103 protein-coding genes and 2 pseudogenes are annotated in these 101,558 nt (G+C 63.5%); 62 read left to right on the top strand and 43 right to left on the bottom strand.

Annotation, left to right across the window (positions count from 1 at the left end; genetic code table 11):
* Together ACK6AU_RS04420 and ACK6AU_RS04415 are read left to right on the top strand one after the other, a co-directional pair.
* Positions 1 to 115, top strand: a pseudogene (locus tag ACK6AU_RS04420) (heme utilization protein); the annotation flags it as partial.
* A gap of 142 nt (positions 116 to 257) precedes the next feature.
* Positions 258 to 887: a flavin reductase family protein gene (locus ACK6AU_RS04415; RefSeq protein WP_185698445.1), complete on the top strand. Its 630-nt coding sequence runs from the start codon at positions 258 to 260 to the stop codon at positions 885 to 887.
* On the opposite strand, the gene ACK6AU_RS04410 is transcribed toward ACK6AU_RS04415, so the two are convergent.
* Both ACK6AU_RS04410 and ACK6AU_RS04405 read right to left on the bottom strand, forming a co-directional pair.
* Positions 880 to 1,152 (bottom strand): hypothetical protein, encoded by a 273-nt coding sequence (locus tag ACK6AU_RS04410; RefSeq protein ID WP_022640558.1) that lies wholly within the window; start codon positions 1,150 to 1,152, stop codon positions 880 to 882. The genes ACK6AU_RS04415 and ACK6AU_RS04410 overlap by 8 nt on opposite strands.
* Before the next feature lie 9 nt (positions 1,153 to 1,161).
* Positions 1,162 to 1,527: a putative quinol monooxygenase gene (locus ACK6AU_RS04405; RefSeq protein ID WP_409297930.1), complete on the bottom strand. Its 366-nt coding sequence runs from the start codon at positions 1,525 to 1,527 to the stop codon at positions 1,162 to 1,164.
* 331 nt (positions 1,528 to 1,858) lie between these two features.
* Between ACK6AU_RS04405 and ACK6AU_RS04400 the strand changes: the two genes are divergently transcribed.
* Positions 1,859 to 2,800 (top strand): AraC family transcriptional regulator, encoded by a 942-nt coding sequence (locus ACK6AU_RS04400; protein ID WP_185698447.1) that lies wholly within the window; start codon positions 1,859 to 1,861, stop codon positions 2,798 to 2,800.
* Here ACK6AU_RS04400 and ACK6AU_RS04395 read toward each other — a convergent pair.
* Together ACK6AU_RS04395 and ACK6AU_RS04390 are read right to left on the bottom strand one after the other, a co-directional pair.
* Complete coding sequence (locus tag ACK6AU_RS04395; protein WP_185698448.1) at positions 2,797 to 4,245, bottom strand: aldehyde dehydrogenase family protein; 1,449 nt, start codon at positions 4,243 to 4,245, stop codon at positions 2,797 to 2,799. The genes ACK6AU_RS04400 and ACK6AU_RS04395 overlap by 4 nt on opposite strands.
* Positions 4,242 to 5,879 (bottom strand): 5-guanidino-2-oxopentanoate decarboxylase, encoded by a 1,638-nt coding sequence (locus ACK6AU_RS04390; protein WP_409297928.1) that lies wholly within the window; start codon positions 5,877 to 5,879, stop codon positions 4,242 to 4,244. Before ACK6AU_RS04390 ends, ACK6AU_RS04395 begins: the two co-directional genes overlap by 4 nt.
* 147 nt (positions 5,880 to 6,026) lie before the next feature.
* Between ACK6AU_RS04390 and ACK6AU_RS04385 the strand changes: the two genes are divergently transcribed.
* Complete coding sequence (locus tag ACK6AU_RS04385; protein ID WP_409297926.1) at positions 6,027 to 6,908, top strand: LysR substrate-binding domain-containing protein; 882 nt, start codon at positions 6,027 to 6,029, stop codon at positions 6,906 to 6,908.
* Between the two features lie 211 nt (positions 6,909 to 7,119).
* Here ACK6AU_RS04385 and ACK6AU_RS04380 read toward each other — a convergent pair whose 3' ends face one another.
* A complete protein-coding gene (locus tag ACK6AU_RS04380; protein ID WP_185698451.1) occupies positions 7,120 to 7,734 on the bottom strand; it encodes an NAD(P)-dependent oxidoreductase in 615 nt (204 codons plus the stop codon).
* A 71-nt stretch (positions 7,735 to 7,805) separates the two neighbouring features.
* On the bottom strand, positions 7,806 to 8,690 hold the full coding sequence (locus tag ACK6AU_RS04375) for an MBL fold metallo-hydrolase (protein ID WP_409297924.1): 885 nt from the start codon (positions 8,688 to 8,690) through the stop codon (positions 7,806 to 7,808).
* Positions 8,691 to 8,804: 114 nt separating this feature from the next.
* Here ACK6AU_RS04375 and ACK6AU_RS04370 point away from each other — a divergent pair, with 114 nt between their 5' ends.
* Both ACK6AU_RS04370 and ACK6AU_RS04365 read left to right on the top strand, forming a co-directional pair.
* A complete protein-coding gene (locus tag ACK6AU_RS04370) occupies positions 8,805 to 9,710 on the top strand; it encodes a LysR family transcriptional regulator (RefSeq protein WP_185698453.1) in 906 nt (301 codons plus the stop codon).
* A 145-nt stretch (positions 9,711 to 9,855) separates the two neighbouring features.
* Entirely contained in the window at positions 9,856 to 10,032 is a 177-nt protein-coding gene (locus ACK6AU_RS04365; RefSeq protein WP_164485040.1) for a hypothetical protein, read from the top strand.
* On the opposite strand, the gene ACK6AU_RS04360 is transcribed toward ACK6AU_RS04365, so the two are convergent.
* Positions 10,025 to 10,939, bottom strand: coding sequence for a helix-turn-helix domain-containing protein (locus ACK6AU_RS04360; protein ID WP_185698454.1), 915 nt, complete (start codon positions 10,937 to 10,939; stop codon positions 10,025 to 10,027). The genes ACK6AU_RS04365 and ACK6AU_RS04360 overlap by 8 nt on opposite strands.
* 344 nt (positions 10,940 to 11,283) lie before the next feature.
* Here ACK6AU_RS04360 and ACK6AU_RS04355 point away from each other — a divergent pair, with 344 nt between their 5' ends.
* Positions 11,284 to 12,798 carry an MDR family MFS transporter gene (locus tag ACK6AU_RS04355; protein ID WP_409297920.1) on the top strand — a complete coding sequence of 505 codons (1,515 nt, stop codon included), beginning with the start codon at positions 11,284 to 11,286 and terminating at the stop codon, positions 12,796 to 12,798.
* Between the two features lie 21 nt (positions 12,799 to 12,819).
* Here ACK6AU_RS04355 and ACK6AU_RS04350 read toward each other — a convergent pair whose 3' ends face one another.
* The 4 genes from ACK6AU_RS04350 to ACK6AU_RS04335 all read right to left on the bottom strand — a co-directional run bounded on the left by ACK6AU_RS04350 (position 12,820) and on the right by ACK6AU_RS04335 (position 16,709).
* Entirely contained in the window at positions 12,820 to 13,662 is an 843-nt protein-coding gene (locus ACK6AU_RS04350) for a cache domain-containing protein (protein ID WP_409297918.1), read from the bottom strand.
* Positions 13,663 to 13,779: 117 nt separating this feature from the next.
* On the bottom strand, positions 13,780 to 14,619 hold the full coding sequence (locus ACK6AU_RS04345) for an ATPase (protein WP_409297916.1): 840 nt from the start codon (positions 14,617 to 14,619) through the stop codon (positions 13,780 to 13,782).
* Positions 14,620 to 14,725: 106 nt separating this feature from the next.
* Complete coding sequence (locus ACK6AU_RS04340) at positions 14,726 to 15,718, bottom strand: NAD-dependent epimerase/dehydratase family protein (RefSeq protein WP_409297914.1); 993 nt, start codon at positions 15,716 to 15,718, stop codon at positions 14,726 to 14,728.
* Positions 15,719 to 15,809: 91 nt separating this feature from the next.
* Positions 15,810 to 16,709 carry a LysR family transcriptional regulator ArgP gene (locus tag ACK6AU_RS04335; RefSeq protein WP_409297912.1) on the bottom strand — a complete coding sequence of 300 codons (900 nt, stop codon included), beginning with the start codon at positions 16,707 to 16,709 and terminating at the stop codon, positions 15,810 to 15,812.
* Positions 16,710 to 16,819: 110 nt separating this feature from the next.
* Here ACK6AU_RS04335 and ACK6AU_RS04330 point away from each other — a divergent pair, with 110 nt between their 5' ends.
* The 8 genes from ACK6AU_RS04330 (at position 16,820) to ACK6AU_RS04295 (ending at position 26,273) form a co-directional block, all read left to right on the top strand.
* Positions 16,820 to 17,224 (top strand): ACT domain-containing protein, encoded by a 405-nt coding sequence (locus tag ACK6AU_RS04330; RefSeq protein WP_185698460.1) that lies wholly within the window; start codon positions 16,820 to 16,822, stop codon positions 17,222 to 17,224.
* A gap of 2 nt (positions 17,225 to 17,226) precedes the next feature.
* Complete coding sequence (locus tag ACK6AU_RS04325) at positions 17,227 to 17,829, top strand: LysE/ArgO family amino acid transporter (protein ID WP_185698461.1); 603 nt, start codon at positions 17,227 to 17,229, stop codon at positions 17,827 to 17,829.
* 176 nt (positions 17,830 to 18,005) lie between these two features.
* A complete protein-coding gene (locus tag ACK6AU_RS04320) occupies positions 18,006 to 18,602 on the top strand; it encodes a superoxide dismutase (protein ID WP_016966196.1) in 597 nt (198 codons plus the stop codon).
* A 304-nt stretch (positions 18,603 to 18,906) separates the two neighbouring features.
* Positions 18,907 to 20,958: a bifunctional diguanylate cyclase/phosphodiesterase gene (locus ACK6AU_RS04315; RefSeq protein ID WP_185698462.1), complete on the top strand. Its 2,052-nt coding sequence runs from the start codon at positions 18,907 to 18,909 to the stop codon at positions 20,956 to 20,958.
* A 160-nt stretch (positions 20,959 to 21,118) separates the two neighbouring features.
* The gene (locus ACK6AU_RS04310; protein ID WP_409297909.1) at positions 21,119 to 22,456 is read left to right on the top strand and encodes an imelysin family protein; all 1,338 of its coding nucleotides are present in this window, start codon (positions 21,119 to 21,121) and stop codon (positions 22,454 to 22,456) included.
* Positions 22,457 to 22,643: 187 nt separating this feature from the next.
* Positions 22,644 to 24,065, top strand: coding sequence for a di-heme oxidoredictase family protein (locus ACK6AU_RS04305; RefSeq protein ID WP_409297907.1), 1,422 nt, complete (start codon positions 22,644 to 22,646; stop codon positions 24,063 to 24,065).
* Between the two features lie 43 nt (positions 24,066 to 24,108).
* Positions 24,109 to 25,173: an imelysin family protein gene (locus ACK6AU_RS04300; protein ID WP_185698465.1), complete on the top strand. Its 1,065-nt coding sequence runs from the start codon at positions 24,109 to 24,111 to the stop codon at positions 25,171 to 25,173.
* A gap of 2 nt (positions 25,174 to 25,175) precedes the next feature.
* Positions 25,176 to 26,273, top strand: coding sequence for a DUF1513 domain-containing protein (locus ACK6AU_RS04295; protein ID WP_409297934.1), 1,098 nt, complete (start codon positions 25,176 to 25,178; stop codon positions 26,271 to 26,273).
* A 65-nt stretch (positions 26,274 to 26,338) separates the two neighbouring features.
* Here ACK6AU_RS04295 and ACK6AU_RS04290 read toward each other — a convergent pair whose 3' ends face one another.
* From ACK6AU_RS04290 to ACK6AU_RS04250, 9 genes are all read right to left on the bottom strand, one after another.
* Positions 26,339 to 26,566, bottom strand: coding sequence for a hypothetical protein (locus ACK6AU_RS04290; protein ID WP_185698466.1), 228 nt, complete (start codon positions 26,564 to 26,566; stop codon positions 26,339 to 26,341).
* Between the two features lie 2 nt (positions 26,567 to 26,568).
* Entirely contained in the window at positions 26,569 to 27,282 is a 714-nt protein-coding gene (locus tag ACK6AU_RS04285; RefSeq protein WP_185698467.1) for a lipopolysaccharide kinase InaA family protein, read from the bottom strand.
* A 3-nt stretch (positions 27,283 to 27,285) separates the two neighbouring features.
* Positions 27,286 to 27,966 carry a class I SAM-dependent methyltransferase gene (locus ACK6AU_RS04280; protein ID WP_185698468.1) on the bottom strand — a complete coding sequence of 227 codons (681 nt, stop codon included), beginning with the start codon at positions 27,964 to 27,966 and terminating at the stop codon, positions 27,286 to 27,288.
* Between the two features lie 197 nt (positions 27,967 to 28,163).
* The gene (locus ACK6AU_RS04275) at positions 28,164 to 29,444 is read right to left on the bottom strand and encodes a HAMP domain-containing sensor histidine kinase (RefSeq protein ID WP_185698469.1); all 1,281 of its coding nucleotides are present in this window, start codon (positions 29,442 to 29,444) and stop codon (positions 28,164 to 28,166) included.
* Positions 29,434 to 30,117, bottom strand: a complete 684-nt coding sequence (gene colR / locus ACK6AU_RS04270; protein WP_053131653.1) for a two-component system response regulator ColR — start codon at positions 30,115 to 30,117, stop codon at positions 29,434 to 29,436. The genes ACK6AU_RS04275 and colR overlap by 11 nt, the downstream gene beginning before the upstream one ends.
* Before the next feature lie 271 nt (positions 30,118 to 30,388).
* Entirely contained in the window at positions 30,389 to 32,035 is a 1,647-nt protein-coding gene (gene groL / locus ACK6AU_RS04265) for a chaperonin GroEL (protein ID WP_185698470.1), read from the bottom strand.
* A 49-nt stretch (positions 32,036 to 32,084) separates the two neighbouring features.
* Positions 32,085 to 32,378, bottom strand: a complete 294-nt coding sequence (locus ACK6AU_RS04260; RefSeq protein WP_011063093.1) for a co-chaperone GroES — start codon at positions 32,376 to 32,378, stop codon at positions 32,085 to 32,087.
* 255 nt (positions 32,379 to 32,633) lie between these two features.
* Positions 32,634 to 33,107 (bottom strand): FxsA family protein, encoded by a 474-nt coding sequence (locus tag ACK6AU_RS04255; protein ID WP_022640597.1) that lies wholly within the window; start codon positions 33,105 to 33,107, stop codon positions 32,634 to 32,636.
* Between the two features lie 66 nt (positions 33,108 to 33,173).
* Complete coding sequence (locus ACK6AU_RS04250; RefSeq protein WP_185698471.1) at positions 33,174 to 33,905, bottom strand: HugZ family protein; 732 nt, start codon at positions 33,903 to 33,905, stop codon at positions 33,174 to 33,176.
* 163 nt (positions 33,906 to 34,068) lie between these two features.
* Between ACK6AU_RS04250 and ACK6AU_RS04245 the strand changes: the two genes are divergently transcribed.
* Positions 34,069 to 34,827: an SDR family oxidoreductase gene (locus ACK6AU_RS04245; RefSeq protein WP_185698472.1), complete on the top strand. Its 759-nt coding sequence runs from the start codon at positions 34,069 to 34,071 to the stop codon at positions 34,825 to 34,827.
* 89 nt (positions 34,828 to 34,916) lie between these two features.
* On the opposite strand, the gene apbC is transcribed toward ACK6AU_RS04245, so the two are convergent.
* On the bottom strand, positions 34,917 to 36,011 hold the full coding sequence (gene apbC, locus ACK6AU_RS04240) for an iron-sulfur cluster carrier protein ApbC (RefSeq protein WP_409297901.1): 1,095 nt from the start codon (positions 36,009 to 36,011) through the stop codon (positions 34,917 to 34,919).
* Between the two features lie 184 nt (positions 36,012 to 36,195).
* On the opposite strand from apbC, the gene metG reads away from it, so the two are divergent.
* From metG to ACK6AU_RS04200, 8 genes are all read left to right on the top strand, one after another.
* Positions 36,196 to 38,241: a methionine--tRNA ligase gene (gene metG, locus ACK6AU_RS04235; protein ID WP_409297899.1), complete on the top strand. Its 2,046-nt coding sequence runs from the start codon at positions 36,196 to 36,198 to the stop codon at positions 38,239 to 38,241.
* Positions 38,242 to 38,369: 128 nt separating this feature from the next.
* The gene (locus ACK6AU_RS04230) at positions 38,370 to 38,948 is read left to right on the top strand and encodes an Rnf-Nqr domain containing protein (RefSeq protein ID WP_409297897.1); all 579 of its coding nucleotides are present in this window, start codon (positions 38,370 to 38,372) and stop codon (positions 38,946 to 38,948) included.
* On the top strand, positions 38,945 to 40,153 hold the full coding sequence (gene rsxB / locus ACK6AU_RS04225) for an electron transport complex subunit RsxB (RefSeq protein ID WP_409297895.1): 1,209 nt from the start codon (positions 38,945 to 38,947) through the stop codon (positions 40,151 to 40,153). The genes ACK6AU_RS04230 and rsxB overlap by 4 nt, the downstream gene beginning before the upstream one ends.
* Entirely contained in the window at positions 40,140 to 41,129 is a 990-nt protein-coding gene (locus ACK6AU_RS04220) for an RnfABCDGE type electron transport complex subunit D (RefSeq protein WP_409297893.1), read from the top strand. Before rsxB ends, ACK6AU_RS04220 begins: the two co-directional genes overlap by 14 nt.
* The gene (locus ACK6AU_RS04215; RefSeq protein WP_185698478.1) at positions 41,126 to 41,737 is read left to right on the top strand and encodes an RnfABCDGE type electron transport complex subunit G; all 612 of its coding nucleotides are present in this window, start codon (positions 41,126 to 41,128) and stop codon (positions 41,735 to 41,737) included. The genes ACK6AU_RS04220 and ACK6AU_RS04215 overlap by 4 nt, the downstream gene beginning before the upstream one ends.
* Positions 41,730 to 42,314 carry an Rnf-Nqr domain containing protein gene (locus tag ACK6AU_RS04210; protein ID WP_409297890.1) on the top strand — a complete coding sequence of 195 codons (585 nt, stop codon included), beginning with the start codon at positions 41,730 to 41,732 and terminating at the stop codon, positions 42,312 to 42,314. Before ACK6AU_RS04215 ends, ACK6AU_RS04210 begins: the two co-directional genes overlap by 8 nt.
* A 7-nt stretch (positions 42,315 to 42,321) precedes the next feature.
* Complete coding sequence (gene nth, locus ACK6AU_RS04205) at positions 42,322 to 42,960, top strand: endonuclease III (RefSeq protein ID WP_185698480.1); 639 nt, start codon at positions 42,322 to 42,324, stop codon at positions 42,958 to 42,960.
* Positions 42,961 to 43,067: 107 nt separating this feature from the next.
* Positions 43,068 to 43,247, top strand: coding sequence for a PA3496 family putative envelope integrity protein (locus ACK6AU_RS04200; protein ID WP_022640608.1), 180 nt, complete (start codon positions 43,068 to 43,070; stop codon positions 43,245 to 43,247).
* 139 nt (positions 43,248 to 43,386) lie between these two features.
* Here the strand turns inward: ACK6AU_RS04200 and ACK6AU_RS04195 are convergent, their stop codons facing one another.
* The 5 genes from ACK6AU_RS04195 to ACK6AU_RS04175 all read right to left on the bottom strand — a co-directional run bounded on the left by ACK6AU_RS04195 (position 43,387) and on the right by ACK6AU_RS04175 (position 47,702).
* Complete coding sequence (locus ACK6AU_RS04195) at positions 43,387 to 44,013, bottom strand: response regulator transcription factor (protein WP_053131674.1); 627 nt, start codon at positions 44,011 to 44,013, stop codon at positions 43,387 to 43,389.
* Between the two features lie 314 nt (positions 44,014 to 44,327).
* Entirely contained in the window at positions 44,328 to 44,567 is a 240-nt protein-coding gene (locus tag ACK6AU_RS04190) for a hypothetical protein (RefSeq protein ID WP_185698481.1), read from the bottom strand.
* A gap of 178 nt (positions 44,568 to 44,745) precedes the next feature.
* Positions 44,746 to 45,165 (bottom strand): hypothetical protein, encoded by a 420-nt coding sequence (locus ACK6AU_RS04185; protein ID WP_409297887.1) that lies wholly within the window; start codon positions 45,163 to 45,165, stop codon positions 44,746 to 44,748.
* Positions 45,166 to 45,440: 275 nt separating this feature from the next.
* On the bottom strand, positions 45,441 to 46,658 hold the full coding sequence (locus tag ACK6AU_RS04180) for an argininosuccinate synthase (RefSeq protein WP_022640612.1): 1,218 nt from the start codon (positions 46,656 to 46,658) through the stop codon (positions 45,441 to 45,443).
* Between the two features lie 129 nt (positions 46,659 to 46,787).
* The gene (locus ACK6AU_RS04175) at positions 46,788 to 47,702 is read right to left on the bottom strand and encodes an OmpA family protein (protein WP_185698484.1); all 915 of its coding nucleotides are present in this window, start codon (positions 47,700 to 47,702) and stop codon (positions 46,788 to 46,790) included.
* Positions 47,703 to 47,859: 157 nt separating this feature from the next.
* Between ACK6AU_RS04175 and pyrC the strand changes: the two genes are divergently transcribed.
* Positions 47,860 to 48,906, top strand: a complete 1,047-nt coding sequence (pyrC, locus tag ACK6AU_RS04170; RefSeq protein WP_185698485.1) for a dihydroorotase — start codon at positions 47,860 to 47,862, stop codon at positions 48,904 to 48,906.
* Positions 48,903 to 49,571 carry a ribonuclease T gene (rnt, locus tag ACK6AU_RS04165; RefSeq protein WP_022640615.1) on the top strand — a complete coding sequence of 223 codons (669 nt, stop codon included), beginning with the start codon at positions 48,903 to 48,905 and terminating at the stop codon, positions 49,569 to 49,571. Before pyrC ends, rnt begins: the two co-directional genes overlap by 4 nt.
* 61 nt (positions 49,572 to 49,632) lie before the next feature.
* On the opposite strand, the gene ACK6AU_RS04160 is transcribed toward rnt, so the two are convergent.
* Positions 49,633 to 50,235 (bottom strand): peroxiredoxin, encoded by a 603-nt coding sequence (locus tag ACK6AU_RS04160; RefSeq protein ID WP_022640616.1) that lies wholly within the window; start codon positions 50,233 to 50,235, stop codon positions 49,633 to 49,635.
* A gap of 324 nt (positions 50,236 to 50,559) precedes the next feature.
* Between ACK6AU_RS04160 and ACK6AU_RS04155 the strand changes: the two genes are divergently transcribed.
* The gene (locus ACK6AU_RS04155) at positions 50,560 to 50,778 is read left to right on the top strand and encodes a bacterioferritin-associated ferredoxin (RefSeq protein WP_185698486.1); all 219 of its coding nucleotides are present in this window, start codon (positions 50,560 to 50,562) and stop codon (positions 50,776 to 50,778) included.
* A 203-nt stretch (positions 50,779 to 50,981) separates the two neighbouring features.
* Positions 50,982 to 51,455, top strand: a complete 474-nt coding sequence (bfr, locus tag ACK6AU_RS04150) for a bacterioferritin (RefSeq protein WP_022640618.1) — start codon at positions 50,982 to 50,984, stop codon at positions 51,453 to 51,455.
* Between the two features lie 128 nt (positions 51,456 to 51,583).
* Here the strand turns inward: bfr and grxD are convergent, their stop codons facing one another.
* The 3 genes from grxD to ACK6AU_RS04135 all read right to left on the bottom strand — a co-directional run bounded on the left by grxD (position 51,584) and on the right by ACK6AU_RS04135 (position 54,555).
* Positions 51,584 to 51,925, bottom strand: a complete 342-nt coding sequence (gene grxD, locus ACK6AU_RS04145; RefSeq protein ID WP_022640619.1) for a Grx4 family monothiol glutaredoxin — start codon at positions 51,923 to 51,925, stop codon at positions 51,584 to 51,586.
* Between the two features lie 96 nt (positions 51,926 to 52,021).
* Positions 52,022 to 54,130 carry a molybdopterin oxidoreductase family protein gene (locus tag ACK6AU_RS04140; protein ID WP_409297882.1) on the bottom strand — a complete coding sequence of 703 codons (2,109 nt, stop codon included), beginning with the start codon at positions 54,128 to 54,130 and terminating at the stop codon, positions 52,022 to 52,024.
* 134 nt (positions 54,131 to 54,264) lie between these two features.
* Positions 54,265 to 54,555, bottom strand: a complete 291-nt coding sequence (locus ACK6AU_RS04135) for a hypothetical protein (protein WP_409297880.1) — start codon at positions 54,553 to 54,555, stop codon at positions 54,265 to 54,267.
* Between the two features lie 414 nt (positions 54,556 to 54,969).
* Between ACK6AU_RS04135 and argF the strand changes: the two genes are divergently transcribed.
* Both argF and ACK6AU_RS04125 read left to right on the top strand, forming a co-directional pair.
* Positions 54,970 to 55,890 carry an ornithine carbamoyltransferase gene (gene argF, locus ACK6AU_RS04130; RefSeq protein WP_185698488.1) on the top strand — a complete coding sequence of 307 codons (921 nt, stop codon included), beginning with the start codon at positions 54,970 to 54,972 and terminating at the stop codon, positions 55,888 to 55,890.
* Positions 55,887 to 56,996 carry an ABC transporter ATP-binding protein gene (locus ACK6AU_RS04125; RefSeq protein WP_409297878.1) on the top strand — a complete coding sequence of 370 codons (1,110 nt, stop codon included), beginning with the start codon at positions 55,887 to 55,889 and terminating at the stop codon, positions 56,994 to 56,996. The genes argF and ACK6AU_RS04125 overlap by 4 nt, the downstream gene beginning before the upstream one ends.
* Before the next feature lie 60 nt (positions 56,997 to 57,056).
* Here ACK6AU_RS04125 and ybaK read toward each other — a convergent pair whose 3' ends face one another.
* The gene (gene ybaK, locus ACK6AU_RS04120) at positions 57,057 to 57,527 is read right to left on the bottom strand and encodes a Cys-tRNA(Pro) deacylase (protein ID WP_022640623.1); all 471 of its coding nucleotides are present in this window, start codon (positions 57,525 to 57,527) and stop codon (positions 57,057 to 57,059) included.
* A gap of 370 nt (positions 57,528 to 57,897) precedes the next feature.
* On the opposite strand from ybaK, the gene ACK6AU_RS04115 reads away from it, so the two are divergent.
* The 14 genes from ACK6AU_RS04115 to ACK6AU_RS04050 all read left to right on the top strand — a co-directional run bounded on the left by ACK6AU_RS04115 (position 57,898) and on the right by ACK6AU_RS04050 (position 72,334).
* Positions 57,898 to 58,746, top strand: coding sequence for an MIP/aquaporin family protein (locus tag ACK6AU_RS04115; protein WP_185698490.1), 849 nt, complete (start codon positions 57,898 to 57,900; stop codon positions 58,744 to 58,746).
* 76 nt (positions 58,747 to 58,822) lie between these two features.
* A complete protein-coding gene (gene glpK / locus ACK6AU_RS04110; protein WP_185698491.1) occupies positions 58,823 to 60,328 on the top strand; it encodes a glycerol kinase GlpK in 1,506 nt (501 codons plus the stop codon).
* Between the two features lie 222 nt (positions 60,329 to 60,550).
* Positions 60,551 to 61,306, top strand: a complete 756-nt coding sequence (locus ACK6AU_RS04105; protein ID WP_011063123.1) for a DeoR/GlpR family transcriptional regulator — start codon at positions 60,551 to 60,553, stop codon at positions 61,304 to 61,306.
* Positions 61,307 to 61,566: 260 nt separating this feature from the next.
* Positions 61,567 to 63,105 (top strand): glycerol-3-phosphate dehydrogenase, encoded by a 1,539-nt coding sequence (gene glpD / locus ACK6AU_RS04100; RefSeq protein ID WP_185698492.1) that lies wholly within the window; start codon positions 61,567 to 61,569, stop codon positions 63,103 to 63,105.
* A 360-nt stretch (positions 63,106 to 63,465) separates the two neighbouring features.
* Positions 63,466 to 64,380 carry a glutamate/aspartate ABC transporter substrate-binding protein gene (locus ACK6AU_RS04095; protein WP_185698493.1) on the top strand — a complete coding sequence of 305 codons (915 nt, stop codon included), beginning with the start codon at positions 63,466 to 63,468 and terminating at the stop codon, positions 64,378 to 64,380.
* Between the two features lie 194 nt (positions 64,381 to 64,574).
* Positions 64,575 to 65,321, top strand: coding sequence for an amino acid ABC transporter permease (locus ACK6AU_RS04090; RefSeq protein ID WP_185698494.1), 747 nt, complete (start codon positions 64,575 to 64,577; stop codon positions 65,319 to 65,321).
* Complete coding sequence (locus ACK6AU_RS04085) at positions 65,321 to 65,992, top strand: amino acid ABC transporter permease (protein WP_185698495.1); 672 nt, start codon at positions 65,321 to 65,323, stop codon at positions 65,990 to 65,992. Before ACK6AU_RS04090 ends, ACK6AU_RS04085 begins: the two co-directional genes overlap by 1 nt.
* Entirely contained in the window at positions 65,989 to 66,723 is a 735-nt protein-coding gene (locus tag ACK6AU_RS04080) for an amino acid ABC transporter ATP-binding protein (protein WP_185698496.1), read from the top strand. Before ACK6AU_RS04085 ends, ACK6AU_RS04080 begins: the two co-directional genes overlap by 4 nt.
* Positions 66,724 to 66,899: 176 nt before the next feature.
* A complete protein-coding gene (locus ACK6AU_RS04075) occupies positions 66,900 to 68,801 on the top strand; it encodes a sensor histidine kinase (protein ID WP_185698497.1) in 1,902 nt (633 codons plus the stop codon).
* A complete protein-coding gene (locus ACK6AU_RS04070; RefSeq protein ID WP_185698498.1) occupies positions 68,798 to 70,123 on the top strand; it encodes a sigma-54 dependent transcriptional regulator in 1,326 nt (441 codons plus the stop codon). The genes ACK6AU_RS04075 and ACK6AU_RS04070 overlap by 4 nt, the downstream gene beginning before the upstream one ends.
* Before the next feature lie 27 nt (positions 70,124 to 70,150).
* Entirely contained in the window at positions 70,151 to 70,480 is a 330-nt protein-coding gene (locus ACK6AU_RS04065) for a GlpM family protein (RefSeq protein ID WP_185698635.1), read from the top strand.
* Between the two features lie 129 nt (positions 70,481 to 70,609).
* Positions 70,610 to 71,530, top strand: coding sequence for an arginase (locus tag ACK6AU_RS04060; RefSeq protein WP_185698499.1), 921 nt, complete (start codon positions 70,610 to 70,612; stop codon positions 71,528 to 71,530).
* Positions 71,527 to 71,901 carry a transporter gene (locus ACK6AU_RS04055; RefSeq protein WP_185698500.1) on the top strand — a complete coding sequence of 125 codons (375 nt, stop codon included), beginning with the start codon at positions 71,527 to 71,529 and terminating at the stop codon, positions 71,899 to 71,901. The genes ACK6AU_RS04060 and ACK6AU_RS04055 overlap by 4 nt, the downstream gene beginning before the upstream one ends.
* 31 nt (positions 71,902 to 71,932) lie before the next feature.
* Positions 71,933 to 72,334 (top strand): EamA family transporter, encoded by a 402-nt coding sequence (locus ACK6AU_RS04050; protein ID WP_185698501.1) that lies wholly within the window; start codon positions 71,933 to 71,935, stop codon positions 72,332 to 72,334.
* A 170-nt stretch (positions 72,335 to 72,504) separates the two neighbouring features.
* Here ACK6AU_RS04050 and ACK6AU_RS04045 read toward each other — a convergent pair whose 3' ends face one another.
* A complete protein-coding gene (locus tag ACK6AU_RS04045; RefSeq protein WP_409297872.1) occupies positions 72,505 to 73,368 on the bottom strand; it encodes a fatty acid desaturase family protein in 864 nt (287 codons plus the stop codon).
* Positions 73,369 to 73,480: 112 nt separating this feature from the next.
* The gene (locus ACK6AU_RS04040; protein WP_185698503.1) at positions 73,481 to 74,251 is read right to left on the bottom strand and encodes a MipA/OmpV family protein; all 771 of its coding nucleotides are present in this window, start codon (positions 74,249 to 74,251) and stop codon (positions 73,481 to 73,483) included.
* Positions 74,252 to 74,480: 229 nt separating this feature from the next.
* Between ACK6AU_RS04040 and ACK6AU_RS04035 the strand changes: the two genes are divergently transcribed.
* Genes ACK6AU_RS04035 through ACK6AU_RS04010 form a run of 6 tightly spaced genes read left to right on the top strand, consistent with a single transcriptional unit; the run spans position 74,481 to position 81,730 of the window.
* On the top strand, positions 74,481 to 75,176 hold the full coding sequence (locus tag ACK6AU_RS04035; protein ID WP_185698504.1) for an HAD-IB family phosphatase: 696 nt from the start codon (positions 74,481 to 74,483) through the stop codon (positions 75,174 to 75,176).
* Positions 75,169 to 76,563 (top strand): aspartate aminotransferase family protein, encoded by a 1,395-nt coding sequence (locus tag ACK6AU_RS04030; RefSeq protein WP_185698505.1) that lies wholly within the window; start codon positions 75,169 to 75,171, stop codon positions 76,561 to 76,563. The genes ACK6AU_RS04035 and ACK6AU_RS04030 overlap by 8 nt, the downstream gene beginning before the upstream one ends.
* On the top strand, positions 76,560 to 77,426 hold the full coding sequence (locus tag ACK6AU_RS04025; protein ID WP_185698506.1) for a carboxylesterase: 867 nt from the start codon (positions 76,560 to 76,562) through the stop codon (positions 77,424 to 77,426). Before ACK6AU_RS04030 ends, ACK6AU_RS04025 begins: the two co-directional genes overlap by 4 nt.
* Before the next feature lie 14 nt (positions 77,427 to 77,440).
* A complete protein-coding gene (locus ACK6AU_RS04020; RefSeq protein ID WP_185698507.1) occupies positions 77,441 to 78,568 on the top strand; it encodes a GNAT family N-acetyltransferase in 1,128 nt (375 codons plus the stop codon).
* A complete protein-coding gene (locus ACK6AU_RS04015; protein WP_185698508.1) occupies positions 78,565 to 80,343 on the top strand; it encodes an ATP-binding protein in 1,779 nt (592 codons plus the stop codon). The genes ACK6AU_RS04020 and ACK6AU_RS04015 overlap by 4 nt, the downstream gene beginning before the upstream one ends.
* Positions 80,333 to 81,730, top strand: a complete 1,398-nt coding sequence (locus ACK6AU_RS04010; protein ID WP_185698509.1) for a sigma-54 dependent transcriptional regulator — start codon at positions 80,333 to 80,335, stop codon at positions 81,728 to 81,730. Before ACK6AU_RS04015 ends, ACK6AU_RS04010 begins: the two co-directional genes overlap by 11 nt.
* 50 nt (positions 81,731 to 81,780) lie before the next feature.
* On the opposite strand, the gene ACK6AU_RS04005 is transcribed toward ACK6AU_RS04010, so the two are convergent.
* Complete coding sequence (locus ACK6AU_RS04005) at positions 81,781 to 82,815, bottom strand: alpha/beta fold hydrolase (RefSeq protein ID WP_260497945.1); 1,035 nt, start codon at positions 82,813 to 82,815, stop codon at positions 81,781 to 81,783.
* 234 nt (positions 82,816 to 83,049) lie between these two features.
* Between ACK6AU_RS04005 and metR the strand changes: the two genes are divergently transcribed.
* Complete coding sequence (metR, locus tag ACK6AU_RS04000) at positions 83,050 to 83,967, top strand: transcriptional regulator MetR (protein ID WP_185698510.1); 918 nt, start codon at positions 83,050 to 83,052, stop codon at positions 83,965 to 83,967.
* 24 nt (positions 83,968 to 83,991) lie between these two features.
* On the opposite strand, the gene ACK6AU_RS03995 is transcribed toward metR, so the two are convergent.
* The 6 genes from ACK6AU_RS03995 to ACK6AU_RS03970 form a co-directional block, all read right to left on the bottom strand.
* Positions 83,992 to 84,501 carry a GNAT family N-acetyltransferase gene (locus ACK6AU_RS03995; RefSeq protein ID WP_185698637.1) on the bottom strand — a complete coding sequence of 170 codons (510 nt, stop codon included), beginning with the start codon at positions 84,499 to 84,501 and terminating at the stop codon, positions 83,992 to 83,994.
* Positions 84,502 to 84,503: 2 nt separating this feature from the next.
* Positions 84,504 to 84,869 (bottom strand): nuclear transport factor 2 family protein, encoded by a 366-nt coding sequence (locus ACK6AU_RS03990; protein WP_185698511.1) that lies wholly within the window; start codon positions 84,867 to 84,869, stop codon positions 84,504 to 84,506.
* Between the two features lie 16 nt (positions 84,870 to 84,885).
* On the bottom strand, positions 84,886 to 85,524 hold the full coding sequence (locus tag ACK6AU_RS03985) for a LysE family translocator (protein ID WP_185698512.1): 639 nt from the start codon (positions 85,522 to 85,524) through the stop codon (positions 84,886 to 84,888).
* A gap of 23 nt (positions 85,525 to 85,547) precedes the next feature.
* Positions 85,548 to 85,979: an NUDIX hydrolase gene (locus ACK6AU_RS03980; RefSeq protein ID WP_409297866.1), complete on the bottom strand. Its 432-nt coding sequence runs from the start codon at positions 85,977 to 85,979 to the stop codon at positions 85,548 to 85,550.
* Positions 85,980 to 86,066: 87 nt separating this feature from the next.
* Positions 86,067 to 87,413: an HD domain-containing phosphohydrolase gene (locus ACK6AU_RS03975; RefSeq protein WP_185698514.1), complete on the bottom strand. Its 1,347-nt coding sequence runs from the start codon at positions 87,411 to 87,413 to the stop codon at positions 86,067 to 86,069.
* A 196-nt stretch (positions 87,414 to 87,609) separates the two neighbouring features.
* Positions 87,610 to 87,879: a type B 50S ribosomal protein L31 gene (locus ACK6AU_RS03970; RefSeq protein WP_185698515.1), complete on the bottom strand. Its 270-nt coding sequence runs from the start codon at positions 87,877 to 87,879 to the stop codon at positions 87,610 to 87,612.
* A gap of 119 nt (positions 87,880 to 87,998) precedes the next feature.
* Here ACK6AU_RS03970 and ACK6AU_RS03965 point away from each other — a divergent pair.
* The 7 genes and pseudogenes from ACK6AU_RS03965 to ACK6AU_RS03935 all read left to right on the top strand — a co-directional run.
* Positions 87,999 to 88,073: pseudogene (locus ACK6AU_RS03965) on the top strand (LuxR C-terminal-related transcriptional regulator); the annotation flags it as partial.
* A gap of 187 nt (positions 88,074 to 88,260) precedes the next feature.
* Positions 88,261 to 89,880 carry an FMN-binding glutamate synthase family protein gene (locus ACK6AU_RS03960; RefSeq protein WP_409297863.1) on the top strand — a complete coding sequence of 540 codons (1,620 nt, stop codon included), beginning with the start codon at positions 88,261 to 88,263 and terminating at the stop codon, positions 89,878 to 89,880.
* 62 nt (positions 89,881 to 89,942) lie between these two features.
* Positions 89,943 to 90,227: a putative quinol monooxygenase gene (locus ACK6AU_RS03955; protein WP_185698517.1), complete on the top strand. Its 285-nt coding sequence runs from the start codon at positions 89,943 to 89,945 to the stop codon at positions 90,225 to 90,227.
* Positions 90,228 to 90,300: 73 nt separating this feature from the next.
* On the top strand, positions 90,301 to 90,597 hold the full coding sequence (locus ACK6AU_RS03950; RefSeq protein ID WP_409297861.1) for a cupin domain-containing protein: 297 nt from the start codon (positions 90,301 to 90,303) through the stop codon (positions 90,595 to 90,597).
* A 77-nt stretch (positions 90,598 to 90,674) separates the two neighbouring features.
* Positions 90,675 to 91,517: an alpha/beta fold hydrolase gene (locus ACK6AU_RS03945; RefSeq protein WP_409297859.1), complete on the top strand. Its 843-nt coding sequence runs from the start codon at positions 90,675 to 90,677 to the stop codon at positions 91,515 to 91,517.
* Positions 91,518 to 91,744: 227 nt separating this feature from the next.
* Positions 91,745 to 92,338: a papain-like cysteine protease family protein gene (locus ACK6AU_RS03940; protein WP_022643466.1), complete on the top strand. Its 594-nt coding sequence runs from the start codon at positions 91,745 to 91,747 to the stop codon at positions 92,336 to 92,338.
* A gap of 9 nt (positions 92,339 to 92,347) precedes the next feature.
* Positions 92,348 to 92,947 carry a hypothetical protein gene (locus ACK6AU_RS03935; protein ID WP_185698520.1) on the top strand — a complete coding sequence of 200 codons (600 nt, stop codon included), beginning with the start codon at positions 92,348 to 92,350 and terminating at the stop codon, positions 92,945 to 92,947.
* A 103-nt stretch (positions 92,948 to 93,050) separates the two neighbouring features.
* Here the strand turns inward: ACK6AU_RS03935 and ACK6AU_RS03930 are convergent, their stop codons facing one another.
* On the bottom strand, positions 93,051 to 94,466 hold the full coding sequence (locus ACK6AU_RS03930; RefSeq protein ID WP_185698521.1) for an amino acid permease: 1,416 nt from the start codon (positions 94,464 to 94,466) through the stop codon (positions 93,051 to 93,053).
* A 475-nt stretch (positions 94,467 to 94,941) separates the two neighbouring features.
* Between ACK6AU_RS03930 and ACK6AU_RS03925 the strand changes: the two genes are divergently transcribed.
* The 3 genes from ACK6AU_RS03925 (at position 94,942) to ACK6AU_RS03915 (ending at position 99,576) form a co-directional block, all read left to right on the top strand.
* Positions 94,942 to 98,049, top strand: coding sequence for a transglycosylase domain-containing protein (locus ACK6AU_RS03925; protein ID WP_185698522.1), 3,108 nt, complete (start codon positions 94,942 to 94,944; stop codon positions 98,047 to 98,049).
* Between the two features lie 163 nt (positions 98,050 to 98,212).
* The gene (locus ACK6AU_RS03920) at positions 98,213 to 98,794 is read left to right on the top strand and encodes a PadR family transcriptional regulator (RefSeq protein WP_185698523.1); all 582 of its coding nucleotides are present in this window, start codon (positions 98,213 to 98,215) and stop codon (positions 98,792 to 98,794) included.
* Positions 98,791 to 99,576 carry a siderophore-interacting protein gene (locus ACK6AU_RS03915; RefSeq protein ID WP_185698524.1) on the top strand — a complete coding sequence of 262 codons (786 nt, stop codon included), beginning with the start codon at positions 98,791 to 98,793 and terminating at the stop codon, positions 99,574 to 99,576. The genes ACK6AU_RS03920 and ACK6AU_RS03915 overlap by 4 nt, the downstream gene beginning before the upstream one ends.
* A 54-nt stretch (positions 99,577 to 99,630) precedes the next feature.
* Here ACK6AU_RS03915 and ACK6AU_RS03910 read toward each other — a convergent pair whose 3' ends face one another.
* Positions 99,631 to 100,302: a Pr6Pr family membrane protein gene (locus ACK6AU_RS03910; RefSeq protein WP_185698525.1), complete on the bottom strand. Its 672-nt coding sequence runs from the start codon at positions 100,300 to 100,302 to the stop codon at positions 99,631 to 99,633.
* 8 nt (positions 100,303 to 100,310) lie between these two features.
* Positions 100,311 to 100,541: a VF530 family DNA-binding protein gene (locus ACK6AU_RS03905; RefSeq protein ID WP_185698526.1), complete on the bottom strand. Its 231-nt coding sequence runs from the start codon at positions 100,539 to 100,541 to the stop codon at positions 100,311 to 100,313.
* 374 nt (positions 100,542 to 100,915) lie between these two features.
* Here ACK6AU_RS03905 and ACK6AU_RS03900 point away from each other — a divergent pair.
* Positions 100,916 to 101,558 (top strand): TonB-dependent receptor plug domain-containing protein (locus ACK6AU_RS03900; protein WP_409297852.1); only part of this gene is annotated, 643 nt, incomplete at its 3' end.

The following is a 101,558-nucleotide window of genomic DNA, read 5'->3' as shown; positions in this document are numbered from 1 at the left end:
TGGCTACGACCGCACCGGTTCCGCCACCTTCGCCGCCGACGGCTACGACCGCACCGGTTCCGCCACCTTCGCCGCCGATGGCTATGACCGCACCGGTTCCGCCAACATCGGCTGATCGTTCTTCTGGACAGTACAGCCCGGCACTTGCGCCGGGCTCGATCTTTTCAGGGCGCGAATCCTGCACGGCGAAGCTGGAATTCGCCGGATGCGCACTGCACTATGGCGCCCCCTAAAGCTCCCAGCAGGAACCGCGAGCCATGCCCGACGATATCCATTACTACGAACCCGCCCAGGGCCACGGCCTGCCCCACGACCCGTTCAACGCCATCGTCGGCCCGCGCCCCATTGGCTGGATTTCCTCCCAGGACGAGCAGGGTCGCCTGAATCTTGCGCCCTACAGCTTCTTCAATGCCTTCAACTACATTCCGCCGATCATCGGGTTCTCCAGCGTCGGGCGCAAAGACAGCCTGAACAACATCGAGAAGACCGGCGAGTTCGCCTGGAACCTGGCCACCCGGCCATTGGCCGAGCAGATGAACCAGAGCTGCGCCGCCGTGGCCCCCGAGGTCGACGAATTCACCCTGTCGGGCCTGACGCCGGTGGCTTCGAAAGTCATCGCCGTGCCACGGGTAGCCGAAAGCCCGGTGTCCTTCGAGTGCAAGGTCACGCAGATCATCCAGTTGCAGCGGGCGGACAAGGAGCTGGTGCCGAGCTGGCTGATCCTCGGCGAAGTGGTCGCCGTGCATATCGCCAAGTGGCTGCTCAAGGACGGCATCTATGACACCGCCGCGGCAGAACCCATTCTGCGCGGCGGCGGTCCGGCGGATTACTTCCAGCTGGGCCCCGAGGCCCTGTTCAAGATGTACCGCCCGGGAGCGGTCAAATAGTCTTCCAGCACAATTGACCGTCGGCGTCGACGTCGATCAGCTGTTCGAGTTGTTGCGCGGCAGCCTGGTCGGCGTCATGGGCGGTCTTGAACTTCTGCTCGTCCAGGACTTTATGAAAGCGCGGGGCTCCTGAAACATCCAGGGCCTTGATGGCGATGGCGGCGCTGTATCCCCCCTCCCCTGGAACCACAGCGGAAACTGCTTCGTAATGTGCGAACTCTTTGCGTGCCATGTTGCGGGTCCTGGCCAATGGAAAGTCGGCCATTCTAAACCTTCAACTGGCCAGCTTGTGCACCGGCACGCCGTGCAACTGGGGGTACTCGCCCGGCAGTTCCTGTGCCGAAACGGTATCGAAGGTGTGCAAGTCCAGGCTGTCGACCACCAGGTCCTGGACCAGCTCGCTGAAGACCTCCATGGCCGGCGAGCTGAAATAAGTGGTCATCGCCTGCTGGCTGCTCCAGAACCCGGACACCAGCCACAACTGGGCATCGCACTGCGAGCGTTGCAAGGCGAATTGCAGGCAGCCGGGCGCCTGGCGGGACGGTTCGATCAGGCTGCTCAGGCGAGCGCCCAGCTCTGTGGAGCGCCCCGCACGGGCGCGGACCAAAGCCATATGGCTGACGGGAATATGCGTGGACATGTGCGACCCTCCCAGGTGTCGTCGAGGCAGCCGGGGGACAGGCTGCGACAGGATCCAACGATACGGGCCGCGGGTGAACCCGGGTTAGTCGATTCCTGCCGCTGATTTGCCCAATCCTGCGATATCGCCCACCACCAGCTTGCTCGTCCCGCGCCATGGGACAAAATGACTACAGCGGTGTTTCAAGCAAGTGAAACTCCAGTCGATGGGACAACCTCGTACATCGCGCGCGCAAGTAGCAGGATCAGGCAAGTTTTACGCAGGATCGGCCTAGCCTCCCCGCTTGCACAAACTTAAGCTGTGCCGATCGCAAAACCCCGGAGGCCGCCCCATGTCATCCCTGGAAAACCTGCCGGCTCCCCTCGCCCCGGAAATGGAACGCCAGCGTGCGGAGCTGGCGGCGATCATCGATCGCCATACCGTCGTCGACGGCAGCCACGCCACGGCCATCGATTCGCTGTTCGTCTCGCGCCACAGCCATACCCACCAGTTCGCACCGGTGCTGGCGCAGCCGGCCCTGTGCATCATGGCCCAGGGCCGCAAGGAGGTGCAGCTGGCCGACGAGACCTACAACTACGACCCGCTGAACTACCTGGTGGTCTCGGTTGCCGTGCCTTTGAGCGGCAAGGTGGCGCTGGTTTCCCCCGAGCAGCCGATCCTGGCCCTGCGCCTGGACATCGACCCCGGCGAGATCAACGCTCTGATCGCCGACGCCGGTCCCCTGGGCGTGCCCGCCCGGCCCACCGGACGCGGCCTGTACGTGGAGCGCCTGGATTCGCCGATGCTCGATGCGGTGTTGCGCCTGACCCGCCTGCTGGACACGCCCAAGGACATCGCCATGCTGGCGCCCCTGGTTCGCCGGGAAATCCTCTACCGCCTGTTGCGCAGCCCCCAGGGCCATCGCCTGTACGAGATCGCCACCGCTAACAGCCAGAGCCACCGGGTCAACCAGGCGATCGAATGGCTCAACGGTCATTTCGAACAGTCGCTGCGTATCGACGAGCTGGCGCGGGAAGTCAACCTGAGCGTGTCGACCCTGCATCATCGCTTCAAGGCGATGACCGCCATGAGCCCGCTGCAATACCAGAAGCAACTGCGCCTGCAGGAAGCCCGCCGGCTGATGCTGGCCGAAGGCCTGGAAGCCTCGGTGGCGGGTTATCGGGTGGGGTATGAAAGCCCTTCGCAGTTCAGCCGCGAGTACAGTCGCCTGTTCGGCGCGCCCCCCTTGCGGGACATGGCGCGCCTGCGGGCAGGCGGCTTGGGGCCGGGTTAGTGGGCCCGCACCACGTGCTTGATCTCCTGGAACGCCTGTAGCCCCCAGGGCCCCAGCTCGCGGCCGATGCTGCTCTGCTTGTAGCCGCCCCAGGCCGTCTGGGGAAAGATCACCTGCGGTGCGTTGATCCACACCAGTCCGGCCTGCAGGGCATTGGCCACCGCCTCGGCATTGGCGGTATCGCCACCCACTACACTGGCGACCAGGCCGAACTCGCTGTCGTTGGCCAGCTCGATGGCTTCTTGCTGGCTGTCGAAGCTGCGCACGCACAGCACCGGACCGAAGATCTCCTCCCGCCACAACCCGCTGTCAAGCGGCACCTCGGTGAACACCGTGGGCTGGATGAAGTAGCCCTGTGCCAGGTGCGCCGGGCGACTACCGCCACACACCAGCCTGGCCCCGGACTGCAAGCCACGGTCGATATGCCCCAGCACCCGCTGGTATTGCGCCTGGTTGACCAGCGCGCCCATCTGCGCCCCGGACTCGAACGGCTCGGCCACCCGGATGCCTTCGGCCCGGGCCTTGAGCCGGTAGAGGAATTCATCGGCCAGTTCAGCCGCCACCAGCACCCGGCTGGTGGCCGAGCACATTTGCCCGGCGTTGAAGAAACCACCGCCGCAGGCCAGCTCCACCGCCAGGTCCAGGTCGGCATCGGCCAGGACCAGCAACGATGACTTGCCGCCCAGTTCCAGGCTCACGCCCTTGACGGTTTCCGCCGCCCGCTGCATGACCTGGACACCCACCGCATTGCTGCCGGTGAAGGAGATCTTCGCCACTCGCGGGTCCGCCGCCAAAGGCGCCCCCACTGCCAGGCCGGTGCCGCAGACCAGGTTGAATACCCCCTGGGGCAAGCCGCTCTGGGCGACGATCGCCGCCAGCTCCAGCTCCGGCAACGGCGTGACCTCCGAGGGCTTGAGCACCACGCTGCAACCTGCCGCCAGGGCCGGCGCAAGCTTCCAGGCGGTGGTGACCATGGGGAAGTTCCACGGCACGATGAGCCCGACGATGCCGCATGGCTCGCGGCGCAGGCGGGCGCTGAAATCCGCGCTGGGCAGCGCCACCTCGGCATCCTGGCGAGCGTCCAGGCCCTCGGCCAGTTCGGCGTAGTAGTCGAACGTGGCGATCACGTCGTCGACGTCCATGGCCGCCTCGGCCTGTGGCTTGCCGTTGTTGCTCGATTGCAGTTGCACCAGGCGCTCGCGACGCGCAGCCACGCCAGTGGCGATCCTGCGCAGCACCACCGCCCGCTCGGCACCAGTGCTTCGGGCCCAGCGAGCCAGCCCGCCAGTGGCAGCACGCAGCGCGCGGTCCACGGCCTCTGGCCCACCGCCGGCCACCCGGGCCAGGGGGGCCTCGGTGGCTGGGTTGATCACTTGCAGCGGCTCATTGCCAGCCGACCATTGGCCGTCGATATACAGGCCGTCCAGCATGGGTTGCGCAGTCATGCCTGTACTCCCTGGGTCCAGCGATTCTGGTCGATTTCAATCAGGCTCGGGCCCTGGCGATCGACCGCCAGGCGCAAGGCCGCCCGCAGTTGCGCAACACTGTCGACGCGCTCGGCAGCGCAGCCCAGGCCCTTGGCCACGGTGATGAAGTCCGGGGTGTAGATGTCGACGCCCACCGGTTCGATGGCGCGATTGACCATGTACTTCTTGATCTCTTCGTACCCCTGGTTATTCCACAACACGACGATGACCGGGGTTTGTGCCTCCACGGCGCAGGCCAGTTCCGCCAGGGTGAACTGCAAGCCGCCGTCACCGATCAGACAGGCCACCGGCCGCCGCTGGGCCGGGCTCGAGCCACCGCCAAGCCAGGCGCCGATGGCCGCCGGCAAGGCATAACCCAGGGTGCCGTAGCCGGTGGAAGCATTGAACCAGCGTCGTGGCTGGTCAGGATTGAAGGTCAGGTTGCCGCTGTATACCGGCTGGGTGGAGTCGCCGACCAGGACGATCTCCGGCAACACCTCGACCAGGGTTTGCAAAAGCCGGGTCTGGGCCCGGGTCGGGGCATCCCAGATGAGCTCCAGCTCCTGGCGCAAGGCATCGACACGCACAGCCCCCCAGTCACGGCTGCGCTCGGCCAGGGTTTGCCGCGACAGCTCCGCCAGCAAGGCCTGGGCGGCGATATCGGCATCGGCTACCAGCGCCACTTTCGGCGGGTAGTTGCGCACGGTCTGGTCGGCATCGATATCGATCCGCAACAGCGTGCCGGGAATCTCGAAGCCGCCGGCGAAAGTCACGTCGTAATCGGTTTCCGCCAGTTCGGTGCCGATGGCCAGCACCACATCGGCCTGGGCCACCAGGGCCCGGGTGGCCACCAGCGACTGGGTCGAACCGATCAGCAGCGGGTGCGCCGCAGGCAGCATGCCCTTGGCGTTGATGGTCAAGGCCACCGGGGCCTGCAGCAACTCCGCGAGCTGGGTCAGGGGCGCGGCGGCATCGATGGCGCCGCCGCCAGCCAGGATCAGCGGACGCTTGGCCGTCGCCAGCAACTGGCCCATCTGCGCCACGGCCGCCGGGGCGGCGCCGGCCCGGGCGATCTGTACCGGCTCGCTGGCCAGCAGGTGGTCGGCATCCTGGACCAGTACATCCAGGGGAATCTCGATATGCACCGGGCGCGGACGACCGGCCTGGAACAGGGCGAAGGCCCGGGCCAGTACCACCGGCAACTCATCAGCACACATCAGCGTATGGGAGAACGCTGCCACGCCACCGACCAGGGCGCTCTGGTTCGGCAACTCGTGGAGCTTGCCGCGTCCGCCGCCCAGCTGGCTGCGGGTCTGCACGCTGGAGATCACCAGCATCGGGATCGAATCGGCATAGGCCTGGCCCATGGCGGTGGTGATGTTGGTCATGCCAGGGCCGGTGATGATGAAGCACACCCCGGGCTTGCCGCTGGTGCGGGCGTAGCCGTCGGCCATGAAGCCGGCACCTTGCTCATGGCGCGGGGTGACGTGGCGGATGGAGGAACGGGCCAGGCCCCGATACAACTCGACGGTATGCACTCCAGGGATGCCGAACACCTGCTCGACCCCATACCCCTCGAGTAACTTGACCAGTACTTCGCCACATGTCGCCATCTCATCGCCCTTTCTTGTTGGTTGATACCGAGCGGTCGGGAAACACCCGTGGACGCCGGCAGGGGGCTATTGGAACGGCGCAGCGGTAGCCGGAACAATGGATAAAAAGTCATACTAGCCATGTCCTCACGTCATGCCTGGCCCTCCATGAAACGCCTGCCTCCCCTGCCCGCGCTGCACACCTTCCTGGTCACCGCCCAGTGCTGCAACTTCACCCGCGCCGCCGAGCAACTGCATATCACCCAGGGCGCGGTGAGCCGGCAGATCGCCGGACTGGAAAGCCACCTGGGCTATCCATTGTTCCAGCGCCAGGCCCGTGGCTTGAGCCTGACGGCCGAAGGCCTGGAGTGGCTGCCACGGGTGCAGCAGGTATTCGAGTTGATCAATGGCGCGGTGGACGAGATCGGCAGCCGCAGCCGCAACCTGCGCCTCAAGGCCCCGACCTGCGCCATGCGCTGGCTGCTGCCACGGCTGTTGCAATGGCAGAAGGAACGGCCGGAAGTGCCGGTGCAACTGACCACCACCATCCAGCACGGCGTGGACTTCACCCGTGAGCCGTTCGATGCCGCGGTGATGTATGGCGCCCCGCCCTCCCCGAACCTCGGTTCGCGGCACTTGTTCAATGAACAACTGACCCCGGTGTGCTCGCGACCGCTGATGGAAGGCCCGACGCCACTCAGGACCCCGGCGGACCTGCAGCACCACCTGTTGCTGCATCCGTCCCATGACCAACGGGATTGGCAACGCTGGCTGAAGGCGGCGGGCACACCGTTCAACACCCTGGGCAAGGGCCAGCATTTCGAGACCCTGGACCTGGCGATGTCGGTGGCGTCCCAGGGGACCGGAGTGGCGATGGGCGATTGGGCGTTGATTGGCGATGACCTGAGCGCCGGGCGGCTGGTCATGCCGTTCGAATTGAAGATACCGACGGGCCAGGCCTATTACCTGGTCTACCCGGAACGTCCGGGGCCTTCGGCGCAATTGCTGGAGTTGCTGGACTGGCTGGTGGAACAGGCGCACCGGCGCTAGGGCGCTGCGCCTGGACTGGGGCCCTGCGGGCCCGTCGCAGCCTCGCAGGCTCGACAGCGACTACAGCCACGGTACGAACCGCCTCGTGTAGCCACTGCCGCAGGCTGCGTAAGGGTGCGCAGCAGCTGCAAGTTCCTGATTAGGGCCCTGCAGCCTCGCAAGCTCTGGCGGCTACACCGGCAGGTGCAGCCGCCATAACCCGTTAGCCGGATCAGTAACCGACGGTGAAGCGCTGGCGCACATGGGCCGGTTTTTCCACTTCGTCGAGCATGGCGATGGCGTAGTCGGCGAAGCTGATCCAGCTACGCCCTTCGGCGCTGACCAGCAGGTCGTCCTGGCCCAGGCGGAACTTCCCGGTGCGTTCGCCTTCGACGAACTCCGCCGACGGCGAGAGGAAGCTCCAGTCCAGGTCCTGCTCCTTGCGCAGGGTTTCCAGGTACACCCCACCGGCACTGGCTTCGGCCTTGTATTCCTCGGGGAAACCGGGGCTGTCGATGACCTTGCCGCCCCCCGGCAGCAACAGCGAACCGGCACCGCCCACCACCAGCAGGCGCTTGACCCCGGCCTTCTTCACCGGATCGATGATGGCGCTGGCGGCGATGGGGGCGAAATGCGCGGCGCTGAGCACCACGTCATGGCCCGCCACGGCCGCTTGCAGCGCGGCGCTGTCGGCCACGTCCACGGCACGGCTGACGATCCCGGCCCGCTGGCCGATCTTCGTGGTGTCGCGGGCGATGGCGGTGACGCTGTGGCCACGACGCAGGGCTTCTTCCAGGAGTTGGCTACCGGCCCGGCCGGTGGCACCGATGATTGCGATCTTGCTCATGACGATTCTCCAGTTGGCAAAGAGAGTACAGCGCCCCCGCTCCCGGTCCGGGAGCGGGGGTCAGGAAGGTTTCACCACTTCATTTCGCCCTTGGCGACCTTGGCGCTCAGCTCCAGCGAGCTGTCCTCGCCCAGGTCCGGGTAACGCTTCTTCATGGCCGCGATCAGCGCCGCGGAGTCCTTGGCCTTGGCGGTTTCCTCATCGAAGGCCTTGATGTAGTCCGCCGTGAAATGCACCGGCTTCAGGGAGCGCGCGCTGTCGCCCAGGTAGTGACCGGGGATCACGGTCTTGGGCTTGAGGCCTTCGATGGTCTTGAGGGTCTTCAACCACTGCTGGTGGGACTCGGCAGTCTGGGTATCGGCCATCCACACATGGATGTTCTCCGAGACCACCACGCCGCCGACCACCGCCTTGATCGAGGGAATCCAGACAAAGCTGCGATCCGGTTGCTTGCCATCCAGGCCGATGACGTCGAGCTTCTGCCCTTCCAAAGTCAGGCTGTGGCCCTCGAGCACGCTCGGCACGATGGTCCTGGCCGGAACGTCAGCGCCCATTTGCGGGCCCCAGAAGGCCAGCTTGCCTTCGACGGTGGCCTTGATGTGTTCGACCGTCGGCTGCGAGGCCACGACCTTGGCGTCCGGGAAAGCGCTGGTCAGGGTGTCGAGGCCGAAGTAGTAATCCGGATCGCCATGGCTGATGTAGATCGTGGTCAGGTGCTTGCCGCTGGCGCGGATCTTGTCCACCAGTTGCCGGGCCTGGGACTTGCCGAACTGGGCGTCCACCAGGATCGCGTCCTTCTTGCCGCTGACCAGCACCGAGCTGACCGGGAAGATGGCGTTGCTGCCGGGGTTATAGACGTCCAGTTGCAGGGTGGGCTCGGCAGCTGCGGCATGGGCGGCGAAACCGAGGACGGCGGTGGCCAGCAGCAAGCGTTTGAGTGAAGGGAATCCGATCATGGGGGGCAGCTCCAGCAGCGGTTGGCGTATTGGGAATGGAGCAAGCTTAGTTGCCAGAGTCGTTACAAAAAATGCGATGCTTGGACATAGTTTGTTTCTGAAAGCGGGCAAATCATGGATCGTCTCCAAGCAATGCGAGTCTTCGTCACCGTGGTCGATCTGGGCAGCCAATCGGCGGCGGCCGATCACCTGGACCTGTCGCGACCGGTGGTCTCGCGCTACCTGGCGGAGCTGGAAGACTGGGTCGGCGCGCGGCTGATGCACCGCACCACGCGCAAGCTCAGCCTGACTGCCGCCGGCAGCGAGATCCTGCCCCGTTGCCGGCAGATGCTGGAGCTGTCCAGCGACATGCAGGCAGTGGTGAGCGAGCCCGACGATGTCCCGCGCGGGCTGTTGCGCATCAGCGTCAGCACCTCGTTCGGCCAGTCGCAACTGGCCGCGGCCATGGCCGACTACGTCAAGCGCCACCCCGGGGTGAGCATCGACCTGCAGATGCTCGATCGCACGGTGAACCTGGTAGACGAACGCATCGACCTGGCGATACGCACCAGCAACGACCTGGACCCGAACCTGATCGCCCGGCACCTGACGGTCTGCCGCTCGGTGATCTGCGCGGCCCCGGCCTACCTGCGCGAACACCCGGCGCCCCAGCGGGTGGAAGAACTGAGCCAGCACAACTGCCTGACCCACTCCTATTTCGGCAAGAGCCTGTGGCACTTCGAACAAGATGGCGAACCGGTGTCGGTGCCGGTCCAGGGCAATATCAGCGCCAACGAGGCCAGCACCCTGCTGCGCACCACGGTGGCCGGTGCCGGCATCGCCATGCTGCCCAGCTACCAGGCCGGGGAATACATCAAGCGCGGGGAACTGGTGCGCCTGCTGGCCCATGCCGAACCTCGCCGGATGAACATCTACGCGGTCTACGCCTCACGCAAGCACATGCCGGCGACCTTGCGCAGCATGCTGGATTTCCTGGTGCTGAGATTTCCCCAGAAGCCCGCCTGGGACCAGGGGCTCTAACGGCGGGATGAGGCGCTGGGGCGATCCATTTGCTGAATACCCTGTCAAACAGCCGAGGTGGGGTTCCTGGCAAGTCCGGACAGCTGGCCTATTCTGATAACAGTGCTTTGGAAAATACCGAGGCACCGGTTCAGAGGTCATCGCCATGAACGTCAAGACAAGAAGATACCTGGCCATTTTCATGACCTGCACCGTGACCCTGGCGCTGTACGGCACCGCTGCCTATCGCGTCGAACAGGCCCGCATGCAGACTCGCGCCTATGCCAGTTGCAACCTGGAACGCTGCATCCCCCACAACGCCACCCTGAACGCTCTCAGGTAAGCGACAGGGATCCGCGGTCGCCGGCCTGCTCGGCCTTGAGCTGATCGCGGAAGACCTTGGGCGAGATGCCTACCCGGCGCCGGAACAGCCGGGTGAAGTTGGTCGGGTCGGAAAACCCCAGCTCGGCGGAAATCTCGTAGATGGTCATCCCGGTGTAGGTCAAGAGGCGCTTGGCCTCCAGCAACTGGCGCTCGTGCATGATCTGCAATGCCGGCTGCCCGGCCAGTTCGCGGCAGGTGCCGTTGAGGTGCGACACCGAGATCCCCAGCTTGTGGGCCAGGTCCTCGACCTTCACATGCTCGCGATAATGTGCCTCCACCAGTTGCATGAAACCGTTGAAATAGTCCCGGGCCCGCTGTGGACGCTGGCTGGCCTTGCTGCGTCGCAACGCCTGGCGCCCGACCCAGACCACGATCATGCCCACCAGGGAATGCATGAGCATTTCCCGCGCTGGCTGCTGGCCCTGGTACTCGTCCTGCAATGCGCTGAACAGCCCGTCCAGGTACTGCGCATCGTCTCCCGCCGGATAGCCGGCGCAAGTACCGAGGATGTCCCCTGCCTGCCCCAACTGGGCTTGCAGGTGCCCTACCAGCGGCGCCGCCAGGGTCACCACATGACCTTCGATGTCCTCGGAGAAGTGGAAGCCATGGACCGACAGCGCCGGCACGACCTGGATCGCCGCCTCATCCAGCAAGGTTCGCTGGCCCTCGACCTGCAACTGGACCTGTCCGCGCCGCACGAACAGCAACTGGCACAGGTCGGCATGCCGATGGGGCTTTATTTCCCAATGCAATTCGCGACTGCGCTGGCTGATGGGCTCGCAGTGCAACAGGTCGGGGGTGGGCCACTCCAGGCTCTCGCCATAGAGCTTGAATACGGGAATGGATGCAAGGGCTGGCTTGTTCATCACTGCGATCCGGGCCTCGGAGGAACGGGCAGGCATGGTGCCCAGGGGATGGGTACATGCGGATTCCGTTGGGTTGTCTTGCTCAATTGACGGATTCGCCCAATCAAAATGCAAGCATAGGCAACATTCATAAACACTCATTCTGTGGCCTGCCAGGCAGGACGCGCAGAGGTGCCACTATACAGAATGCTTCCCATTTCGCCGCAAGCAGCTCCGGGCACGTTTGATGAAATTACTGTCAGGAACATGCTTGCAGAGCTATCCGGTAGGTAGCTATCAAGTACACTGGCGCACACATCATTTGCCGGCGTCGCCCGCCAAGCCCATTGCCCACAGGTTTTTTCGTGTCTCACCTCCACCAACCTGGCCCCTCCCCGGTGGCCATCCGCAGTGTGCTGGTCGCCCTGATGCTGGCGATCTTCCTCGGCGCGCTGGACCAGACCATCGTCGCCGTCTCGATGCCGGCCATCTCCGCCCAGTTCAAGGATGTCGGCCTCCTGGCCTGGGTGATTTCCGGCTACATGGTGGCCATGACCGTGGCCGTGCCGATCTACGGCAAGCTCGGCGACCTCTACGGTCGGCGCCGGCTGATGCTGTTCGGCATGGGCTTGTTCACCCTGGCCTCGCTATTCTGCGGCCTGGCCCAGAACATGGAGCAACTGGTGCTGGCGCGGATCTTCCAGGGCATTGGCGCCGGCGGCATGATCTCGGTGAGCCAGGCCATCATCGGCGACATAGTCCCGCCCCGGGAACGCGGCCGCTACCAGGGTTACTTCAGCAGCATGTACGCGGTGGCCAGCGTCGCCGGCCCCGTGCTGGGCGGCTACATGACCGAGTTCTTGTCCTGGCGCTGGGTGTTCCTGATCAACCTGCCCCTGGGCCTGGGCGCCTGGTGGGTGGCCTATCGCACCCTGGTGGGGCTACCAGTGCCCCAGCGCAAGCCGATCATCGACTACCTCGGCACCCTGCTCCTGATCATCGGCCTCAGCGCCCTGCTGCTGGGCATCACCCAGATCGGCCAGGGGCACTCCTGGCGCAGTGCCGAAGTGCTCGACCTGCTGGCCATCGCCATCATCGTCCTGGCGCTGTTCGCCTGGCATGAACGACGGGCCCGCGAGCCGCTGTTGCCCATGCACTTGTTCGCCAACCGCAGCGCCCTGTTGTGCTGGTGCGCGATCTTCTTCACCAGCTTCCAGGCCATCTCGCTGATCGTGTTGATGCCCCTGCGTTTCCAGAGCATCACCGGGGCCGGGGCCGATAGCGCCGCGCTGCACCTGTTGCCCCTGGCCATGGGCTTGCCCATGGGCGCCTACTGCGCCGGACGGCTGACCTCGGTGACCGGTCGCTACAAGCCGATGATCCTCACCGGGGCATCGTTGATGCCGGTCGCGATCCTCGGCATGGCCCTGGTCCCGCCCCAGGCGGAACTGGGCAGCGGCCTGTTCATGTTGCTGTGCGGGGTAGCCAGCGGCATGCAGTTCCCCACTTCGCTGGTGGGCACCCAGAACGCGGTGGAACAGCGTGATATCGGGGTCGCCACCAGCACCACCAACCTGTTCCGCTCCTTGGGCGGAGCGGTCGGGGTGGCGTTGATGTCGGCATTGCTACTGGCCTTGCTGCAAGACTCTGGCCTGGCGCACCTGGGCGGCGGGCTGCTGAACGAAGGCCACACCGGCAATGCCCTGCTCGAAGGCTTGAATGCCGCGCCCGGCCCGGATCGGGACGCCCTGCGCAGCGAGTTGCTGTTGACCTTCCGCCACCTGCTGCTGGTTAGCGCCGGGGTCTCGCTGCTGGGCCTGGCGGCGGCGATCGCCATGCCCAACCGCCTGTTGCGCGGACGCGAGGACAAGGCCCGCTAAGCGGGCCGGGACGCACTGGCCTCACGGACTGTAGTAGCCCACCGCAACCAGCAGCCGGCCCACCTTGCGCAGGTAGGCGTGCTTGTCTTCGACCCGGCCGGTCACCGGGTTCTTCCAGCGGTACTGGTACTCGCCCTGGTCCTGGCGGGCCATGAGCGCCAGCATCGGCTCGCCCACCGGCTTGCCCTCGGGGTCCTTGACCTTGGCGAAGTCCGTGCCGAGCAACCGCAGGTTGGTGCCATGGGCCAGGTAGCGCCGGGTATCCAGATCGACCACGAACACATACAGGTCATCCTCGATGAACCCGCCCTGCAGGTCGTTGATGGCCGCAAGCGTCGCCGCCCGGTCGCGGGCCAGGGCCTCGGCGCTGCGCTCCAGCAACGCCCGGGCCTGGTCGGCCGACGCCCTGGGCAGGTAGTAGCCCACCGCCAGGATCCGCTCGCCGACGCGCTGGAAGTACACATGCTTGCGTTCGATCTTGCCGTCGGCCCAGTTTTGCCAGCGGTACTCGGCCTGCTGGATGCCGCTGCCCTGGGGAGTGTGCAAGGCATCCTGGAACGCCTTGCGCAAATCCGCTCCCAGCACCGGTGAGACATCGCGGCCGATCAGCGCCGACGACGGACCACCGCTGGCCAGCATCACACCCTGGGTATCCACCACGAACACATAGCGATCCTGGTCGACGAATTCACCCTGGCGGCTGAAGGCGGCGAACGCCTTGTCACCCTGCTCCTGGTAATAGGCCAGGGCCTTTTCCAGCAGCGCCCGCGCGGGGGCGCCATCATCGGCGGGAGCCGCGTGCAGCGCAGCGACACATAGCAACCACCACCAGCCCAGCCAAGCATGCTTGCGCAACAGCTTCATCGCCCACTCCTCGTTCACATCGACGTTCGAAGAGCGTAGCCGGCGGCGGCAGATGGGTAGACATTCAGCGAACGAGGGGCGGGCCCGGCCGCACGAAGCGCGACGGGGCCCTATCGGTCAGGGACGGGTGTTGAGCTGCTGCTGCAGGTTCTGGATCTGGCTTTGCAGGGTGTTGATGTTGCGGGTGACCTGGCCCCGGAAAGAGTCGAACTCGGCGGTGCTGGCACCGTTTTGCGCAGTGGCGGGACGATTGTCCTGCTGGCTCTTGAGCACGATCAGGTCCTGCTCCAGGCGCTCGATGGCGGCGCTCGGATTGCCCTGTTTCTTCAACGCGGCCAACTCGGCGGCCAGGCTCTTGAGCTGGGCATCGACCTTGCCGCCATCGACCTGGGCCCCCTTGAGGCTCGCCAGGTCGCCGCCCAGGGCCTTGAGCTGGGCCTGCAACTGGGTATTGGCCGCCTGCAACTCGGCGCTCCGGGCGCCCATCTGCTCCAGGCGCTTGTCCAGGTCGGTAGCCTGGCCGACCACGCCCTGTTGCTGCCGGCCCTGGTCCTGCAAGCGGCTTTCCAATTGCTTGATCTGCAGCTTCAGGGCTTCGCTGTCGGTGGTGACGCTGGTCTGGCTGGCCACCACCTTGCCGGAGATGTCCTGTAGCCGGCCAGCGGCCTCCTCGCTGATCCTGGCGAAGCTTTCCTGGGTGGCCACCAGTTGCTGCTCCATCAGCGAGATCTGCTGGAAGCTCCACCAGGCAAGACCGGCGAAGGCAAAGAACAACGCCCCCACCAGCGCCCACAGTGGGCCGGTGCCGGCTCCCTTGGCCTTGACCACCGGCGCGCTGCGCGAGTGGACCGCTGTGCGCTCGCGGGCACCGCTGGTGGCCGGGAAGACCTCGTCGTCGAGAGGATCGGCGCGCAGGCTTGGAACGTCGTCGAAGTCATCGTGTGCATCGTTACGCATTGGGCAACCTTTCTGAACCGCGGAGGGGGCTGGATGCGGCGAGTATAAACCGCCGATGGGCCAGGCCAATGGACAGGAGCGGACGCAGCCGGTTCAGTCGCCGGTTTCAGCCCATGTCCTGGGCCTGCCACCAAGTGCAGAACTCGTCCAGGGCGGCCCACAGGCTGACCTTGGGCTCGTAGCCCAGGTAATGCCGGGCGCGGCTGATGTCCAGGGTGAAATCCTTGTTCATGACTTGCATGCCCAGGCGCGACAGGGTCGGTTCCGGACGCCCCGGCCAGATCCGGCAGAAGCCCTCATTGAGGGCCGCCACGCTGTAGGCCAGGCCATAGGAACGGTAGCGGGTCACCTGCGGCACCTGCATCTGGCGCATCACGTAGTTGACCACGTCCCACAGCGGTACCGGGGCACCGTTGCTGATGTTGTAGGCCTTGCCCAGGGCCGAACCACTGGCGTGCAAGCAACTGAACAGGGCTTCGTTGAGGTTGTGCACGCTGGTGAAGTCGACCTTGTTCAGGCCATTGCCGACGATGGCCAGGCGCCCCTTGCGCTGCATCCTCAGCAGCCGCGGGAAGATGCTCATGTCGCCGGCACCGGTGACGAAACGCGGGCGCAGGGCCAGCACTTCGAGGCCGAACTCCTGGGCGCCGAAGACCTTCTGCTCGGCCAGGTACTTGGTGGCCGCATAGGGATGCTTGAAGCGCCTGGGCACCTGTTCTTCGGTCAACCCCAGGTGGTCGCGGCCATCGAAGTAGATCGACGGCGAGGACAGGTGCACCAGGCGCCGGACCCGCTGCTTGAGGCAGGCTTCCACCACGTTCTCGGTGACCTGCACGTTGCCCTGGTGGAAATCCTGGTAGCGCCCCCACAGGCCCACGGCGCCGGCGCAGTGCACCACGGTGTCGACGTCGCGGCACAGCTCGCGCACCAGGTCGGCGTCCCCCAGGTCGCCCGGGATGAATTCGGCGCCACGGCGCACCAGGTGCTCCGCGGCTTCGGCGCGGCGCCCGTTGACGCGCACCTGCAGGCCCTGCTCAAGGGCGAAACGGGCGAAGCGCCCGCCGATGAAGCCGCTTGCGCCGGTGACCAGAATCTTCATGAAATATTCCTAAGAAAGCAGTGACGAACGACGAGCTGCCAGTTGAAAAATCAGTGCACAAGCTGCCTGCTTGCAACTTGTCGCTTGACGCTTATGGCTGCTCCCAGGGCACCAGCCACTGTGCGGATGAGCGAGCCAGGTGCTCGGTGAGCAAGCCCAGCCGTTGCCCACCATTGCGCCAATGATGCCAGTACAGCGGCACATCGATGGGTTTATCCGGCAGCAGCTCCAGCAGCACCCCACGTTGCAACTGCTCGCGGACCTGCAACTCAGGCACCAGCCCCCAGCCCAGCCCGGCTTCAGCCAGGCGGATGAAGCCTTCGGAAGACGGGCATAGATGATGCTCGAAGCCGCCGTCCACGCCCAGGGACGCCAGGTAGCGATGCTGCAGGAAATCATCGGGCCCGAACACCAGCGCCGGAGTCCGGGCCAGTTGTCCGGCGCACACCCCCTGGGGAAAGTGCCGGGCGATGAAGGCCGGGCTGGCCAGGGCCCGGTAGCGCATGGCCCCCAGCAACAGGCTGCGGGCGCCGGCCACCGGTCGCTCGCTGGCGCAGACGCACGCGGCCACCTCGCCGGCGCGCATGCGCTTGAGGCCCACGGTCTGGTCTTCCACCACCAGGTCCAGGAGCAAGTGGTGCTCGGCGCAGAAATCCCCCACGGCTTCGGCCCACCAGGTCGCCAGGCTATCGGCATTGAGGGCGATGCGCAGGCGCTCCGGCCCCCCCTCCTCGTCCAGGGCCGGCACCAGGCTCTGCAGGTCGCGCTCCAGCAACCGCACCTGCTGCACATGGTTGAGCAGGCGCCGGCCGATATCGGTGGGGGCCGGCGGCGTGACCCGGACCAGCACCGGCTGGCCGACCCGCGCCTCCAGCAGCTTGATCCGCTGGGAAATGGCCGACTGCGACAACCCCAGCACCTGGGCCGCACGTTCGAAGCCGGCCTGTTCGACCACTGCGGCGAGGGCCGAAAGCAATTTGTAGTCGAACATCAGTTTTCCTAATGAGAGATCAGCACTATTGGTTTTTCTTATACAGCCTGGAACTGGAAAATAGCCAGCACAAAGCCTCTGTATCGCCTCTTAGTCCAAGGATCTTCTTCATGGCCGGTGAAACCTCCCTCGCGACCCTGCTGCGCAGCATGAGCCCACGGCTCAACGACGGCGAGTATGTGTTCTGCTCCATCACGGACCCCGGCCTGCTGCGGGACTGCGAAGTGCTGGGCAGCTTTCGCGAACAGGAAGGCCTGACGGTGATCCTGCGCCGCGACCAGGCCGAGCGCCTCGGCCTGGGGTTCGACTACGTCGCCGCCTGGATCACCCTCCAGGTGCATTCGGCGCTCCAGGCCGTGGGCCTGACGGCCGCCTTCGCCGGCGCCCTGGGCCGCGCCGGGATCAGCTGCAACGTGATCGCCGGTTACTACCACGACCACCTGTTCGTCGGCCTGGCCGATGCCGAAAAAGCCGTCCAGGTGCTGCAACGCCTGGCCGCCGGCGAGGAGCTGTAATCATGTGGCAAAGCTACGTAAACGGCCTGCTGGTGGCCGCCGGACTGATCATGGCGATCGGCACCCAGAATGCTTTCGTCCTGGCCCAGAGCCTGCGCCGCGAACACCATTTGCCGGTGGCCGCGCTGTGCGTGACCTGCGATGCCTTGCTGGTGGCCGCAGGCGTGTTCGGCCTGGCCACCGTGCTCGCCCAGAACCCGACACTGCTGGCGGTGGCACGCTGGGGCGGCGCGGCCTTCCTGATCTGGTACGGCGCCCAGGCCCTGCGCCGGGCGTGTTCGAAGCAGAGCCTGGAGCAAGGCGATGGCCAGACCGTGCGCTCGCTGCGGGCGGTGATGCTCAGCGCACTGGCGGTGACCCTGCTCAACCCCCACGTTTACCTGGACACGGTGCTGCTGATCGGCTCGCTGGGCGCCCAGCAGACCGAGCCCGGCGCGTACGTGGTGGGCGCGGCCAGCGCCTCGCTGTTGTGGTTCTTCACCCTGGCCCTGGGGGCGGCGTGGCTCGCGCCCTGGCTGGCCCGGCCGGGTACCTGGAGGATCCTCGACCTGCTGGTGGCGGCGATGATGTTCAGTGTCGCGTTCCAGTTGATCAGCGCCGCCTGACTTATTCCAAAAGGCTCTGGAACCTCTATCCCACACAGTTGTTGCGTGGTTAAGCCTCCCCCCCGATGCTATGATCCGAACCTTGCGCCGCAAAGAGTACAAACTCCCCGGCGCTTGTCCGGCCGCCCGTGATCGGCCTTGCGCTCACCGCAACTGACCTGATTAGGAGAATCACCATGGCTTTCGAATTGCCGCCGCTGCCCTACGCACACGACGCCCTGCAGCCGCACATTTCCAAGGAAACCCTCGAGTACCACCACGACAAGCACCACAACACCTATGTCGTGAACCTGAACAACCTGGTGCCAGGCACCGAGTTCGAAGGCAAGACCCTGGAAGAGATCGTCAAGACCTCCTCGGGCGGTATCTTCAACAACGCAGCCCAGGTCTGGAACCACACTTTCTACTGGAACTGCCTGGCGCCAAACGCCGGCGGCCAGCCAACCGGCGCCCTGGCTGATGCCATCAACGCAGCGTTCGGTTCGTTCGACAAGTTCAAAGAAGAATTCACCAAGACTTCGGTTGGCACCTTCGGTTCCGGCTGGGGCTGGCTGGTGAAGAAGGCCGACGGTTCCCTGGCCCTGGCCAGCACCATCGGCGCCGGCAACCCGCTGACCAGCGGCGACACCCCGCTGCTGACTTGCGACGTCTGGGAACACGCCTACTACATCGATTACCGCAACGTGCGTCCGAAGTATGTCGAGGCGTTCTGGAACCTGGTGAACTGGAAGTTCGTGGCCGAGCAGTTCGAAGGCAAGAACTTCGTAGCCTGAACCTGCCCGCAGTGAAAAAACCCGGCCTGGCCGGGTTTTTTTTGCCCATTGCAAAAGCGGGATCTTGTCCCGCCAGTTCCAGGCGCTAAGATTCCATGCAGGTAAAAAACAACGCTTTCCCCTCAAGTTGCATGACGTCGCTACCGACACACTGTCCACAGCTAGAGCAATCCTGATTCTGATCACCCGGGCCTCGCCCGCAGACGTCCTGTCCTCGGCCTTGATGTCACTTTGACGGCCATCATGGGATTGCCAATACTCATGGCAACTTGACGCTACGCGCACGGAACAAGGAATAGCCCCTTTGAAGCTGGAACTCAAAAACAGCTTGTCGGTGAAATTGCTCCGGGTTGTGCTGCTGTCGGCACTCATAGTGGGTGTGGTGCTGAGCTGCGCCCAGATCGTCTTCGATGCCTACAAGACTCGGCAGGCGGTGGCCAATGACGCCCAGCGCATCCTCGACATGTTTCGCGACCCATCGACCCAGGCGGTCTACAGCCTGGACCGGGAGATGGGCATGCAAGTCATCGAGGGCCTGTTCCAGGACGATGCGGTGCGCATGGCCTCCATCGGCCATCCCAACGAAACCATGCTCGCGGAAAAATCCCGCGACCTGCAGAAATCCTCCAGCCGTTGGCTGACCGACCTGATCCTCGGCCAGGAACGCACCTTCACCACCCAATTGGTGGGCCGAGGCCCCTACAGCGAGTATTACGGCGACCTGAGCATCACCCTGGACACCGCCACCTACGGCCAGGGTTTCATCGTCAGCTCGGTGATCATCTTCATCTCCGGAGTGCTGCGCGCCCTGGCCATGGGCCTGGTGCTGTACCTGGTCTACCACTGCCTGCTGACCAAGCCGCTGTCACGGATCATCGAGCACCTGACCAATATCAATCCCGACCGTCCCAGCGAACACCAACTGCCCCTGCTCAAGGGCCACGAACGCAACGAGCTGGGGATCTGGATCAACACCGCCAACCAACTGCTGGCGTCCATCGAGCGCAATACCCACCTGCGCCATGAAGCGGAGAACAGCCTCCTGCGCATGGCCCAGTACGACTTCCTCACCGGCCTGCCCAACCGCCAGCAACTGCAACAGCAACTGGACAAGATCCTGGTGGACGCCGGGCGCCTGCAACGCCGGGTCGCCGTGCTGTGCGTGGGCCTGGACGACTTCAAGGGGGTCAACGAGCAGTTCAGCTACCAGACCGGCGACCAACTGCTGCTGGCCCTGGCCGATCGCCTGCGCGGCCACAGCGGCCGCCTGGGTGCCCTGGCGCGCCTGGGTGGCGACCAGTTCGCCCTGGTCCAGGCCGATATCGAACAACCCTACGAAGCCGCGGAACTGGCCCAGAGCATCCTCGATGACCTGGAAGCCACCTTCGCCCTCGACCAGCAGGAAATCCGCCTGCGCGCCACCATCGGCATCACCCTGTTCCCGGAAGATGGCGACAGCACCGAGAAGCTCCTGCAAAAAGCCGAGCAGACCATGACCCTGGCCAAGAGCCGCTCGCGCAACCGTTACCAGTTCTACATCGCCAGCGTCGACAGCGAGATGCGGCGTCGTCGGGAACTGGAAAAGGACCTGCGCGAGGCCCTGGCCCGCGAGCAGTTCTTCCTGGTCTACCAGCCCCAGATCAGCTACCGCGACCACCGGGTGGTGGGCGTCGAGGCGTTGTTGCGCTGGCAGCACCCGGACCACGGCCTGGTGCCGCCGGACCTGTTCATCCCGCTCGCGGAGCAGAACGGCACCATCATCGCCATTGGCGAGTGGGTGCTGGACCAGGCCTGCCGCCAGTTGCGGGAATGGCATGACATGGGCTTCAGCGAGTTGCGCATGGCGGTCAACCTGTCCACCGTGCAACTGCACCACGCCGAACTGCCACGGGTGGTCAACAACCTGCTGCAGATCTATCGCCTGCCACCGCGCAGCCTGGAGCTGGAAGTCACCGAGACCGGCCTGATGGAAGACATCAGCACCGCCGCCCAGCACCTGTTGAGCCTGCGGCGCTCCGGGGCCTTGATCGCCATCGATGACTTCGGCACCGGCTACTCGTCACTCAGCTATCTCAAGAGCCTGCCCCTGGACAAGATCAAGATCGACAAGAGCTTCGTCCAGGACCTGCTCGAAGACGATGACGACGCCACCATCGTGCGCGCCATCATCCAGCTGGGTAAGAGCCTGGGCATGCAGGTGATCGCCGAAGGCGTGGAAACCGCCGAGCAAGAGGCCTACATCATTGCCGAGGGCTGTCACGAAGGTCAGGGCTACCACTACAGCAAGCCGCTGTCCGCGCGGGAACTTGGCGCCTACCTGAAACAGGCCCAGCGCAGTAACGCTGCGATCTTCTGAAGCCGGCGCGGCGCGGGGCTTTGCGCCCTGCGCGAAGGCTCTTCGGGGAAGAAATAATTACAGCGGCAACCCTTTACACATAATGCAAATCTTTCGCATTATGTCGCAGTTTTCGCGCGCCCCGCGCCGTCCACTCTCCTCTCGAAGCAGGATGTTCGCCATGATTCGTATGCCTCTGGCTACCGCCAGTCTGTTGGCCATCGCTATTTCCCTCGCCGGCTGCGGCGAAGGCAAAGACGACAAGGCTGCCGCTCAAGCACCGACCCCGGCTACCAGCACCGCTACTGCGGCCGGCGACGCCGCCAAGATCGACGAAGTCGCCGCCAAGGCCGTCGTCGCGCACTACGCCGACATGGTCTTCGCCGTCTACAGCGACTCCGAATCCACTGCGAAAACCCTGCAGAGCGCTATCGATGCTTTCCTCGCCAAGCCTGACGACCAGACCCTGGCCGCCGCCAAGGCCGCCTGGGTGGCCGCGCGCGTCCCGTACCTGCAAAGCGAAGTGTTCCGCTTCGGCAATACCATCATCGACGACTGGGAAGGCCAGGTTAACGCCTGGCCACTGGACGAGGGCCTGATCGACTACGTCGACAAGAGCTACGAGCACGCACTGGGTAACCCCGGGGCCAACGCCAACATCATCGCCAACACCGAGATCCGCATCGGCGAAGACAAGATCGACGTGAAGGACATCACTCCGGAAAAACTCGCCAGCCTCAATGAGCTGGGGGGTGCCGAGGCCAACGTCGCCACCGGCTACCACGCCATCGAATTCCTGCTCTGGGGCCAGGACCTCAACGGTACCGGGCCTGGCGCCGGCACTCGCCCGGCCTCGGACTACTTCGAAGGTGCCGGCGCCACCGGCGGCCACAACGATCGCCGCCGCGCCTACCTCAAGGCCGTGACCCAACTACTGGTCAACGATCTGGAGGAAATGGTCGGCAACTGGAAACCCGACGTGGCCGATAACTACCGCGCCACCCTGGAAGCGGAACCTGCCGAAACCGGCCTGCGCAAGATACTCTTCGGCATGGGCAGCCTGTCCCTGGGCGAACTGGCGGGCGAGCGGATGAAAGTCTCCCTGGAGGCCAACTCCCCCGAGGACGAACAGGACTGCTTCAGCGACAACACCCACAACTCGCACTTCTACGACGCCAAGGGCATCCGTAACGTCTACCTGGGCGAGTACACCCGTGTCGATGGCACCAAGATGACCGGCGCCAGCCTGTCGTCCCTGGTGGCCAAGGCCGACCCGGCCGCCGACGCTGCGCTCAAGGCCGACCTGGCGGCCACCGAAGCCAAGATCCAGGTCATGGTGGACCACGCCAGCAAGGGCGAGCACTATGACCAGCTGATCGCCGCCGGCAACGAGTCGGGTAACCAGATCGTGCGCGACGCCATCGCCGCGCTGGTCAAGCAGACCGGTTCGATCGAGCAGGCCGCCGGCAAGCTGGGCATCAAGGACCTGAACCCGGACAACGCCGATCACGAATTCTGATCTGCACAGCGTCCAGAAGGCGGCCCCCGGGCCGCCTTTTTCATGCCTGCGAACAGGCCCGGCGTCTGGCGCGAATCCGTTCCGGCGCCCTTGTCCTGGATCAAACCAAACGATAATTCCTCTTATTCAAACCTGGCTGCCCTGTTAGACTTTGCGCCCTTGTTTTGCTCGTTCTGCAGGATATCCGATGCCTTCGTCGCTGCTTCGCTGGTCCGCGCTGCTCATGGCCTTGAGCCTGGGCGCCTGCGATGATGCCCCGCGCTTCACCCAGGCCGAGCCCGGCGAAGCCGGTGCCGGGGGAGCGGCGACAGTCAACAAGAGCGATCGCAATGCCTTTTCCCTGCCGTCGGCCAATCTGCCGCCTACCCGCCGCCTGGATTTCAGCGTCGGCAACAGTTTCTTCCGCAGCCCCTGGGTCATAGCGCCCTCCACCACCACCGCCCGCGACGGCCTGGGCCCATTGTTCAACACCAACGCGTGCCAGAACTGCCACATCAAGGATGGCCGCGGACATCCACCGGCCCCGGGCGCACTGAACGCGGTATCCATGCTGGTGCGCCTGTCGATCCCCGATGATCCGACCCTGGCCGGGCTCATCGAGCGCACGGGCGTGGTACCGGAGCCGGTCTATGGCAGCCAGTTGCAGGACATGGCGATCCCCGGCGTGGCCCCAGAGGGCCGGGTGCGGGTGGACTACGAACCACTCCAGGTGCACTTCAAGGACGGCACCCAGGTGGAGCTGCGCAAGCCCAGGCTGCGGGTGACCGACCTGGGCTACGGCCCGATGCACCCGGACACCCGTTTCTCGGCCCGCGTGGCGCCACCGATGATCGGCCTGGGGCTGCTCGAAGCCATTCCCGAGGAAGCCATCCTGGCCAATGCCCTGCCAAGCAGAGAGAACCCCATCGCCGGTCGGCCCAATTGGGTCTGGGACGATGCCCGGCAAAAGACCGTACTGGGGCGTTTCGGCTGGAAAGCCGGGCAACCGAGCCTCAATCAACAAAACGTTCACGCGTTCTCTGGTGATATGGGCCTGACCACCAGCCTGAGACCCTTCGATGACTGCACCGACGCGCAAACCGCCTGCAAGCGAGCCCCCAACGGCAACGGCCCGGACGGCGAACCGGAGGTCAGCGACAACATCCTGCGCCTGGTGCTGTTCTACACCCGCAACCTGGCGGTGCCCGCCCGCCGCGATGTGGACTCGCCCCAGGTCCTGGCCGGCAAGAACCTGTTCTTCCAGGCCGGCTGCCAGTCTTGCCATACCCCAAGCTTCACGACGGCAGCCAATGCCGCGGAACCCGAATTGGCCAACCAGTTGATCCGCCCCTACAGCGACCTGCTGCTGCACGACATGGGCGAGGGCCTGGCCGACCAGCGCAGCGAGTTCAAGGCCAGCGGGCGCGACTGGCGAACCGCTCCGCTCTGGGGCATCGGCCTGACCGAAACCGTCAGCGGCCATACCCAGTTCCTGCACGACGGCCGTGCCCGCAACCTGATGGAAGCGGTGCTATGGCACGGTGGCGAAGCCGAAGGTGCGAAACAGCAAGTCCTCGCTTTCAATGCCCAGCAGCGCGCGGCGTTGCTGGCATTCCTGAATTCCTTGTAACGCTCGACTCATATGCTTTCTCCACAATAAAGGGAGCCCGAACATGTTCCGCCCCAAATTGCTCTTCACCAGCCTTGCCGCGCTCGCCCTGGGCGCCTGCTCGCCCCAGGACCCACAAGCCGTGACGTCCGCGGCCATCGCCAAGCAGGTGATCCTGCCGACCTACAGCCGTTGGGTCGACGCCGACCGCCAACTGGCCATCAGCGCCCTGGCCTTCTGCGAAGGCAAGGAAAGCCTGGAAACCGCCCGCGCCGACTTCCTCCATGCCCAGAAAGCCTGGGCCGAACTGCAACCGCTGCTGATCGGCCCGCTGGCCGAGGGCAACCGCTCCTGGCAGGTCCAGTTCTGGCCGGACAAGAAGAACCTGGTGGGTCGCCAGGTCGAGCAACTGGTCAACGCCAACCCGCAGATCGATGCCGCCGCCCTGAGCAAGTCCAGCGTCGTGGTGCAAGGCCTGTCGGCCTATGAGTACATCCTCTTCGACAGCAAGATCGACATGGCCGATAGCACCCAGAAAGCCCGCTATTGCCCGCTGCTGACCGCCATCGGCGAACGCCAGAAGCAACTGGCCGAGGAGATCCTGTCGAGCTGGAACAACAACGACGGCATGCTGGCGCAGATGAGCAAGTTCCCCAACCAGCGCTATGCCGATTCCCACGAAGCCATTGCCGACCTGCTGCGTGTGCAAGTCACGGCCCTGGACACCCTGAAGAAGAAGCTCGGCACCCCGATGGGCCGCCAGACCAAGGGCATCCCACAGCCGTTCCAGGCCGATGCCTGGCGCAGCCAGTCGTCGCTGCAAGGCCTGGAGGCCAGCCTCAGCGCGGCCCAGACCGTCTGGGCCGGGGTCGACAACAAAGGCCTGCGCGGCCTGCTGCCGGCCGAGCAGAAACCACTGGCCGACAAGATCGACGCAGCCTATGCCGCGTCCTTGAAACTCTTCGCCAGCACCCAGCGCTCGCTGACCGAAATGCTCGGCGACGACGCCGGGCGCCAGCAGCTCAACGACCTGTATGACAGCCTCAACGTGGTCCATCGCCTGCACGAAGGCGAACTGGCCAAGGCGCTGGGCATCCAACTGGGCTTCAACGCCAACGACGGTGACTGATGATGCTGCGACGTCAGGCTTTGGCACTGGGCAGCTTGCTGCTCAGTGCGGTGACCTTGGGCGGCTGGACGCTGTTCAAGCAAAAGGGCAAGCAGCCCTTGCTGCTTTCGGCCAGGGATGACGGCGACGGCAAGCATTACGCCGTCGGTTATCAACTGGACGGTAAACAGGTGTTTGCCACCCAGGTCGGCCAGCGTTGCCACGACATCATCAACCACCCGCGCTTGCCCATCGCCCTGTTCGTGGCCCGGCGCCCAGGCACCGAGAGCTACCTGGTCGACCTGCGCGACGGCAAGCTGCTGCAGACCCTGACCTCGCAACCCGACCGGCATTTCTATGGGCACGCGGTGATCCACAAGGATGGCGAGTGGCTGTACGCCACCGAGAACGATACCCGGGACCCTGGGCGCGGCCTGTTGGGGGTCTACCGCTTCGAGGGCGAACGCCTGGTGCACAGCGGCGAACTGTCGACCCACGGCATCGGCCCGCACCAGGTGTCATGGATGCCCGATGGGGAAACCCTGGTGGTGGCCAACGGCGGCATTCGCACCGAAGCCGAAAGCCGGGTGGAAATGAACCTCGATGCCATGGAACCAAGCCTGGTGCTGATGCAGCGCGACGGCACCCTGCTGAGCAAGGAAACCCTGGCCCAGCAGATGAACAGCGTGCGCCACATGGGCATCGCCAGCGACGGCACCATCGTCACCGGCCAGCAATTCATGGGCGCCGCTCATGAATCGTCCGAACTGCTGGCGATCAAGCGGCCCGGCCAACCCTTCAGTGCATTCCCGGTGGCCGAACAGCAATTGCAAGCCATGGGGCACTACACCGCCAGCGTCGCCGTGCACAGCGAGCTGCGACTGGTCGCCCTGACCGCTCCCCGGGGCAACCGTTTCTTCATCTGGGACCTGGACAGCGCTGCGCTACGAGTGGATGCCCCGCTGCCGGACTGCGCGGGGGTCGGCGCCGTGGCCGATGGCTTCGTGGTGACCTCGGGACAAGGCCGTTGCCGCTTCTACGATTGCCGTCAGGCGCAGATCGTGGCCAAGCCCCTGGAACTGCCTGCCGGGCTGTGGGACAACCACCTGCACCTGGCGTGAATACGGGGGTCGGGAAAATCAAAAGGCCTCGCATCGCGAGGCCTTTTGATTGGCAGGAAAACCCTTCAACTCTGGGGCTTGAGGCCCTGGCTCATGCCGAACATGAACAGCAACAGGTCATGGTCGGGCTTGGCCGCCGTGGACACCTTCGCCACCCGCGGCAACGGACAATGGGCGCTGCCCTTGGCCGAACTCAGCACCTGGGTTCGCGGCTGCTCCCAGGCAACCACCGCCAGGGAAGCAACTGCCAAGGCTCCTGCCAAGAATACACCTCGTGCAATTTCTAGCTTCATAGCTATAAACCTTTGATAGAACTGCCAAACGCCGTTCTGTAAAAATAGTAGAGCTTTTCCCAGTCGGTATCGCTCCACGACGAATGGCGGCGCAATTGCTTGAGATCGTGGGCCGCAGCCCGCTTGCTGCTCAGGCGCTGGCGGCATTTCTCGAAATCCAGCAAGGCGATCCTCGGTCGGGCCTGATCACCGTCACCGTCCACCCGCACGAACACATGCTTGGAATACAGGCAGCCATGCTGCCAGCGCCCCTTGTGCATCCGCGCCAGCGTCGTCGCCAGGGATTGCAGCACCTGGTCGTGGAAAGCCTCGCCGTGGCGCTCACGCTCGCCGGCGGCGTACCAGTTGTCGATCTCGACGAAACCATCGAGCGCCGCGGTCACCAGCAATGCCTGCCATTGCTGCTCCGGGCCGCGTCGAGCTCCGCAATAAACCAGTTCCGGGACTGTCACTTCCAGCAAGCGCAGGCCCCGTAACGCATCGTGCTCACGCAACACCGTGGGTCGACCGAAAGGGTGCAGCCAACTGCGGTAGATGTGTCCCACTTGGCGCTTGGCATAAAGCTGGCGTCCATTGCCACTCATCAGCCGTTGCACGCCACTCTCGCCACCTCGACGTCGATTGGGCTCCTCGACCCATTCGCCTTGTTCGTTCCAGAAGTATTCAAAACGATCTGTAGGCGCGGCATCCATTCCCGAAGCACATTCAACAGCCATCCTTTACCTCTTGCGTAGTACGTAAACTCGCCACATGGCGTAGAGCGGAAGGAAGTCCAGGTGTCGCTGGACGCTAAAGCCGGCTTGCCGGAATTCTTCTTCGACCGTGGCCGCCGGTAACACGAAACGATTCTGGTAACCCTGTTGTTCGGCGCCGAAAGAGCGCTTGCGCTCCATCCTTTTGCGTTTCCAAGCCTTGAAGTTGCCGTCGACCCACAACGAGACGATCACACTATCGCGGGTCACCCGCTGGAACTCGCGCAACAGCGCCATCCGATGTTGCGCCTCGCCGATATGGTGCAACAAGCGCATGGAGAAAATGCAGTCCACGGCGTTGTCCGGCAGGTCGATGGCAAACGCCGATGTCTGCAAGGGCCGTACCCGTTTTACCACTTCGGCAGGTTGCGCCACCGTGGCGGTGTTGAGCATAGCCGCTGAACAATCGGCGCCAATGATGATTCGATTGCTCTTTTCGGCCAGTAACGGCCAGAAACGCCCAGCGCCACACGGCAGGTCCAGTACCAATCCCGGATCGCCCGCCAGGGACAGGGCGGTACGCGCCAAGCGCTCATCACGTTTGTGGGACAGCTGGCGCGCCAGTCCATCCTGATGCTTGAGCAGGTACTCCAGGGCATGCTGGGTATCGTACTTCTCGGAAAACTTCAGCTTGATCGGTGCAACCATCGTCAGGACCTCCTGCAACTGATGGCGCTACCTTAAGCAGCACCATGTCAGCGACAGGTTGTTCCTGAGTGAAAACTTCGTATCGTCCAGCCAAGAAATATTGCAGGGTTTTACAGTGTACGAACAGTGGCCTGGGGCCATATCAAAGGGGAAATCGACAAGTGACAGGCCCTGCAAAACAGGGCCAAGCAGAACAATCAGGCCTTGGCCGATTGCAATTGAACGTGAAAACGACAGCCATTGGGGGTCATGGTGCTAAGGCTGACGCTCCAGCCCTGATTCTCACAGATGCGCTGGACCAGGGACAAACCAAGGCCCAAGCCCTCGCCACGTTTCTCATCGCCACGCACGAAAGGCTCGAACATCGCCTCGCGCTTCTCCTCTGGAATGCCCACGCCGCTGTCCTCCACCGTGAAGCCGCCGGGCGCCAGGCTCAGGCGAATGAACCCGTGCTCGGTATAGTGCAGGGCGTTGCGCAAGAGATTGCCCATCACCGCATGGAGGAAGGTGGCGTGGTAGCGGGTATCGTCGGGCTGGCCAGGATCGAAGATCAGCTCGATCCCCTTGGCCTCGATGGACTCGCTCCACAACCCGATCAGGTCGTTGGCGGCCTGGCCCAGGGTCAACTGCGGCGACATGCTGGCATCCTCGCGCTGGGCTCGCGCCAGCATCAGAAAGGTCTGCACCAGTTCGCGCATTTCCGAGCAGGCCCGGGTGATTCGCTCCACCTGGGCCCGTCCGCGATGATCCAGGGCCGGGTTTTCCAACAACAACTCGCAAGAGGTGGCCAGGACCATCAACGGCGTACGCAATTCATGGCTGACATCGCTGGTGAACAGCCGCTCGCGATTGAGCGCCTGGCGCAGGCGGCCCAGGGTCGCATCGAAGGCGATGGCCAATTCCCCCACCTCGTCCGCCGCGTAGTCCGGCGCCAAGGGCGGCGCCAAGCCCAGCAACTGGTCGCGATGCCGCACCTGGCGTGCCAGGCGCACCACCGGCGCCATCACGCGCCGCGCCAGCACCCAACCGAGGAAGACCGCCAACGCCAGGCTGAGCACGAAGCCCACCAGCACCACCGCGAACAGCACTCGCTCGCGCTCTTCGAAATCGCTCTGGTCTTGCAGCAGCACATAGCGCCGGCCATCCACCACTTCGACCATGGCGTGGTAGGACAACTGTTCGCGAAACACCTCATGGAACCCGGGGTCCAGGTGACGCAGGTCCTTGGGCAACTCGAAATCGCCACGCCCGCCGCTGTAGTAGAAGAGTTGGTCGGGCTCGGGACGATGGCTCCAGTCGGCGACGTTGTCCATCAACAGCAGGCGTTGCAAGTCGCCGCCGAGACCTGCAGAGATGAGTTTCTCCTCCACCAGGTGCACGGTGGCCACGATGCCCATGGCAAAGGCCCCGGCCACCAGGGCGCTCATCAGCGCAAAGGCGATGATGATCCGCTGGGCAAGGCTCTGCTTAAACTCCATCGCGGCCCTCGGCCAGGCGGTAGCCGACACCGTGTACGGTGTGCAGCAGCGGCTTGGCGAACGGTTTGTCGATCACCTGGCGCAACTGGTGGACGTGGCTGCGTAGGCTGTCGCTGTCCGGACAGTCATCGCCCCACAGGGCCTCTTCGAGAATCTCCCGACGCAAGACATGGGGGCTCTTCTGCATCAGTACCGCCAGCAGCTTCAGGCCGACCGGATTGAGCTTGAGCAGGCGTCCTTCACGGGTGACTTCCAGGGTATCGAGGTCGTAGCTCAGGTCGCCTACCTGCAATGCCCGCCTGCCGCCACCCTGGCTGCGGCGCATCACTGCCTCGATCCGGGCGGAAAGCTCCGAAAGGGCAAAGGGCTTGACCAAGTAGTCGTCGGCTCCGGACTTGAAGCCCTGGAGGCGGTCGTCGAGCTGGTCGCGGGCGGTGAGCATGATCACCGGGGTGTCTCGCCGCGCGTCTTCGCGCAGGCGCTTGCACAGGGTGTAGCCATCGATCCCCGGCAGCATGATGTCGAGCACGATCAGGTCGTAGTGCTCGGTGGCGGCCAGGTGCAAGCCCGACAGGCCATCCTGGGCGCAGTCCACGGTATAGCCCTTGAGCCCCAGGTAGTCGGCCAGGTTGGCGAGAATATCGCGGTTGTCTTCAACCAGTAGGATTCGCATCGGCACTCTCTCCGTATACAGTTACGGCCGTCTTGGCTCGCGCAGCTTAAGGCCAAGTCCGGTTCACCGCCACCCTTGTCGAAAGGCTCGGGTGGCTGTTTGCAGTGTCACCGTGGCTCGACGTTTTTTTCACCCGGGGCTCACGCCCCGACCACGCCCATGGCGACACAATGGCAGTCATTTGTCCTGGATTCGCCGCAGGACAACGGAAACGAAAAAGCCCCGCCGGCTTGCGCCGGCGGGGCTTTTAAGTGCAAGGGGTAAGGCTGGCTTACATCATGCCGCCCATGCCACCCATGCCGCCCATGTCTGGCATGCCGCCGCCAGCTGGAGCGTCTTTCTTCGGTGCGTCGGCAACGGCGGCCTCGGTGGTCAGGATCAGACCGCCGATGGAAGCTGCAGCTTGCAGAGCCGAACGGGTCACCTTGGTTGGGTCCAGGATGCCCATTTCGATCATGTCGCCGTATTCGCCGGAAGCGGCGTTGTAACCGAAGTTACCTTTGCCGTTCTTCACTTCGTTGACTACAACGCTTGGCTCGTCGCCGCTGTTAGCGGAGATCTGGCGCAGCGGAGCTTCAACGGCGCGACGCAGAACCGCGATACCTACGTCCTGGTCGGCGTTGTCGCCCTTGAGGTCGACGATCGCTTGCAGGGCACGGATCAGGGCTACGCCACCGCCAGGCACCACGCCTTCTTCAACGGCTGCACGGGTAGCGTGCAGGGCGTCTTCAACGCGGGCTTTCTTCTCTTTCATTTCAACTTCGGAGCCAGCGCCAACCTTGATCACTGCAACGCCGCCGGACAGCTTGGCCAGGCGCTCTTGCAGTTTTTCACGGTCGTAGTCCGAGGAAGTCTCGGCCACTTGGGCACGGATCTGGGCGATACGGGCCTCGATGTCGGACTGGTTGCCAGCACCGTCGACCACGGTGGTGTTTTCCTTGGACAGGGTCACGCGCTTGGCGCTACCCAGGTGCTCCAGGGTGGTGCTTTCCAGGTTCAGACCGATTTCTTCGGAGATCACGGTACCGCCGGTTAGGACGGCGATGTCCTGCAGCATGGCCTTGCGACGATCGCCGAAGCCTGGAGCCTTGACGGCCGCGACTTTGACGATACCGCGCATGTTGTTCACAACCAGGGTCGCCAGGGCTTCGCCTTCGACGTCCTCGGCCACGATCAGCAGTGGGCGGCCGGCTTTGGCAACGGCTTCCAGCACTGGCAGCATTTCGCGGATGTTGGAGATCTTCTTGTCCACCAGCAGGATCAGCGGGCTGTCCAGCTCGGCAACCATGGTGTCTGGCTTGTTGACGAAGTATGGGGACAAGTAGCCACGGTCGAACTGCATGCCTTCAACGACCGACAGTTCGTTTTCCAGGCCGGTGCCTTCTTCGACGGTGATCACACCTTCTTTACCGACTTTTTCCATGGCTTCGGCAATGATGTCGCCGATGGAGTTGTCGGAGTTGGCGGAGATGGTGCCTACCTGGGCGATGGCCTTGGTGTCGGCGCATGGCTTGGACAGGGCCTTGAGTTCCTTGACGATGGCGATGGTCGCCTTGTCGATGCCGCGCTTGAGGTCCATCGGGTTCATGCCGGCAGCAACGGCCTTCAGGCCTTCGTTGACGATCGACTGAGCCAGAACGGTGGCGGTGGTGGTGCCGTCGCCAGCGTCATCGTTGGCACGGGAGGCAACGTCTTTGACCAGCTGCGCGCCCATGTTCTCGAAACGGTCTTCCAGTTCGATTTCCTTGGCTACGGAAACGCCATCCTTGGTGATGGTCGGAGCGCCGAAGCTCTTTTCCAGGATCACGTTACGGCCTTTCGGGCCCAGGGTAGCCTTTACCGCGTCAGCCAGGACGTTGACGCCAGTGAGCATTTTCTTGCGGGCGGAGTCGCCGAATTTAACTTCTTTAGCAGCCATGATCGATATTCCTTAAATACTGTGTAGTAGCGGGAAAATACGCGGGTAATCAGCCTTCGATAACAGCGAGAATCTCGTTCTCGGCCATTACCAGCAGATCTTCGCCATCGACTTTCACGGTGTTGCTGCCGGAGTACGGGCCAAACACCACTTTGTCACCCACTTTCACGGCCAGCGCACGTACTTCACCGTTGTCCAGCACGCGGCCGGTACCTACGGCGACGATTTCGCCACGGTTAGGTTTTTCAGCGGCCGAACCAGGCAGAACGATACCGCCGGCAGTTTTCGATTCTTCTTCGCTGCGACGGATGACGACGCGGTCATGCAGAGGACGAAGCTTCATTGTCGATCTCTCCTAATTGTGGTTTTCAGTGGCCGGTGTCGATACCGGCGGGTTAACAAATCCGGCGTGGCCGGTTGCGGCTCGACGAGCGAGACGCGGAAGTCTGTCTGGTATCAGCACCAGAAACCTTGCGGTGACCGTTACATAGGGGCGCACAAGGCTATTACAAGAGCTGGCCGATGAATTTTTTTAAAATCGCTTGCGCAATAACCAACACGGCACCCGAAGGTGCCGTGTTTGCAAGGCTGGAAGGGATCAGTCGCGGTGTTCGAACTCACCCTCGATGACATTCGGCTCGCGTCCCAATGGCTGCTGCGGCGCAGGACCACCACGGGCCGAACGCATGTCGTCGGCGAAGGCACGTTGGCGCATGGCCTGTTCCTCGGCACGCTCGCGCATCTTGTTGGCCAGCAGGCGACGGGTGAACGGCAGCAGCATCAGCAAGCCGAACACATCGCTGATGAAGCCCGGCAGGATCAACAAGCCACCACCCAGGGCCAGCATCAGGCCTTCGAGCATTTGCTGGGCCGGCAACTCGCCGCGATTGAGACTTTCACGGGCGCGCAGGGCCGTGGCCAGCCCGGCCACACGCAACACCATCACGCCAAGCAGCGAACCAAGAATGACCAGCAGCAGGGCCGGGAAGAACCCGATCGCCGCGCTGACCTTGACGAAGACGAACAGCTCCAACACTGGGAACAGCAGAAAGAGCAATAGAAAAGGGCGCATCAAATGGTTTCCTCTGCGGAAGAATGCCTTCCAGTAGACCGTAGATGACGTCGCCAATTCGTGAATTCAAGCATCCACGGCCTGATTTTTCGGCCATTGATCGGCGCGCGCCAGGAAAACCAGGGCTTCGCGCACTTGTGTCGGCGTGTTGCAAGGGGCTTGGAATGGCAGCCAGTACAGCGCCTGGCCGATCCGCAGGTGCATGCCCTCGGTATCGATCCCGGCCATCTGCGCCGGCACGTTGTCGGGCAGCCCGGTCAACTCCACGTAATGGGCGATGGCCTGGGCATGATCGCTGTTCATGTGCTCGAGCATGCTCAACTCGGCCTTGCCGGCGAACGGATTGGCCAGGGTCAGTTGGTCGACCCAGTGGATGGCGCCGAAGCCGCCGATGTAGCGATGGCGTACCGGCTTGAGCACCCAGAAATCGAAGTCGTGGGCCTGGTGATAGTTCTGCGATTCGGGAAAGTAGCGGTAGTAGCGCTCGGCGGCCGCCTCGATCGCCGCCTCGTCGGCCAGCTTCTCGGCTTCGGCCAGGTAGGTCAGGCGCCCCACCGCCTGCACGTCGTCGGCATCGCGTTCGCCAACCAGCAGCGAACACTTGGGATCTTTCTGCAGGTTGTGAGTGTGCTGGGCGATGCGGCTGATAAGGATCAGCGGACGGCCTTCGGCATCGAGGCAATAAGGCACTACGGAACCGAAGGGAAAACCCGGCATGGACTTGGAATGCGTGGATAGCACGCCGCGGTATTCCTTGAGCAGCAGTTCTCGTGCATTCTTGGCAGCTTCAACGCTCATTTTATGACTCCTTCAATAGAATCCGTCGAAAACGGACGGGCGACCGGACCATGGTCCAACTACGCCTACGGGGCAATACTCGTCTGCAGCCAGGCTGGGTCCGGCTGTCACGCAGCGCCCTGGAACAAGGACAATCCCTCACGACAGCTGGCAGGACATGCGAATGCAACTCACTGACAAAGTAATCATTATCACCGGCGGTTGCCAAGGCCTGGGCCGCTCCATGGCCGAGTATTTCGCCAGCCGTGGGGCCAGGCTGGCCCTGGTGGACCTGAACCAGGAAAAACTCGACCAGGCCGTCGCGGCCTGCAAAGCCCATGGCGTCGAGGCTCGCTCCTACCTGTGCAATGTGGCCAACGAAGAACAGGTCGAGCATATGGTGGCCCGGGTCGCCGAGGACTTCGGTGCCATCCATGGCCTGATCAATAACGCCGGGATCCTGCGCGATGGCCTGCTGCTCAAGGTCAAGGACGGTGAAATGAGCAAGATGAGCCTGGCCCAGTGGCAGTCGGTGATCGACGTCAACCTGACCGGCGTGTTCCTGTGCACCCGGGAAGTGGCAGCGAAGATGGTGCAACTCAAGACCAGCGGCACGATCATCAACATCTCGTCGATTTCCCGCGCCGGCAACATCGGCCAGACCAACTACTCCGCGGCCAAGGCCGGGGTTGCCGCAGCGACTGTGACCTGGGCCAAGGAACTGGCGCGCTACGGCATCCGCGTGGCCGGTATCGCCCCGGGCTTCATCGAGACCGAGATGACCCTGGGCATGAAGCCCGAGGCCCTGGAGAAAATGACCGCCGGCATTCCACTCAAGCGCATGGGCAAGCCGGAAGAAATCGCCCATTCGGCGGCCTATATCTTCGAGAACGACTACTACACCGGACGCATCCTGGAAATGGACGGCGGCTTGCGCCTCTGATCCGAAGAGGCTGCTCCCGGCCGTTGCGGCGCGGGAACCAATAAGAACGCTGGCCGCAACCCAGGTCGCGGCCAGCGCCTGCCTTGGGCTCAATCGTCGCTGACGGTGATGTTGGGCATGGCCGGGGTGGCCGCTTCCTGCAACACGATGCGTGCCCCCACGTGCCGCGCCAGTTCCTGGTAGACCATGGCGATCTGGCTGTCCGGCTCGGCGATCACCGTCGGCTTGCCACCATCGGCCTGCTCGCGGATCAGCATCGACAGCGGCAGCGAAGCCAGCAGTTCGACGCCGTACTGGCCGGCCAGTTTCTCGCCGCCGCCCTCGCCGAACAGGTGTTCGGCATGACCGCAGTTGGAACAAATGTGCACTGCCATGTTTTCCACCACGCCCAGTACCGGGATGTTCACCTTGTGGAACATCTCGATGCCCTTGCGCGCATCCAGCAAGGCCAGGTCCTGGGGCGTGGTGACGATCACCGCACCCGCCACCGGGACCTTCTGCGCCAGGGTCAGCTGGATGTCACCGGTGCCCGGCGGCATGTCGATCACCAGGTAGTCGAGATTGCCCCAGTCGGTCTGGGTCACCAGTTGCTGCAAGGCTCCGGAGGCCATCGGGCCACGCCAGACCATGGGCGTGTTGTCGTCGGTGAGGAAGGCCATGGACATGACTTCGACACCGTGGGCCTGGATCGGCACGAACCACTTCTGGTCCTTGATCTTCGGCCGGGTGCCTTCGGCGATGCCGAACATGATGCCCTGGCTCGGGCCATAGATATCGGCGTCGAGGATGCCCACCCGGGCGCCTTCCCGGGCCAGGGCCAGGGCCAGGTTGGCGGCGGTGGTGGACTTGCCCACGCCGCCCTTGCCCGATGCCACCGCCACCACGTTCTTGACGTTGGCCAGGCCCGGTACCTGGGCCTGGGCCTTGTGCGCGACGATCACGCTGCTGGCCTCGACCTTGGCCGAGCCCACGCCTTCCAGGCCCTCGATGGCCAGTTGCAGCATCTGCGCCCAGCCATTGCGGAACAGGCCGGCGGCATAGCCCAGCTCCAGGCGGACCGTGACCCGGTCGCCCTGGATGTCGATGTCCCGCACACAGCCGGCGCTCACCGGGTCCTGGTTCAAGTAGGGGTCGGTGTACTGGCGAAGCACGGCTTCCACCGCTGCGCGATTGAGGGCGCTCATGGGCAACTCCGATAACAAGACAGGAAAATCAGCCGGCTATCCTACGCCGCCTCTCCCTTCGTGGCGAGGGAACGGCTCCGGCCCTGGAGCTTGCCTGCGCCGCACAAGGGCGCCTGGAAGGATGAAAATTCCGTCCCGGCGTTTTATAGTGGCCGACCTTCGTTTCATCAAGTAGCCGAGCCCCATGTCCGAGCCACGCAAGATCCTCGTCACCAGCGCCCTGCCCTATGCCAATGGTTCCATCCACCTTGGCCACATGCTCGAGTACATCCAGACCGACATGTGGGTGCGCTTCCAGAAGCACCGCGGCAACCAATGCGTCTATGTCTGCGCCGACGACGCCCACGGCTCGGCCATCATGTTGCGCGCGGAAAAAGAAGGCATCACCCCGGAACAACTGATCGCCAACGTCCAGGCCGAACACAGCGCCGACTTTGCCGACTTCCTGGTGGACTTCGACAATTTCCACTCGACCCACGCCGAAGAGAACCGCGAGCTGTCGAGCCAGATCTACCTCAAGCTGCGGGACGCCGGGCACATTGCCACGCGTGCCATCACCCAGTACTTCGACCCGGACAAGAAAATGTTCCTGGCCGACCGCTTCATCAAGGGCACCTGCCCGAAATGCGGCACCGAGGACCAGTACGGCGATAACTGCGAAAAATGCGGCGCCACCTACGCGCCCACCGACCTGAAGGATCCGAAGTCGGCGATCTCCGGCGCCACTCCGGTGCTCAAGGAGTCCCAGCACTTCTTCTTCAAGCTGCCGGACTTCCAGCAGATGCTGCAAACCTGGACCCGTAGCGGCACCCTGCAGGACGCCGTGGCCAACAAGATCGCCGAGTGGCTGGACGCCGGCCTGCAGCAGTGGGATATCTCCCGCGATGCGCCGTACTTCGGCTTCGAGATTCCCGATGAACCGGGCAAGTACTTCTATGTCTGGCTGGACGCACCGATCGGCTACATGGCCAGCTTCAAGAACCTCTGCGCCCGTCGCCCGGAACTGGATTTCGATGCGTTCTGGGCCAAGGACTCCAGCGCCGAGCTGTACCACTTCATCGGCAAGGACATCGTCAACTTCCACGCCCTGTTCTGGCCTGCCATGCTCGAGGGCGCGGGCTTTCGCAAGCCCACGGCGATCAACGTCCATGGCTACCTGACCGTCAACGGTCAGAAGATGTCCAAGTCCCGTGGCACCTTCATCAAGGCACGTACCTACCTGGATCATCTGTCGCCCGAGTATCTGCGCTACTACTACGCCTCCAAGCTGGGCCGTGGCGTCGACGACCTGGACCTGAACCTCGAGGACTTCGTGCAGAAGGTCAACTCCGACCTGGTGGGCAAGGTGGTGAACATCGCCAGCCGTTGCGCCGGCTTCATCCACAAGGGCAATGCCGGGGTGATGGTCGACACCAACGCCGCCCCCGAGCTGACCGAGGCCTTCCTCGCCGCCGCACCGAGCATCGCCGAGGCCTATGAGGCCCGCGACTTCGCCCGCGCCATGCGCGAGATCATGGCCCTGGCCGACCGTGCCAACGCCTGGATCGCCGACAAGGCGCCCTGGTCGCTGAACAAGCAGGAAGGCAAGCAGGATGAAGTCCAGGCCATCTGCGCCACCGGCATCAACCTGTTCCGCCAGTTGGTGATCTTCCTCAAGCCGGTGCTGCCAGGCCTGGCCGCCGACGCCGAGGCTTTCCTCAACGTCCCGGCGCTGACCTGGAACGACCACCAGCAACTGCTGGCCAACCATCAGCTCAACGAATTCAAGCCGCTGATGACGCGGATCGATCCAGTGAAAGTACAAGCCATGACCGACGCCTCGAAGGAAGACCTCGTCGCCAGCCAGACCGACACCGGCGCGCCCAAGGGCAATGGCGAACTGGCCAAGGACCCGCTGTCGCCGGAAGTCGACTTCGACACCTTCGCCGCCATCGATTTGCGCGTGGCGTTGATCGTCAAGGCCGAAGCCGTCGAGGGCGCCGACAAACTGCTGCGCCTGACCCTGGATATCGGCGATGAACAGCGCAATGTCTTCTCCGGGATCAAGAGCGCCTACCCGGACCCGTCCAAGCTCGACGGTCGCCTGACCATGATGATCGCCAACCTCAAGCCGCGGAAAATGAAGTTCGGCATCTCCGAGGGCATGGTGATGGCGGCCGGCCCAGGCGGTGAAGAAATCTACCTGCTGAGCCCCGACAGCGGCGCCAAGCCCGGCCAGCGGATCAAGTAAGGCCGTCGGCTGGACCCCATCCCCCCGTTGCGCTCTTGCGCAACGGGGGGATTTGCCTATCTGGGCGGCCCCGCGCGCGTGGAGTTTGCCTACTCTTGAGGGACAGCCTGCTTGTACCGGCATCGACCATGACCCACCTCCTGCTCGCTCTCATCAGCACCGCCCTGGTCAGCAACTTCGTGTTGCAATGGCCGCTGGGCGTCGACCCGCTGCTGCAGTCCCGGGCTGGCGACAGGCGGCAGGCCCACGCCCTGGGCCTGGCCACCACGGTCTTGATGCTGGTCAGCAGCGTGCTGGGCCTGCTCCTTTATCGTGGCCTGCTCGAGCCCTGGGGGCTGGCATCGCTGCAACTGTTCTCCTGGCTGTCCCTGAACGTGCTGCTGATCCAACCGCTGCTGGGCCTGCTGGCGCGGGTCCTGCCCGGTTGGCCGTTCGACGGTCTCTGGCCATTGCTCCTGGGCAATGCCGGCGTGCTGGGCCTGTTGCTGGCGGGCAGCAGCGATGATCTCGGGCTGGCGACCCTCGGCGCCATGGCCCTGGGGGCCGGCCTGGGTTTCTGGCTGGTGCTTGGCTGGTTCAGCGACCTGCGCCAGCGCGTCTGCAACAACGATATTCCCCTGCCCTGGCAGGGCCTGCCCCTCGACTTGATCAGCGCCGGCCTGCTGGCCGTGGCGTTCCTGGGCTTCAACGGAATGGTCAAACCATGAGTCTGATTCAACGCATCGATGCCCTCTTGCCGCAGACCCAATGTGGCAAGTGCGGCCATGGCGGATGCAAACCCTACGCCGAAGGCATCGCCAACGGCGAGGCCATCAACAAGTGCCCACCCGGCGGCGAGGAAACCATCGCCGGCCTGGCCCGGCTACTGCAATTGCCGGTCATCGAACTGGATCGCAGCCGCGGCGAAGCCCCGGCCCAGGTGGCCTACATCCGCGAAGCCGAGTGCATCGGCTGCACCAAGTGCATCCAGGCCTGCCCGGTGGACGCCATCGTCGGCGCGGCCAAGCTGATGCACACCGTACTGGTCGATGAATGCACCGGCTGCGATCTGTGCGTGGCCCCCTGCCCAGTGGACTGCATCGACATGCTGCCCCTGCCCCAGGGCCAGGTGGTACCGATTGTCGGCGGCCTGGCCAGCAGCCCCGAGCAACTGCAGGCCCGCAGCAGCAAGCGTGAGCACGCCAGGCGCCGCTTCGAACAACGCAACCAACGCCTGCAACGTGAAGAAGCACGACGCCTGGCCGAACGCCAGGCCCGGGCGCAAAAGGCCGCCCAACCAGCCGAGAGCGGCGACGACCCGGTCCAGGCGGCGATCGAGCGAGTTCGGGCGCAGAAGGCCGCGGCTGCCGATGCCGCCTTGAAAAAAGCCAAGATCGAATTGGCCATGAGCCGGGCCCAGTTGAACAAGTCCCTCAAGGCCTTCGGTCATCCGCCCACCTTCGAGCAACAGTCGCAACTGATCGTACTGCAGCGTCAGTTCGAAGCCGCCGAACAACTCCTGGCTCGCCTGGAAGCCCAAACCCCAGCCACGCCACCCGTGGCGACGCCCAAGGATGCCAATCTCAATCGCGCCAAGATCCAGCTGGCCACCCGCCGCGCCGACCTGAAAAAAGCCCAGGTCGCTGGCGCTCCACAGGCGGAACTGGAGGCGCTGGGCGCAGCCCTGGCAGCTGCCGAACAGGATCTGCATGCCGCCGAGGATGCCAGCGCCAAGCCAGCACCGGTGCTCACCCGTACCGAGAAGCGGCCGATCGACCCGCAACTGCGCCGCCTGAAGACCGAGCTGGCCTATGCCCGGGCCGAGCTGCACAAGTTGCAACGCCAGGCAGGCAGCAGTGCCGAGCAATTGGCCCAGGCCCAGGCGCGCCTGTGTGAAGTCGAACGCCAGGTGGATGCCCATGCCGCTGGCTGAGGGCGCCGACCCACGCCTGCGCCAGGCCATGCAGAGAGTGCTGCTGGCCACTCTGCCAGGGCTGCTGGCACTGCTGTGGCTGTACGGCTGGGGAGTGCTGTTGAATCTGCTGTTGGCCGCAGCTGGTGCACTGGCCATGGAGGCCCTGGTGCTGCGCCTGCGCCAGCGCCCGCTGCTGCCGACGCTCAGCGATGGTAGTGCCCTGGTCAGCGCCACCCTGCTGGCCCTGGCCCTGCCGGCCTACTGCCCCTGGTGGCTGGCCCCAAGCGCCGCTGCCAGCGCCATGCTCCTGGGCAAGCACCTGTATGGTGGCGTCGGGCAGAACCCCTTCAACCCGGCGATGCTCGGCTATGCCCTGGCCCTGCTGTGCTTCCCGCAGTCGATGAGCCATTGGCCTGCCCCCCAGGCCATGGGCTTGCTGGACGGCCTGCAACGGGTCTTCGGCCTGGACGGCTCACGTCCCGATGCCTGGGCCCAGGCCACCGCGCTGGACAGCCTGCGCATCAACAAGAGTCTGACCATCGACGAGCTGTTCGCGGCCAGCCCGGCCTTCGGCTATCTCGGTGGTCGTGGCGTCGAATGGGTCAACCTGGGTTTCCTGGCCGGCGGGTTGTGGCTGCTGCAACAGCGGGTCATCAGCTGGCATGCTCCGGTAGGCATGCTCGGCAGCCTGCTGCTCGCCAGCCTGCTGTGCTGGAACGGTACAGGCTCCGACTCACACGGCTCGCCGCTGTTCCACCTACTCACCGGGGCCAGCATGCTCGGCGCCTTCTTCATCGTCACCGAACCGGTATCAGGCCCCAAAGCAGCCAGGGCACGCTTGCTGTTCGGGGTCGGGGTCGGCCTGCTGACCTACCTGATCCGTACCTGGGGCAGCTACCCCGACGGCCTGGCCTTCGCCGTGCTGCTGATGAACCTGGCGGTGCCTGCCCTGGAACGCCACTGCGCCCGCGAACCAGCCGGGAGCCGACCATGAAGAACCCACGCAGCCTGTTGGTGCTGGCGACCCTCGGTATCCTGGGCATCGGCGCTACGCTGTGGTTGCAACATGCCAGCGCCCCCCGGATCGAGGCCGAGCAAAGAGCCCTGCAAGCGCGCAAGCTGCTGGATCTGCTGCCAATGGACAGCTATGACAACCAGCCCCTGGATCGGCCAGTGCCACTGGCCGCCACGCAGCTGGCCAACAGCCGCCTGCTCGAGGGCTACCTGGCCATCCGCAATGGCCAGCCCAGCGCCCTGCTGCTGCGCAGCCAGGTTACAGGGTATGCCGGCCCCATCGAGCTGCTGATCGCCATCGACAGCCAGGGCCGCCTGCTGGGCAGCAAGGCCCTCAGACAGGAGGAGACACCGGGCCTGGGCTCCCACATCGGCGATCAACCCAACCCTTGGCTGGCCGGGTTTTCCGGCAAGTCCCGCAACGATCCGGGTGACGCGGGCTGGGCACTGAAGAAGGACCAGGGCCAGTTCGACCAGATCGCCGGCGCCACCATCACCTCCCGTGCAGTGATCAGCGCCCTGCACGATGCCCTGCGTTACGTTGACGAACACCGCGCCACCCTGCTCGACGGAGCCGCCCATGAATAAGCCGCTGGCGCTGCCCGGCCTGTTGATGCTGCCGGCACTGATCGGGGCGACGGATTCCTGGGTCAAGGCCCTGGGCATGACCCTGGGCTTCGGATTGCTGGCGACGGCTTTCGGCCTCGGCATGCACTCGCTACGCCCGCATCTGCAGGCCGGTGGCCCGCGCCTGCTGGCCAGCTTGTTGCTGGCCGCTGGCCTCGGCAGTTGCCTGTGGCTGGCCGCGCAGGCCTGGTGCCTGGAACTGCATCAGCAACTGGGCCTGTACCTGGCACTGCTGCCCTTGCAATGCATCGCACTGGAGCAGGTAGGGTTTTTCCAGCATGCCGACCGGCTACGCCTGGCCCTGGCTTTTTGTGCCGCCCTGAGCCTGCTGGGTGCCTTGCGTGAACTGCTGGGCACCGGAGTCCTGGGTAGCCACCTGGGCTGGCTCATCGGCTTGGTCGATACAGGGAGCGGTTGGGTAGTAGCCGATGGCGGCTTGCACCTGCTGACTCTCGCCCCAGGCGGTTTTATCCTGCTGGGCTTGTTGCTGGCCGCCACTCGGGCCTGGCCCCTATACCGATCGCCTTCGAGGAAATGAATCACCCATGAACGCTGCCAAACGCCTGGAAATATTTCGCCGGCTCCATGAGGACAACCCCGAACCGAAGACCGAACTGGCCTACTCCTCGGCATTCGAACTGCTGATCGCCGTGATCCTTTCGGCGCAATCGACCGACGTCGGGGTCAACAAGGCGACTGCCAAGCTGTTTCCCGTGGCCAACACCCCCGCAGCCATCCATGCCCTGGGGGTCGATGGGCTGTCGGAATACATCAAGACGATCGGCCTGTACAACAGTAAGGCCAAGAACGTCATCGAAACCTGCCGCCTGCTGGTGGAGCGCCATGGTGGCGAGGTGCCGCAGACCCGCGAAGAACTCGAAGCCCTGCCCGGCGTCGGTCGCAAGACCGCCAACGTGGTCCTCAACACCGCTTTCCGCCAATTGACCATGGCCGTGGACACCCACATCTTCCGGGTCAGCAACCGCACCGGGCTGGCGCCAGGCAAGAACGTGGTGGAAGTGGAAAAGAAGTTGATGAAGTTCGTGCCCAAGGAGTACCTGCTGGACTCCCATCACTGGCTGATCCTGCACGGTCGATATGTCTGTCTGGCCCGGAAGCCACGTTGCGGAAGTTGTCGGATCGAGGATCTGTGCGAATACAAGCAAAAGACTTCCGATGATTGATCGAGCATTGAATTTCTTCATGACTCGATTGAAAAAATCTTTTTTACCCGTCAGGAGAATATCGATATAAGGAGCGCCAATGGCAGTCCTAGCCTGGAGTCGACCTTATGAGCACTGGCAAAGAACAACTGGACGTAGAAGACGATTTCACCGCGGCTGAAACAGACGATGCCGAACCTGTGGTGGAGGTGGCGAAGACCAACCTGAGCAAGCGCCGCACCATCGACAATCTCCTGGAAGAACGGCGTCTGCAAAAGCAACTGGCCGATTACGATTTCGATCTTTAGTAACAAGAGGACCTCCGACTGGAGGTCTTCTTGTGTATTGGTTTGTGCAGCCCCCCGCGGTCGGCCTTAGAGGCCGACCAAGCATTGGCAGTACTCAAGGATCATCCAGTCCGCTACAGCCGTTGCAATCCGCAAAACTTCATATCAACCGGTGCCGCTGGGCAAACTCGATCAGGTCGACCAATGACCGGGCATTGAGCTTGGTGAGCAATCTCCGCTTATAGGTACTGATGGTCTTGTTGCTCAGGCACAGCCCTTCGGCGATCTCCTTGTTACTCATTCCACTGGTAAGTTGTTTCAATACCACCAGTTCGCGCCCTGACAGCAGTTCGATCATTTCTTCCTCGCTGCTGACTCCCTGGCTGGAACGGAAAGTGTGCAACGCTTCGTTGGGGAAGTAGCTATAGCCAGCCAACACCGCCCGCACTGCGCTGATCAACTCGGTGATGTCCTGCTGCTTGCATACATAACCTGCCGCCCCGGCCTGCATGCAACGCATGGAAAAAGGCCCGGGAGTCTGCAAGGTCAGCACCAGTATCTTGATCGGCATGGCCCGTGACATCAGTCGCGTTATAACTTCAAGTCCATCAAGTTGTGGAAGTCCAATATCCAGGATCAAGATGTCCGGCACATACTCCACGGCCAACTTCAATGCATCCGCGCCATTGTCCGTTTCCGCTATAACTTCAAAGCCATGCCGCTCCATCAACATACGTACAGCCAGACGAGTTACCGGATGATCATCCACGATCAAGACTCTTTTCATAGGTCCATCCACGTCCTGAGATTTTTAGAGCCAGCACCATACCCGAGAGAATTGACGCTGGCACTGCGTATCAGGCGGCTACGACTGTAGGAGGACGTTCCTTACAAGCAATACCGAATTGCCTTACAAAATAACTTTCACACTGATCGATCAACTTGAAACGAACATAAGACCAATCAACTATCAAGCTACTTTATGTACTAACAAAAATTTAATAAACACATGACAAGTATTGTTTCAAAACATTTAACCTACTCAAATCTCAAAATAAAAAACCACCAACCTCCATGCTTTATTTTTATCTTAAAACTCATCTATTGAACTTTTCGTCGACTGATCAAATGAGCCTTTACTTCATCCGCATATGCGGCCAGCCGCTCCTCGTCGTCTTGAAATAACTGGCACATCCTCAACAGCGCATCGGCATCCGCGCCATTGCCCGCCTGGCGCAGCAATTCAGCGATACGCCTGAGTTCCACCGCCGACCAACGCAAGTCGGAAGCCGTGCCTTGCAGGTCACGCCGAAGACTCTGTTCCACATCATTGAGCCGCATGCTGATCTCCCTGGTTTTCGTCGATTCCCCCAACCCTGAATATCATAGGCCCTGCCCCGCAGGCTGCCAGATTGCTCGCCAACCGACACCTGCAAAACCCCGGGCAAAAAAAACCGGAGCCCCGAGGAAACTCCGGATCGTCCGCTCCTGCCAGGCAAGGATCAACGACACTTCGCCCTCATTTGCCGCAAGTGGCGTGGTAGCGTCCCTTGGGGTTCTTGAATGAGAACGCGTGGCAGGTCTTGAGTCGGGTATCGGGGTCGGTGGATTTATAGACATAGGCAGTTACATGCTGCTTGCCCTTGAACGGCTCAATGCCACCTATGTGCCAAAGACTTTTCTTCAGATAGAGGTCAGTGTTGGCGATGCTGTTGTAGCCATTGATGATGGATTCACTCGCCGAAAGGCTGAGGGTCTGACGGATGGTCGTATTTTCTCCATCGGTGGACTTGGTCTCGAGCTGCACTTCGGTAATGGCATTCCAGGTGCTGCATTCCTCATTGCCACAGACATAAACCGCCGCCAGCGCGTGGCTGGAAAGTGCAGCCAGGCCCAACGCCGAGGCCAGGGGAAACAGGCAGGATCTGAGCGTTTTCATTGGAGTCCCTCCCAATCGGAACTTGATAGGCGCAACGGTGAGTTAGGGTCCTTACCCTGTACCGGCGACCTCTTGGCAGCCAGGGGGCAGGAGCCGCTATCGACCTTATTCCCGCCGGCATGGCGTTACCACGCGGAACCGCTTCCCCGACAAGCGGCTTGGCGACTCCGATCATTTGCCGGCCCCATGAAAAACGCCGCTGGTCTCGCAATGAGCCAGCGGCGTTTTGGGTACGGCGATGTGCCTGTAGCGACCTGCCACGGCCGCTCAGGGGCTCAGAGCATGCTCCGGCCCTTGTTGGCGGCGATGCGCATGCGCAGCGCGTTGAGCTTGATGAAGCCTGCCGCATCCGCCTGGTTGTAGGCGCCGCCGTCTTCTTCGAAGGTAGCGATGTTGGCATCGAACAACGAATCGTCGGACTTGCGGCCAGTGACGATGACGTTGCCCTTGTACAGCTTCAGGCGTACCACACCGTTCACGCTGGCCTGGGAAGCATCGATCATCTGTTGCAGCATCAGGCGCTCCGGGCTCCACCAGTAACCGGTGTAGATCAGGCTCGCGTACTTGGGCATCAGCTCGTCTTTGAGGTGCGCCACCTCACGGTCCAGGGTGATGGACTCGATGGCACGGTGGGCCTTGAGCATGATGGTGCCGCCAGGAGTCTCGTAGCAGCCGCGGGACTTCATGCCTACGTAGCGGTTCTCGACGATGTCCAGGCGACCGATGCCGTTCTCGCCGCCGATGCGGTTCAGGGTCGCCAATACGGTGGCCGGGCTCATCTCGACGCCATCGATGGCGACGATATCGCCGTTGCGGTAGGTCAGCTCGATGTAGGTCGGGGTATTGGGGGCCTTCTCCGGGGAGACGGTCCAGCGCCACATGTCTTCTTCGTGCTCGGTCCAGGTGTCTTCCAGCACGCCGCCTTCATAAGAGATGTGCAGCAGGTTGGCGTCCATGGAATACGGGGACTTCTTCTTGCCATGACGCTCGATCGGGATGGCGTGCTTCTCGGCGTAGTCCATCAGTTTCTCGCGGGACAGCAAGTCCCATTCGCGCCAAGGAGCGATCACTTTCACGCCGGGTTTCAAGGCATAGGCGCCGAGTTCGAAACGCACCTGGTCGTTACCCTTGCCGGTGGCGCCGTGGGAGATGGCGTCGGCGCCGGTCTCGTTGGCGATCTCGATCAGGCGCTTGGCGATCAGCGGACGGGCGATGGAAGTACCCAGCAGGTACTCGCCCTCATAGACAGTATTGGCGCGGAACATCGGGAAGACGAAGTCACGCACGAACTCTTCGCGCAGATCGTCGATATAGATCTCTTTGACACCCATGGCTTGTGCCTTGGCGCGGGCCGGTTCGACCTCTTCGCCCTGGCCCAGGTCAGCAGTGAAAGTCACTACTTCACAGTTGTAGGTATCCTGCAGCCACTTGAGGATCACCGAAGTGTCCAGGCCGCCCGAATACGCGAGAACGACCTTGTTAACGTCCGCCATGCCATCACTCCACGGGGTTGTACGGAAAGCCGTCGAGTCTACCGATCAATGCAGATAATTTACAGAGGGGCGACAGCTTATGACGCCCAGGCGACAAAATATGTCAGGCGGGCGACGATGAAAACCGGGTCAGGAGGTGGCCGCGGCCCCCGTTCCGGAAGCCGCCTGGGGTGCCGGCGCAGGCTTCTCGGTGGGGGCGGCCCGCTCCAGGTGCACGTTGACCCGGCGATTCTTGGCCCGGTTGGCGGCATTGGTATTGGGGGCCAAGGGATAGCGTTCGCCATGGAAGCGCACGACGATCTGGTTCTCGGCCAGGCCATTGGCCTTGAAGAACTCCATCACCGCCAAGGCCCGGCGCCGCGACAGGTCACGGTTGGTCAGGCGATTGCCGCTGTTGTCCGAGTGGCCATCGAGCTCGACATGGTTGACCGTCGGGTCGGCCTTGATGAAGTCGACCATGACCTGCAGCTTGGCCTTGGCCCGGGCATCGAGCTCGATACCGCCTCCGGGGAAACCGATCTCGGCCTGCTTGATCTGGTCGTAGTTCATCGGCAGCAATTGGGTCATGCAGGTCTGGTAGTCGCCATAGGCCTTGCTGAACTTCACCGGTAGCAGGCGAACCTCGGACACACCGCCCTCACGGGAGTAGTGACGGACCACCGGGCTGCGCCCTTCCAGCAAGCCGATGATCAGGCGGCCAGCCTGCATCTGGTTGCTGTTGAACAACACGCCATCGGTGCCGGCCTTGACGGCCCCGAGGTTGATGTCGCCACGGCCGGGCTGCCAAGGCGCGGCAGCCGCGAGCAGGGTCGCCGAGCCACCCGCCTGCATCGGGTTGAAACTCTTGAGGCGGAAGATCGCTTGTTCGCCAGCCCGGCGCACGAATTCACCAGAACCGAAGTCGGTCACCGGCTGGATCAAGCGGCATTCGAACTTGTCGCCTTCGACCGTCCACTCAATGCTCTCCAGGCGCGTCTGGAAAGTGAGAGCCATCGCGGGCAGGCTGGCAAACACACTGAGCAAGGCTAGATAACGCTGGCGCACGGGAGGCTCCACTGACGTGTACAACAGAAAAATCGACAGGCGTGAATACGCCATACCTTCGGGCTATCGGTCGCTCTGAGCAAAACTTGATAGCGAGTGCCTGCAAGAGTCTTTTCCGGTAGCATTCCCCCCTAGTTTTACCCGCCTGGAACCTCCCATGTCCGACCGCCTGACCCTGTTGCGTCCCGACGACTGGCATATCCATCTTCGCGATGGTGCCGTGTTGCCCAATACAGTCGCAGATGTCGCGCGCACCTTTGGCCGCGCGATCATCATGCCCAACCTGGTGCCTCCAGTGCGCAATGCCGCACAAGCCGACGCCTATCGCCAGCGCATCCTCGCCGCGCGCCCGGCCGGCAGCCGCTTCGAGCCGCTGATGGTGCTCTACCTCACCGACCGTACCCAGCCGGACGAGATCCGCGAAGCCAAGGCCAGCGGCTTCGTGCAGGCTGCCAAGCTGTATCCGGCCGGCGCGACCACCAACTCGGACTCGGGCGTGACCAGCATCGACAAGATCTTCCCGGTACTCGAAGCCATGGCCGAAGTCGGCCTGCCGCTGCTGGTCCACGGTGAAGTGACCCACGGCGACATCGATGTCTTCGACCGCGAGAAGCTCTTCATCGACGAACACATGCGGCGGGTGGTGGAGCGCTTCCCGACGCTGAAGGTGGTGTTCGAACACATCACCACCGCTGATGCGGTGCAGTTCGTCAAGGAAGCCCCGGCCAACGTCGGCGCCACCATCACCGCGCATCACCTGCTCTATAACCGCAACCACATGCTGGTAGGCGGGATTCGCCCGCACTTCTATTGCCTGCCGATCCTCAAGCGCAACGTCCACCAGCACGCCCTGCTGGATGCTGCTACCAGCGGCAGCGAGAAGTTCTTCCTCGGCACCGACTCCGCGCCTCACGCCCAGCATGCCAAGGAAGCCGCCTGCGGTTGTGCCGGCTGCTATACCGCGTTTGCCGCCATCGAGTTGTATGCCGAGGCCTTCGAGCAACGCAATGCGCTGGACAAGCTGGAAGCCTTCGCCAGTCTCAATGGCCCACGCTTCTATGGCCTGCCGGCCAACACCGACCGTATCACCCTGGTTCGTGAAGAATGGACCGCCCCCGCCAGCCTGCCGTTCGGCGAGCTGACTGTCATTCCGCTGCGCGCCGGGGAAAAACTGCGCTGGCGCCTGCTGGAGGATCACTCGTGAGTGACGAACATTTCGACGATGAACAAGAAGGCAGCGGTGGCCCTCGCCACCCCATGGCCGCACGCTTTCGCGGCTACCTGCCAGTTGTCGTCGACGTAGAGACCGGCGGCTTCAATTGCGCCACCGATGCCCTGCTGGAAATCGCCGCCACCACCATCGGCATGGACGAGAAAGGCTTCGTGTTCCCCGAGCACACCTACTTCTTCCGGGTCGAGCCTTTCGAAGGAGCGAACATCGAACCGGCGGCCCTGGAGTTCACCGGGATCAAGCTCGATCACCCCCTGCGCATGGCCGTCAGCGAAGAGACCGCCCTCACGGATATCTTCCGCGGGGTGCGCAAGGCCTTGAAGGCCAACGGTTGCAAGCGCGCGATCCTGGTCGGCCATAACAGCAGCTTCGACCTGGGCTTCCTCAACGCCGCCGTGGCGCGCCTGGACATGAAGCGCAATCCGTTCCATCCATTCTCCAGCTTCGACACCGCCACCCTGGCGGGCCTGGCGTACGGTCAGACGGTACTGGCCAAGGCCTGCCAGAGCGCAGACATCGATTTCGACGGTCGCGAGGCACACTCGGCGCGCTACGACACCGAGAAGACCGCCGAGCTGTTCTGCGGCATCGTCAACCGCTGGAAGGAAATGGGCGGCTGGCAGGACTTCGACGACTGAAGATCCGCTGCATAAAAAAACCGGCCGTGAGGCCGGTTTTTTTTATGCGAGATGCCAAGCCTTACAGCTTGCCGGCGTTCTCGGTCAGGTAGGCAGCAACGCCTTCTGGCGAAGCGGTCATGCCTTTGTCGCCTTTTTTCCAGTTGGCAGGGCAGACTTCGCCGTGCTCTTCGTGGAATTGCAGGGCGTCGACCAGACGGATCAGCTCTTCCATGTTACGGCCCAGTGGCAGGTCGTTGACGATCTGCGAGCGAACCACGCCCTTGTCGTCGATCAGGAAGGCGCCACGGAAAGCCACGCCGCCTTCGGACTCTACGTCATAGGCCTTGGCGATTTCGTGCTTCATGTCGGCAGCCATGATGTATTGAACCTGACCGATGCCGCCGGCATTGATCGGGGTGTTACGCCAGGCGTTGTGGGTGAAGTGCGAGTCGATCGACACGGCGATCACTTCCACGTTGCGTGCCTTGAAGTCAGCCATGCGGTGGTCCAGGGCGATCAGCTCGGACGGGCAGACGAAGGTGAAGTCCAGCGGGTAGAAGAACACCAGGCCGTATTTGCCTTTGATGGCCGAGGACAGGGTGAAGCTGTCGACGATTTCGCCATTGCCGAGAACGGCCGGGACGGTGAAGTCAGGGGCTTGCTTGCCTACGAGAACGCTCATTGGATATCTCCTGGTGTGGACGTACTGATGGAAGAAGGGGACCGGCCTCGAGTCTGTCATTTTGATACGACAGCTGCGTGACCTGACCCCGCTTCGCATGAACCGAACATCATACACGGCGTTTTTATGCTGTCCTTAGTGGTTTTTCTTCGGGCCGGCCCAGAAGGCGAAAAATGCCGTCTATCTGTCATTAACGGGAGCAAAGGCCATTCGTCATCCCGACGAAAAACAGCAGGAGATGGTGCTGAAACCACTTTGACAATCATTCTCGTTAACATTAAGATCCATCGCAATTGAGCCCTAACCAGCGACGGTTCTCATCTTATGTATGTCTGCCTCTGCACCGGTGTCACCGACGGCCAAATCCGCGAAGCGATCTACGAGGGTTGCTGCAGCTACCGTGAAGTGCGCCAGGCAACCGGCGTTGCCAGCCAGTGTGGCAAATGTGCCTGCCTGGCCAAGCAGGTAGTCCGCGAGACACTGACCGAATTGCAGACTGCCCAAGCGGCGATTCCCTATCCTGTGGAGTTCAACGTCGCTTGATTTAAACACCCAGATTCAAGAACCGGACCTAGTGTCCGGTTTTTTTATGCCTGCAATTCAATTGCTTAGGTGCAAAACGCGGAACACAAACATTCTTATTCCGATTAATTTTTATATATTATTCAATAACTTAGGTTTGACAGTACTCTATATGCGGCTCAGACTCTGCCCATATTCAACTAATTAAAGGGCAGGACCCCATCATGAAAGGCGACATTACAGTCATCCAGCATCTCAATAAAATCCTTGCCAATGAACTGGTCGCGATCAATCAGTACTTCCTGCATGCCCGCATGTACGAAGATTGGGGCCTGAACAAGCTGGGCAAGCACGAGTATCACGAGTCCATCGACGAGATGAAGCATGCGGACAAGCTGATCAAGCGCATCCTCTTCCTCGAAGGCCTGCCCAACGTCCAGGACCTAGGCAAGCTGCACATCGGCGAACACACCAAGGAAATGCTCGAGTGCGACCTGCGCATCGAGCGTACCGGCCATGCCGACCTCAAGGCAGCGATCGCCCACTGTGAATCGGCCGGCGACTTCGGCAGCCGTGAACTGCTGGAAGATATTCTCGAATCCGAAGAAGAACATATCGACTGGCTGGAAACTCAACTAGGCCTGATCGACAAAGTTGGTATCGAGAACTACCTGCAATCGCAAATGGGTGACGAGTAACTTAACTCGTAATACTCCCGACAATAAAAAGCCCCGCTTCTTTCCAGAAGCGGGGCTTTTTGCATTACGTGGATATATTCACGCAATGCACAGGAGCGAGTGCTCTCGCTCCTGCAAGACAACCTGGATCAGGCTTCGGTCTTGGCTGCGGCTGCTTTCTCGGCAGCGGCCTTGATCAGGGTCTGCAGCTCACCGTTGGCGAACATCTCCGCCATGATGTCGCTACCACCGACCAGCTCACCATCGACCCACAGTTGCGGGAAGGTTGGCCAGTTGGCGTACTTGGGCAGGTTGGCGCGAATTTCCGGGTTCTGCAGGATGTCCACGTAAGCGAACTTCTCGCCACACCCCATCACGGCCTGCGCGGCTTTCGCGGAGAAGCCACACTGCGGGGCATTCGGCGAGCCTTTCATGTAAAGCAGAATGGTGTTGTTGGCAATCTGCTCTTTAATAGTTTCGATGATATCCATGGAACACCTCGGCTGAACTTTCCGACTCTGTTGTCGGCACGGTGGCGCATTGTAACGGAATCCTGAGCGCGCTGCTTGGCCTCTCCGACAGACATCTCAGGCCGCCACCACCTTGACTGGCACGCCATTGAGCGCCGAATTCCCCGACAACGCATCCAGATGGCGCTCATCGGTCAGGTCGTTGGCGCTACAGCCGGGTTGTCCGCTGGCGATCTTCATCTGCACACCCGGGCGGGCGTGCCCCCAGCCGTGGGGCAGGCTCACGACTCCCGGCATCATGTCGGCGCTGGCCAGCACCTCGACCTCCACCGTGCCGACCCGGGAACTGATACGTACCCGTTGGCCGTCGCTCAAGCCACGCTGGGCCAAGTCTTGCGGATGCATCAGCAATTGATGGCGCGGCTTGCCTTTGACCAGGCGATGATAATTGTGCATCCAGGAATTATTGCTGCGCACATGCCGCCGTCCGATCAGCAGCAGTTCATCCGCCTGCGGCATAGGCTGTGCGGCAAAACGTTGCAGGTCCGCCATGATCGCCGCTGGGGCCGCCTGGATCCGCCGGTTCTCGGTCTTCAGGCGTTGCGCCAGGTTTGGCTGCAACGGCCCCAGGTCGATGCCGTGGGGATGCAGCTTCAAGGTGGCCAGGGATAACTTGAGCGGCGCCCCGTCGCCATGACGCCCGGCGCGCAATCCCAGGTCGATCATTTGCGCCGGAGCCATGGTCGGCTTGAGGCTGTTGCCGGTTCTCGCCGCAAACGCCTTGGCCAGGCCGACGAAGATTTCCCAATCGTGCAAAGCCCCCTCGGGTTTGGGCAAGATCGCCCGGTTGAAGCGACTGACATTACGCACGGCGAACATGTTGAACGTGGTGTCGTAGTGGTCATTCTCCAGCGCCGAAGTGGACGGCAGGATCAGGTCCGCATAACGGGTGGTTTCGTTGATGTACAGGTCGATGCTGACCATGAACTCCAGGCCGTCCAAGGCCTGTTCCAGGCGTCGACCATTGGGCGTGGACAGCACCGGGTTGCCTGCCACCGTGACCAGGGCCCGGACCTGCCCCTCACCTTCGGTGAGCATCTCTTCGGCCAAGGCGGATACCGGTAGCTCACCGCCGTATTCGGGAAGTCCGGATACCCGGCTCTGCCAGGCATTGAAGTGACCGCCCGAGGTCGCCGCCACCAGGTCCAGCGCTGGCTCGGTACACAGCGCGCCGCCCACCCGGTCGAGATTGCCGGTAACCAGGTTGAGCAGTTGCAGCAACCAATGGCACAGCGTGCCGAAGGCCTGGGCCGAGACGCCCATGCGTCCATAGCAGACCGCCCTGTCGGCACTGGCGAACTCCCTGGCCAGTTGGCGGATCTGCGGCGCCGAGATCGCGCACAACGGGCTCATGGCTTCCGGGGTGAAGCTGGAAATCGCCTGCCGCACCTGCGCCAGCCCATCCACCTGCAGATGACTGTCGCGCATCGGCCCGTCCAGGAAAATGCTGTTCAACAGGCCGAACAGCAAGGCCACGTCGCCCCCTGGCCGAATGAACAGATGCTGGTCGGCCATTGCCGCCGTCTCGCTGCGCCGGGGGTCGATCACCACCACCTTGCCACCACGGGCCTGGATCGCCTTCAGGCGCTTCTCCACATCGGGTACGGTCATGATGCTGCCATTGGAAGCCAGGGGGTTGCCGCCGAGAATCAGCATGAAATCGGTATGGTCGATATCGGGAATCGGCAACAGCAGGCCGTGGCCATACATCAAGTAGCTGGCCAGGTGCTGGGGCAATTGGTCAACGGAAGTGGCGGAGAAACGGTTGCGGCTCTTGAGCTGGCCGAGGAAGTAGTTGCTATGGGTCATCAACCCGTAGTTATGCACGCTGGGATTGCCTTGGTAGGTGGCCACCGCATCCTGGCCATGGCGCTGCTGGATATCCGCCAGGCGCTCGGCCACCAGGGCGAAGGCCTCATCCCATTCGATCGGCAGCCATTCGTTGCCGACCCGCCGCACCGGATGGCGCAGGCGATCCGGATCATCCTGTATGTCTTGCAGGGCTACGGCCTTGGGACAAATATGGCCGCGGCTGAAACTGTCCTGGGGGTCGCCCTTGATCGAAGTGATCCGCGGGCCGCTTCCCGGCTCCTCGGTGACTTCCAGGGTCAGTCCGCAGATGGCTTCGCACAGGTGGCATGCACGGTGATGGAGAGTCTTGGTCATGGCCAGTCTCTATTGTTCGACGACACCTGCGATCAGGCATCGGAAGCCAGGACTATGGCGTCAGTCCACCGGGCACGCCAGGGATGTTCGTCCCATGAATCCACGACCATCAACCCGGGACATGCTCGCCACCTTCAGTTGGGCGGCAGCCTGGGCAGGCTGTCCATGGACACCGGCACTCTCGATTCCGCTGGTCCTTGTCCGGGATAAGTGCCCGACAACTGGGCAAGCAGGCGCCAATGCTCATCGAGGCCGGCACTGAGGGTCATCATCCGATCGATCATCTTGCGCGCCGCGTCCCGGGTCACCTGGTCATCGCTGCGCAGCAGTTCGCAGGAAAACGTGGTCACCGAGGCCGTCATGTCGGTAAGGGCCCGGGCCGTGAGCCCCAGCAGCGTCATAAGTTGTTGCTCCTTGGACTCCATCGCACACGCTTCCCGGCTGCTGATCCGCCTTTATAACCCCCAGCACTTTGCATTAGGAAATGTTTCAGGTTGGCGACCGAGGCTCACCTGGCCGGCAGCTCCCCGGCCCATGGGTCAGAAAGCGACCACGGCCCCGCGGGCAGCGCCCCTTCGATTGCCAAGCCGTATCGGGGCAGTGTACAAATGCCCGGCTGCTACCTGGAAACTGATCTTGAAAATGCCGTCGCGTTCGCGTCCCGGCCCCTGTGAATACCCTTGATCGCCGTAGCACTATTGGTAATACGCGACATTTAATTATAAGATCGCGCCTTCCCCATTTCGTCGCCCCGTGCGGCTTCCGCCGCAGGTCCAGCCTATTGTTCGATAAAACAAGGCCTTGAGAATCTGCGGTCCGTGGCAAAAAGGTAGTTAATGATGAGCGCAAGGCACTTTCTCTCCCTGATGGATTGCACGCCCGATGAGCTGGTCAGTGTGATCCGTCGAGGCGTCGAGCTGAAGGACCTGCGTAACCGCGGCGTACTCTTCGAGCCCTTGAAGAATCGTGTGCTGGGCATGATCTTCGAAAAGTCCTCGACCCGTACCCGCCTGTCCTTCGAAGCCGGCATGATCCAACTGGGCGGCCAGGCGATCTTCCTGTCGCCACGCGATACCCAACTGGGGCGCGGCGAACCCATTGGCGATTGCGCCATCGTCATGTCGCGCATGCTCGACGCCGTGATGATCCGCACCTTCGCCCACAGCACCCTGACCGAGTTCGCAGGCAACTCCCGCGTCCCGGTGATCAACGGCCTGTCCGATGACCTGCACCCCTGCCAACTGCTGGCCGACATGCAGACCTTCCTCGAGCATCGCGGCTCGATCCAGGGCAAGACCGTGGCCTGGATCGGCGACGGCAACAATATGTGCAACAGCTATATAGAAGCGGCCATCCAGTTCGACTTCCAGCTGCGCATCGCCTGCCCGGAAGGTTATGAACCCAACCCAAGGTTCGTCGCCCAGGCCGGCGAGCGCGTGACGATCGTCCGCGATCCCCGGGAAGCGGTACAGGGCGCCCATCTCGTCAGCACCGACGTCTGGACCTCCATGGGCCAGGAAGAGGAAACCGCCAAGCGCCTGGAGCTGTTCGCTCCGTTCCAGGTCAACCGGGCCCTGCTCGATCTGGCAGCACCGGATGTAGTGTTCATGCACTGCCTGCCCGCCCACCGCGGCGAAGAAATCAGCCTCGACCTGCTGGACGATCCGCGTTCGGTGGCTTGGGACCAGGCGGAAAACCGCCTCCACGCACAGAAGGCCCTGCTCGAGTTCCTCGTCGAGCCGGCGTATCACCACGCATGAGCCGACCATTGCTACTGAACCTGCGCAATCTCGCCTGCGGCTACCAGGATCAGCGCGTGGTGCAGAACCTCAACCTGCACCTCAACGCCGGTGACATCGGCTGCCTGCTGGGCTCCTCCGGTTGCGGCAAGACCACCACGCTGCGGGCCATCGCCGGTTTCGAACCGGTGCACGAAGGGGAAATCCAGCTGGCCGGCGAAACCATTTCCAGCGCCGGCTTTACCCTGGCCCCGGAAAAACGCCGGATCGGCATGGTGTTCCAGGACTACGCGCTGTTCCCGCACCTGTCGGTGGCGGACAACATCGCCTTCGGCATCCGCAAGCATCCGCAGAAGGACCGGGTAGTCGCCGAACTGTTGGAACTGGTCAACCTCAAGCAACTGGGCCAGCGCTTCCCCCATGAGCTGTCCGGCGGCCAGCAACAGCGCGTGGCCCTGGCCCGGGCCCTGGCTCCAGAACCGCAGTTGCTGTTGCTCGACGAGCCCTTTTCCAACCTCGATGGCGAACTGCGTCGCAAGCTCAGCCATGAGGTGCGCGATATCCTCAAGACCCGCGGCACCAGCGCCATCCTGGTTACCCACGACCAGGAAGAAGCCTTCGCCGTAAGCGACCAGGTAGGGGTATTCAAGCAAGGACGGCTGGAACAGTGGGACACACCCTACAACCTCTACCACGAGCCACAGACTCCTTACGTCGCCAGCTTCATCGGCCAGGGCTATTTCATTCGAGGCCAGCTGAGCAGCCCGGAGTCGGTGCAGACCGAACTGGGAACGCTGCAGGGCAACCGCGCCTACACCTGGCCGACCGGGGGCGCGGTAGACGTGCTGCTGCGCCCGGACGACATCGTCCACGCACCGGACAGCGCCCTCAAGGCCCGGGTGGTGGGCAAGACCTTCCTCGGCGCCTCGACCCTCTACCGCCTGCAACTGCCCACCGGCAGCCAGCTGGAATCGATCTTCCCGAGCCACGCCGACCACCAGGTCGGAGCCGATGTCGGCATCCGCGTGGCAGCCGAACACCTGGTGCTGTTCCAAGCCTCGGGCAGCACCGCCGCACAGATTGCCGCAAACGATTCAGGCGTGCGCCGCTACAGCAACGCCCACTGACGCAAAAGGCCGGCTGCCGCATGAAACACGGCAGCCGGCCTTGCATTCACGCCTCCCGGTTCAGTCTCGCCCGATATCGGCGAACTTGGCCTGGGTGTGCTCGGCCAGCACCGCTGCCGACAGCTCCACTTCCAGACCACGGCGACCGGCACTGACGAAGATGCTGGCAAAGGGTTGTGCGCTGTTGTCGATGAAGGTGCGCAAGCGCTTCTTCTGCCCCAGCGGGCTGATCCCCCCCAGCAAATAACCGGTGGCACGCTGGGCAGCGGCCGGATCGGCCATCTCGGCTTTCTTCACCCCCGCCGCATGGGCCAGGGCCTTCAGGTCGAGGCTGCCCACGACCGGTACCACCGCCACCAGCAACTCGCCCTTTTCGCTACTGGCCAGCAAGGTCTTGAATACCTGTGCCGGGTCCAGGCTGAGTTTCTCCGCCGCCTCCAGACCGTAGGAGGCCGCCTTGGGATCGTGTTCATAACTGTGGATGCGATGTTCGGCGCGAACTTTTTTCAGCAGGTCCAGTGCAGGGGTCATGGCAGCTCCAGGGCAATGATGAAAGGCAAAACAAAGCCCCCGGATTTTAGGTTATTCGTCGGTAAAAGGCTCTATTCCGAGCCTTGAAAACCAACGCCCGACCACGACCGCGCGAGCATCACTGTCAGTCTTGGCACAACCCCCGCAAAGCATTCGTTTGATTGATATCTATAAAATGACCAATCGTTCACTTTCGACCTTTGACAGCGGTGTTTCTTGTCTATATTTTTTCGTTTCTGAATATCATGCGGTAGATCCAAGTGGGTACCCAGTAGCAAGACGAGGCCGGAATGGGGATTCCGTCGTCGTTGGAAGTCGCGCTCCATACCTTTGCGGCAGCGCCAGACAACAACAAAAACCGAGGTTCACAATGACAACTGCTCTGCAACAACCATCGCTATCGGGCCAGTGCCTGGCCGAGTTCCTGGGTACCGCGCTATTGATCTTCTTCGGCACCGGTTGCGTCGCCGCGCTCAAGGTCGCGGGCGCCAGCTTCGGCCTGTGGGAAATCAGCATCATCTGGGGGATCGGCGTGAGCATGGCGATCTACCTGACCGCCGGCGTTTCCGGCGCACACCTGAACCCCGCCGTGAGTATCGCTTTGTGCCTGTTCGCCGACTTTGAAAAGCGCAAACTGCCGTTCTATATCCTGGCCCAGGTCGCTGGCGCCTTCTGCGCCGCCCTGTTGGTTTACACGCTGTACAGCAACCTGTTCTTCGATTTCGAACAAACCCACCAGATGGTCCGTGGTTCCCAGGCAAGCCTGGAACTGGCCTCGGTGTTCTCCACCTTCCCCAACCCGGCCCTGAGCACCGCCCAGGCCTTCCTGGTGGAAGTGGTGATTACCGCGATCCTGATGGGCGTGATCATGTCTCTGACCGACGACAACAACGGCCTGCCGCGCGGCCCCATGGCACCACTGCTGATCGGCCTGTTGATCGCCGTGATCGGCAGCGCCATGGGCCCGCTGACCGGCTTTGCGATGAACCCGGCGCGGGACTTTGGTCCTAAACTGATGACGTTCTTCACCGGCTGGGGTGAAATCTCCTTCACCGGTGGCCGTGATATCCCGTATTTCCTGGTGCCAATCTTCGCCCCGATCCTGGGTGCCTGCCTCGGTGCAGTTGCCTATCGCGGCCTGATTGCCCGTCACCTGCCCGATGCCGCGCCGGCTGCGCAAGCCGAACCAGCCGCTGACAGCAAGGTCAAGGCTTCCTGAACCCGCTGGCGCTGGGTCCTGCCCGGATTGACCCCGCGCCTGCTTCCACTCCCTTATTTCGTCCAAGGCAATCGACATGACCGACATTCAGAATAAGAACTACATCATTGCCCTCGATCAGGGTACGACCAGCTCCCGAGCCATCATTTTCGACCGCGACGCCAACGTGGTCTGCATCGCCCAGCGCGAGTTCGCCCAGCACTACCCGCAAGCCGGCTGGGTGGAGCACGATCCCATGGAAATCTTCGCCACCCAGAGCGCGGTAATGGTCGAGGCCCTGGCACAAGCCGGCCTGCACCACGACCAGGTGGCCGCCATCGGCATCACCAACCAGCGTGAAACCACCGTGGTCTGGGACAAGAACACCGGCCGCCCGATCTACAACGCCATCGTCTGGCAATGCCGGCGCAGCACCGAGATCTGCCAGCAACTCAAGCGTGACGGCCTGGAAGACTACATCCGTGAGACCACCGGCCTGGTCACCGACCCCTACTTCTCCGGCACCAAGCTCAAGTGGATCCTCGACAACGTCGAAGGCAGCCGCGAGCGCGCGCGCAACGGCGAACTGCTGTTCGGCACCATCGATAGCTGGCTGATCTGGAAATTCACCGGCGGCAAGACCCACGTCACCGACTACACCAACGCCTCGCGCACCATGCTCTTCAACATCCATACCCTGGAGTGGGACGCGAAGATGCTGGAGGTGCTGGACATCCCGCGCGAGATGCTGCCGGAAGTGAAGTCCTCCTCGGAAATCTACGGTCGCACCAAGAGCGGCATCGCCATCGGCGGTATCGCCGGCGACCAGCAGGCGGCGCTGTTCGGCCAGATGTGCGTCGAGCCAGGCCAGGCCAAGAACACCTACGGCACCGGCTGCTTCCTGCTGATGAACACCGGCGACAAGGCAGTGAAATCCCAGCACGGCATGCTCACCACCATCGCCTGCGGCCCACGCGGCGAAGTGGCCTACGCCCTGGAAGGCGCGGTGTTCAACGGCGGCTCCACCGTGCAATGGCTGCGTGACGAGTTGAAGATCATCAACGATGCCCACGACACCGAATACTTCGCCGGCAAGGTCAAGGACAGCAACGGCGTGTACCTGGTGCCGGCCTTCACTGGCCTGGGCGCGCCCTACTGGGACCCCTACGCCCGTGGCGCGCTGTTCGGCCTGACCCGTGGCGTGCGCGTGGACCACATCATCCGCGCCGCCCTGGAATCCATCGCCTACCAGACTCGCGATGTGCTCGACGCCATGCAGCAGGACTCCGGCGAACGCCTCAAGGCCCTGCGCGTGGACGGCGGCGCCGTGGCCAACAACTTCCTCATGCAGTTCCAGGCCGACATTCTCGGCACCCAGGTGGAACGTCCGCAAATGCGTGAAACCACCGCCCTGGGCGCCGCCTACCTGGCAGGCCTGGCCTGCGGCTTCTGGGGCAGCCTGGAAGAACTGCGCGGCAAGGCGGTGATCGAGCGCGAGTTCGAACCACAGCTGGCCGAAGCGGAAAAAGAAGAGCTGTATGCGGGCTGGAAGAAAGCCGTCAGCCGCACCCGCGACTGGGAACCCCACGACGAGGCCAAATAAGCCAGATCCTGGATTCCCTCTCCAGGCAACCTGGGCAGCCCCGCATAACCTGCGGGGCTGCGCAACGAACCGGCATAGCCGCATCCGCCACCTGCCGCCGGTGAGGTGTGCGGGCCGGTTATCGAAGCACGGCACTCGCCGTCACCCAGCCTGGCAACTGGCAGGGAGCGGATTCCTGCGGCATCATGGGCAAATTTTGCACGGCAGCCCAAAGGAAGCCCCATGAATCTGCCTCCTCGTCAGCAACAAATCCTCGACCTGGTCCGCGAGCGCGGCTACGTCAGCATCGAGGAATTGGCCCAGCTGTTCGTCGTTACCCCACAGACCATCCGCCGCGATATCAACCAGTTGGCCGAAGCCAACCTGTTGCGTCGCTACCACGGCGGCGCAGCCTACGACTCCAGTGTCGAAAACACCGCCTACGCCATGCGCGCCGACCAGATGCGCGATGAGAAACAACGCATCGGCGAAGCCGTTGCCGCCCAGATCCCCGACCATGCCTCGCTGTTCATCAACATCGGCACCACCACCGAATCCATCGCCCGCGCCCTGCTCAACCACAGCCACCTGAAGATCATCACCAACAACCTGCACGTGGCCTCGATGCTCAGTGCCAAGGATGATTTCGACGTGCTGCTGACCGGCGGCAATGTCCGGCGCGACGGCGGCGTGGTGGGCCAGGCCAGCGTCGACTTCATCAACCAGTTCAAGGTGGATTTCGCCCTGGTGGGCATCAGCGGCATCGACGAAGACGGCAGCCTGCTGGACTTCGACTACCAGGAAGTACGAGTCTCCCAGGCGATCATCGCCAACGCCCGGCAAGTGATCCTGGCCGCCGATTCCAGCAAGTTCGGCCGCAACGCGATGATCCGCCTGGGCCCGATCAGCCTGATCGATTGCCTGGTGACCGACCAGCAACCGGTGCCGGCCCTGACCCAACTGCTCAACCAGCACAAGATCCGCCTCGAAGTGGTCTGAGACCGCCTCCCCCCTACCTGCACCGCTCGCGCATTCGAACGATATCCCGCCACCTGGCATGGGTATCGTCGCGCCTGCGCGCCCGCCGGCACAGCAGCTACAGTTACCCCTCGGTAATGTTCGAAAACTTTCCTTTAGTGGTTTTCCGATCAGTTTTTTCAATCGAGACACGCTGGATGTGCGGTTCCTTATCCGCTAGTATTTTCGGAAATGAACATTAATGTTCGAATTCAAATACCAAAGCAACACGAGGCTTGCCGATGCCCACTTCTACCTTGCCCGCGCGCCCTCTTTCCGAGGTTTACGATATCGCCGTCATTGGCGGTGGGATCAATGGTGTTGGAATTGCCGCGGATGCGGCGGGTCGCGGCCTGTCCGTGTTCCTTTGTGAAAAGGACGACCTGGCCAGCCACACCTCCTCCGCCAGCAGCAAGCTGATCCATGGCGGCCTGCGCTACCTGGAGCACTACGAATTCCGCCTGGTGCGCGAGGCCCTGGCCGAACGCGAGGTGTTGCTGGCCAAGGCCCCGCACATCGTCAAGCCGATGCGTTTCGTCCTGCCGCACCGCCCTCACCTGCGCCCGGCCTGGATGATCCGCGCCGGCCTGTTCCTCTACGATCACCTGGGCAAGCGCGAGAAGCTCGCCGGCTCGCGCGGCCTGAAGTTCGGTGCCGACAGCGCACTGCAAGCGCAGATCACCCGGGGCTTCGAGTATTCCGACTGCTGGGTCGACGACGCCCGCCTGGTGGTGCTCAACGCCATGTCCGCCCGCGAACATGGCGCCCACGTGCATACCCAGACCCGCTGTGTCAGCGCCCGCCGTAGCCAGGGCTTGTGGCAGCTGGACCTGGAACGTGCCGACGGCAGCCTGTTCTCCATCACCGCCAAGGCCCTGGTGAATGCCGCCGGCCCTTGGGTCGCCAAGTTCATCAAGGACGACCTGAAGCTGGAGTCGCCCTACGGTATCCGCCTGATCCAGGGCAGCCACCTGATCGTGCCCAAGCTGTACGAAGGCGAACACGCGCACATCCTGCAGAACGAAGACCAGCGCATCGTCTTCACTATCCCCTACCTCGACCAGTTCACCCTGATCGGCACCACCGACCGCGAGTACACCGGCGATCCGGCCAAGGTGGCGATCACCGAGGGGGAAACCGACTACCTGCTGCAAGTGGTCAACGCCCACTTCAAGAAGCAACTGAGCCGCGACGACATCCTGCACACCTATTCCGGGGTCCGTCCGCTGTGCAACGACGAGTCCGACAACCCGTCGGCAGTCACCCGCGACTACACCCTGGCCCTGTCCGGCAGTGGTGACGAGGCGCCGCTGCTGTCGGTGTTCGGCGGCAAGCTGACCACCTACCGCAAGCTGGCGGAATCGGCCATGGCCCAGCTGGCCCCTTACTTCAAGCACGCCAAGCCAAGCTGGACCGCCCAGGCCAGCCTGCCCGGCGGCGAGGACATGACCACGCCACAGGCACTGGCCGACGCCATCCGCAGCAAATTCGACTGGCTACCCAGCCAGATTGCCCGGCGCTGGGCCACCACCTACGGCAGTCGCACCTGGCGCCTGCTGGAAGGCGTGCAAGGCCTGGGCGACATGGGCGAACACCTGGGCGGCGGCCTCTACAGCCGCGAAGTGGATTACCTGTGCAGCGAGGAATGGGCGCTCAAGGCCGAGGACATCCTCTGGCGCCGGAGCAAGCTGGGACTGTTCACCACCGAACAGGAACAGCAGCAACTGCGGGAATACCTGCAAAAAGTCGAGCACAATCGCGGCAAGATCAAGGCAGCTTGACCTTCTAGCCCAGCCAGCCCCTGCACCTTCAGGTCCAGGGGCTTTTTTGTGCCCGCGCAACGGGCATCTGCTGCGCTGAAAACCTCATGAGCGCCGACAGCGCACGTTCGGTTTTCCGAACGCTGCTTGCGGGGCAGTTCGGTTAACCGGATAACCTGGCTATGGAGGGTTCGTCACGAATATTTAATTCCCTTTAAAATCAAATGGTTGACCATTATCTACTGGCCTGGCACGACTCATGCTCTACACTGTTCGACGAATGCCTGTCGTGCCAACACAACAGGAGCCGTCAAGGCATTCGCTGTATAAAAGAGCCGTCGAACTGGCTTCATAAAAAAAACAAATGTCGAGGAAATATTGATGCGCATCGTTCCCCAGCTGTTGGGCGCAGCTATCGCTGCAGCTCTGATTAGCACTCCAGTTCTCGCTGCCGAGCTCACCGGCACACTGAAGAAAATCAAAGAGTCCGGCACCATCACCCTCGGACATCGCGACGCTTCCATTCCGTTTTCCTATATCGCTGACGCTTCCGGCGTACCGGTCGGCTACTCCCACGACATCCAGCTGAAGATCGTCGAAGCGCTCAAGAAAGACCTCGACATGCCTGACCTCAAGGTCAAGTACAACCTGGTCACCTCCCAGACCCGTATCCCACTGGTGCAGAACGGCACCGTGGACATCGAGTGCGGCTCCACCACCAACAACGTCGAGCGCCAGCAACAGGTCGACTTCTCGGTCGGTATCTTCGAGATCGGTACCCGCCTGCTGTCCAAGAAGGACTCCACCTACAAGGACTTCCCTGACCTGAAGGGCAAGAACGTGGTGACCACCGCCGGTACCACTTCCGAGCGTATCCTCAAGGCCATGAACGCCGACAAGCAGATGGGCATGAACGTGATCTCCGCCAAGGACCACGGCGAGTCGTTCCAGATGCTGGAATCGGGCCGTGCCGTCGCCTTCATGATGGACGACGCCCTGCTGGCCGGTGAGATGGCCAAGGCCAAGAAGCCTACCGACTGGGCCGTGACCGGCACCCCCCAATCCTACGAAATCTACGGCTGCATGGTCCGCAAGGGTGATGCGCCCTTCAAGAAAGCCGTGGACGACGCCATCGTCGCTACCTACAAGTCGGGCGAAATCAACAAGATCTACGACAAGTGGTTCCAGTCGCCGATCCCGCCAAAAGGCCTGAACCTGATGTTCCCAATGAGCGACGAGCTCAAGGCCCTGATCGCCAACCCGACCGACAAAGCGGCTGACGATAAAAAGTCCTGATTCCTGACTAACCTTACTCCTGAGGAGGCCTTGGCCTCTTCAGGAGCCTGTCACTACCTGCTGGCACATTCTGGAAACACTCGCACCGGTGGTTGTCGAGCCGATAGCGTGTGCCTGGCCGTCCTGGCCAGAAGGGAACGGATCTCCCCAGGCGGGTGCTTGTAGTACATCGAACGATCTGAGGGGTAACCCCAATGAATTACAACTGGGACTGGGGCGTGTTCTTCAAGTCCACCGGCGTGGGCAGCGAGACCTATCTCGACTGGTTCCTTTCGGGACTGGGCTGGACCATCGCCATCGCCGTGGTGGCCTGGATCATCGCATTGATACTGGGATCGATCCTGGGGGTCATGCGTACCGTGCCGAACCGCCTGGTGTCGGGCATCGCCACCGTCTACGTGGAGATCTTCCGCAACGTGCCCCTGTTGGTGCAGCTGTTCATCTGGTACTTCCTGGTGCCCGACCTGCTGCCGCAGAACCTGCAGGACTGGTACAAGCAGGATCTGAACCCGACCACCTCGGCCTACCTGAGCGTCGTCGTCTGCCTGGGCCTGTTCACCGCCGCCCGGGTCTGCGAACAAGTGCGCACCGGTATCCAGGCCCTGCCCCGCGGCCAGGAATCCGCCGCTCGCGCCCTGGGCTTCAAGCTGCCGCAGATCTACTGGAACGTGCTGCTACCCCAGGCCTACCGGATCATCATTCCGCCGCTCACTTCCGAGTTCCTCAACGTCTTCAAGAACTCCTCCGTGGCGTCCTTGATCGGCCTGATGGAACTGTTGGCCCAGACCAAGCAGACCGCCGAGTTCTCGGCCAACCTGTTCGAAGCCTTCACCCTGGCCACCCTGATCTACTTCACCCTGAACATGAGCCTGATGTTGCTGATGCGCCTGGTGGAGAAGAAAGTCTCGGTCCCCGGCTTGATCTCCGTGGGAGGTAAATAATGGAATTCGACTTCTCGGGCATCGTCCCGGCCATTCCCGGCCTGTGGAACGGCATGCTGATGACCCTCAAGCTGATGGCCCTGGGCGTGGTCGGCGGGATCATCCTCGGCACCCTGCTGGCCCTGATGCGCCTGTCCCACAACAAGCTGCTGGCGAACATCGCCGGCGCCTACGTCAACTACTTCCGCTCGATCCCGCTGCTGCTGGTGATCACCTGGTTCTACCTGGCGGTGCCTTTCGTGCTGCGCTGGATCACCGGCGAAGACACCCCGATCGGCGCGTTCACTTCGTGCATCGTCGCCTTCATGATGTTCGAAGCGGCGTACTTCTGCGAAATCGTCCGGGCCGGCGTGCAGTCGATCCCCAAGGGCCAGATGGGCGCCGCCCAGGCCCTGGGCATGACCTACGGCCAGACCATGCGCCTGATCATCCTGCCCCAGGCGTTCCGCAAGATGACCCCGCTGCTGCTGCAACAGAGCATCATCCTGTTCCAGGACACCTCCCTGGTGTACACCGTGGGCCTGGTGGACTTCCTCAACGCCTCGCGTTCCAGCGGCGACATCATCGGCCGCTCCAATGAATTCCTGATCTTCGCCGGTCTGGTGTATTTCACAATCAGCTTCGCCGCCTCGCTGCTGGTCAAGCGTCTGCAAAAAAGGTTCGCCGTATGATCTCTATCAAAAACGTCAACAAGTGGTATGGGGACTTCCAGGTGCTGACCGACTGCAGCACCGAGGTCAAGAAAGGTGAGGTGGTGGTGGTCTGCGGTCCGTCCGGTTCGGGCAAATCGACCCTGATCAAGTGCGTCAATGCCCTGGAGCCTTTCCAGAAGGGCGACATCGTGGTCGACGGCACCTCCATCGCCGACCCCAAGACCGACCTGCCCAAACTGCGCTCGCGAGTGGGCATGGTGTTCCAGCACTTCGAACTGTTCCCGCACCTGAGCATCACCGAGAACTTGACCATCGCCCAGGTCAAGGTCCTGGGCCGCAGCAAGGAAGAGGCCACCAAGAAAGGCCTGCAATTGCTCGAGCGCGTGGGCCTGGCTGCCCACGCCCACAAGCATCCGGGCCAGCTGTCCGGCGGCCAGCAACAACGTGTGGCCATCGCCCGCGCCCTGGCCATGGACCCGATCGTCATGCTGTTCGACGAACCGACCTCGGCCCTGGACCCGGAAATGGTCAACGAAGTGCTGGATGTAATGGTGCAACTGGCCAACGAAGGCATGACCATGATGTGCGTGACCCACGAAATGGGCTTTGCCCGCAAGGTGGCGAACCGGGTGATCTTCATGGACAAGGGCCAGATCATCGAGGACTGCCAGAAGGAAGAGTTCTTCGGCGATATCAACGCCCGCTCCGAACGTGCGCAGCACTTCCTCGAGAAGATCCTGCAGCACTGATACGGCGGCGTTCCGCCTGCCCTTGTGGCAAGGGAGCCTGCTCCCACGGGGTCGCCTGGCGACCCCCAACCTGCGAATGGATCTTGCCTGGCACGAGGCACTCAGCGCTCCATGACGGCCTCCGGGCCGAGCGTGGGTGCGCCCGTCGCCATGCTGGTTGACCCAAGGCATCTGTGATGAAATGCGACCCCACTCTCTATCGCGCCACGCCGCCATCACTCGCCGTGAAACCCCGTCTGATCCGTCATCTGCTGCTACCGCCCCTGGTCATCGCCCTGATGGCCGCCCTGGGCTACGCCGGATTCTGGATCAGCGAGCACAACGGCATCCGCACCCTGGGTGAAAATGGCGCGCGCCAGCTGGAGTTGCATGCCCGCGCCGTAGAGAGCGAGATCAGCAAGTACACCTACCTGCCCAGCCTGCTGGAGCTGGAATCCAGCGTCTCGCAACTGCTGGCCGATCCCTCGCCGGAACACCGGCAAGCCGTCAACCAATACCTCGAAGGCCTGAACCGCCGCAGCCGCAGCCGGGCCATCTATGTCATGGACACCACCGGCCGGGTGCTGGCCACCAGCAACTGGCGCGATGTCGACAGCTACCTGGGCGAAGACCTGTCGTTCCGGGCCTACTACCAGAACGCCGTGCGCGGCTACCCCGGGCGCTTCTACGGCATCGGCAGCACCAGTGGCGAGCCCGGCTACTACCTGGCCCATGGCCTGGAGGAGCAAGGCAAGATCATCGGCGTAGCGGTGGTCAAGGTCCGTCTCGAAGCCCTGGAGGAGCGCTGGCAACGGGCGCGCATGGAAGCCTTCGTCAGCGACGAGAACGGCATCATCATCCTCTCCAGCGATCCGAGCCGCCGCCTCAAGTCGGTCCGCCCGCTGAGCGACGACACCAAGGAACGCCTGGCCCGCAGCCTGCAGTACTACTGGTTCCCGCTCAACGAACTGGAACCCCTGGCCCGCGAGCGCCTGGAGGAGGGCGTGGAGAAACTCACCTTTCCGGCCAACACCGAACTGGCCGACGACGAACAGCCCATCAGCTACTTGTCCCAGACTCGCCCCTTGAGCGACACCCCCTGGAACTTCACCCTGCTGACGCCCTTGCAGGACCTGCGCCGCGAAGCCATCAACCAGGGCATTCTGGTGGCCGTGGCCTTCGCCCTGGTGGCGTTCCTGATGATTGCCTGGAACGAACGGCGCAAGGTCATCGCCACTCGCCTGGCCGCCCGCGAGGCCTTGCAGGAAGCCAACAGCCAGCTCGAACGACGGATCACCGAGCGCACCGCCGACCTGCGCGCCAGCAACGAACGGCTCAAGGCGCAGATCCGTGAGCGCCGCCAAGCCGAGGAAACCCTGCGCCGGGCCCAGGACGAGCTGGTCCAGGCCGGCAAGCTGGCGGCCATCGGCCAGATGTCCACCAGCATCGCCCACGAACTCAACCAGCCGCTGGCAGCGCTGCGCACGCTATCGGGCAACACCGTGCGCTTCCTCGAGCGCGGCGCCCTGGACACCGCCAGCGCCAACCTCAAGACCATCAATGAACTGATCGACCGCATGGGCCGCATCACCGCCAGCCTGCGCTCCTTCGCCCGTCGTGGCGACGACCAGGGCCAGGCCAGCCTGGCCAAGGCGGTGGACGCCGCCCTGCAAGTCCTCGGCGCGCGCCTGGAACCGCTGCCCCTGCAATTGCATCGCGACTTCGCCGAACAGACCTTGCAGATCGACCAGACACGCCTGGAGCAGATCCTGGTCAACCTGATGGGCAACGCCCTGGATGCCATGCAGGCACAGCCGGCGCCGCAGCTCTGGCTCGAAGGCGAATCCGCCGACGGCAAGTACCGCCTGCGGGTACGGGACAACGGCCACGGCATCGACCCCGAGACACGCAAGCATCTGTTCGAACCCTTTTTCACCACCAAGCCCGGCGAACAGGGGCTGGGACTGGGCCTGACCCTGTCCGCCAGCCTTGCCGCAGCCAGCGGCGGCAGCCTGGGGGTGGAACATCCGGCAAGCGGCGGCACCGCCTTTGTCCTCAGCTTGCCCCTGGCAAGCCCTACTCGAGCCGAGCCGATATGAACCACGAGCTGACCGTGCTGATCGTCGAAGACGACCCCCATGTCCTGCTGGGTTGCCAACAGGCCCTGGCCCTGGAAGACATTCCCTGCATCGGCGTGGGCAGCGCCGAAGATGCCCTGGCCCAGGTCGGGGACAACTTTCCCGGCATCGTGGTCAGCGACATCCGCCTGCCGGGCATCGACGGCCTGGAACTGCTGACCCGCCTCAAGGCCCGCGACCGCAGCTTGCCGGTGGTGTTGATCACCGGCCATGGCGACATCTCCATGGCGGTGGGGGCGATGCAGAACGGCGCCTACGACTTCATGGAAAAGCCCTTTTCCCCCGAACGCCTGGTGGAAGTGGCTCGCCGCGCCCTGGAACAGCGGGGCCTGGCCCGTGAAGTGAGTTCACTGCGGCGCCAGCTGGCCGAACGCAGCTCCCTGGAGGGACGAATCATCGGCCGCTCGCCAGCGATGCAAAACCTGCGGGAGTTGATCGCCAACGTCGCCGATACCTCGGCCAACGTGCTGATCGAAGGCGAGACCGGCACCGGCAAGGAACTGGTCGCCCGGTGCCTGCACGACTTCAGTCGGCGCCACCAGCAACAGTTCGTCGCCCTGAACTGCGGCGGCCTGCCGGAAAACCTGTTCGAGAGCGAAATCTTCGGCCACGAGGCCAACGCCTTCACCGGTGCCGGCAAGCGGCGCATCGGCAAGATCGAGCACGCTCACCAGGGCACGCTGTTCCTCGATGAAGTGGAAAGCATGCCCATCAACTTGCAGATCAAGCTGTTGCGGGTGCTGCAGGAGCGCACCCTGGAGCGCCTGGGCTCGAACCAGAGCGTGGCCGTGGACTGCCGGGTGATCGCCGCCACCAAGTCGGACCTCAACCAGCTGAGCCAGGCCAAGGAGTTTCGCAGCGACCTGTACTACCGCCTCAACGTGGTGACCCTGGAACTGCCGCCCCTGCGCGAGCGGCGCGAAGACATCCTGCAATTGTTCGAGCACTTCCTGCAGCAGTCGTCCCTGCGCTTCGACCGCGTGGCACCGGAGCTGGACAACCAGACCCTGTCGAGCCTGATGAGCCACGACTGGCCGGGCAATGTGCGTGAATTGCGCAACGTCGCCGAGCGCTTCGCCCTGGGCCTGCCGGCCTTCAAGAAAGCCGGCAGTGGCAGCGGCCAGGGCCTGGGCTTCGCCGAGGCGGTGGAAGCCTTCGAGCGCACCCTGCTGAACGATGCCTTGCAACGCAGCGGCGGTAACCTGACCCAGGCCAGCCAGGAGCTGGGCATGGCCAAGACCACGCTGTTCGACAAGGTCAAGAAGTACGGCCTGAGCCACTGACCCCAAGGCGCCCTATCCATGGATCTGTTGTTGAAAGCCGCGCTGGGCGCGGCTGTGGTGGTGATTCTCGCGGCCCTGGCCAAGACTCGGAACTACTACATCGCCGGGCTGGTACCACTGTTCCCGACCTTCGCCCTGATCGCCCACTACATCGTCGGCAAAGGCCGTTCGCTGGACGACCTGAAGACCACCATCCTGTTCGGCATGTGGTCGATCATTCCCTATTTCGTCTACCTGGCGACCCTGTACGTGATGGTCGACCGCCTGCGCCTGGAGGCCTCCCTGGCGGTGGCCGCGGTGGCCTGGCTGATGGCCGCCAGCATCCTGGTCAGCGTCTGGGTCCGGGTCCACGCCTGAGGCCTGCCCCGGCAGGGTCGCATGCAGCCCTGGCCCGACCCTTGCATTTACCCGGCAAAGCCCGCCCGGCCTGCGTTCCAGCCTGATCACGCAGTTTTCCGGGGGGCGCTGCCATGGGTAAAGTACACCTTGAACATTCTAGATCTCGACCACAGCCTGACCGCCCAGGAGCCCATCACCCGGCGCCTGCAAACTGGCCAGGCGCGACGCATCGACCTGCTGGACCTGGGCCCCAGACTGCGGCTCTGGTCCACCGAGCGCACCTACCGCCAATTCATCGAGCGCCTGGAACGGCGGCCCCGCCATAGCGGCCCGCAGCCGGAAATCTTCTTCGTCGGCTCCGGCGACTATCACCACCTGACCCCGGCCTTGCTGCGCAACCTGCCGGAGCCGGTGAGCCTGATCCACTTCGACAACCATCCGGACTGGGTGCGCCTGGCCCCGCGCCGGCATTGCGGATCCTGGGTCAACCGGGCGCTGCAACTGCCCAATATCCAGCGCATCGTCACCCTTGGGCCCTGCAGCGAAGACCTGCACAACCCGCAATTGCGCGGTGGCAACCTCGGCGCCTTGAAGCACGGCAAGTTGCAGTTGTTCCCCTGGCAACACGAGCCCTCCCGGGTCTGGGGCCGGGTCGGCGACGGCGCCGGGCACCAGCAGCAAGACCGGCACCTGCACTGGCGCAACCTGGTCCAGCTGGACTGGACGGATTTCCTCGACGGCATGATCGCCAGCCTGCCCACCGCGGCGGTCTGGATCACCATCGACAAGGACGTGCTGGCCAGCGAGGACGCCGCCACCAACTGGGACCAGGGCGGCATGCGCCTGGAACACCTGCTGCAAGCCATCCGCGCCCTGGCGGCGCGTAAACGGATACTGGGCATCGACGTTTGCGGCGAATTCGCCCAGCCGGCCTTCAGCAATGCCTTCAAGCGCTGGGAGGCCAAATCCGACCAGCCACCGCCCGAACGCTGGAGCCAGGAGGACCTGCTGCGCAATTCGGTGACCAATGAAGCCTTGCTTTCGCTGTTCGAGGAGCTGTTCCCATGACCTTGACCGTCGTGTTGCTGGTGGCCTTTTCCATCCTCCTCGATGTGATCGGCCAGTTGTGTTTCAAGCTGGGCCTGGACCGCTTGCCGGAGCTGGAGGGGGGCTTTCGCCTGAACGCCTTCTGGGGCCAGGTGTTCAACGCCCCGCTGCTGTGGTGCGGGGTAGGCGCCTACGCGGTGGAATTCTTCGTCTGGCTCGAGGCCCTGTCCCGGGCCCCCCTGAGCCTGCTGTTCCCGGCCGCGGCCCTGGGTTATTGCGGGGTGGTACTGGCGGGCAAGGTGGTGCTGGGGGAAACCGTCAGCCGCCGGCGCTGGCTCGGCACCCTGGTGATCACCGCCGGCGTGATGCTGGTCTGCATCGCCAGTACCTGAGCCCTGTCCAACCGATACAAGGAAACGCTTCATGAGTTCGAACCAAGCTAACGACTGGCTGCATGGGCGCCTGGGCACCCTGCTGCTGTGGTTCTTGTTGATCAGTTTCGAAGGGGCCGGCCAGATCGCCACCAAGGTCGGCGGCGACCAGCTGGGACAGATGGATTTCAGCCTGCAATGGCTGGCGGCGGTCATTGCCAATCCCGGGGTGCTGACGGCGATCGCCTGCTACATCGGCGCGTTCTTCGTCTGGATGCTGATCCTGCGGCGCAGCAGCCTGTCCCTGGCCTTCCCCCTGAGCGCCCTGGTGTATGTGGTGGTCCTGCTGGGCTCGTGGCTGATGCTGGGCGAGCAGATCAACCCGCTGCACTGGCTCGGGGTCTTCGTGATCATGGGCGGGATCGCCCTGCTGGCCGAAGGCGAGGAAGCCTGAAAACACCCTGCGCCCGCTGCGCGGGCGTACGCAGTCTTCGGTAGCGGCTACAGGATCAGCTTCGTGTAGCCGCTGCCGCCAGGCTGCGACAAGGTCCGCAGGACCTTCGACAACTTCAGCCTTGCGCGCCCGCTGCGCCGTCGTGCGCAGCCTTCGGCAACGGCTACAGGTTACTGGCGGTGGGAAACCAGAAAGCCCAGCCCGTGGGACACCGGGATCACTTTCACCCCCGCCGCACGCTGTTCCTCGCGAATCTGGCGATGGAAGGCCTTGACCTTGGTCCAGTGCATCTTCGGCCGGTAGTGGTGCTCGGCGTGGTAGCCGTTGTTCATCCAGATCAGGTTGTACAGCGGGCTATAGGAACTCACGCCCCAGGCGATCGGCAGGTCGGGATTAGCCCCCAGGTGCTCGTAGTAGCCATTGAGCGACGACAGCGACTGGCCCAGGTACCAGAACGGCAGCAGTACCAGCACCGCGTGCCAGTCGAAGAACGCCAGCGCCAGGTAGAACGCGATCGTCACCGCGATCTCCACTTTCACCCAGCGCGCATCGTCCGGGCGCTTGCGCTGCATTTCCTGGTAGATCTCCTTCGGATCATCGCGAAAGAAACTGAGGAAGGTATAGGCCCATGGGTTGTCCGGCTGGCCGTTCTTGCCGTGCAGGTAGATCGACAGCGGATCGACGGTCTTGCCATTGGCATCCGGCAGGTCGGAGTTGCCCCGATGGTGGCGGTTATGGATGTCGCGGTACAGGGTCTGGGAAAAACCGATGGTCACCGACAGCAACAGGTCGAAGGCGCGGTTCATCCAGGCGGGCGTGAAGTAGGCGTTGTGGATCTGGTTGTGGGAAATGCTGTTGATGCTCCACGACAGGCTGACGGCGTACAACAGCGCGGCCGGGATGATGACCCACCAGGACAGCGCGTGGAAATCCAGCACCAGCCACAGAACGAAGGCGAAATGCGCCAGGGCCATGACGATCGGGATCAGGTCCCAGAGGGAATAGGCGAGCAAACGATAGGCAGGACGGGCCATGAAGAACTTCCTGGGAAATTGGATTCATGGCGCCTGTTGCAAAGGCCAGACCAGTTTTCCTCCTGACGACGCCCGTGGCCGGTCCCGCCCCGGGCGCCAGGCTACAAAGCCCTCAGAAACGGTAGCTGATGGCGGTCTGTACTTGTCCCTGGTTGACGTGGCCCTTGTCGCGCACGATGGTGCTGTCGGCCGCCGAGTTGACCAGGCGGATCCAGCTGGCGCTGGCCACCAGCGACCAGTTGCGCCCCAGCGGGACCTGGATGTTCTGGGTCAGGGTGAAGTTCTGCAAGCCACCGCCGGCGTCATAGCGCTGGATGCCAGAGGCCAGGAACTCCTTGGTGCTGACACCGAAGAAGGTCTGGTTCTGCCGGGCATCGGCAAAGTGCAGGGTCAGGTTGTTGCTGCCGATGATGCCCATGCCCAAGGGGTAGCCGATCTCGCCGCCCACCTTGCCCAGCATGCCGCCCTGGCCACCGGAACCACCCACGGCCTGGCCCAAGGCGGCGAACACGCGCCAGAAATCGTCCGGGGCGTACTGCACGAAACCACCGACGTCGGCCATGTCCGGCACATCCCGCAGCCCGCGCAACGAGCCATCGGCATTACGCCCCTGCAGGTAATTGATGTAGGGCCCCGCACTCCAGCCATTGCTCTTGAAGGCATCCCAGGTCAGGCCGTCGTCGGTGCTCAGGCTGACATCGCCCCAATCCAGGTCCAGGTAGGGCAAGGGCGTGGTGTCATAGCGGCTGGCCGTAGGATCGTGGGGTTGGTAGCCCAGCCCCAGGCCCACCTCGCCGGTGAGGCCGGAGTCGCCCCAGGCGCTACAAGCAAGGCCCAGCGACAGCAGGCCGGCCAGGAGGGAAGGGAAGGTGAGCCTTGGCATGAATGAAATTCCTTATCTGAAAATGCGCGCATCAATCACCACAAGCAGTCCCGAGCGCAAGCACTGATGTTGTTTGTAGCAAGCTACAAAAATTGTAGCTGCCAGGCTACAAATCGCTTCCCCTTCCAGGCAAAGCCCCAGCCCCGCAGGGTTTTCCCTACTTGGCACAGTCCCTGCTCTACCCCCGCCACAAGCGTACACAACGCTCTTATTCAGCAGGTAACAGCAGATGATGCACTGGCATATCGTATGTGACTTCGACGGGACCATCTCCCGCGCCGACGTGATCGATAACGTCCTCCAACGCTTCGCCGACCCAAGCTGGGAAACCATCGAGCAAGAGTGGCTGGACGGTCATATCGGCTCCCGGGAATGCCTCAGCCGCCAACTGGCCCTGGTCAAGGCCTCGCCAGCCGAGCTGCTGGGCTATTTCGACAGTGTCGAGATCGATCCCGACTTCCCTGACTTCGTCGACCATGTGATCGGCCTGGGCGCCACCATCGAAGTGGTCAGCGACGGCATCGAACAAGGCATCGCCCGCATCCTGGCGCGCAACTACGTGACCCTGCTACCGATCCTCGCCAACCGCCTGCGCCAGGTCGACCACAACAGCTGGCGCATCGACTTCCCCTATTCCAGCGACGCTTGCCGGGCCGCTTCCGGCAACTGCAAATGCAAGTCCGTCCCGCGCGGCAAGCGCGTGCTGGTGATCGGCGACGGCCAGTCCGACATGTGCGTGGCCTCCACTGCCGACTTCGTCTTCGCCAAGGGCCGCCTGGCCGAGTACTGCGAACGCAACGCCATTCCCTACGCGCGGTTCGACTCCTTCGCCGAGCTGCCGGCACTGCTGGCCAAGCTGCCGAGCGACGCCGCCAACGCCACCACTTTCTCTCTTGAAACCCAGGAACTCTTCCACCATGTCTGATATCCGCATCGCTACCGCAGAAGACCAGGTCCTTCTGGACAAAGAAGCCAAGTACTGCTCCTACGGCGATACCGTCCACTACATCGAACCCCCACGCATCTTCAGCCGCTGCGAAGGCTCCTATGTCTGGGACACCAGCGACCAGGCCTACCTCGACCTGCAGATGTGGTACTCGGCGGTGAACTTCGGCTACGCCAACCCACGCCTGAACAACGCCTTGAAGCAGCAGATCGACACCCTGCCGCAGATCGCCAGCCAGTACCTGCACAAAGGCAAGATCGAGCTGTCGGAAGTGATTGCCCTGGATGCCAAGAAGAAGTTCGGCCTCGACGGTCGCGTGCACTTCAACGTCGGCGGCTCGCAGTCGGTCGAGGACTCGCTGAAAGTCGTGCGTAACGCCAGCAACGGCAAGAGCCTGATGTTCGCCTTCGAAGGCGGCTACCACGGTCGTACCCTGGGCGCCTCGTCGATCACTTCCAGCTACCGCTACCGCCGCCGCTACGGCCACTTCGGCGAACGTGCGCAGTTCATTCCGTTCCCCTACCACTTCCGCGGCCCCAAGGGCATGACCAAGGAAGAGTACGGCAGCCACTGCGTGAAGCAGTTCGCCCGCCTGTTCGAAACCGAATACAACGGTGTCTGGGACCCGAAGGTCGGCCAGAGCGAATACGCAGCGTTCTACGCCGAGCCGATCCAGGGCACCGGCGGCTACGTGATCCCGCCGATGAACTTCTACCGCGAGCTCAAGCAAGTGCTGGATCAGCACGGCATCCTGCTGGTGGTCGACGAAATCCAGATGGGCTTCTACCGTACCGGCAAGCTGTGGTCGATCGAGCACTTCGACGTCCAGCCTGACGTGATCGTGTTCGGCAAGGCATTGACCAACGGCCTCAACCCGCTGGGCGGCATCTGGGCCCGTGAAGAGCTGATCAACCCGGGCGTGTTCCCGCCAGGCTCGACCCACTCCACCTTCGCCTCCAACCCGCTGGGCACCGCCGTGGGCCTGGAAATGTTCAAGATGACCAGCGAGATCGACTACGGCGCGATGGTCATGGAGAAGGGCAAGTACTTCCTCGAAGGCCTCAAGGACCTGCAGAAGCGCTACCCGATCATCGGCGACGTCGACGGCCTGGGCTTGGCCCTGCGCTGCGAGATCTGCACCACCGATGGCTTCACCCCGGACAAGGCGACCCTGGACTACATGGTCGAGGAAGGCATGAAGGGCGACATCGTCATCGACGGCCAGCGCCTGGGCCTGATCCTCGACGTGGGCGGCTACTACAAGAACGTGATCACCCTGGCGCCCTCGCTGGAAATCAGCTACGCGGAAATCGACCTGGGCCTGGCCCTGCTGGACCGCCTGCTGGATCGGGCCATGAAACGATGAGCATGGCTGAGATCGATCTGGGCGAAGGCGACGCCGGCTTCGTTCTCGGCACGGGTCAGGTCGGGATCTTGCTGATCCACGGCCTGACCGGCACCCCGACGGAACTCCGTCGGGTGGCCCAGGGCCTGGCCAAGGACGGTACGTGCACCGTGTACGTACCGACCCTGCCCGGGCACTGCGGGGACAACAGCGACCTGCAGGCCACCGGCTGGCAGGACTGGTACCAGGGCGTACGCAAGACCTTCGCCGCCATGCAGCAACGCCACGAACAGGTGTTCGTCGGCGGCCTGTCCATGGGCGCGGTGATGTCGATGTACCTGGCCTCCGAGCATCCGGGGCGGATCAGCGGCCTGCTGATGTATTCCACCACCCTCAAGTACGACGGCTGGAGCATCAACAAGCTGGCGTTCCTGACGCCGCTGCTGATGAAGATCCCGTTCGGCGTGCATATCTGCCGCTTCGAGGAAAAACCACCCTACGGCATCAAGAACGAACGCCTGCGGGCCATCGTCGAGAAGCAGATGAAGGCCGGCGCCAGCAGCGATGCCGGACTCCTGACCATGGAGGGCGTGACGGTGCGCGAGTTGCACCGGATGAACGCCGTGGTCAAGAAACGCATGCCGTCGATCATGACCCCGGCCCTGGTCCTGCACTCCAGCGAAGACGACATCACCAGCACCTGGAATGCCGACTACGTGGAACGCAAGCTCGGCGGCCCGGTGACCAAGATCCTCCTGGACAACTGCTACCACATGATCACCGTGGACCTGCAATACCAGCGGGTGATCGAGCTGAGCGCCGACTTCATCCAGCAACGGGTGGCCAGCCCGAGCCTGCGCGAAGACTATCGACAGCTGGCGTGACTTAAGGACGAGACGTGATTACCGCCCAAGCCTTTGCAACCATACAGGCCATCGAACGCAGTGCCTGGAACGACTGTTTTCCAGGGGCCCTGGAGGATTGGGACTATTACCTGGCCGTGGAAAAAGCCGCCATCGCCGACTTTCGCTGGCGCTACCTGGCGGTCTACGAAGGGTCGACCCTGGTGGCGGTGGCGCCGGCCTTCACCACCCAGTACCGGCTCGACACCACGGTCTCGGGGCTGGCCAAGCGCTTTACCGAACGCCTGGAACGCCAGTGGCCAGGAATCCTGCAATTGCGCCTGTACGCCATCGGCTCGCCGGTGGCCGAACAGTGCGATGTCGGCACCGCCAGCCATGTACCGGCCGAACGCCGCCAAGCCCTGCTGGACGAGTTGCTGAAGCTGGCCCGGGCCGACGCCGACAGCTTCGGCATCGGCCTGATGGCGGTCAAGGACGCCGCCAGCCACGACCAGCAATGGGCCGAAAGTTGCCTGGCCGCCGGGCTGCAGGCGATGCCGAGCCTGCCCAGCGCCCTGCTGCCGATACCCTTCGCCTCCATCGACGCCTACCTGGGCACCCTGGGCAAGTCCACCCGCAAGGACCTGCGCCGCAAGCTCCGGGCGCCGGCACCGCGCATCGAGTGGCGGCAGCGGATCGATGACGTGCTACCGGACATCATGCGCCTGTACGAGGCGACCCTGAACCGCGCCGACCTGCAGTTCGAACGCCTGCCGGCGGAGTACTTCACCGGCATCCTCGAACAGCTGGGCGAACGGGCCGCCTGCGTCCTGTACTGGGTCGGCGAGCAACTGGTGGCGTTCAACCTGGTGCTCATCGACCAGCATCGGTTGATCGACAAGTTCTTCGCCCACGACCTGGACGTCACCCGCGAGCACAACCTGTATTTTCGCAGCTGGCTGGCCAACGTCGACCACTGCATCCAGCAGCGCATCCCGCTGTACGAGTGTGGCCAGGCCGGTTATGCGAGCAAATTGCGCCTGGGCTGCCGCTTCACCGCTAACATGCTGTTTTTCCGCCACCGCAACCCCTTGCTCAACACCTTGCTGAAGGTGATAAAACGCTTTGTCCGCCCGGATCGCTCCGACCCCGCCATGGCCGCTGCAATAAGCGAAAGTACATGACCAGAAAAGATCGTCGTCCTCCCCGCCCCTTCGCCATCTCCCGCTGGAGCCTGCAGCGCAAGCTGGTACTGGCGTTCTGGCTGGTCAGCGTGATCCCCACCATGATCGCCGCCGAACTGGCGGCCACCACGTTGTCGGAAATCTTCGACAGCAACGTGCGGATCTGGCTGCAGGAATCCACCAAGATCGTCGAGGACGAAATCACCGAGATCCTGCGCGACAACGCCCGGATCGCCCAGCTGTTCCTGCGCTACACCCGGCCCCCCGGGGAGCGCAACGCAGCCAAGCACGACAAGCTCACCGCCGATATCGCCGACTCCATGGGCATCGACGTGGTGGCGCTGATTCGCAAGAGCGACCACAAGGTGATGTTCACCACCGCCGCCGACGATGTGGTCGGGCAGATCAGCACCGCCTCCAACGCCGTGCTGCAGACCATCCAGGTCGGCGGCGCGGCCACCGGCGTGGTGGTCTCGACCTTCCAGACCAACCTCGACGGCGTCGACTACCAGTTGTTGATCGCCACCTACCTGGATGCCAGCTTCCTCACCAGCGTGGCCGACGTGCATTCCCTGGACCTGCGCCTGTACCTGGCCAAGGCCGACGACTTCTCGGAAATCTTCGCCACCCAGCGCTTCGAAGACCACCCGCCACGGGTGCCGCACCGCATCGAAGACATCCTGCGCACCACGCGCCAACCCACCGAGCAGTTCACCAACCGCTACAGCGGGTTGTACCGGCCGATCTTCAACGACAGCGGCGACCTGGTAGGAGTGATCTTCAGCGGCCTGCTGCGCCACAGCAGCCTGGTGGGCCTGGTCAACCAGAGCAACCTGTTCATCCTGATCTTCCTCCTCAGCTCGGCGGCCTCGCTGTGCGTCGGCTGGCTGGTGTCGCAACGCCTGACCCGGCCCCTGCGGGGCTTGTCCAAGGGCGTGCAGGCGGTGATCGGCGGCGACTACCGGCAACGGGTGCCGGTGATCGGCGGCGACGAGCTGGCGGAACTGAGCAGCACCTTCAACCACATGACCGAGCGCCTGGGCGAGTTGCAACATCTGGAGGGCCAATTGCGCCGCCGTGACCGCCTGCATGCCCTGGGTGAAGTCGCCATGGGCCTGGCCCATGAAATCCGCAATCCGCTGGGCATCATCAAGACCGCCACCCAGTTGCTGCACCGCCGGGCCGACCTGCCCGAGAACGACAAGCGCCACCTGGAATACGTGATCAGCGAGGTCAGCCGGATCAACGACCTGATCACCGAGTTCCTCGACTTCGCCAAGCCCAGCACGCCGATCCGCTCCACCCAGCCGGCGCGCCCCTTGCTCGAGGAGTTGCTGGGCTTCTGCGGCCCGGAACTGGCGACCCACAACATCGACGCTCGCATCGAGGACCTGGCCCCGGGCGCGACCATCCACGCCGACGCCCGCCAGCTCAAGCAGGCCTGCCTGAACCTGATCCTCAATGCCATCGACGCCATGCCCGAAGGCGGCCGCCTGACCCTGGGCATCGCCCAGCAGGAGGACGAAACCATCATCAGCATCGGTGATACCGGCCAGGGCATCGAGCCGGACATGCTGGAGCGCATCTTCACGCCGTTCGTGACCACCAAGGCCTCGGGCACCGGCCTGGGCCTGGCCAAGGTCTATTCGATCCTGGAAAGTCATGACGGCCACATCGAATGCGTCAGCGAAAAGGATGCCGGCGCCACCTTCAGCCTGTACATTCCGGCCAATGGTGAAGACGACGAGGACGATGAGGACCGCGATGACGCATAACCTGTTGGTGGTCGACGACGAACCCAAGCTCTGTGACCTGTTGTCCTCGGCCCTGGGCCAGAACGGCATCCAGGTGTTCACCGCGGGCAACGGCCTGCACGCGCTCAAGGTGCTGGAACAGGAAGACATCGACCTGGTGATCAGCGACTGGCGCATGCCCGGCATGGACGGCCCACAGTTGCTGGGCGAGATCAAGCAGCGCTACCCGCAGTTGCCGGTGATCGTGATGACCGCCTACAGCACCGTGAAGAACGCCGTGCAGTCCATGCGCAACGGCGCCTACGACTACATCGCCAAGCCTTTCGACATCGACGAGCTGGACATCACCGTCAGCAAGGCCCTGCAGTTTCGCGACATCCTCAAGGACAACCAGCGCATGCGCGCCGAGCTTGAGGAGCAGCAACAGATCGACAGCCTGGTGGGCGACAGCCCGGCCTTCCGCCAGGTGCTGCAAGCGGTGGACTCGGTGCGCGAGAGCAATGCCACCATCCTGCTCACCGGCGAAAGCGGCACCGGCAAGGAAATGGTCGCCCGGGCTATCCACAAGCACGGCAATCGCGCTGGCAAACCTTTCGTCGCGGTCAATTGCGCGGCCATTCCCGAAGGCTTGCTGGAAAGCGAGATGTTCGGCCATCGCAAGGGCGCCTTCACCGGCGCCGTGGCGGATCGGGTCGGGCGCTTCCAGCAGGCGGACAAGGGCACGTTGTTCCTCGACGAAGTGGGCGACATGCCCCTGGCCCTGCAAGCCAAGATCCTCCGTGCCCTGCAAGAGCGGGTGATCGAGCCGGTGGGCGATCCCCGGGAGCGCAAGGTCGATGTGCGGGTGATCGCCGCGACCAACAAGGACCTGCTGCAAGCGGTGGCCAACAAGGAGTTTCGCGAGGACCTGTACTACCGCCTCAATGTGTTCCCCATTCCCTTGCCGGCCTTGCGCGAGCGCGTCGAGGACATCGGCCCGCTGGCCCGGCATTTCGCCCATAGCCTGGGGGCCACCGCCGGCAAACGCATCACCGGTTTCAGTCCCCAGGCCTTGCAGGCCATGGCCAACTACAACTGGCCAGGCAATATCCGCGAGCTGCAGAACTGCGTGGAGCGGGCGACCATCGTCGCCACCGGCCAGACCATCGAGGCAAGCGACCTGCCGGGCTACCTGTTCGATACCCGCTCCGGGGATGGCGCGGCCAGCGTCGCCCTCAATGTCGGGCCGCAAGTGCCCAGCGACCTGGACGCCGCCCTGGCCGAAGTGGAAAAGGCCTATATCCTCGCGGCCCTGCACCAGAGCAATGGCGTCCAGGCCGCCGCCGCCCAGATGATCGGCATCTCCGAACGCAGCTTCTGGTATCGCTTGAAGAAACTGGGGATCCAGGTGGACAAGATCGTTCGCTGACGCGAACAGCGACAAGCTGCAAGCGAAGATCTATCCGCTTGAGGCTTGGCTCAGAGCATGCGGCCCACTTCCAGCGGTTCGATCCGGGCCCAGTGGGAAGTGTCTTCGCGATGGCTTTGCAGGTACGGCAGTACCGCCGCCAGCAGTGGCGCCTTGAACGCCTCCTGGAAACGATGGGCCAGCCCCGGGATCAGCTTCAACTGGCTGCCCTGGATATGCGCGGCCAGATGCACGCCGTGCATCACCGGCAGCAACGGGTCGGCGGTGCCGTGGACCACCAGGGTCGGCACCCGCAACTGCTTGAGCATGCTCACCCGGCTCGGCTCGGCGAGGATCGCCATGATCTGGCGCTTGACCCCCTCGGGATTGAACGCCCGGTCGTAAGCCAGCGCCGCCTGGTGCAGCAGCACCTGGCGATCGTCCTGCACCTTGGGGCTGCCCAGGGCCGCCAGCAAATCCGCCTGCTGCTCAAGGGCCGCCTCCCGGTTGGGCGCGTTGCGCCGCGACAACAATTGCACCAGCGCCGCGTTGGGTGCCGGCAGGCCCTCGGCGCCGGAGCTGGTCATCACCAGGGTCAGGCTCTCGACCCGCTGCGGAGCCATCGCCGCCAGGTGCTGGGCGATCATCCCGCCCATGCTCGCCCCCAGCACATGGAACTGCTCCACATGCAGGGCATCCATCAGCCCCAGGGCATCATCGGCCATGTCGGTCAGGGTGTAGGGCGCGGCCACTGGCAGGCCGAGCTTGTAGCGCAGCACTTCGAGCGTCAGGTTGGCGCTGGCCGGCGCCTGGCGCCAGGTGGACAGGCCGACGTCGCGGTTGTCATAGCGGATCACCCGGAAGCCTTGCTGGCACAGGGCGACCACCACCTCGTCCGGCCAATGGATCAACTGCCCGCCCAGGCCCATGACCAGCAGCAGGGCCGGATCCGAAGTCCGGCCGATGCTCTGGTACGCCAGGCTCACCTGTGGCAGGTCGACCCGCCGGGTCGCCACATCGACGTCGCAACGCCCAGACGCAAAAACACACTGGCCGAGCAATAGCCCGGCCAGCAAGAGACAACCTGAAAGAAATCTTGCCCGCATGGAAAACACCGAAACGCAGAACCCCAGTGGAGCGCGAGTCTGATGAAGTTCGATGATTCGCGCTGCCACAGTTGCGTGACAATTTGATGAAGATTGCCCCGGCGGTCATGCCCGCTGGAGCGGCATGGGGCAAAACCCCGGGGTAAAGCGACGCCAGTGGTCGACAGCCCCTTGATCATGAGACAAACTCACCCCTCCTCGCCTTTATCAGCAAATTCATTCATGGAGATCCCGGTGCTCGAGATCCGTCACCTGAAGACCCTGCACGCCCTGCGCGAGGCCGACAGCCTGGTCGAAGCCGCCGAACGCCTGCACCTGACCCAATCCGCCCTGTCCCATCAGTTCAAGGAACTGGAAGAGCGCCTGGGCATGCCGCTGTTCGTGCGCAAGACCAAGCCGGTGCGCTTCACCAGCGCGGGCCTGCGCCTCTTGCAACTGGCGGACGCAACCCTGCCGCTGCTGCGCGGCGCCGAACGCGACCTGTCGCGGCTGGCCGGCGGCACCGCCGGGCGCCTGCACATGGCCATCGAATGCCACAGCTGCTTCCAGTGGCTGATGCCGACCATCGACCAGTTCCGCGACGCCTGGCCGGAGGTGGAGCTGGACCTGGCCTCGGGCTTTTCCTTCGCTCCGCTGCCGGCCCTGGCCCGTGGCGACCTGGACCTGGTGGTGACTTCCGACCCGGTGGACCTGGCCGGGATCACCTACGTGCCGCTGTTCACCTACGAGGCCATGCTGGCGGTGGCCAACCAGCACCCGCTGGCGGGCAAGTCCTACATAGTTCCCGAAGACCTGCGCAGCGAAACCCTGATCACCTATCCGGTGGAGCGCGATCGCCTGGACATCTTCACCCGCTTCCTGGAGCCGGCGGACATCGAGCCGGCGCAGGTGCGCACCTCGGAACTGACGGTGATGATGATGCAACTGGTGGCCAGCGGTCGGGGCGTGTGCGGCATGCCCCATTGGGCCCTGCATGAATACAGCTCGCGGGGCTATGTGAAGGCCAAGCGGCTGGGGGAAAAGGGCCTGTTCGCCACCCTGTACGCGGCGATTCGCGCCGACATGCTGGACGCGCCCTATATGCGTGATTTCCTGCTGACCGCCAAGGACACTTCGTTCTCGACCCTCGACGGGGTCAGCGCGGTGCGTTGATTGCCCGAAACTGCCGGCGACGCCTCAGCCTTGCTCCGGCAGTCGGTACCACATGTGGATCTTGTCGAAGTAATCGTCCCCCACTCGCACCGCCAGGGGTTCGAGGCCGTACTGGACGAAACCGCAGCGCCGGTACAGGGCCAGCGCCGAGTCGTTGCCCGCCGTCACCGTCAGTTGCACCAGGCGCACGCCTTCATATTCCGCGGCTTCGGCCAGCAGCGCCTGCACCAGGCGCAGGCCCAGGCCGCTGCTGCGCTGTTCGGCGGTGACGTACAAGCCAAAGAGCGTCGCCTTGTGCTGGGCTTTTTCGCGCAGCTCGAAGGCCAGGCCAACGACCCCCACCAGGCGCCCATCGCAGAAGGCTCCCAGTAGCACGTCCAACTCGCCATCCAGGCGCCCGGCCCACCAGGCCAGGGGCAGTTTTTCCCGCTCGCGGACACTGGAGGTGAACGCCTCGGGATGGCGATCGTAGGCTTCGAGCATCAAGGCCCGGTACTGCTCGACATCCTCCGGGGCCAGGCGCTGGATCTGCATGTTCAATCGAGGATCTTCTGTCCGGTGATGAATGAGGCGGATTTTATCTTGCCGTCCTGCACTTCATAGATGGCCACGGTCTCCAGGGTCCCGGTGCCGTCGCTGAAGGTACGGCTGATCAGTTCATGATCGATGACCACATCGCCCATCACCGAGCGCTGGAGCAGCCGGGCGTGCAGGTTGGGCTCCTGGAAGCGCAACTGCGCCCGGGCCCGGATCTCTTCATGACCACGGGCCAGCAAGGTCGCCGGATGCTCGTATTGCCGGGCATCCCCGGCATAGGTCGCCAGCCAGGCCTCCAGGTCCTTGCGGTTATAGGCTTGCAGTTGCTCCTCGACCACGGCCTCGGGGCTGGAAAACTCTGTCATGGCATGACTCCGGTGTTCAGTTGGCACGACGTTGTTCGAACATCAGGCGCACCGCCAATCCTGCCAGCACGAAACCCATGAAATAGCGCTGGGCCGACAACCAGGTCGGGTTGCTGGCGAACCAGGAGGCGATACCGGCGGCGAACAGGGCGATCAGCAGGTTCACCGAGAAACTCACGCTGATCTGGGTCAGGCCGAGGAGGATGCTCTGGGTGAATACCGAACCGTATTCGGGATGGATGAACTGCGGGAAGATCGACAGGTAGAACACGGCGATCTTGGGATTCAGGGCACTGGTCAGGAAGCCCATGGTCATCAGCTTGCGCGGCGAATCGGCCGGCAGCTGCTGGGCCTCGAAGGGCGACCGGGCACCGGGCTTGAGCGCCTGCCAGGCCAGCCACAGCAAGTACAGGGCACCTGCCCACTTGAGGACTTCATAAGCCATGGGCACCGCCATGAACACGGCGGTGAGCCCCAGGGAAGCGGCCATCAGGTGGACGAAGAACCCCGCCACCACGCCCAGCAACGAGGTTACGCCGGCCTTGCGCCCCTGGCAGATCGAACGGGAGATCAGGTAGATCATGTTCGGCCCGGGGGTCAGCACCATCAACAGGGAGGCGGCGACGAAAATCAGGTAGTCGTGCAATGGGATCATGGCAGTCCTTGGCGAGTGATAAGTCAGGCGAGGGTCGCTTGAGACTGGCGATAAAACGGCAAGATCAGATCCCGTGTCAACGGCGCCAGGAACAAATCTCCGTCACCGGCCGGATCGATCCAGCGCACCTCCTCGATCTCCGCCGCCGGAGTCACCGGGGAATCGATGCGGACCAGGAAGACCTCGGCCTGTACCACATGGCCGGGCTCATTGGCCGCGGGAGCCGAGAACTGCTGCAGGTAGCGGGCCTGGACCGGGTCGATGCACAGGCCCAGCTCCTCCTCCAGCTCGCGGGCCAGGGCATGCACCGGCTGCTCGCCGGCCTCGATCTTGCCGCCAGGCTGCATGAAGGCGCGGGTGCCACGCTTGCGCACCAGCAGGGTGTGGCCGTCGGCACCGATCAACAGCGCGGCGGCGATACGAATGATGGAAGGATCGGCAGGAGAGACAGGCATGACGATGGGGTGACCTTGGAAATGAAGGGGCAAGGATCACACGTGCCGCCCTCCCGACGCTATCGAGCAATGGTCTTTTGCTGTCGCTCAGGCGCCCACGGCTTCTTCCCGGGGCAGCTTGACGAACACGCTGTAACGCGCGCCCTCCATGGTTTCGAAGGCAATCAGCTTGTCCACCAACGGCAGGTTGAGCACCTTGCCGGCATTGAGCAGCAACATGCCGTTATCGGCGTTGAGGTTACGCGCCAGGATCATGCCCGGCGCCAATTCGCGGGTGCCCAGGACCCGGACCGACGGATCGCCCAGGGTCACGTCGCACAGGTACACCGAGCACACCTGGATGAAACCCTCCACCAGTTGCGGGTCGTACAGGCGCCCGGCGTACTTGCGGATGAAGACCAGGGCCTCGTCGCTGTTCATGCGGCGCTCCAGGATCAGGCCGCACTGCAACTCGATGAAATCCACCGCCAGCTTGAGCACCCGTGAACCCAGGGGAATGGCCTCGCCCCTGAGCCGATCGGGAAAGCCGGTGCCATCCCAGTGCTCCTGGTGATGACGGATCAGCCGCGCGGCATCCTGCACCGGCTCCAGGGTCATCAGCAGCGATTCGCTCTGTTGCGGATAAGCCCGGTAGCGCTCGCGTTGCTGGTGGTGCAGCAGGTCCGCCGGGGTGGTCATCAGCTGATCGCTCCAGCTCAATTTGCCGATGTTGTGCAAGGCCGCGGCCATGGCCAGGTCACGCTGGAAGATCGCATCCAACCCCTGGATCGTGCAGTAGGCGCGCACCAGCTCGATGATCCGCCGGTTGGTCTGCTTGGCCGGAGGCAGGCGCTGGTTGACCAACAGGGAAAACAGCTCGGCACCGGTGGCATAGCTGTGCTTGAGCTCCTCGTAGGCCAGGTCGAGCATGTCCGCGGTCTGCTGCAACTCGGCAGTGCGCGCCGCGACGCGCCGCTGCAACTGGACGTTGAGCGCCTTGAGCTCAGTGTTCTGCTGGCGCACCAGAAGCCCCAGGCGCTGGCGCTCACGCTCGGCATGCTGGTGGTCGAGGGCCTGGCGCAGGGCCAGCAGCAACTCCTGGTCGTCCCAGGGCTTGTTCAGGTAGCGATAGATCTCGCCCTCGTTGATGGCCCTGGCGATGAGCCTGGGGTCCGGGTCACCGGTCAGCAGGATCCGCGTGGTGTCCGGATACTGCTGGTGAATGCGCGCCAGCAGCGCCGGACCATCCATCTGCGGCAGGTGGGCGGCGCTGATCACCAGGTCCACTTCGCAGTGGGCCATGACGTGCAGGGCCTGGATGGCGTCCCGGGCAAAATGCAGTGCGTAGGGATAGGGGCTGAGCAACTGGCGCAGGCGTTGCAGGACCAGGTCCTGGGCATCCACCAGCAGGACCCCGGGCAAGCGGGAGACAGTGACAACGTCCGGATCGCCCATGGGAACACCTCGGGTCAACGTCGATGCACGCGTCGATCATTGCGTGTGCCGGCAACAACGAAGCTTGCTGCCTGATTGAAGATTAGAAGAATTTCCAATTGAGATGATGGCTTTTTAACACCATTCATCCAGCGACAGTGTCCCGCTGTCGTTCAGCGACGCCCCTGGCCAATGCCGAAGGGCGCGGCCGGTGCACTCACTTGGCGGCCTTGCCGCCGGAGCCGAAGGATGCGAAGCGCTTGTTGAAACCGGCGATACGGCCTTCGGACTGGGTCTTGCGCTGCTGGCCGGTGTACACCGGATGCGAGGCGCTTGAGACGTCCAGGGCCACATAGGGATAGGTCTGGCCGTCGCTGTACGTGTGGGTGCGATCGGTGTCCACGGTGGAGCCGATGAGGAAGAACACGTCGGCGGCGGTGTCGTGGAACAGCACGGTGCGGTAATCGGGATGGATTCCGGGTTTCATGGGGGCCTCCAGGGCGCTTGGATAGACTAATTACGTTATATAGTAACAAATCGATATTTTCCAAACGAGAGCCGATTGCAATAAACCGCAAACCGCCTGCTTGCGCCGCGCCAGAGCGGCTGATCAGCGGTTGCTCCAGCAAGGAGATCGCCCGTAAGCTGGAAATTTCCACCGAGACGGTGAAAAACCATAAGACAATCATCGGCAGTACGCCGGGGCATGGCGTCCCGGCCCCAGCTGTTCGCGGAACTTTCTTCAGGTGCATGGCGCCTGATAGCCGGGCCGGCCTGCCGCCGGGCCCGGACATAACAACAAGAACCAGCGCTCCAACAAGCATGAGTACCGACAAACGATCTGATGAGTCCGAACCAAGGAACCCGTATGAGCCTGTCACTCCTGAGCCGCTATGCCTTCTTTGCCGCCTGCGTGATATTCACCCTCGCCAGCCTGCCCTTCGTCGAATATGACTGGGTCTGGCCCTTCACCCTGGTCACCGGCCTGCTGAGCCTGCTGGGGATCTTCGACCTGCTGCAAAGCCCCCATGCGGTGCGCCGCAACTACCCGATCCTGGGCAATATCCGCTACCTGGTCGAAGGCATCCGCCCGGAAATCCGCCAGTACCTGCTGGAATCCGACAGCGACGCCCTGCCCTTTTCCCGGGCCCAGCGCTCGCTGGTCTATTCGCGGGCCAAGAACCAGACCGCGGACAAGCCCTTCGGCACCCTGATCGACGTCTACCAGTCGGGGTTCGAGTTCATCGGCCACTCCATGCGCCCGGCGCCCCTGAGCGACCCCGACAGCTTCCGCGTCATCGTCGGCGGCCCACAGTGCACCCAGCCCTATTCGGCCTCGGTGTTCAACATCTCGGCCATGAGCTTCGGCTCCCTGAGCGCCAACGCCATCCGCGCGCTGAACCAGGGCGCCAAACTCGGCAACTTCGCCCATGACACCGGCGAAGGCAGCATCAGCCCCTACCACCGCGAGCACGGCGGCGACCTGACCTGGGAACTGGGCAGCGGCTACTTCGGCTGCCGCACCAGCGATGGGCGCTTCGACCCGGAGCGCTTCGCCGCCCAGGCCAGCAACCCCCAGGTGCGGATGATCGAGATCAAGATGAGCCAGGGCGCCAAGCCCGGCCACGGCGGCATCCTGCCCAAGCACAAGGTGACCCAGGAAATCGCCGATACCCGGGGTATCCGCATGGGCGAGGACTGCATCTCGCCATCGAGCCACAGTGCCTTCTCCACCCCTATCGAAATGATGCATTTCATCCAGCAGTTGCGTGAGCTGTCCGGTGGCAAGCCGGTGGGCTTCAAGTTCTGCCTGGGCCACCCGTGGGAGTTCATGGGCATCGCCAAGGCCATGCTGGAGACCGGCATCCTTCCGGACTTCATCGTGGTCGACGGCAAGGAAGGCGGCACCGGCGCCGCACCGGTGGAATTCACCGACCATATCGGTGCACCGATGCGCGAAGGCCTGCTGTTCGTGCACAACACCCTGGTGGGCCTGAACCTGCGGGACAAGATCAAGCTCGGCGCCAGCGGCAAGATCGTCAGCGCCTTCGACATCGCCAGCGTACTGGCCATCGGTGCCGACTGGGCCAACTCGGCGCGCGGCTTCATGTTCGCCATCGGCTGCATCCAGTCGCAGAGCTGCCATACCAACAAGTGCCCGACCGGCGTGGCCACCCAGGACAACCTGCGACAGCGGGCCCTGGTGGTACCGGACAAGGCCCAGCGGGTGTACAGCTTCCATCGCAATACCCTCAAGGCCCTGGCCGAGATGCTCGCCGCCGCCGGCCTGCAGCACCCGTCGCAATTGGAAGCCAAGCACCTGGTACGGCGCATGTCGGCCACCGAGATCAAGCTCTTCTCCCAATTGCATGTATTCCTCAAGCCCGGCGAATTGCTGACCGGCGAAGTCACCGGCGAGTTCTACTCGCGCATGTGGCAACTGGCCCGCGCCGACAGCTTCGAGCCCAACACCCCGGCCGCGGCCTGAGACCCGCCGTCCAGGCTCCCCGGATGCCAAGGGAGCCTGGCCAACCCACAAGGAAGATCATCATGCTCAAGGTCATTGCCGAAGACTTCATCCTCCCCGAACACCTGGAGACCGTACGCCCGTGGTACGCCGAACTGGTGGAGAAGACCCGCCAGGAACCACTGTGCATCGCCTACGATCTGTTCGTCGACCAGAAGGACCCCGGGCATTTCATCTTCATCGAACAATGGCCCGACCAGGCCGCCCTCGATGCTCACTGCCGCAGCGAGCACTTCACCCGCCTGGTCCCGCAGATCAATGCATTCCAGGCCCGCGAATGCCGCGTGCTGTTAATGGACTCGTTCTAGAAAACACCCTGCACGATGCTTGACCGGACCACCGAAAGCAGCCCCGACACGACCTACTTTTGGGAGATCCACCATGTCACTGCTGTCATTCGAGCTGCTGTCCCGTCAACTGCCCGAAACCTGGCAATCCAAGCAGGTTGGCCAGGTCGGCCCGGCACGCATCAAGGTGCTGCGCATGGACCCACGCCCCTATGCCGAAGAAATCCACGACTACAACGAAGGCTTGCTGGTCACTGCTGGCTGCCTGCGCCTGGGCATCGAAGGAAACACCGTGGAGGTGCTGCCCGGGCAGATGTACCTGGTCCAGGCCGGCCAGGCCCACAGCGTGCTGCCCGGCAGCCATGGCACCCTGGTGATCATCGACGTCTAGGCTTCGCGTGCACGGGCGCACGATGCACACCACTGCCCGCAGAGGCCCCACCGGCCCCATTGGAATGGAGAATTCCCATGTCTCGTCGCTTGCTTGCAATGCTCGCCTTGTTGATATCGCTCGACACCGCCATCGCTGCCGAGCGTTGGCAGACCCTGCCCCCGACCCCGGCTCCACTGGCCGAGGCCCGGTCCGACTATGCCCAGGTCAATGGCATACGCCTCTACTACAGCAAGATCGGCCATGGCTCGCCGGTGGTGCTGCTGCACGGCGGCCTGGGCAATGCCGACTACTGGGGCCATCAGGTCAAGGCCCTGGCCGCCCGGCACACGGTGATCAGCGTCGACAGCCGTGGCCATGGACACAGCACCCGCGATGCCCGCCCCTACGGCTACGACCTGATGGCCGACGATGTGATCGCCCTGCTCGATCAGTTGAACATCCCCCGGGCCGATTTCGTCGGCTGGAGCGATGGCGCGATCCTCGGCCTGGACCTGGCCATGCGCTATCCGCAACGGGTGGGCAGGGTCTTCGCCTACGCCGCCAACACTCGCACCGACGGCGTCAAGGAAGGGGTGGAGAACAATCCGACCTTTGCCGCCTACATCGAACGCGCCGGCCAGGAATACGCAAAGCTGTCACCGACACCCGGGGAGTACCAGGCCTTCGTCGAGCAGATCAGCCACATGTGGGCCAGCCAGCCCAACTGGAGCGACGCCGATCTTTCCAGGATCAAGGCGCCGGTACTGATCGTCGATGGCGATCGCGACGAAGCCATCAAGCGTGAGCACACCGAATACATGGCGGCGACGATTCCCGGGGCCGGGCTGTTGATCCTGCCCAATACCAGCCACTTCGCCTTTCTCCAGGACCCCGGTTTCTTCAACGCCGCCCTCGAGCATTTCCTCGACGACCAATGACCCCGGGCCTTCGCCCCGCCACGGATGTCCCCTTTAGCGGGGACGTCTTTATCGGCATACTTGCATAAACGCATATTTTAATTGCGCTGACGCATATTTCATCTAAGGTTGATTACAGACCCGACAGCGCCTGCCATCGAGGCTGGCATCCGGGTCCGGTACGCCGCTCGCTCCCGTGCGGCGACGAACACCAGCCGGAGGCTGGTTTTCATTCACGGAGGATGAACATGCTAAGCACTACCCTGCCCCCTATCGGCAATCCACAGGTCATGCCCCGCTGCCTGGCCGGCACCCTGCTGGATCCGGAACTGGACGAAATCACTCAAGCGGCCGAAGCCGCGCCCCTGGCCGGCGCCCGCCTGAACTTCAACATCCAGCAGCAAACCCAGACCAACTGGTGCTGGGCTGCCCTGTCGGCCTCGGTCGGCAATTACTACAACACCGGCTCCTGGACCCAATGCGGCGTGGCCAACGCCGAGCTGGGCCGCAGCACCTGCTGCAGCCAGCCCGGACCGTGCAACGTCTATGGCTACCTGGACTCGGCCCTGCGAACCACCGGCAGCTACGGCGGCATGCGCGAAGATCGCATGCAGATGGCCGCCATCGAGAACCAGCTCGGCATGGGCCGCCCCGTCGGCCTGCGCTGCGCCTGGTACGGCGGTGGCGCGCACTTCCTGGCGATCTATGGCACCGACGGCGGCTACGTACTGGTGGCCGACTCGATCTTCGGCTACTCGACCCGCGCCCTGAACAGCTTCCCCGGCACCTACAACGGCGGCGGCAACTGGACCCACACCTACTTCACCCGGAAAAACTATTGAGGAGGCAGCATGCAACTGACTTATCCCAAGGCGCCCGCCGGTGGCGTCCAGCAACTGCGTCCGGCCCTGCAGGCGGCCCTGCGGACCCAGGGCTTCGGTATCAATCGCGCCTTCGCCAATGCCGGCCCGGGCACCTTGAACCTGTCCCAGGCCTTTCGTGGCTATAGCCTGAGCCTGGAAGACCTGGCCAACGGCCGGGACCTGGCCCAGGCCACGCCGGGCGATTGGCATTACCTGGTGTTCGCCGGCGGCGTCTCGATCGCCGATGCCCAACTGACCGAAACCACCGGCCAGCTGGAGTTCTGCGCGCTGAACCACGGAGCCCTGGCGGCCTCGACCATCAGCGCCCTGAACCTGGCCGAGCAGGCCCCACAGCTGCAAGGCAAGTCCTATGAACTGCGCTTGCTGTTCGTCCCGGCCCTGCAAGCGACGCTGATCTGGCTGCACGGCGACGCCGAGGAAGTGCTGATCCCCATCGAGCCCACGCCCACCAACCTGGCACCCCGGCAGCTCTACAGCGAGGCCACGCTGTTCGGCCTGCTGGTACCGGCCGCCAAGCAAGCCAAGGCGGTATTCGATGCCGACGCCAGCGGCACCCTGGGCGGTTGAGCCCGGCCCCAAAAAAAACCGGCGCCCCTCGCGGGACGCCGGATTGTTCATTGCCTGGCCACCAGGCCCGGCCGCTCACGCCGGGAGCAGCGCGAGCCGCTGGTCAGGAGGCCGAACGGGCCTGCTGGGAGTTGGTCGGATGCAGGTTGAGCAGGTAGAACAGCGCGGTCAGCAGCACCAGGAACGCCGGGCCGACATACAGCGCCACGCGGGTATCCGGGAAGTAGGCCATCAGCCCCACCACCAGCACCAGGAACGCCAGCGCCAGGTACGAGCTGACCGGGTACAGCCACATGCGGTACTTCAGGCCGGCGCGCTCGGCCGGGGTCAGGCCTTTGCGGAACTTGAGCTGGGCCAGGAGGATCATCACCCAGGTCCAGATCGCACCGAAGGTGGCGATGGAGGTCACCCAGACGAACACCTTCTCCGGCACCAGGTAGTTGAGCAGCACGCCCAGCAGCAAGGCGAAGATCGACAGCAGCAAGGCGCGACGCGGCACGCCGCTTGCCGAGGTCTTGGCGAAGCTGGCCGGCGCCTGGCCATTCTGCGCCAGGCTGTAGAGCATGCGGCCGGTACTGAAGATGCCGCCGTTGCAGGACGACAGGGCCGCGGTGATCACCACGAAGTTGATGATGCCGGCGGCGGTCTTGATCCCCAGGCGCTCGAAAGTCATCACGAAGGGACTGCCCTGGGTGCCGATTTCGTTCCATGGGTAGATCGACAGGATCACGAACAGCGCGCCCACGTAGAACAGCAGGATGCGCCAGAACACCGAGCCGATGGCGTTGGGAATGGTTTTTTGCGGGTTGCGTGCTTCACCGGCGGTCAGGCCGATCATCTCCACGCCCAGGTAGGCGAACATCACCATCTGCAGGGACATCAGCACCCCGGTCACGCCGTTGGGCATGAAGCCGCCGTGGGTCCACAGGTTGGAGATCCCCAGGGCCACCCCTTCGTTGCCGAAGCCGAAGGCGATGATGCCGACACCGCCGATGACCATGGCAATGATGGTGACGATCTTGATCAGGGCGAACCAGAACTCGAACTCACCGAAGGCCTTGACCGCGATCAGGTTGATCGAGCCCATGCTCACCAGGGCCGCCAGGGCCCAGATCCAGCGCGGCACATCGGGGAACCAGATGCCCATGTACACCGCCACGGCGGTGATCTCCGCGACACAGGTCACCAGCCACAGGAACCAGTAGTTCCAGCCCGTGAGGAAGCCCGCCAGCGGGCCCAGGTAGTCTTGTGCATAGCGGCTGAAGGAACCCGCGACCGGGTTGTGCACCGCCATCTCGCCGAGGGCGCGCATGATCACCAGGATCGCCAGGCCGCCGATGATGTAGGACAGCATGATGGCCGGGCCGGCCATTTCGATGGCCTTGGCCGAGCCGAGGAACAGGCCGACGCCGATACAGGCGCCCAGGGCCATCAAGCGAATATGCCGTTCGCCGAGTTCGCGTTTCAGCGGGCCGCCCTGAGCGGTCTCGCCGTGGGGCAGTTGGTTGCCAACTGGCATAGAGATACAACCTCATTTTGTTATTGGATATGAACCACCGAGTCTTCCAGGTCGCGGCGGATAACCGCGGCGTGCTCGACCGGACCGGCCTTGTGGGACGGCGCGCCTGTAGGACAAAACCTGCCAGGTCAGCGGGGTGCGCAGTATAAAAAGCTCGTCACAGGGCTTTTCACTCTATAAACAGCAAAATTCAGAGAGAAATCTCGGCAAAAACCGCTTTCACGGAGAAGCATTCCCTGCTTTTTCCACCAAACCCCACTCGGAAAGGGGCGTGAGTATTGCACAGCCCCGATGCCCCGTCATGCCCCTACCTAGGGCGTATTTACCTGGGAAAAGCGCTGTTCTGTGGTGAAGAAGCATGCTCCCTCGCCACAGGAGCAAGACAGCGTCTGTTTTGACAATTTCTTCACCACCGGCCACCACCGACTAAGCTTCAGACAAGTCCGATCAATCTCTGTGGAGGGATCAATCGACTATGGGCGCTTTGGGGCACACCGATCCACGCAGTACCGCAGTGCCAAGCCACAGCGACGACGAAGCGCCTTTGCCCGAACGGCCCCGGCCCCGCCGTTATTTCCGGCGCCTGTTCTGGCTGCTGACGTTGATCGCCCTGATCGCCCTGGGCGTTGCCGCGAGCCGCGAAATGCGTACCTCCAGGCTCCAGGCCCGGGAATTCAGCAACCTGGCCCGTGACCTGAGCTATTCCCTGCAACCTGGCCCCAGCGACGCGATTGTCTATCCCGGCGCCGGTCCCTTCGATCGGCGCTTGGGTTATAGCGCCCTGGGCGAGTTCCTGCCGCGCCTGCTCAAGCGGGGCTACCTGATCGAAGCCCAGGTACGGTTCTCCAAGGCATTGATGAACTACAGCGAAAGCGGCCTCTTCGTACCCTACGCCGAGAAGATCCAGGCCGGGCTATCCATCACCGATTGCCGCGCCGCGCCGCTGTACCGGTTCAAGTATCCGCAGCAGTTCTATGCCAGCTTCGCCAGCATCCCGCCCCTGGTGGTGCATAGCCTGCTGTTCATCGAGAACCGCGACCTGCTGGATCCACAGCTGGCCGAGGCCAATCCGGCGGTGGACTGGCCACGCTTCGCCAAGGCCGCCTGGTCCCAGGTGGCTCGGCTGCTGCACCTGCCCGGCCAGAGCGCCGGGGGCAGCACCCTGGCTACCCAGCTGGAAAAATACCGCCATTCTCCCGACGGCCTGACGGTGTCGGGCGGGGAGAAGATCCGCCAGATGATTTCCGCCAGCGTGCGCGCCTACCAGGACGGCCCGCAGACCCTGGAGGCCCGCAAGCGCATCGTCCGCGACTACCTCAACAGCGTGCCGCTCTCGGCGGTGCCCGGCCATGGCGAGGTGCACGGCCTGGCCGAAGGGTTGCGGGTCTGGTACGGCGCCGACTTCAACCAGGTCAACCAGGCCCTGGCCGGCACGGCAACGGATGCCCACAGCCTGGCCCAGCGTGGCTTGGCCCTGCGCCAGGTGCTGTCGTTGATGATTGCCCAGCGCCGCCCCTCCCATTACCTGGCCAAGGGCCGCACAGAGTTGGCGGACTTGACCGACAGCCACATCCGCCTGCTGGCGCAGAACAATGTCATCGACCCGGCGCTGAGCGCCGCCGCCCTGGCCAGCAAGGTGACCTATCGGGATTGGCAGCAACAGCCGACGATCCAGCCGATCGAGACCAACAAGGGCATCAGCGTGGCCCGCAGCCGCCTGGCGGCCCTGCTCAACCGGCCGCTGTACGACCTGGATCGCCTCGACCTCTCGGCCACCAGCACCCTGCAGAGCGACCTGCAGCGCCAGGCCACCGAGTACCTCAAGCACCTGGCCGACCCGGCGTTCGCCGCACAGGTCGGAGTGCTTGGCGAACGCCTGCTCACCCCCACCAGTACCACCCAGGTCCGCTACAGCTTCACCCTGTTCGAACTCACCGGCGACGGCTCCCGAGTGCGGGTGCAGACCGACAGCACCGACCAGCCCTTCGACATCAACGAAGGCAGCAAGCTGGAGCTGGGCTCCACCGCCAAGCTGCGGGTGCTGACCACCTACCTGCAGATCGTCGCCGAGCTGCATGACAAGTACGCCGGGCAGACCCTGGCGCAGTTGAAGAAAGTCTCGGTGGACGACCAGGACCGCCTGAGCCGCTGGGCCCTGGACTACCTGGCGCAGAACAGCGACCGCAGCCTGCCGAAGATGCTCGATGCCGCCCTGGATCGCACCTACTCCGCCAGCCCCGGCGAGGCGTTCTTCACCGGCGGCGGCGTGCACCACTTCCACAACTTTCGCAACGAAGACAACGGCCGCAGCCCGACCCTGCGCGATGCCCTGCGCGAATCCATCAACCTGCCGTTCATCCGCCTGATGCGCGACCTGGTGCGCTACAGCACCTACGGTGGCGACAGCACCAGCGCCGAGCTGCTCAAGGACGATGACAACCCACGGCGCCAGGAATACCTGGCGCGCTTCGCCGACCGCGAAGGCACCTCGTTCCTCCTGCGGTTCTGGAAGAAGTACCGCAACAAGGACACCCAGTCGCGCCTGGAAACCTTCCTCGACAGCATGCACCCCACGGCGATCCGCCTGGCCGCGGTGCATCGCTACCTGCTACCGGATGCCAGCCAGGACAGCTTCAACCACTTCGTGCGGGCCCATATGAAAAACGCCAAGGTCGGCGAGAAGCTCACCGACGAGCGCCTGGACAAGCTCTACGCCAGCTACGGCCCGGGCGCCTACGACCTGCCGGACCAGGGCTACATCGCCAAGGTCCACCCGCTGGACCTGTGGCTGCTCGGCTACCTGATGAACAACCCCGAAGCCAGCTTCAGCCAGGTGGTCAAGGCCAGCGAGTTCGAACGCCAGGAGGTCTACAGCTGGTTGTTCAAGAGCCGTCACCGCAGCGCCCGGGACAGCCGCATCCGCACCATGCTGGAGATCGAGGCGTTCCTCGACATCCACCAGCGCTGGCAGGCCGTGGGTTATCCGTTCGACCACCTGGTGCCGTCCCTGGCCACCGCCATCGGCAGTTCCGGCGACCGGCCAGCGGCCCTGGCCGAGCTGGTGGGGACCATTCTCAACGACGGTGTACGCCTGCCGACCCTGCGCATCGACAGCCTGCACTTCGCCGCCGGCACCCCCTATGAAACCCGCCTGCTCAACGACCCGGACAAAGGCCAGCGGGTAATGCCTTCGCAGGTAGCCACGGCGCTGCGTGGAGCCCTGTCCCAAGTGGTGGATGCAGGCACGGCAAAGCGGGTATCCGGCAGCTTCAAGCTGGCCGACGGCACGCCCCTGGCCATGGGCGGCAAGACCGGCACCGGCGACAACCGCATCGAAGCCATCGGCGCCGGAGGCCGGGTGCTGAGCTCCAAATCCATCAACCGCACCGCGACGTTCGTGTTCTACATCGGCGATCACCACTTCGGCACCCTCACCGCCTATGTTCCCGGCGCCTCCGCCCAAGCCTTCAAGTTCACCTCGGCCTTGCCGGTGCAGGTGCTCAAGGGCATGGCGCCGATCCTCATGCCCTACCTGCAACCGGGTAGCGGCACCCAGTGCCAGGGCAACCTGGCGCAACGCTGACACCCTCCACGGCGGCCAGCCCCAGGGCTGACTGCACGGCATTTCGCGCTCTCTTTGCCAACTAGCGCTCGCGACGAACGGTGGCCCCGGAGCCTGCGGAACCCTTGCGCCACTCTTAAGATATATCTTAAGTTATGTCTTAACCAAAACGGAGAGCACGAAAATGAGAGCGCACCACCCTCCCCATCATCACCGCGGACATGGCGACGGCCCCGAAGGCTTCGAGCGCCGTGGCGGCCGTGAACGCGGCGGCCGTGGCCCACGAGTATTCGCCCCCGGCGACCTGAAGCTGCTGCTGCTGGCGTTGATCGCCGACGAGCCTTGCCATGGCTACGACCTGATCCGCCAGATCGAAACCATGTTCGATGGCGTCTACAGCCCAAGCCCGGGCGTGATCTACCCGACCCTGACCTTCCTGGAAGAAAGCGAAATGATCCAGGGCGACGCCGAAGGCGGGAAAAAACGCTACAGCGCCACCGACATCGGTCGTCTGTTCCTCAAGGAGCAGGCCGTTGCCCTGGATGGCGTGCGCATGCGCATCGAGGTCAGCAAGCGCTCGCTGCGCGGGCATGACCGCCCGGCAGAAATTCACGAGGCGGTGCACAACCTGCGCCATGCCCTGCAAATGCATAACGGCCGCTGGAGCCCCGAGGAAATCCTGCGGGTCCGCGATCTGCTGAACAACACCGCCAAGGCCATTGTCGATGGTCCTGCAACCCCTTCCAGCCAGGAGAAAGCCGAATGACTGCCACTCCCGAATTGTCCATTCACCGGGTCATGCACGAGATCAAGCGCCGACGCCTGCAGGTCCTGCGGGTGGTCGACGTGACCCCGCGCATGCGCCGGGTCACCCTGGGCGGCCCGGAACTGGCCGGGTTCCTCAGCCTGGGCAGCGACGACCATGTGAAGTTGCTGTTCCCGCAGAACGCCGAGCAGCAAGCCGCCCTGCAAACCCTGGTCATGGGCCCGGGCAAGGACAGCGGGCCGATGCCCGCCATGCGCGACTACACCCCGCGCCGCTATGACCCGCAGTTGGGCGAGCTGGACATCGACTTCGTCTTGCACGGCGACGGCCCCGCATCGACCTGGGCCGAACAGGTCCAGCCCGGCCAGGAGCTGCACATCGCCGGACCACGAGGCTCGATGGTGGTCCCGGACATCTTCGACAGCTACCTGCTGATCGGCGATGAAACCGCCCTGCCGGCCATCGCCCGGCGCCTGGAGGAACTGCCTGCCGGTCGCCGGGTCCTGGCGGTGATCGAAATCCAGGATCGTGCCGAACGCCAGGCACTGCACAGTGCCGCCGAGGTGGAAGTGATCTGGGTCGAACGCGATGGCGGCCAGCAGGATCTGCTTGCTTGCGTGCGCGCTCTGCAAATGCCCGAAGGCCGGCTGTATGCCTGGATCGCCACCGAGAGCAAGGTCTCGCGGCAACTGCGCCGGATTCTGCTCGATGAACACCGGCTCGACGACGAGTTCGTCAAGGCCGTCGGCTACTGGCGCCTGGATACCAGCGAAGAAGACTGATCGCTCAGCCGCCAAACCTTCGCCGGCGCAGGTGCCCAGCACCTCGCCGGCGAATCATTTCTGGCCCGCGCAATGCCGGCGCCCCAGCCAGTGGTCCAGCCCCAGCAATAGCAGCGACACCAGCACGAACCCTGCCAGCAGCCCCAGGGCATTGAGCACGGCCCGGGGATACCCCAGCCGGTCCACGGCAATGAAGGGATAGGGATAGAGCCCAAGCAAATGACCGCGCAGGAGCAGGTAGGCGAAGTACAAGGTCGGGTATAGCGTCCATAGCCCGACATGACGCAGGCGCAAGCGGCCCTTGGGTACGCAGCAGCACCAATAGGCCAGGAACAGCAGCGGCATCACATCGTGCAGCAGCTCATCGGCCAGCCACTGCCAGCCCTCGGGATGCCACAAGTGGCGCAGCAGCAGGTTGTAGGCCAGGCCCACCAGCACGATGCTGGCCGCCACCGCGCCACTGACCCAGGGCTGGAGCATGAACGCCTGCCCGCGGGAAATGCGCAGGTTCAGGGCACAGGTCAGCACACTGGCCACCAGGGTATTGCTGAGCACGGTGAAGAAACTGAAGAAGTTCACCAAGCCGCCCAGCAAGCTGGCGCCGACATCCCAGCGCAGCAGCAGGATCAGGTACATCTGCACCGCCAGGCCGAACCAGCCAAGCAATGCTGCGGTCGCGATCAGGCCCCGCCGACCGGACCACTGGGCCAGCGATCCGCTTTTCATGCGCGGCCTCAGAGCGGACGCTTGGTGCGCTGCAATTTCACGTAGAGTCGCTCGACCTTCTCCCGGGCCCAGGGCGTCTTGCGCAGGAATGTCAGGCTCGACTTGATGCTCGGGTCGCTCTTGAAGCAGCGGATATCGATGCGCTGTGCCAGTCCCGACCATTCGTAGTGCTCCACCAGGGCCTTGAGGATCTGTTCCAGGGTCACGCCATGCAGCGGGTCGGTGTGGGTAACGGTCATGCCAGGCCTTCGAACGCAGATGAGGAAAACAAGCCGCGCACCTTAGCCGACGGCCTGCGCCCACGCCAGCGCGCTGAATTAACTGTAGCCGCTACCGGGCCTGCGCCAAGGTCCGCAAGACCTCCAGTGATCGATCGGCCACGCCTTCCAGCAACCGCTGCGCACCCGGTCGCAGGCTAGGGCGGCTACCACGGGACTTACGTTCCCCCCGAGGTACGGCTCGGCAACCTGATGAAAAGATCCCGACTTTTACAAATAAATGAGATGTTATATTGTACCAATTCAAAAGAACTCGCCCGCACTCCGGGCCATGCCGTGCCCCGCCTGTTTTTCGACCCTATGCGCGCCGCGCAAAGCTTGCCAAGGAACGACCGATGTCCCTCTCAGCCCACCACCCTTCTCGTTCGCTACTGTGGCGCCTGTCGCCGCTGTCCGTCGCCGTGCTGATCGCCACCCAGGCCCACGCCGTGGAACTGCCACAGCAGGTCATCACCGCCAACCCCCTGGGCAACACCGAACTGGCCGCCCCCACCACGGTGGTCGAAGGTGACTCGCTGACCCTGGCGCAGAAGGGCAGCCTCGGCGAGACCCTGAACAACCAGCCCGGAGTGTCTTCGTCCTACTTCGGCCCCGGCGCCAGCCGCCCAGTGATCCGCGGCCTGGACGGCGATCGCATCCGTATCCTGCGCAACGGCGTCGGCGCCCTGGATGCTTCGTCGCTGTCCTATGACCACGCCGTGCCCCTGGACCCGGTCAACGTCGAGCGCATCGAGATCGTCCGAGGCCCGGCAGCCCTGCTCTACGGCGGCAATGCCATCGGCGGGGGGAGGAACAGCTCTCACAAACCCACCACCCCCCAACCCAAACAAGGCGGCCCCCGGGCCCGCGAACGTCGCTTCGGCGGCGTCCCCCCCCCCCCGCCCCCCCCCCCCCGCACCACCCGCCCTCGCCCCCCCCCCCCCCCCAGCCCCCCGCCACCGCCGCCCCCCCCCCCCCCCCCGCCCACCCCGCGCCGGT

This window comes from Pseudomonas sp. KCJK8993, from assembly GCF_046230915.1.
Classification (GTDB): Bacteria; Pseudomonadota; Gammaproteobacteria; order Pseudomonadales; family Pseudomonadaceae; genus Aquipseudomonas; species Aquipseudomonas piscis.
This window is presented reverse-complemented; position numbering and strand designations above follow the sequence as displayed.

What these genes read in the sequence shown, in the direction of transcription:
- ACK6AU_RS04010 (WP_185698509.1), top strand. Translation starts at nt 80,333, where the DNA reads ATGACGCATAACCTGTTGGTGGTCGACGACGAACCCAAGCTCTGTGAC.
- ACK6AU_RS04075 (WP_185698497.1), top strand. Translation starts at nt 66,900, where the DNA reads ATGAAATGCGACCCCACTCTCTATCGCGCCACGCCGCCATCACTCGCC.
- ACK6AU_RS04245 (WP_185698472.1), top strand. Translation starts at nt 34,069, where the DNA reads ATGCAACTCACTGACAAAGTAATCATTATCACCGGCGGTTGCCAAGGC.
- ACK6AU_RS04195 (WP_053131674.1), bottom strand. Translation starts at nt 44,013, where the DNA reads ATGAAAAGAGTCTTGATCGTGGATGATCATCCGGTAACTCGTCTGGCT.
- ACK6AU_RS04140 (WP_409297882.1), bottom strand. Translation starts at nt 54,130, where the DNA reads ATGACCAAGACTCTCCATCACCGTGCATGCCACCTGTGCGAAGCCATC.
- ACK6AU_RS04155 (WP_185698486.1), top strand. Translation starts at nt 50,560, where the DNA reads ATGTATGTCTGCCTCTGCACCGGTGTCACCGACGGCCAAATCCGCGAA.
- ACK6AU_RS04070 (WP_185698498.1), top strand. Translation starts at nt 68,798, where the DNA reads ATGAACCACGAGCTGACCGTGCTGATCGTCGAAGACGACCCCCATGTC.
- ACK6AU_RS04305 (WP_409297907.1), top strand. Translation starts at nt 22,644, where the DNA reads ATGCCTTCGTCGCTGCTTCGCTGGTCCGCGCTGCTCATGGCCTTGAGC.
- ACK6AU_RS03945 (WP_409297859.1), top strand. Translation starts at nt 90,675, where the DNA reads ATGTCTCGTCGCTTGCTTGCAATGCTCGCCTTGTTGATATCGCTCGAC.
- ACK6AU_RS04080 (WP_185698496.1), top strand. Translation starts at nt 65,989, where the DNA reads ATGATCTCTATCAAAAACGTCAACAAGTGGTATGGGGACTTCCAGGTG.
- ACK6AU_RS04365 (WP_164485040.1), top strand. Translation starts at nt 9,856, where the DNA reads ATGAACGTCAAGACAAGAAGATACCTGGCCATTTTCATGACCTGCACC.
- ACK6AU_RS03910 (WP_185698525.1), bottom strand. Translation starts at nt 100,302, where the DNA reads ATGAAAAGCGGATCGCTGGCCCAGTGGTCCGGTCGGCGGGGCCTGATC.
- ACK6AU_RS03915 (WP_185698524.1), top strand. Translation starts at nt 98,791, where the DNA reads ATGACTGCCACTCCCGAATTGTCCATTCACCGGGTCATGCACGAGATC.
- ACK6AU_RS04300 (WP_185698465.1), top strand. Translation starts at nt 24,109, where the DNA reads ATGTTCCGCCCCAAATTGCTCTTCACCAGCCTTGCCGCGCTCGCCCTG.
- ACK6AU_RS04185 (WP_409297887.1), bottom strand. Translation starts at nt 45,165, where the DNA reads ATGAAAACGCTCAGATCCTGCCTGTTTCCCCTGGCCTCGGCGTTGGGC.
- ACK6AU_RS04035 (WP_185698504.1), top strand. Translation starts at nt 74,481, where the DNA reads ATGATGCACTGGCATATCGTATGTGACTTCGACGGGACCATCTCCCGC.
- ACK6AU_RS04215 (WP_185698478.1), top strand. Translation starts at nt 41,126, where the DNA reads ATGAAGAACCCACGCAGCCTGTTGGTGCTGGCGACCCTCGGTATCCTG.
- ACK6AU_RS03975 (WP_185698514.1), bottom strand. Translation starts at nt 87,413, where the DNA reads ATGGGCGATCCGGACGTTGTCACTGTCTCCCGCTTGCCCGGGGTCCTG.
- glpK (WP_185698491.1), top strand. Translation starts at nt 58,823, where the DNA reads ATGACCGACATTCAGAATAAGAACTACATCATTGCCCTCGATCAGGGT.
- bfr (WP_022640618.1), top strand. Translation starts at nt 50,982, where the DNA reads ATGAAAGGCGACATTACAGTCATCCAGCATCTCAATAAAATCCTTGCC.
- ACK6AU_RS04325 (WP_185698461.1), top strand. Translation starts at nt 17,227, where the DNA reads ATGTGGCAAAGCTACGTAAACGGCCTGCTGGTGGCCGCCGGACTGATC.
- ACK6AU_RS04135 (WP_409297880.1), bottom strand. Translation starts at nt 54,555, where the DNA reads ATGGAGTCCAAGGAGCAACAACTTATGACGCTGCTGGGGCTCACGGCC.
- ACK6AU_RS04260 (WP_011063093.1), bottom strand. Translation starts at nt 32,378, where the DNA reads ATGAAGCTTCGTCCTCTGCATGACCGCGTCGTCATCCGTCGCAGCGAA.
- pyrC (WP_185698485.1), top strand. Translation starts at nt 47,860, where the DNA reads ATGTCCGACCGCCTGACCCTGTTGCGTCCCGACGACTGGCATATCCAT.
- ybaK (WP_022640623.1), bottom strand. Translation starts at nt 57,527, where the DNA reads ATGACCCCTGCACTGGACCTGCTGAAAAAAGTTCGCGCCGAACATCGC.
- ACK6AU_RS03920 (WP_185698523.1), top strand. Translation starts at nt 98,213, where the DNA reads ATGAGAGCGCACCACCCTCCCCATCATCACCGCGGACATGGCGACGGC.
- ACK6AU_RS04285 (WP_185698467.1), bottom strand. Translation starts at nt 27,282, where the DNA reads ATGGCTGTTGAATGTGCTTCGGGAATGGATGCCGCGCCTACAGATCGT.
- ACK6AU_RS04400 (WP_185698447.1), top strand. Translation starts at nt 1,859, where the DNA reads ATGTCATCCCTGGAAAACCTGCCGGCTCCCCTCGCCCCGGAAATGGAA.
- grxD (WP_022640619.1), bottom strand. Translation starts at nt 51,925, where the DNA reads ATGGATATCATCGAAACTATTAAAGAGCAGATTGCCAACAACACCATT.
- ACK6AU_RS04180 (WP_022640612.1), bottom strand. Translation starts at nt 46,658, where the DNA reads ATGGCGGACGTTAACAAGGTCGTTCTCGCGTATTCGGGCGGCCTGGAC.
- ACK6AU_RS04415 (WP_185698445.1), top strand. Translation starts at nt 258, where the DNA reads ATGCCCGACGATATCCATTACTACGAACCCGCCCAGGGCCACGGCCTG.
- ACK6AU_RS04105 (WP_011063123.1), top strand. Translation starts at nt 60,551, where the DNA reads ATGAATCTGCCTCCTCGTCAGCAACAAATCCTCGACCTGGTCCGCGAG.
- ACK6AU_RS03985 (WP_185698512.1), bottom strand. Translation starts at nt 85,524, where the DNA reads ATGATCCCATTGCACGACTACCTGATTTTCGTCGCCGCCTCCCTGTTG.
- ACK6AU_RS04340 (WP_409297914.1), bottom strand. Translation starts at nt 15,718, where the DNA reads ATGAAGATTCTGGTCACCGGCGCAAGCGGCTTCATCGGCGGGCGCTTC.
- ACK6AU_RS04370 (WP_185698453.1), top strand. Translation starts at nt 8,805, where the DNA reads ATGGATCGTCTCCAAGCAATGCGAGTCTTCGTCACCGTGGTCGATCTG.
- ACK6AU_RS04380 (WP_185698451.1), bottom strand. Translation starts at nt 7,734, where the DNA reads ATGAGCAAGATCGCAATCATCGGTGCCACCGGCCGGGCCGGTAGCCAA.
- ACK6AU_RS04200 (WP_022640608.1), top strand. Translation starts at nt 43,068, where the DNA reads ATGAGCACTGGCAAAGAACAACTGGACGTAGAAGACGATTTCACCGCG.
- ACK6AU_RS04405 (WP_409297930.1), bottom strand. Translation starts at nt 1,527, where the DNA reads ATGTCCACGCATATTCCCGTCAGCCATATGGCTTTGGTCCGCGCCCGT.
- rsxB (WP_409297895.1), top strand. Translation starts at nt 38,945, where the DNA reads ATGAGTCTGATTCAACGCATCGATGCCCTCTTGCCGCAGACCCAATGT.
- ACK6AU_RS03995 (WP_185698637.1), bottom strand. Translation starts at nt 84,501, where the DNA reads ATGCAGATCCAGCGCCTGGCCCCGGAGGATGTCGAGCAGTACCGGGCC.
- ACK6AU_RS03960 (WP_409297863.1), top strand. Translation starts at nt 88,261, where the DNA reads ATGAGCCTGTCACTCCTGAGCCGCTATGCCTTCTTTGCCGCCTGCGTG.
- ACK6AU_RS04115 (WP_185698490.1), top strand. Translation starts at nt 57,898, where the DNA reads ATGACAACTGCTCTGCAACAACCATCGCTATCGGGCCAGTGCCTGGCC.
- ACK6AU_RS04330 (WP_185698460.1), top strand. Translation starts at nt 16,820, where the DNA reads ATGGCCGGTGAAACCTCCCTCGCGACCCTGCTGCGCAGCATGAGCCCA.
- ACK6AU_RS04395 (WP_185698448.1), bottom strand. Translation starts at nt 4,245, where the DNA reads ATGACTGCGCAACCCATGCTGGACGGCCTGTATATCGACGGCCAATGG.
- argF (WP_185698488.1), top strand. Translation starts at nt 54,970, where the DNA reads ATGAGCGCAAGGCACTTTCTCTCCCTGATGGATTGCACGCCCGATGAG.
- ACK6AU_RS04015 (WP_185698508.1), top strand. Translation starts at nt 78,565, where the DNA reads ATGACCAGAAAAGATCGTCGTCCTCCCCGCCCCTTCGCCATCTCCCGC.
- ACK6AU_RS04385 (WP_409297926.1), top strand. Translation starts at nt 6,027, where the DNA reads ATGAAACGCCTGCCTCCCCTGCCCGCGCTGCACACCTTCCTGGTCACC.
- metG (WP_409297899.1), top strand. Translation starts at nt 36,196, where the DNA reads ATGTCCGAGCCACGCAAGATCCTCGTCACCAGCGCCCTGCCCTATGCC.
- ACK6AU_RS03955 (WP_185698517.1), top strand. Translation starts at nt 89,943, where the DNA reads ATGCTCAAGGTCATTGCCGAAGACTTCATCCTCCCCGAACACCTGGAG.
- ACK6AU_RS04055 (WP_185698500.1), top strand. Translation starts at nt 71,527, where the DNA reads ATGACCTTGACCGTCGTGTTGCTGGTGGCCTTTTCCATCCTCCTCGAT.
- ACK6AU_RS04210 (WP_409297890.1), top strand. Translation starts at nt 41,730, where the DNA reads ATGAATAAGCCGCTGGCGCTGCCCGGCCTGTTGATGCTGCCGGCACTG.
- ACK6AU_RS03970 (WP_185698515.1), bottom strand. Translation starts at nt 87,879, where the DNA reads ATGAAACCCGGAATCCATCCCGATTACCGCACCGTGCTGTTCCACGAC.
- ACK6AU_RS04320 (WP_016966196.1), top strand. Translation starts at nt 18,006, where the DNA reads ATGGCTTTCGAATTGCCGCCGCTGCCCTACGCACACGACGCCCTGCAG.
- ACK6AU_RS03905 (WP_185698526.1), bottom strand. Translation starts at nt 100,541, where the DNA reads ATGACCGTTACCCACACCGACCCGCTGCATGGCGTGACCCTGGAACAG.
- ACK6AU_RS04350 (WP_409297918.1), bottom strand. Translation starts at nt 13,662, where the DNA reads ATGAAGCTGTTGCGCAAGCATGCTTGGCTGGGCTGGTGGTGGTTGCTA.
- ACK6AU_RS04375 (WP_409297924.1), bottom strand. Translation starts at nt 8,690, where the DNA reads ATGATCGGATTCCCTTCACTCAAACGCTTGCTGCTGGCCACCGCCGTC.
- glpD (WP_185698492.1), top strand. Translation starts at nt 61,567, where the DNA reads ATGCCCACTTCTACCTTGCCCGCGCGCCCTCTTTCCGAGGTTTACGAT.
- ACK6AU_RS03990 (WP_185698511.1), bottom strand. Translation starts at nt 84,869, where the DNA reads ATGACAGAGTTTTCCAGCCCCGAGGCCGTGGTCGAGGAGCAACTGCAA.
- ACK6AU_RS04280 (WP_185698468.1), bottom strand. Translation starts at nt 27,966, where the DNA reads ATGGTTGCACCGATCAAGCTGAAGTTTTCCGAGAAGTACGATACCCAG.
- ACK6AU_RS04220 (WP_409297893.1), top strand. Translation starts at nt 40,140, where the DNA reads ATGCCGCTGGCTGAGGGCGCCGACCCACGCCTGCGCCAGGCCATGCAG.
- ACK6AU_RS04345 (WP_409297916.1), bottom strand. Translation starts at nt 14,619, where the DNA reads ATGCGTAACGATGCACACGATGACTTCGACGACGTTCCAAGCCTGCGC.
- ACK6AU_RS04275 (WP_185698469.1), bottom strand. Translation starts at nt 29,444, where the DNA reads ATGGAGTTTAAGCAGAGCCTTGCCCAGCGGATCATCATCGCCTTTGCG.
- ACK6AU_RS04025 (WP_185698506.1), top strand. Translation starts at nt 76,560, where the DNA reads ATGAGCATGGCTGAGATCGATCTGGGCGAAGGCGACGCCGGCTTCGTT.
- ACK6AU_RS04295 (WP_409297934.1), top strand. Translation starts at nt 25,176, where the DNA reads ATGCTGCGACGTCAGGCTTTGGCACTGGGCAGCTTGCTGCTCAGTGCG.
- nth (WP_185698480.1), top strand. Translation starts at nt 42,322, where the DNA reads ATGAACGCTGCCAAACGCCTGGAAATATTTCGCCGGCTCCATGAGGAC.
- ACK6AU_RS04160 (WP_022640616.1), bottom strand. Translation starts at nt 50,235, where the DNA reads ATGAGCGTTCTCGTAGGCAAGCAAGCCCCTGACTTCACCGTCCCGGCC.
- ACK6AU_RS03940 (WP_022643466.1), top strand. Translation starts at nt 91,745, where the DNA reads ATGCTAAGCACTACCCTGCCCCCTATCGGCAATCCACAGGTCATGCCC.
- ACK6AU_RS04390 (WP_409297928.1), bottom strand. Translation starts at nt 5,879, where the DNA reads ATGGCGACATGTGGCGAAGTACTGGTCAAGTTACTCGAGGGGTATGGG.
- ACK6AU_RS04230 (WP_409297897.1), top strand. Translation starts at nt 38,370, where the DNA reads ATGACCCACCTCCTGCTCGCTCTCATCAGCACCGCCCTGGTCAGCAAC.
- ACK6AU_RS04040 (WP_185698503.1), bottom strand. Translation starts at nt 74,251, where the DNA reads ATGCCAAGGCTCACCTTCCCTTCCCTCCTGGCCGGCCTGCTGTCGCTG.
- apbC (WP_409297901.1), bottom strand. Translation starts at nt 36,011, where the DNA reads ATGAGCGCCCTCAATCGCGCAGCGGTGGAAGCCGTGCTTCGCCAGTAC.
- ACK6AU_RS04045 (WP_409297872.1), bottom strand. Translation starts at nt 73,368, where the DNA reads ATGGCCCGTCCTGCCTATCGTTTGCTCGCCTATTCCCTCTGGGACCTG.
- ACK6AU_RS03950 (WP_409297861.1), top strand. Translation starts at nt 90,301, where the DNA reads ATGTCACTGCTGTCATTCGAGCTGCTGTCCCGTCAACTGCCCGAAACC.
- ACK6AU_RS04085 (WP_185698495.1), top strand. Translation starts at nt 65,321, where the DNA reads ATGGAATTCGACTTCTCGGGCATCGTCCCGGCCATTCCCGGCCTGTGG.
- ACK6AU_RS04005 (WP_260497945.1), bottom strand. Translation starts at nt 82,815, where the DNA reads ATGCGGGCAAGATTTCTTTCAGGTTGTCTCTTGCTGGCCGGGCTATTG.
- ACK6AU_RS04360 (WP_185698454.1), bottom strand. Translation starts at nt 10,939, where the DNA reads ATGAACAAGCCAGCCCTTGCATCCATTCCCGTATTCAAGCTCTATGGC.
- colR (WP_053131653.1), bottom strand. Translation starts at nt 30,117, where the DNA reads ATGCGAATCCTACTGGTTGAAGACAACCGCGATATTCTCGCCAACCTG.
- ACK6AU_RS04190 (WP_185698481.1), bottom strand. Translation starts at nt 44,567, where the DNA reads ATGCGGCTCAATGATGTGGAACAGAGTCTTCGGCGTGACCTGCAAGGC.
- ACK6AU_RS04090 (WP_185698494.1), top strand. Translation starts at nt 64,575, where the DNA reads ATGAATTACAACTGGGACTGGGGCGTGTTCTTCAAGTCCACCGGCGTG.
- ACK6AU_RS04310 (WP_409297909.1), top strand. Translation starts at nt 21,119, where the DNA reads ATGATTCGTATGCCTCTGGCTACCGCCAGTCTGTTGGCCATCGCTATT.
- ACK6AU_RS04125 (WP_409297878.1), top strand. Translation starts at nt 55,887, where the DNA reads ATGAGCCGACCATTGCTACTGAACCTGCGCAATCTCGCCTGCGGCTAC.
- ACK6AU_RS04255 (WP_022640597.1), bottom strand. Translation starts at nt 33,107, where the DNA reads ATGCGCCCTTTTCTATTGCTCTTTCTGCTGTTCCCAGTGTTGGAGCTG.
- ACK6AU_RS04410 (WP_022640558.1), bottom strand. Translation starts at nt 1,152, where the DNA reads ATGGCCGACTTTCCATTGGCCAGGACCCGCAACATGGCACGCAAAGAG.
- ACK6AU_RS03925 (WP_185698522.1), top strand. Translation starts at nt 94,942, where the DNA reads ATGGGCGCTTTGGGGCACACCGATCCACGCAGTACCGCAGTGCCAAGC.
- groL (WP_185698470.1), bottom strand. Translation starts at nt 32,035, where the DNA reads ATGGCTGCTAAAGAAGTTAAATTCGGCGACTCCGCCCGCAAGAAAATG.
- ACK6AU_RS04050 (WP_185698501.1), top strand. Translation starts at nt 71,933, where the DNA reads ATGAGTTCGAACCAAGCTAACGACTGGCTGCATGGGCGCCTGGGCACC.
- ACK6AU_RS04290 (WP_185698466.1), bottom strand. Translation starts at nt 26,566, where the DNA reads ATGAAGCTAGAAATTGCACGAGGTGTATTCTTGGCAGGAGCCTTGGCA.
- ACK6AU_RS04250 (WP_185698471.1), bottom strand. Translation starts at nt 33,905, where the DNA reads ATGAGCGTTGAAGCTGCCAAGAATGCACGAGAACTGCTGCTCAAGGAA.
- ACK6AU_RS04335 (WP_409297912.1), bottom strand. Translation starts at nt 16,709, where the DNA reads ATGTTCGACTACAAATTGCTTTCGGCCCTCGCCGCAGTGGTCGAACAG.
- ACK6AU_RS03935 (WP_185698520.1), top strand. Translation starts at nt 92,348, where the DNA reads ATGCAACTGACTTATCCCAAGGCGCCCGCCGGTGGCGTCCAGCAACTG.
- ACK6AU_RS03980 (WP_409297866.1), bottom strand. Translation starts at nt 85,979, where the DNA reads ATGCCTGTCTCTCCTGCCGATCCTTCCATCATTCGTATCGCCGCCGCG.
- ACK6AU_RS04030 (WP_185698505.1), top strand. Translation starts at nt 75,169, where the DNA reads ATGTCTGATATCCGCATCGCTACCGCAGAAGACCAGGTCCTTCTGGAC.
- ACK6AU_RS03930 (WP_185698521.1), bottom strand. Translation starts at nt 94,466, where the DNA reads ATGCCAGTTGGCAACCAACTGCCCCACGGCGAGACCGCTCAGGGCGGC.
- ACK6AU_RS04095 (WP_185698493.1), top strand. Translation starts at nt 63,466, where the DNA reads ATGCGCATCGTTCCCCAGCTGTTGGGCGCAGCTATCGCTGCAGCTCTG.